The sequence below is a fragment of the Faecalicatena fissicatena genome (assembly GCF_016900595.1).
Lineage (GTDB): Bacteria > Bacillota > Clostridia > Lachnospirales > Lachnospiraceae > Claveliimonas > Claveliimonas intestinigallinarum.
Map to the genome: position 1 here is coordinate 57,672 of NZ_JACLYY010000001.1, position 113,026 is coordinate 170,697.

A 113,026-nucleotide genomic window follows, 5' to 3' on the forward strand; every position below is an offset into this window, starting at 1 on the left:
ACTCCCAATGCGGCCCGCATGACTGAGTATGATCTGAAGGAGATGTGGAAGAGCCCCAACGGAACGATCCGTGCCATCCTGGACGGGACTGTGTTCCGGGCGCCCATCGTTGTGAAGGGGATCGAGCCCTGTGTGAAGAACTGGAAGAAGCCCATCACCATCGCAAGGCACGCCTACGGGGATGTGTACAAGGGAACTGAGATGAAGATCCCGGGAGCCGGCAAGGTGGAGCTCGTCTACACAGCTGAGGACGGACACGAGGAGAGAGAGCTTGTGCACAGCTTCACAGGGGCGGGTATCGTGCAGGGTATGCACAATGTCAACGACTCCATCGCAAGCTTTGCAAGGAGCTGCTTCAACTATGCCCTGGATACAAAGCAGGATCTGTGGTTTGCCACAAAGGACACCATCTCCAAGAAGTATGACCACACATTCAAGGACATTTTCCAGGAGATCTACGATAAAGAGTACGCCGAGAGGTTCGAGAAGGCGGGCATCGTATACTTCTACACCCTCATCGACGACGCGGTGGCCCGCGTCATGAAATCCGAGGGCGGCTACATCTGGGCCTGCAAGAACTACGACGGAGATGTCATGAGCGACATGGTGTCCTCCGCCTTCGGCTCCCTGGCCATGATGACCTCTGTTCTCGTATCCCCGGAGGGCTATTACGAGTACGAGGCGGCTCACGGGACTGTGCAGCGCCACTACTACAAGTACCTGAAGGGCGAGGAGACATCCACCAACTCTGTGGCAACCATCTTCGCCTGGACCGGCGCCCTGAGAAAGCGCGGCGAGCTGGACGGCAACAAGGAGCTGATGGCCTTTGCGGACAAGCTGGAGAAGGCCACCATCGACACCATCGAGGAAGGAAAAATGACAAAGGACCTGGCGCTGATCACCACAATGGAGAACCCCACTGTGCTCAACAGCGAAGAATTTATTCTGGCAATTGCAGAAAAACTGGCGTAGTTTAATTGCAGACGTAATACTTTGCAAAAGTATTACGTCTGCAATTAACGTAACTGGTGCGCAATTGTGCCGGGATGCCGGCACAATTACTGCTACTGCGGCCCTTCCGGGAATATTCACCTATATTATCAGTACAACAGGGGATGTTTTGAAAGATATTGATACGATTGAAATGGCGCCGGGCGAGTTTGCATGTCCCGGCGTCAATTTTACATAGATTTAACATAAATTCGGATTACAAATTCATGAAAACCATTTATAATAGGGAAGAATATGTATTATAAAAAGGACAGGAATGTATGCGAATGAAAAAATGGAGACGTATGACAGCAATTACAGCGATTGCGGCGGCAGCGGGTGCAGCCTGCCTTCTAGGAGCCTGCAGCGGCAGCGAGCCGGCAGATGGTGGCGACAGGCAGGCTGAGGAGCTGACAGCCCTCGGACAGATCAAGGTGATCACCAGAGAGAGCGGGTCCGGCACCCGCAGCAGCCTTGCCCAGGCCCTGGGCCTTAACGAGGAGGGCGTGGACGACAGGGACTATATTCTGGAGACGGCAAAGACTGCGACCTCCGGCCAGGATGTGATCGCGGCGGTGGGAAGCGATAAGAGCGCCATCGGCTATGTGAGCTGGGGCACAGATATTTCCGGGGACGACAGCGTGAAGGAGCTGGCGGTGGACGGCGTGAAGGCGGACGACCAGACTATTGAGAGCGGTAAGTACCCGCTGGACCGGACCCTCTACCTTGCCAGTGCGGACGATCAGAATGCGCTGAAGGAGGATTTCCTGACTTTTGTGACAGGAAAGGGACAGGAAATCGTGGGAGAGTTCTTTGTACCTGCCGGGGAGGGAAAGGATGTGTTCCTCTCCTCGCAGCCGGCCGGGACACTTCGGATCCACGGATCCACCAGTCTGGCTCCGGTGATGGAGGCGCTGGCTGAGGCCTACGAGGAGGCAAACCCGGGCGCGGACATCCAGGTGACGGCATCAGACTCCTCCCAGGGGATCACAGACACCCTGACAGGAGACTGCGATATGGCTATGGTTTCCAGAGAGCTGTATGATTACGAGAAAAATGTGCTGGATCCGGTCCCGGTGGCAAAGGACGGCATCCGGATCATCGTGCAGGCGTCCAATCCCCTTGACGACCTGAGCGCGGACATGCTGGCGGACATCTACAGAGGCGACATTGCCGAGTGGGCAGATACAAAGGAATAATAAAAGAGGAGGATACGATGGAGAAAGAAAAGGCAAAAAAACAGGTGTTTATGAACAGAGAGCTGTCCTGGCTGAAATTCAACGAGCGGGTGCTTGAGGAGGCGGAGGACGAGCGGGTGCCCCTGTGCGAGCGGCTCAGCTTTGCGTCCATCTACCAGAGCAACCTGGATGAATTTTTCATGGTCCGCGTGGGCTCCCTGCAGGACCAGATGCTGCTGGGAAAAAAGATCCGGGACAATAAGACCCATATGACCTCGGCGGAGCAGATCAGAGAGATCCTGAAAAAAGTGCGTGAGCTCAGCGGGAGAAGGGACAGGGCCTACAACACCCTGATGGAGAAGTTGGAGCCCTGCGGTGTGCGGCTGACAGATTTTGGCCGTCTCTCCGAGGAGGAGAAGGACAGCCTGTCCAGATTTTTCCAGATGGAGATCGCCCCCCTGATCTCCCCCACAGTGGTTGGAAAGAGACAGCCCTTCCCCTTCCTGCGCAACAAGGAGATCTACGCGGTGGCTGTCCTTGAGACGAAGAACAAAAAGGAGAGACTTGGCATTATCCCCTGCACCAACACCATGGTGGAGAGGCTGATCCCAGTGCGGGGGCAGGAGGGCTGTTACATGCTGGCAGAAGAGCTGATCCTCCACTATATTCCCAGAGTGTTCGACGGCTACCAGATCAAGGCCAAATCTCTGATCCGTGTAACAAGGAATGCGGACATTGACGCGGACGCCCTCTACGATGAGGACCTGGACTACCGGGAGTTCATGGCAGACCTGATCAAGAGGAGAAAAAAGCTCTCCCCGGTCCGCCTGGAGCTCTCCAGGGAGATGGATGGGGATGTGGTGGAGACACTCTGCAAATATCTGGATCTGGACTCTACCCACGTGTTCCGGAGCCAGGCGCCCCTGGATCTGTCCTTCCTCTTCCAGATACAGGACATCCTGCGGAAAAATCCGGAGCTCTTCTTTGAGAAGAGAGTGCCTCAGAAATCCCCCGCCTTCCAGGAGGGAAGAAGCCTCATAGAGCAGATCAAGGAGGAGGACAAGATGCTGTCCTATCCCTATGAGTCCATCCGGCCCTTCCTCCGCCTGCTCAGCGAGGCGGCTGAGGACGAGAACGTCATCTCCATTAAAATGACCCTCTACCGTCTGGCAAAGCAGAGCAAGGTGGTTGAGGCTCTCATAGAGGCGGCTGAGAACGGAAAAGAGGTCGTGGTCCTTGTGGAGCTGCGTGCACGCTTTGACGAGGAGAACAATATCGAGTGGTCCAGACGGCTTGAGGCGGCCGGCTGCCAGGTAATCTACGGTTTGGAGGGCTACAAGGTCCACTCCAAGCTCTGCCTGATCACCAGAAAGGCTGAGGGCCGGGTAGAGTACATCACCCAGATCGGAACCGGAAACTACAATGAGAAGACGTCCCGCCTCTACACGGATCTGTCGCTCATGACAGCAAATGTGGATATCGGGCTGGAGGCGTCAGCTGTGTTCCAGGCTCTTTCCAAGGGCGAGGTGGTGGAGAAGTCCGATAAGCTCCTGGTGGCGCCCAAGTGCCTCCAGAACAGAGTGCTGGATATGATCGACGGGGAGATCAGCCGGGCTCAGAACGGGGAGGAAGCCTACATCGGGCTGAAGCTGAACTCCCTGACAGACAAGAAGATCATCGACAAGCTGATCGAGGCCTCCTGTGCCGGCGTGAAGATCGACATGATCATCCGGGGCATTGCCTGTCTCATCCCAGGCGTGGAGGGCAGCACGGAGAACATCCGGATCATCAGTATTGTGGGCAGATTTCTGGAGCACTCCAGGATCTACATCTTTGGAAGGGGCCAGCGGGCAAAGTACTACATCGCCTCTGCGGACTTTATGACGAGAAACACGGTGCGCAGAGTGGAGGTGGCTGCCCCTGTCCTCCAGGAGGACTTAAAGGAGCGCCTGCAGTCCATTTTTGACACTATGCTGAGAGACAATCAGAAGGCCAGGGAGGCCTGCAGCGACGGGGAGTACAGACATGTGGCCCAGAAGGAGGGGGAGGAGCCCCTGAACGCTCAGGAGTATTTTTACCAGGAGGCCTACGAGAAGGCGGGGAAGGCATAAAATCGGAAAAGCATAAAATCGGAAAGCGCATAACATAGAGAGAAAAGGTGTTGAGAAGCATGATATGGAAGATGGGAGAGAGGCTGGAAAAAATGGACGAGGAGGCGTGGAGGCTGGAGCAGTGCCCCGCGGTCTTCCTCACCGACTCCCGGAACTCCAGGCGGGTTCTCGACCTGTCCGGCATCCAGTATGAAAATGATATCCAGCTGGGACAGATCGGCTTCTGCAAGCTGGAGACACAGCAGGAGTGCCTGGTTGGGACCCTGTGTATCCCCAAGCTGTTGGATGTGCTGGGAAGCCGCTACCGGATCTATTTTTTCATCAACCAGAATCATGTGGTGCTGGTGGACGACGAGGATTTCTCCATGCGGCTGATCCGCAGGATCAAGAGCAAAAAGGCTCACCAGGGAGAGACAAAGGAGCGGTTTATCTACAATTACATTGCCGAGTTCATGAGCAGGGACCAGGAGCTGCTGATGCAGTACGAGAAGACGCTGATGCACATGGAGGAGGACGCCATGCAGGGGAAGATCGAGAATTTCCAGCAGGAGCTGATGCCCATCAGGAGAAAGCTTCTGAACCTGCGCAGCTATTACGACGAGATGATGGATATGGGGAGAGAGCTGGAGGAAAATGAGAACGGCTTTTTCGCCAAAAAGCAGCTCAAATACTTCGGGACACTCTCAGACCGGGCAGACCGACTCATGAGCCGCACCTCCCACCTGCTGGAGTACGCCCAGCAGGTGCGGGACGTGTACCAGGCTCAGGTGGATGCAAGGCAGAACAGCAACATGCAGTTCCTCACCGTCCTGTCCACCATCTTCTTTCCGTTGACTTTGATCACGGGCTGGTACGGCATGAATTTTAAGGATATGCCTGAGCTGCAGAACGGCTATCCCGGGGTTATCGTGCTGAGCCTGATCGTCATCATTGTCTGTATTCTGATCTTCAAGAAGAAGAAAATATTATAGAGAAAAAATGCCATAAAATATGCGCCTGCATTACAAAAGAGGGAGGAGCCTGCCTTACGCAAGCTCCTCCCATTTTTCGTACAACTCCTCCAGCCGGGCGGCTATGTCCGCCTTTTCCTTTGCCAGCTCCTGGCATTTCACAGAGTTGGTGTACACCTCCTCTGTGGCCATGAGCTCGTCAATCTGTGCGTCCCGCTCCTCCAGACTGGTGATCAGATCCTCTGTCTTCTTCAGGTCGTTCTGTCTTTTGCGCTCCCTGGCCTGGGCCTCCTTTTGCTCCTGCCAGCTCAGCTTGGCCTCGGACACTGTCTCAGCGGGTGCGGCTTTCCCGGTCTTCGCTGAAGCGGGTGCGGAAGAGGAGGACGCGTAGGCGGCGGTCAGCTCCTCCCGCTTTTCCAGGTAGTAATCGTAGTTGCCGATGTAGTTCACAAAGGTGTGGTTCACCAGCTCCAGGATGCGGGTGGCCGTCTGGTTGATAAAATACCGGTCGTGGGATACATAGAGGACCGTGCCGGTATAATTGTTCAGGGCGTTTTCCAGTATCTCCTTTGAGGCGATGTCCAGATGGTTGGTGGGCTCGTCCAGGATCAGGAAATTGGCCTCTGAGAGCATCAGCTTTGCCAGGGATACCCGGCCCCGCTCGCCTCCGCTTAAATCTCCGATCCGCTTGAACACATCGTCCCCCGTGAAGAGGAAAGCGGCCAGCATGTTGCGGATCTGGGTGCCCGTCAGATCCGGGTAGTCGTCCGAGATCTCCTCGAACACAGTCTTCTCCATGTGGAGCACGTGGTGCTCCTGGTCGTAGTAGCCCACGTGGACGTTGGCCCCCAGGGTGAAGCTGCCGCTGTCTGCGGGGAGCACGTCGTTCAGGATCTTGAGGAGAGTGGTCTTTCCCGTCCCGTTGTCGCCGATGACGGCCACGTGCTCGCCCCGGCGGATGTCGAAGCTGACATCAGTGAAGAGCGTCTGATCCGGGAAGGCTTTGCTCAGGTGTTCTACCGAGAGAACATCGTTTCCGCTGACACAGGAGGGCTCCAGCGTCAGGTGGATGTCTGTCTTCAGCTCCGCCGGCTTCTCGATCCGCTCCATCTTGTCCAGCATTTTCTCCCGGCTCTCCGCCCGCTTGATGGACTTTTCACGGTTGAAGGAGCGGAGCTTCTCGATGACCGCCTCCTGGTGGCGGATCTCCAGCTGCTGGTTCATGTACTCCTTCAGGCGTGCCTCCCGGACCTGCTTTTTCTTCTCCGCGTAGGCGGAGTAGTTGCCCATGTAGGTGGTCAGCTTCCCCTGCTCGATCTCGACCACCTTTGTCACTACCCGGTTCAGAAAATACCGGTCATGGGACACGATGAGCACAGCCCCGGGGTAGTTCAGAAGATAGGTCTCCAGCCAGGAGATGGAGTTTAAGTCCAGGTGGTTGGTGGGCTCGTCAAGGAGCAGCACATCCGGTCTGGTGAGGAGCAGCTTCCCCAGGGAGACCCGGGTCTTCTGTCCTCCGGAGAGGGTGTCCACAGCCTTGGAGAAATCCTCCTCCCCAAAGCCCAGTCCCTTCAGAACGCCGGTGATCTCGCTCTCGTAGGCGTAGCCGTTCTCCCGCTCAAACTGCTCCGTCAGCCGGTGATAGGTGTTCAGCCGCTCTGTCAGGGCATCCCCCTGGAGGGAGGGCAGCTCCTCCTCGATCTGCCGGATCTCCCTCTCGATGGCGATGATCTGCGCCTTGGCGGTCTTCACCTCCTCGTAGATCGTGTTTCCCCCTGTCAGGTCCTGGTGCTGGGCCAGATAGCCCAGGGTGCGGCCCTTTGCCAGGGTGACTGAGCCGCCGTCCAGAGGCAGCTCCCCCACGATCATCTTGAGGATGGTGGATTTCCCGGCCCCATTGCTTCCCACCAGGGCTGCCTTCTCGTGGTCTTCTATATGGAAAGAGCCGTCGCGCACGATGACCTCCTCCCCAAATGATTTTTCTATATTGTGACATGCCAGTATCATGGTGTACCTCCTGCGTAAAAACCGTGCATTTTAAAGCCTTAACTATTATATCGGGGAACCTGCGGCGTGTCAATTTCCAGAAGGCTGTCAGCGCTGATTTGAGGAACTTTTGAGAACAATAAATTGACTTTATTGTAACAATTCTATATAATAAAATCTGAGAAACTGAAATGGAAGGTGGATAAAGTGGAAGGCAGAGAAATTTCGCAGGCAGTCATACGTAGACTTCCAAGATATTACCGCTATTTAGGGGAGCTGCTGGAGAACGGCGTGGAGCGCATTTCCTCCAACGACCTGAGCAAGAAAATGCATGTGACAGCATCCCAGATACGGCAGGATCTGAACAACTTCGGCGGCTTTGGCCAGCAGGGGTATGGATATAATGTAAAATATCTCTACACAGAGATAGGAAAGATACTTGGCCTGGAGGAGGATCATGACATGGTCATCATCGGGGCCGGTAATCTGGGACATGCGCTGGCGAACTACGCGGCGTTTGAAAAACGGGGATTTGTGCTCAAGGGTATCTTTGATGTCAATCCCACACTGAAGGGGATGACGATCCGGGGCGTGCCCATCCATATGATGGACGAGCTGGAGGACTTTGTTAAGAACAATGACATAGAGATCGGTATTCTGACGATCCCGAAGGCAAAGGCGATTGAGGTTGCCAACCAGTTGGTGTCGTACGGAGTGAAGGCGATATGGAACTTCGCACATACGGATCTGAATCTTCCGGATGATGTGATCGTTGAAAATGTCCACCTGTCAGAGAGCCTGATGCGGCTGTCCTACAATATCAGCCGTTACAAAGAGGAACAGAAAAAATCAGAGAAGTAACAGGACTTTGAGACGTGTAAAGCCGGCGTGTGTGAGACAGGCCTTCTTTACACGTCTTTTGCGTTGCCGTGGACCTGTCTGAGCGCAGCGGGACGGCGGCTTCAAAAACGAACCTGCCTGTGGCGCAGGGAAAGGGAGGGTGATTTTATGCTATTTCTGCCAGACGGAAGACAGATGAAGGCGGCGGACAGCTATACCATACGGGAGAAAAAGATCCCGTCGCTGATCCTGATGGAGCGTGCGGCCCGCACGTTTGTGGAGACGGTCATGGACAGAGGCTTTGACCTGTCCTGCGTGTGCGTGGTGTGCGGCTCCGGCAACAACGGGGGAGACGGCTTTGCCATCGCAAGGCTGCTGCTTGAGAAGGGGGCCGGAGTGACTGCGGTGATGGTGGGAAATCCGGACCACTGCACAGAGGAGACAAAGAGGCAGATCGAGCTTTTCAAGGAGGCCGGAGGCGTCCTGGGAAACTCTTTCGAAGAAGGAGAATATAGTATACTGATAGACGCCATTTTCGGAGCCGGCTTAAGCCGCCGGGTGGAGGGGAGCTATCTCGCCTGTATCCAGGCTATGAACCGGTCCGGAGGCGTGAAGATCGCGGTGGATGTTCCCTCCGGCGTCTCCACCACCAACGGGGAAGTGGCCACGAGCGCTTTTAAGGCGGATCTGACAGTGACCTTCCAGTGCGCCAAGCTGGGATGTACCCTGGATCCCGGCCGGGATTACGCCGGGGAGTTGGTCGTGAGGGATATCGGTGTCGATACCTCGGGCCTGGAGGGAGACAGCAAGGTGGCCTACGCCCTGGAGGAGAAGGACGCGGGGAGCATGCTTCCCAGGAGACGGCCCGACTCCCACAAGGGGGATTACGGGAAAGCCCTTATCATAGCCGGGAGCCAGGGCATGGCGGGGGCCGCTTATCTGGCAGCCCTGGCAGCCTACAGGACAGGGGCGGGGCTTGTGCAGATCTACACACCGGAGGACAACCGGACCATCCTGCAGACCTTGCTGCCGGAGGCCATCATCCGCTGCTATGACTTCTTTGACGAGCGGGAGCTCCTAAGGCTCCTTAGCTGGGCGGACGTAGTCAGCATCGGGTCCGGACTTGGCACAAGTGACAAGGCAAGGCGCATCCTGCAGACTACGCTGGAGAACGTGCAGGTTCCCTGCGTGGTGGATGCGGACGGCCTGAACCTGCTGGCGGAGCACACCCGCTATCTGGGAAAGCTGCCCCACGAAAATTTCGTATTCACGCCCCACATGAAGGAAATGTCAAGAGTCACAAGAAGGCCGGTGGAGGAGCTGAAGAGGAACCGATTGGATGTGCTGGCCCAGTTCACGGGAGAGTACCGTGTCACCTGTGTGCTGAAGGACGCCAGGACCTGCGTGTGCAGGCAGGGGGAGCACCCCTTTGTGAACCTGTCCGGCAACGCGGCGATGGCAAAGGCCGGAAGCGGCGATGTGCTGGCGGGAGTCATCACAGGGCTCCTGGCCCAGGGGATGTCCTGCTTTGACAGCGCGGTTCTGGGCGTATACCTGCACGGGCTTGCGGGGGACGCGGCCCGGGAGGAGAAGGGCATATACAGTGTGCTGGCAAGAGATCTGGCAGACGCGGTAGGGACGGTATTGAAAAGACTGGAGGAATAGAGCATGAAGAAATACACCAGGATCTGTGCCAGGATCGACCTGGATGCGATCGAGTACAATCTGGAGATGATGAGAAGGAGACTCCCTTCTGACACGAAGATGATCGGCGTCATCAAGATGGACGGCTACGGCCACGGGGCGGCCCAGATCGCGAAGTACGTTATGGAGGAGAAGGACTACATCTGGGGCTACGCGGCCGCCACGCCCGACGAGGCGGCGCTGCTCAGGAAGAAGGGGATACAAAAGCCCATCCTTGTGCTGGGGTGCACCTTCCCGGAGCAAAGAGACGAGATGATCCGGCAGGAGATCCGCATGACCTGCTACACGGAGGAGATGGCCCGGGACGTCTCCGAGAGGGCCGGAAGGCTGGGAAAGACCGCTTACATCCACATCAAGCTGGACACCGGTATGTCCAGACTGGGCTTTCTCATCAGCGAGGAGAGCGCGGACGCCATTGCCCGGGCTGCCGGACTTCCCGGCATTGAGGCGGAGGGGATGTTTACCCACTTCTCCAAGGCAGATGAGACGGATAAAGCATTTACCCGGGGCCAGATGGAGAAATACCTGTGGATGAAGGCCCGGCTTGCGGACAGGGGCGTTGCGTTTAAACTGTGCCACTGCTCCAACAGCGCCGGCATCATCGACATGCCGGAGGCGGCCATGGATCTTGTCCGGGCAGGCATCGCCATGTATGGGTTGTACCCCTCCGGGGAGGTGCAAAAGGAACTGGTGCCCTTAAAGCCCGCCATGGAGCTCATAAGCCATGTGTCCCACGTCAAATGGGTGGAGCCGGGAACCTTCGTCAGCTACGGGGGAACCTATGTCACAGAACGGAGGACAAAGATCGTCACAGTGCCTGTGGGATACGGGGACGGCTATCCAAGAAGCCTGTCAGGTAAAGGATATGTGCTGATACATGGGAAAAAAGCCCCCATCCTGGGGCGGGTGTGCATGGATCAGTTTATGGTGGACGCAACAGATATAGAGGACGTACAGTTTGGCGACCGGATCATCCTGGCGGGGGAGGAGAAGGGCACAGGGGTCTCCATAGACACCCTGGCAGATCTGTCCGGCAGGTTTAATTACGAGTTTGTCTGCGATATCAGCAAACGCGTGCCCAGAGAGTACATCCGGAATGGTCAGGTCGCAGAGCAGATGGACTATTTTGAATAGCATCCACGCACGATTTGGAATACATCCGAGAAAGCTGGCAATACTATCAGTATCTTGAGTAAATCGGAGTGTGACAAAAAGTGCAGGTAAAACGCGGTGATATTTATTATGCAGATTTAAGCCCTGTAGTGGGGTCTGAGCAGGGCGGCGTGCGCCCGGTGCTGATCATTCAGAACAATATCGGGAACAGGCACAGCCCCACAGTCATCTGCGCGGCCATCACATCCCGCATGAATAAGGCAAAGCTGCCCACCCATGTGGAGATCGATGCCAGCAGATACAGGATTGTAAAGAACTCTGTCATTTTGCTGGAGCAGATCCGCACCATCGACAAGCGGAGGCTGAAGGACATGGTCTGCCACCTGGACAGGGAACTGATGGATAAAGTAGATGAAGCGCTCAAGGTCAGCTTTGAGCTTCATACATAGATACAAAAAAGGAGCGATAGAGGAGAGATTATGGAAGAAGGAAGCTTGTTTCAGAGGATGAAACAGATGTTTCAGGAGGATGAGGACCTGAGGGAAAAGCCCGAGCTCGGCCAGGAGGCCACAGAGCTCATCCGAAATATTTTCCGGTACATGGACAAGGACGCCAGGGACATCATGACCCACAGAAGAGACATTGTGGCCATTGACGGGGAGGAGACATTGGAGGATGCGCTGAAGTTCATGCTGGAGGAGAACCACTCCCGATTTCCCATTTACCACGAGGATATTGACGAGATCATCGGCACCATGCATCTGCGGGAGGCCATGGTCTGCTACATGAACGAGGAGCTGCGCGAAAAGCCGGTCAGAGAGCTGAAGGAGTACATACGCCCGGTCACCTTCATACCGGAGTCCAAGAGCATTGACACTCTCTTCAAGGAGATGCAGGCGAAAAAGAAGCACGTGGTCATCGTGCTGGACGAGTACGGCCAGACATCAGGGCTTGTGGCTATGGAGGATATCCTGGAGGAGATCATGGGCAATATCCTGGACGAGTACGACGAAGAGGAGGAGACCATCGTCAGACAGGCTGACGGCTCTGTGACGGCCAGCGGCTTTACGGATCTGGAGGATCTGGAGGAGATGCTGGGCATTTCCATGGACACAGAGGAATATGAGACTCTAAACGGCTTCCTGACAGGGCAGCTTGACCGGATCCCCGGGGAGGATGAGCACTGCGTGGTGGAGTTCGGGGGCTACAGATTTACCGTGCTGAAGGTGGACAACAACGCTATCCAGTCAGTCAGGATTGAAAAAATGGGCGGGGAGTGATAGAATAGAAAAAGTGTGAATATAGAAGATACAAGGAGAGAGGAAAATGTCAGGACATTCAAAATTTGCCAATATCAAGCATAAGAAAGAGAAAAATGACGCGGCAAAAGGAAAGATCTTTACAAAGATAGGGAAAGAGCTTGTGGTTGCCATCAAGGAGGGAGGCAGCGCGGACCCGGCCAACAACAGCAGGCTGCGTGACGTAATCGCCAAGGCGAAGGCCAACAATATGCCCAACGACACCATCGAGAGAAATATAAAGAAGGCGGCGGGCGACGCGGACGCCTCCAACTACGAGCACATTACATACGAGGGATACGGCCCCGGAGGAACGGCCATCATCGTGGAGACGCTGACGGACAACAAGAACCGCACCGCCTCCAATGTGAAGAGCGCCTTTACAAAGGGAAGCGGAAATGTGGGAACCCCGGGCTGTGTGTCCTTCATGTTTGACAGGAAAGGACAGATCCTGGTGGCCAAGGAGGAGTACGAGGGGGATCCGGACGAGCTGATGATGCAGGCTCTGGACGCAGGCGCCGAGGACTTTGCCGAGGAGGAGGACAGCTACGAGATCATCACAGACCCGGATGACTTCAGCAACGTGCGCCTTGCTCTGGAGGAGGCAGGCATCCCCATGGCTCAGGCGGAGGTGACCATGATCCCCCAGACATGGGTGGAGCTCTCTGACGAGAAGGATATCCAGAACATCCAGAAGACGCTGGATCTGCTGGACGACGATGACGACGTGCAGAACGTCTACCACAACTGGGATATGTAGGCGGGATATGCTATGGAATTGGAAGCATTACAGCAGAAGCTGATCGATTTGTTTGTGGAAATGCAGGATTACCGCCAGTTTTTTAAGAGAAAGCTCTATGCGGATGCTTTTATGAAATGCTGGGAGAAGAACCGGGAGCTGGTGGCAGCCCTGAGCGAGGCCTGCGAACAGGCTGAGGACGAGGAGAAGACGGTGGAGGCGCTGGCAGGCGCTATCCCGGACTACGCCCACAGGCAGATCGAGGCGGTAAAGAGCAAGAATAAAAGAGAAGGCCTGATGATCGACTACAATATGGCCATGGTCACCTTTGTCATGCCTGTGCTGGGCTACGACAAAAATGAGCACTGCAGCCGGATCATCGACCGGATGGTGGAGCGGTGGAACGAGCCGCCGGTGACCATGAAGATCAGCCGGTCTGATTTTGAGAGCCTGAAGGACGGCTTTAAGTCCCATCCCTGCTATATCACCACCGCCGTCTGTGCCAGCAGGAACCAGGGGGACAACTGCTATGAGCTGAACCTCCTGCGGGATTACAGGGATCACTACCTGATTTCCACGAAGGAGGGGGAGCGGATCGTGGAGGAGTACTACAATGTAGCCCCCACTATCGTCAACCGCATTAACAAAGAGGCGGATGCGTCCCGGATATACGACGACATCTACAGCTCCTATCTGCGGCGCTGCATTGAACTGATCCAGGCGGACAGGCTGGAGGAGTGCAGGGAAGTGTACGCGTCCATGGTGGAGGATCTGGAGAAAAAATATTTGTTCTCATAAACGAGCAGGAAAGGAAGGAAACATGAGCGATTACAGGATAGAGACAAAATGTATCCAGTCCGGATACACACCGAAGAACGGGGAACCCAGGGTTCTTCCCATTTACCAGAGCACAACATTCAAATACGAGACAAGCGAGCAGATGGGACGGCTTTTTGATCTGGAGGAGTCAGGCTATTTCTACACACGCCTCCAGAACCCGACAAACGATGCCGTGGCGGCCAAGATCTGTGACCTGGAGGGCGGATATGCCGGTATGCTGACCTCCTCCGGACAGGCGGCTAACTTCTATGCGGTCATGAACATTGCCCAGGAGGGAGACCATATCGTGTGCGCCTCCGCTCTCTACGGCGGTACATACAATCTGTACGCCCACACCATCAAGAAGATGGGCGTGGACGCCACCTTCGTGGATCCGGACTGCAGCGAGGAGGAGCTGAACGCGGCGTTCCGCGACAACACAAAGGCGGTCTTTGGAGAGACTATTGCCAATCCGGCCCTTGTTGTCCTTGATATCGAGAAGTTCGCAAAGGCGGCCCACGCCCACGGGGTGCCGCTGATTGTGGACAACACCTTTGCCACCCCCATCAACTGCCGGCCCTTTGAGTGGGGAGCCGACATTGTGACTCACTCCACTACCAAGTATATGGACGGACATGCCTCCTGTGTGGGCGGGGCTATCATTGACAGCGGCAATTTTGACTGGGAAGCCCATGCGGAGAAATTCCCGGGACTTACCACCCCTGATGAGACATACCACGGCATCGTGTACACCCAGAAATTCGGAAAGGGCGCCTACATCACAAAGGCCACCGCTCAGCTTATGCGGGACCTGGGATCCATTCAGGCTCCCCAGAACGCGTTCCTTCTGAACATTGGGCTGGAGACGCTGCACCTGCGGATGCCCAGACACTGCGAGAACGCCCTGAAGGTGGCCCGCTACCTGAAGGGACATGAGAAGGTGGACTGGGTGCACTGCCCGTCTCTGGAGGGAGATTCCTACTATGAGCTGGCACAGAAATATATGCCGAAGGGCACCTGCGGCGTCATCACCTTTGGCCTGAAGGGCGGAAGAGCCGCGGCGGAGAAGATGATGGATCACCTGAAGCTGGCGGCCATTGTGACCCACGTGGCAGACGCCAGGACCTGCGTCCTTCACCCGGCCAGCCACACACACCGCCAGATGAACGACCAGGAGCTGCGTGAGGCCGGCGTACAGCCTGAGCTGATCCGGTTCAGCGTGGGAATTGAGAACGCGGAGGATATCATCGCGGACATCGAGCAGGCTCTCGCTCAGATTTAATGCATAAAAAGACAGAGGCACTTCCATACTAACACTATGGAGGTGCTTTTTTATGGAGATGAAAAGACAGGAAGGCGAACCGGAGAAGAGCCAGGAAGAGAAGCAGGAGGAGATCAGGGAGATGGGGACCATGGACCTGGAGGAGGGCGGCGGCCGGGAGGGCACTCCCCACAGGATCAAGCTCATCACCATCATTGGGGAGATCGAGGGCCACGAGGCAGTGTCAGGCAGTACAAAGGCCACGAAATACGAACATCTGCTGCCCATGCTGGCGGAGATTGAGGACAGTCCGGCCATCGACGGGCTCCTCATCCTTCTGAATACTCTGGGAGGGGACGTGGAGGCAGGGCTCTCCATCGCGGAGGTGATCGCCTCCCTAAGTAAGCCCACAGTCTCCCTCGTACTGGGAGGCAGCCACTCTATCGGGGGGCCCCTGGCTGTGGCGGCGGACTACTCCTTTATCGTGCCCAGCGGCACCATGATCATCCACCCGGTGAGGTCAAACGGCATGTTCATCGGCGTCATGCAGAGCTTCCGGAATATGGAGAGAACCCAGGATCGGATCACCGGATTTCTGGCCAGGCACTCCCACATGAGCCAGGAGAGGATCGAGGAGCTGATGCTCAACTCCACCCAGCTGGTGAAGGATGTGGGGACCCTCCTGGAGGGAGAGGAGGCTGTGAGGGAAGGGCTTATCGACCAGGTAGGAGGACTCTCTGACGCTCTTGGGAAGCTGCACGAGATGATCGACGCGCGGCGCATTGGCGGACAAAGCCAACATACACCGGCTGGCATAAAACGCTGACAAAAACCATGAAAATAGCTGATGACAGTTTTTTTTGAAAATGGTATACTAATATTGTATATGCTTATATAGTCGGCCGTCTGAAAGAGCGGCCCGGCTTTTTCTGCTGCTGACGTGCGCAAGGGAGTTAGCGTCAGCAGGGTTTACAGGTAAGAAACAATAAGGGGGAAATAAAATGGCATCTAGGTCAGGGACCGGAAGAAGAAAAAAGAAGACGGGGAGAAAGAAGACAGGCGCCCAGCAGAGCTTTGTGGCAGATGAGATCACCATCTGGCTGACGCTGGCGGTGAGCATTCTTCTCCTCCTCAGCGCTTTCGGGCTCGGGGGAGCGGCCGGAAGCGCTGTGTCAGCTCTCCTGTCAGATCTCTTCGGCTACAGTACATATCTCGTCCCGTTCCTGCTTTTCGGGGCGGTGACCTTTCTCATATCCAACAGAGGAAACAGAGCGGCCTATGTGAAGACGGGGGCGGCCCTCCTGCTGTTTGTCCTCATCACCACCTTCCTGGAGCTCCTTCTGGAGGAGGGGGGACTGCTGGGAGGAGCGGTGACAGGCATCCTCGTCCCATCTATAGGAACTGCGGGTACCTACGTGGTGGTGGTGATTTTGATGATCATATGCGCGGTTATCATCACCGGTAAATCGGCAATCAAGGGCGTCAGGGAGAGAGGCGGCCAGGCCTACGGAAGGGCCAGGGAGGACGCGGCCAGGCGCAGGGAGCTGGCTGAGACAAGAAGGCTCATCCGCCAGCAGGAGGCGAAGAAGGAGCTGGAGGAGGCAAAGAAGGAAGCCCAGGCTCTGGAGAAAGAGGAAAAGGCCAGAGGCCGGCGCAAGGACCGGCATGTCTCCGGCGTCTCCTTCGACACCACTCTGGGCGAAAAAGGAAAGTCTCCCGAGGTGAAGGAGCTCACCTCCCCCGATATGGAGGAGCTCTTCGCGCCCCAGGAGGAGCCATCCTTTGTCATCAACCGTGCCCAGGCTTTGGAGGAGCCGGAAGCGGAGGAGGCGCAGCAGCCGGAGCGAATTGAGGAGGAGCTCCCCGGTGAGCCGGCCGGGGATGAGAAGAAATCCCGCAGGGCCACAAAGATGGGAGCCGAGGCTGTGGCCATGGAGGCAGCCCAGGTGGAGCAGATGGCCGCCCAGACGGACGCGGCCCCGAAGAAGGAGTACAGGACCCCTCCGCTCTCCCTTCTGACAAAGGGAAAGAAGGCGGGCGGAGACTCCGATGCCCACCTGCGGGAGACGGCCAGAAAGCTGCAGGAGACGCTCCACAATTTCGGTGTCAACGTGACCATCACCAATGTCAGCTGCGGCCCTGCGGTGACCCGGTATGAGCTGCAGCCTGAGCAGGGTGTGAAGGTCAGCAAGATCGTGGGACTGACAGACGATATCAAGCTGAACCTGGCGGCGGCGGACATCCGTATCGAAGCCCCCATCCCCGGGAAGGCGGCAGTGGGAATCGAGGTGCCCAACAAGGAGAACGCGGTGGTCCACCTGCGGGATCTGCTGGAGTCGGGAGAGTTTAAAAACAGCTCCTCGGCCATCGCCTTTGCGGCGGGCCGGGACATCGCCGGCAAGCCGGTGGTGGCGGACATCGCCAAGATGCCCCACCTTCTGGTAGCGGGCGCCACCGGCTCGGGAAAATCTGTCTGCATTAACACCATGATCATCAGCATCCTCTACAAGGCATCGCCGGAGGATGTGAAGCTCATCATGATCGACCCCAAGGTGGTGGAGCTGAGCGTCTACAACGGAATTCCCCACCTCATGATCCCGGTGGTGACAGACCCGAAGAAAGCGGCCGGAGCCCTGAACTGGGCGGTGTCGGAGATGATGAAGCGGTACGAGCTCTTCGCCAAATACAATGTCAGGGACATCAAGGGCTTTAACGAGAAGACCGAGAGCATGACTCCCGAGGAGAGGGAGGGAAAGCCCGGGAAAATGCCCCAGATCGTCATCATCGTGGACGAGCTGGCGGATCTGATGATGGTGGCTCCCGGCGAGGTGGAGGAGGCCATCTGCCGTCTGGCACAGCTTGCCAGGGCGGCGGGCATCCACCTGGTAGTGGCCACCCAGAGGCCCTCCGTGAACGTCATCACAGGTCTCATCAAGGCGAACATGCCATCCAGGATCGCCTTTTCCGTCACCTCGGGCGTGGACTCGCGGACCATCATCGACATGAACGGGGCGGAGAAGCTGCTGGGAAAGGGAGATATGCTCTTTTACCCTTCCGGCTATCAGAAGCCGGCCCGCGTCCAGGGAGCCTTTGTCTCGGACAAGGAGGTTCAGGCTGTGGTGGAATACCTGAAGAAGCAAAACGGCGAGGCCTCCTACAGCGAGGAGATCGTCAGCGAGGTCAACTCCACCGCCTCCGGGCTGGGAAGCGGCTCTGCCGGTGAGTCTTCCGGCGACAGCGGCGGACGGGACGCCTACTTTGCCGAGGCCGGCAAATTCATCATAGAGAAGGAGAAGGCCTCTATCGGCATGCTGCAGCGCATGTTCCGGATCGGCTTCAACCGGGCGGCCCGGATCATGGACCAGCTCTGCGAGGCCGGGGTGGTGGGCCCCGAGGAGGGGACAAAGCCCAGGAAGGTGCTGATGTCTATGGAGGAATTTGAAAAATACCTGGAAGAAAATATGTGAGAGAAGACGCGGGAGCGTCTTTGAAAATAAAAATACAAAAGGAAAGGAATGGATAAGTATGAAATCAGATATTCAGATCGCGCAGGAAGCAGAAATGATGCACATCAGGGACGTGGCAGCCTCTGCCGGCATCCCGGAGGAGGACCTGGAATTCTACGGAAAGTACAAGGCAAAGCTCTCCGATGAGCTCTGGGAGAAGATCAGGGACAGGAAGGATGGAAAGCTGGTCCTTGTGACAGCCATCAACCCCACCCCCGCAGGAGAGGGAAAGACGACCACCACGGTGGGGCTCGGTCAGGCCATGGCCAAGCTGGGGCAGAAGGCGATCATCGCCCTCAGAGAGCCCTCTCTTGGACCCTGCTTCGGTATCAAGGGCGGCGCTGCCGGCGGAGGCTATGCCCAGGTGGTACCCATGGAGGATCTGAACCTGCATTTCACAGGGGATTTCCATGCCATCACCTCCGCAAACAACCTCCTGGCCGCACTTCTGGACAATCACATCCAGCAGGGAAATGAGCTGGGCATCGACCCGAGGCAGGTTGTCTGGAAGCGCTGCCTGGACATGAACGACAGGAGCCTTCGGAATATTGTCATCGGACTGGGAAGAAAGGCCGACGGCATGGTCAGGGAGGATCACTTTGTCATCACCGTTGCCTCCGAGATCATGGCTATCCTCTGCCTGGCGGACGATATGAAGGACCTGAAGGAGAGACTGGGCAGGATCATTGTGGCCTACAATTTCAAAGGGGAGCCTGTGACTGCGGATGATCTCCACGCCACAGGAGCCATGGCGGCTCTTCTCAAGGACGCCATCAAGCCAAATCTCATCCAGACACTGGAGCACACACCGGCTCTGGTCCACGGCGGCCCCTTTGCCAACATCGCCCACGGCTGTAACAGCGTGCGGGCCACAAGGATGGCTCTGAAGCTGAGCGATATCACGATCACAGAGGCGGGCTTTGGAGCGGATCTGGGAGCTGAGAAATTCATGGATATCAAGTGCCGCATGGCAGGATTTAAACCGGATGCAGTAGTTTTGGTTGCAACTGTCCGCGCTTTGAAGTATAATGGAGGAGTTGCGAAGGATCAGCTCTCCGAGGAGAACCTGGACGCCCTCGCAAAAGGAATTGTAAATCTTGAAAAACATATAGAAAATGTACAGAAATATGATGTACCTGTCGTTGTGACGCTCAACTCCTTTGTCACAGACACAGAGGCGGAGATTGCCTATGTCCGCAGCTTCTGCGAGGAGAGGGGATGCGAGTTCGCCCTGTCAGAGGTATGGGAGAAAGGCGGAGAGGGCGGCATTGCCCTGGCTGAGAAGGTTCTGGAGACTCTGGAGAACAAAGAGAGCCATTTCCATCCGTTGTATGAGGACAACCTCTGCCTGAAGGCAAAGATTGAGACTATCTCAAAGGAAATTTACGGCGCGAGAGGCGTGGTCTACGAGCCGGCAGCGGAAAAGCAGCTGGCCAAGATCGAGGGCATGGGCTTTGGAAGCTTCCCTGTCTGTATGGCGAAGAACCAGTACTCTCTGTCCGACGACGCCACAAGGCTGGGCCGGCCGGAGAATTTCGACATCCATATCCGGGAGGTCTATGTCAATGCGGGCGCCGGGTTCGTGGTGGCTCTCACAGGAGCGGTTATGACCATGCCGGGACTTCCGAAGGTACCTGCCGCGAACGGAATCGACGTATCGGAGGACGGGCACATCACAGGACTGTTTTAAGGAGAGATAGAAAATGCCCCAGAGGGAAAGCGGCATAATAATAGGGGGTATCGGGCGATGAGATGCACAAACTGTGGAAGCGAGATACCAGAAGGCCAGTTATACTGTAAAAGGTGCGGAAAGGAAGTCCGCATTGTGCCGGATTACAATCCTCTCGACGATGTGCTGGCGGCACAGGTAAAGGGAGGAATAGACGGAGGCGACAGGCCTCTGGATGATTATGACTATGAGAAATCCTACACTTCGGATCTGCGCAGGGGAGAAGGGCAGAGAGCGGAGCGAAGGAGAAGGGACGAGACCCGGACCATGCGCGGTACATCCGCCGCGGGAGGCAGGACCTCCCGCACCTCCGGTACCGGGCGTGTTTCCCGCAGCACCGGAACCGGACGGGTTTCCCGAAATACCGGGAACGGCGGAAAGAGGGGCGGCACTTCCCGCATGACGGGGACTGTGGACCCGGAGCGCCGCCGCAAAATGGCTGAGAAAAAGCGGGAGAAGAAAAAGAAGCTGAGAAGGAGGATCATCCTCGGATTTATTATCCTGATCGCGGCGGTGGCCGCTGCGGTCTTTTTCCTGTACCGCAATTCCTATGCAGGACAGATCGGGCAGGGAAATCGGGCCTTTTCCGAGGGAAACTATGACCAGGCTGCGGGCTATTTTAACAATGCCATCGGGAAGGCGCCGAAGAGAGGGGAGGCCTACACGGCCCTCGCCAAGGTGTATCTGGCAAAGGATGACCAGGACAGTGCAGAACAGATGTTTCTGGATGCTCTGGAGTCCTACCCGGATGAGGTGCCCATCTATGAGGCCTGTATTGCGTTCTATATAGATACAGAGCAGCCCCAGGAGGTATCTGTGATCCTGGAGGACGCCCCCGATGATGTCCGCTCTGAGCTGAGCAAGTACGTGTCAGAGGGGCCCAGCTTCAGCCTGGATGACAGCGAGGTCTTTGACGATGTGCAGCAGCTGTCACTGGAGTCTGACGGGGAGGCTATCTACTACACTACGGACGGAAGCGAGCCGGACACCTCCAGCCAGAAGTACACTGACCCCATCCAGATCGAGGAGGGGACGACCACAGTATCAGCGATCTCCGTGAATGAGGCCGGTATACCCAGCCTCCCTGTGACGAAGGAGTACACGGTGGAGTTCCCTGTGGAGGACGCGCCGGCAGTGACTCCCTCCACAGGTCAGTATGAGCAGCCTACGCAGATCGTGATCCAGGTGCCGGACGGCTATACGGCCTACTATACGATGGATAAGAGCGATCCCACGGAGGCCTCTACTAAGTATACAGGCCCCATCGACATGCCGGAGGGCAACACCATCTTCAAGGCGGTGCTGGTCAACGGGAAGGGCAGGCTGACAGGAGTCACCACAAGAAACTACGAGCTGGTGCTGAACTAGATAGGACGGCGGCGAAGGCGGTAAGAAGCCGGAGCCGCCGTCTTTTTGCGCCCTTTGCCCGGCCTGTCCGGCAGTATTTGTCAAAAACAGGCGAAACTGCATAAGATAAGGTGACGAGACAAAAAGTGAGCTGATCATATGAGCATGAACGGCATTGACATCAGCAACCACCAGGCAGGCATCGATCTTGCGCGGGTTCCCTTTGACTTTGTGATCTGCAAGGCCACAGAGGGAACCGGATTTGTGGACAGATACTGCGATGGTTTTATCCGGACCGCGGCAGGTCTGGGAAGAAAGACGGGGGTGTACCATTACGCCACAGGGCAAAGCTCCGGGAAGGCGGAGGCAGAATACTTTTACGCGAATATCAAGGGATATGTAGGCACCTCCCTTTTGGCTCTGGACTGGGAGGGCGGCGCTGTGGAACAGGGCCCGGCCTACGCGCTGGCTTTTCTGGACCGCCTAAGAGAGCTGACAGGAGTAAAGGCTCTGATCTACATGAGCAAGAGTGTGTGCAGGGCCTACGACTGGAGCGGCGTCGCCGCCGGTGACTACGGGCTGTGGTGTGCCCAGTACGCGGACAGCAGTCCCACCGGCTACCAGGCGTCTCCCTGGACCGATGACGGCGGCACGGGCGCCTTCCCCGGGATGGCCATTTACCAGTACAGCTCCACCGGGCGGCTTGACGGCTACGACGGCAATCTGGATCTAAACATCGCCTATATGGACGGGGCGGCCTGGGATCGGTATGCCAATCCGGGCGGCGGGGCGGATGAGCCCTCCGTCCCTGTGACGGCGCCTCCCGCAGCCCCGGAGAAGCTGGCAGTGGACGGTTCCTTTGGCCCGGCTACGGTCAGGCGGACGCAGGCCTACTTTGGAACGGTGGTGGACGGGATTGTCAGCTACCAGCCGGAGTCCAACCGGAAGTACCTCTACTCGGCCTATGCCGGCTGCTGGCAGTTCCTGAAGACCGGGTATGGCCCCGGTTCAGATATGGTCCGGGCCATGCAGAGAAGGTTCGGCGCGGCGGTGGACGGATGGGCCGGCCGGGATACGGTGCTCCACATGCAGGCTTTCCTTGGCGTTGCCCAGGACGGCAGCATGGGGCCAAAGACGGTATCCGCCTGGCAGTCCTGGATCAACTCCCACTAAAGACGCGGGACCGGTCGGCGGGGAAAATCCCCCGCCGACCGGTCCTGATCAAGAAGGTATCCATCCATAAAAGGAAAAGGATTGCCAATAAAATAAAAAAGAAATGAGTTGACATATAAAGAATACCGTGATATACTTTACCTACAATTCAGCCGGAAGTTCATTCCGGCGACCTATAAATTTCGATCAGGCAGTGCACTGCCGCGTCTTCTGTGCGTGATCATGCGGCGAATATCCCAGGGCAGAGACAGGACAGAGAGGGGCATCCCCGAAAAAGAAAATGTCAAAACTTTATTGACATTTGAGGGCAACTATAATACTATATTGTACATAGGAGCGAACATCCGTTCGTGCTTGATAAGGAGAAAGAGATTATGGCAAGTGAAGATAAGAAGAAGGCATTGGATGCCGCGATTGCAAAACTGGAAAAGGATTTTGGAAAAGGCACCGTCATGAAGCTGGGAGATCCCAAGGCCCATGTCCATGTGGAGACCATTCCCACAGGCTCCTTAAGCCTGGATCTGGCGCTGGGGCTGGGCGGCGTGCCAAGAGGCCGCGTGGTGGAGGTCTACGGACCGGAGTCCAGCGGTAAGACGACGGTGGCCCTGCACATGATCGCCGAGGTGCAGAAGCGGGGAGGTATTGCAGGCTTTATCGACGCCGAGCATGCCCTTGACCCGGTGTACGCAAAGAATATCGGCGTGGATATCGATGAGCTCTACATATCCCAGCCGGACAGCGGTGACCAGGCGCTGGAGATCGCGGAGACGATGGTCCGCTCCGGAGCTATGGATATCATTGTCATCGACTCCGTGGCGGCTCTTGTGCCCAGACAGGAGATTGAGGGCGACATGGGAGACAGCCATGTGGGACTGCAGGCAAGACTCATGTCCCAGGCCCTGAGAAAGCTGACCCCTGTCATCAGCAAGTCCAACTGCGTTGTGATCTTTATCAACCAGCTCCGCGAGAAGGTGGGCGTCATGTTCGGCAATCCGGAGACAACCACCGGCGGGCGGGCGCTGAAGTTCTACGCTTCCGTGCGGATGGACGTGAGAAGGACGGAGACCCTGAAGCAGGGCGGAGAGATCGTTGGAAACCATGTGCGTGTGAAGATCGTGAAGAACAAGATTGCTCCTCCTTTCAAGGAGGCGGAGTTCGACATCATGTTCGGAAAGGGTATTTCCCGTGAGGGAGATATACTGGATCTGGCCACCGGCATCAACCTTGTCAACAAGAGCGGCGCCTGGTATGCCTACAACGGCGACAAGATCGGACAGGGAAGAGAGAACGCCAAGAGCTATCTAGCAGAGCACCCTGAGGTGATGGAGGAGCTGGAGGCCAAGGTGAGAGCCTACTACCACATTGACGGAAGCGAGGAAGAGACGCAGGAGAACGCTGAGGCAGAGGAATAGAAGATGACAGTCACACAGATAGAAGCCATGTTTGGGTCCAGGTCCAGATACAGAGTGTACCTTGACGGACAGCCCGCCTTTGTTCTGTACAGGGGCGAGCTGTCCCGCTATCATATCAGGGAGGGACAGCCCCTGGGGGAGAAGGAGTACAGTGAGATCCGGGAGCTGCTCATAAAGCGCGCCAGAGTACGGGCTATGAAGCTGCTGGAGATATCCGACCGGTCCGAGGAGGCGCTGCGCAGGAAGCTCTCTGAGGGCGGGTATCCGCAGAGCATTGTGGAGAATGCGATGGACTATGTGAAGTCTTTCGGCTACCTGGACGACAGGCGCCTGGCGGAGAACATTGTGGACAGCCGCAAAGGGCAGAAGAGCAGGGCGGAGCTGCAGGCCTATCTTCTTCGGAAAGGGCTTTCCCGCGAGCAGGCGGAGGAGGCTCTGGAAAAATCTTACACCCGGGAGGACGCACAGGAGGCGATCCGCCGTCTGGCAGAGAAAAAACACTTTGATCCGGAGCGTGCCACACTCCAGGAAAAGCAGAAGTTATGCGCCTATTTTCTGCGGAAAGGATACCGCTATGAGGACGTCCGTCAAGTGATACAAGTTTCCGACTGGAATACTTGACATCTTTGTGAAAACAGTATAAAATTTAACTGTTGTATTTGTACAATGAAAATTTAATAAGGAGGTGCTCCTGTGCCGAATGTTATAATCATTGCTGTGGCTGTGGTTCTCGTGATAGCAGCAGCGGTTATCAGTCATTTCGTGACAGTCTCCAATCTGAAGAAGAATGCCGAGTCAAAGATTGGAAGTGCGGAGACAAAGGCCCGCGAGATCATTGATGATGCGGTGAAGACAGCGGAGGCCAAGAAAAAGGAATCCCTCTTGGAAATTAAGGAAGAATCTATCAGAACAAAGAATGAGCTCGAGAAAGAAACAAAAGAGAGAAGAGCAGAGTTACAGCGTTATGAAAAGAGAGTCCTCTCCAAGGAGGAAGCTTTGGACAAACGGTCCGATGCTATGGAAAAGCGGGAAGCAGGGTTTACAGCAAAGGAAGAGCAGCTTAAGGCTCGTGAAGCGAAAGTGGATGAGCTGAGCAGACAAAGAGTACAGGAACTAGAAAGAATCTCAGGACTAACCTCCGAACAGGCAAAAGAATATCTGTTAAAAACTGTTGAAGAAGATGTTAAACATGACACTGCAAAAATGATCAAGGAGATGGAAGCGCAGGCCAAGGAAGAGGCGGACAAGAAGGCAAAGGAATATGTTGTCACCGCCATTCAGAGATGCGCTGCTGATCATGTGGCAGAAACTACGATTTCAGTCGTTCAGCTTCCAAGTGATGAGATGAAGGGACGGATCATCGGACGTGAAGGAAGAAACATCCGTACGCTGGAAACTCTCACAGGAGTAGAGCTGATCATCGACGATACACCCGAAGCGGTTGTATTATCAGGGTTTGATCCCATCAGGCGTGAAGTCGCAAGGATCGCTCTGGAGAAGCTGATCGTGGACGGTCGTATCCATCCGGCAAGAATTGAGGAGATGGTGGAAAAGGCCCAGAAAGAAGTAGAGGCAGTGATCCGTGAGGAAGGAGAGGCAGCGGCACTCGAGGTCGGCGTGCATGGAATTCATCCGGAACTGATACGACTTCTGGGAAGAATGAAATTCCGGACCAGCTATGGTCAGAATGCGCTGAAGCACTCAATTGAGGTGGCACAGCTGTCGGGACTTCTCGCAGGGGAGATCGGACTGGATGTCCGTCTTGCGAAGCGGGCAGGCCTTTTACATGATATCGGCAAATCCATCGACCACGATGTGGAAGGATCACATATCCAGATTGGTGTTGAATTGTGCAGAAAGTACAAGGAGTCACCGACCGTCATCAATGCAGTGGAAGCACATCACGGCGATGTTGAGCCAGAGTCTCTGATCGCATGTATCGTTCAGGCGGCAGACACGATCTCCGCTGCAAGACCGGGCGCGAGAAGAGAGACGATTGAGACATACACAAACAGATTAAAACAATTAGAAGATATCAGCAACCAGTTCAAGGGTGTTGAAAAATCTTTTGCTATTCAGGCAGGTAGAGAGATTCGTATTATGGTAGTTCCAGAGCAAGTATCTGACGCAGATATGGTATTACTGGCCAGAGATATTTCCAAGCAGATTGAATATGAGCTGGAATATCCGGGGCAGATAAAGGTAAATGTTATCAGGGAATCCAGGGTAACAGACTACGCCAAATAAATGTAAACCGAAAGCAGAAGACCAGCCGTAACAGGCTGGTCTTTTATATTGAAAAGAAAGGGAAGAAAACATGAGCAATGAGATCAAGAGGATAGACAGAAAGCTGGCATATGAGGGAGCTGTGATCAATGTCTACCAGGATACAGTCCAGTTCCCGGACGGACACACGGCAAAATGGGATTATATCCATCACGACGGAGCTGCGGCGGTGATACCGGTGCTCCCGGACGGCAGGATCCTGATGGTAAAGCAGTACAGAAACGCGCTGGACAGATTTACATTGGAAATACCCGCAGGTAAGCTGGATGACCCGAAGGAGGAGGGGATTGCCTGTGCGTCCCGTGAGCTGGAGGAGGAGACGGGCTACCGCTGTGAGCATCTGGAGCCTCTTCTTGTCCTCAGAACCACAGTCGCATTCTGCAATGAGAGGATAGAGGTGTTTGCGGCCAGGGACCTGATCCCCTCCCATCAGCATCTGGATGAGGATGAATATATCGACCTGCAGGCCTGTACCCTGGCGGAATTGAAGGAGAAGATCTTCAGCGGGGAGATTCAGGACTCCAAGACCGTGGCGGCCATCCTGGCCTACGCGGTAAAATACGGCAAGGAGTAAAGGGAAGGGGAAAAGAGTAAGGACAGAGGGCATATTTCCTCTTGGCCGGCATATAATGAAGTATCTTTGCGGCGGGAGGAAGAGTGGATATGCGCAGTTATGGGAAAATATTCCTGGCCCTGTGCCTGGCGGGCTTTGTAGGAGGAATTCTGTACGCCAACACAGGGGCCCGGGATCATATACTGGCGGCGGGCATTTTCAGCGATTATTTTCTGGAGCAGTACACCCAGGCGGAGATCCAGACGCAGGACTATTTCTGGTACATCCTGTCGGTCCGCGCCGGACTGCTGGGGGTTATCGCCCTGATGGGGCAGATGAAGAAGCTCCGCAGATGGATCGTGGCTGCTGTGCTCGTCTGGACAGGCTTCCTGGGCGGACTCTTTTTTACCGCCGCTGTGATCAAGCTGGGACCTGTGGGGATCCTGTTCTGTCTGGCTGCTATTATCCCTCAGGCGCTTTTCTATATCGCCGGGTACGGAATCGTCCTCTGGTATTTCTATTCTTTCCCCAGGGCATCGTGGAATTCGGCCAAAACAGTGGGTACTATTCTGACGATTGGAGTTGGAATTATATCGGAAAGTTATTTAAATCCAATTTTTCTGAAAATATTTCTAAAAACAATTTGATTTTTTCGTTATTTCTTCGTATAATTTAGAGTATACGATGGGAGATAAAGAGTATGGAAAAAATAGTGTTAGAGTATGTAGAGTATTTAAAAGAAGTGAAGGGGATTTCTCTGAACACAGAGATGGCGTACAGGCGTGATCTTATGAAGCTCGTGCGTTATCTGGACTCTCAGGGAATTCATGAAGTGGCGCAGATCACGGCGACAAACCTCAACTCCTATATGCTTCACATGGAGAAACAGAAGCTGACCAATACGACTATATCCAGAAATGTGGCTTCAATCAAGGGATTTTTTAACTATCTCTTCAAAAAGAAATATATCAAAGAGGATGTGTCAGAGGGGCTGACCAGTCCAAAGATCGAGCGCAGGGAGCCGAAGAGCGCCTCCAAGGAGGATGTGGAGAAGGTTCTTGCCATTCCAAATGGAAAGACGCCAAAGCTGCTCCGGGACAAGGCTATGATCGAGCTTTTGTATTCCACAGGAATCATGGTGGAGGAGCTTGTAAGTCTCAAGATACAGGATGTCAATCTGGAGATGGGCTATCTGCAATGCCATTTTCCAGGTAATCAGAACGCGTACCCGATCGACAAGCAGGCGCTGAAAGCTATGAAGGCGTATCTGAAGAACGGACGGGAGCCGCTGCTCAAGGGACATGGATCGGACGTGCTTTTCCCGAATATCAGCGGCAGAAAGATGAGCAGACAGGGCTTTTGGAAGATCCTGAAGGGCTATGCCGCCAAGGCAGGCATCGAGGGGACCATCACTCCCAGCATGCTGCGCCATTCCTGATGTAAAAAGAAAAGTCAGAATAACAGTAAGAGAGGCCGACAGTTTTGAGGACTGTCGGCCTTGTTGCATTTCTTAAAAAAAAATCTCCAAATTCTGTGAAAGTTATTGCATGTGCACAGAAAGAGAGCTATAATATTGATAAATAATTAACAAGGTCGGCTTTGCCCGATCAATATCACAAAAAGGAGATGCAGCAGCAATGAGCAGATTTTGTTTACCAAGAGACATTTATCATGGAAAGGGAAGCCTGGAGGAGCTGAAAAACCTGAAGGGCAAAAAGGCGATCCTTGTAGTGGGCGGCGGCTCCATGAAGCGCCAGGGATTTCTGGACAAGGCAGTCAATTATCTGAAGGAGGCCGGCATGGAGGTGCAGACGTTTGAGGGCGTGGAGCCTGATCCGTCTGTTGAGACTGTCATGAGAGGCGCTGAGGCCATGAGAGCCTTTGAGCCAGACTGGATCGTTGCCATGGGCGGAGGCTCACCTATCGACGCTGCCAAGGCAATGTGGGCTTTCTACGAGTATCCGGATACAACCTTCGAGGATCTGTGCATCCCCTTTAATTTCCCGGAGCTGAGACAGAAAGCGAAATTTGCGGCGATCCCCTCCACATCGGGAACAGCTACAGAGGTTACAGCATTTTCCGTTATCACAAACTATCAGACCGGCGTAAAATATCCGCTTGCTGACTTTAACATCACACCGGACATCGCCATTGTCGACCCGGATCTCGTAGCCGGGCTTCCTGTAAAACAGGTTGCCTATACAGGAATGGACGCGCTGACACACGCCATTGAGGCCTATGTGTCCACGCTTCACGGACCATTTACAGATCCTCTTGCCCTGCAGGCCATTGAGATGGTGCTGGACTATCTGCCTGCATCTTACAACTGCAACATGGAGGCGAGAGAGCAGATGCACTATGCGCAGTGCCTGGCCGGAATGGCATTTTCCAACGCTCTCCTGGGCATTGTCCACTCCATGGCACACAAGACAGGCGCCGCCTTCTCAACAGGACATATTCCCCACGGCTGCGCAAACGCCATCTATCTGCCCTACGTAATCAAATACAATGCGAAGGATGAGACGGCGGCCAAGAGGTATGCGGAGATCGCCCGCAGAATGGGACTTCCGGGAACATCAGAGAAGGCGCTCATCAACAGCCTCTGCGAGAAGATTGATGAGTTCAACGTGAGACTGAACATCCCGAAGACGCTGAAGGACTTCGGTATCAACGAGGATGAGTTTAAGGAGAAGGTTGCGAAGATTGCGGAGCTGGCAGTGGGAGACGCGTGCACAGGCTCCAACCCGCGTGCCATCGACCCGGCTACAATGGAGAAGCTTCTCACCTGTACATACTATGGAACAGAGGTTGATTTCTAAAAAATCTTACAGCGGATCGCAGGATCAAGCGGACGGGCGCCCATTAAAAGGCGCCTGTCTCATTTCAGATTATTAAAACAAATTAAAACAAATTCAGTGATAAATTATTGCTATTTCTCTATGTTTGGATTATTATAAAATAAGTTTGATGATTAGGAGGATGCAAGATGTATAAGATACGGAAAGCTGAAAAACTGGCTGATAAGATCTATCTTATGGATGTGGAAGCACCGCGTGTCGCAAGGCACTGTGAGCCAGGGCAGTTTGTGATAGTGAAGTTGGACGAAAAGGGAGAGCGAATTCCTCTGACGATCTGTGACTATGACAGGGAGGAAGGAACTATCACCATCGTGTTCCAGACAGTTGGCGCGTCTACAGAGAAGTTTGCAGCCCTGAAGGCGGGAGATGCGTTCCAGGATTTCACAGGACCTCTCGGATGTCCCTCAGAGCTGGTCCATGAAGATATAGAGAGCCTGAAGCAGAAAAAGATCCTCTTTGTGGGAGGCGGCGTTGGATCCGCTCCTGTTTATCCCCAGGTAAAATGGCTGAAGGAGCACGGTGTTGACGCGGATGTCATCATCGGCGCCAAGACAAAGGATATGCTCATCCTGGAGGATGAGATGAGAGCTGTGGCCGGAAACTACTACCCCTGTACAGACGATGGTACATACGGCCATGCGGGTATGGTTACGACCATGGTCGAGGAGCTGGTAAACGAGGGAAAGAAATATGACCTGTGCGTGGCCATCGGACCGGTGATCATGATGAAGTTTACCTGTCTGCTCACAAAGAAGCTGGGCATCCCGACTGTTGTCAGCATGAACCCTATCATGGTGGACGGAACCGGCATGTGCGGCGCCTGTCGTCTCCACGTGGGCGACGAGATCAAGTTTGCCTGTGTGGACGGACCGGAATTTGACGGACATCTTGTGAATTTTGATGAGGCGATGAAGAGACAGCAGATGTACAAGACCCAGGAGGGCCGGGCTCTGCTGAAATTACAGGAAGGCGATACCCATCATGGCGGATGCGGCAACTGTGGAGGTGACGAATAATGGCAGATATGTTAAAGAGAGTTCCTGTCAGAGAGCAGGATCCAAAGGTAAGAGCGACAAACTTTGACGAGGTTTGCTATGGATATAACAAGGAAGAGGCAATGGAGGAGGCATCCCGCTGCCTGAACTGCAAGAACGCAAAATGTATCCAGGGATGTCCGGTGTCTATCAATATCCCGGGATTTATCGCAAAGGTGAAGGACGGGGATATCGAGGGGGCCTACAAGGTGATCGGAGAGTCCTCCGCCCTGCCGGCCATCTGCGGGCGGGTATGTCCCCAGGAGTCCCAGTGTGAGTGCAAATGTATCAGGGGTATCAAAGGTGAGCCTGTATCCATCGGAAAGCTGGAGCGCTTTGTCGCTGATTACGCCCTTGAAAATGATATCAAGCCCCAGAAAGCGGAGAAGATGAACGGCCACAAGGTGGCTGTCATCGGTTCCGGCCCGTCAGGTCTTACCTGCGCCGGCGACCTTGCCAAGCTGGGCTACGATGTGACTGTGTTTGAGGCCCTCCACGAGCTGGGCGGCGTGCTTGTATACGGTATCCCTGAATTCCGTCTTCCCAAGGAGAAGGTGGTAAAGAAGGAGATTGAGAAGGTCAAGGAGCTGGGCGTGAAGTTTGAGACTAACGTTGTGATCGGCAAGTCCACTACCATTGACCAGCTCATGGAGGAGGAAGACTTTGAGGCTGTGTTTATCGGCTCAGGAGCCGGACTTCCTATGTTCATGGGCATCCCGGGAGAGACGGCCAACGGCGTCTTCTCTGCCAACGAGTATCTGACAAGAAGCAACCTGATGAAGGCCTTTGACGACTCTTACGACACTCCTATTGCCGCAGGTAAGAAGGTGGCGGTTGTAGGCGGCGGAAACGTGGCCATGGATGCGGCCAGAACAGCACTGCGGCTCGGCGCTGACGTGCACATCGTATACCGCCGGAGCGAGGCAGAGCTTCCCGCCAGAGTGGAAGAGGTTCACCACGCAAAGGAAGAGGGCGTTGTGTTCAACCTGCTGACCAACCCGAAGGAGATCCTTGTGGATGAGAACGGATGGGTGAAGGGCATGAAGGTGATCAAGATGGAGCTTGGAGAGCCGGACGCCTCCGGAAGACGCCGTCCTATCGAGATCCCGGGCTCCGAGTATGAGATCGAGCTGGATACAGTGATCATGGCTCTTGGCACGACACCGAATCCGCTGATCGCTTCCACCACAAAGGGGCTGGAGACAAACAGGAGAAAATGTATCGTGGCTGAAGAGGAGAACGGCCAGACATCAAAGGCCTGCGTATTTGCCGGCGGAGATGCGGTCACAGGAGCTGCCACGGTCATCCTCGCCATGGGCGCAGGAAAGGCAGGAGCCAAGGGTATCCACGAGCTGCTGTCACAGAAATAGACTGAAAAGTGAACTGATCGGGAGAGGAATTCGGGTTAGCCCGGCCCTCTCCCTTTTTTTGTTTTATTTTGTGTGGGTGAACAGGAGGAGACAGAATAGGTGAAGATCACAGTGATCACAGTGGGAAAGATAAAGGAAAAGTATCTGAAGGATGCCATCGCCGAGTACAGCAAGCGGCTTGGCCGCTACTGCAGGCTGGAGATCATAGAGGTGGCGGATGAGAAGACGCCGGACCAGGCCAGCGAGGCGGCAGAGGAAAGTATCCGCGCAAAAGAGGGAGAGCGTATCATGAAGCATATAAGAGAAGACATGTACGTGATCACTCTTGAGATTGCGGGAAAAATGCTCTCCTCCGAGGAGCTGGCGGACAAGATCAATGCCCTTGGGCTGTCCGGCAAGAGCAGCATTGCCTTTGTCATCGGCGGTTCCATAGGGCTTGCCAGAGAGGTGATGGCAAGGTCGGACTTTGCCCTCAGCTTTTCGAAGATGACCTTTCCCCACCAACTCATGCGGGTCATCCTGCTGGAGCAGGTGTACAGGAGCTACAGGATTATCAATGGGGAGCCATATCATAAGTAAGTGCGGTTTTTCGTATTTGGTTGTAATATGGTATGGGTGGTGAGCTTTCAGAGCGATGATTGGAATTTGGGGGTGTGCAGAGAATGTTTGAAGGATTTGATTTTACAAACTTTTGGGAAGACAGTGAGTACGCGCTGAAAGAATATGTCAGCGAAATGCCTTCTGATGAACTGATCGCCAGCGTTGAGCAGGAATTGGGCTACAAGCTGCCAGCTTCTTATATTTGGCTGATGAAGCAACATAACGGAGGTATTCCGGTCAACACCTGTTTCCCTACTGATCAAACTACCAGTTGGGCAGATGACCATGTAGCTATTACGGGAATTTTTGGTATTGGAAGAGAGAAAGCATATTCGTTATGTGGAGAGTTTGGAAGTCAGTTTATGATCGAAGAATGGGAGTACCCTGCTATCGGAGTGGCTATTTGTGACTGCCCCAGTGCCGGACATGATATGATTTTTCTGGATTACCGGGAGTGCGGCCCAGACGGGGAGCCCAAAGTAGTGCATGTGGATCAGGAGTGGGACTACAAAATCACTCCTTTGTCAGATAGCTTTGAGAAATTTATCCGCGGCCTTGTAAACGAAGAGGATTTTGAGTTAGAAGATTAACCACTATTGAAGATTAGATATGGACGTGAGAATAAATACATTAACAGCATAAATGTTATACAGGAAAAGGGGATTTGAAGGAAAGACCCTGCGAATGGGATGGTCCGGGAATGTCAAACTTGACAACCAATAAAATCTTCGATTAGTTATATGCCAACAGCTGCGTATGAATTGGCCTATGCCGGAGGGGCATATCAGGAGAGACGCATCACAGGAAGGGACGCTGTAATATGAAGGTTACAGGAACAAAATGCTACGTACAGATTGAAGATGATGCCGGGAATATCGCAAGATTTGACGGGGAAGTCTGCTTTGGAGAATTTTGCGCGTTGGCTGACTCGATCGAATGGGTCCGGCACAGCGGTGAGGCGACTGAGCAGGACAGGATTGACCTGATTTATCAGGCGACACGATATGGAAAAGACACTGGCACCAGAATACTCTTTTTCAGCTCCGATGGTCAGGTGATGTTTGAAGACGAGCTTGGACTGAAAACGGAGGTATACTGTTCCAAAACGTATCTGGTCATCGTGGCCGTGGTGGTCGTGTCCCTGCTTTTCCCTGCTCTTCTCATAGCTGTGCTGGATGTCGCAAGTCTGAAATTCACCATAGGGTTAGGCGTTGTGACTGTTCTCCTGGCCAGTCCATTCCTTGTCTGGGCGCTTCAGATATGGAGATTCAGGATCACAGCCGAGGGGGCTGTCGTAACGGTCAGGCCTGCGGCAGGAAGAACCTGGCAGTTTTCTGCGTCCGATATAACCAGGGTTGTCCGGAAGGTTAAGATGGACTCCTGCTGGGAGATGGTACAAAAGGTCAGATTTTACACAAAAGATAAGCGTGTGTCGCTAAATCAGACCATGACAGGTATTGAGGACATGGACGCATATCTTCTGCGGCATGTTGACGCGAAAAGGATCACTACCAAAAAAAGAGATGAGGGAGGTATTGCATAATGACGAGAGAGGAATATGTGGAAAGAATGGAGAAGGAGGATGACTGGGCTCCTGGGTGGGATGCGATTGACAGGGAATTTGACCGCCTGTATCCCGGACAGGAGCCTGCCCACTACGCCACAAATATCCAGGCAAGAGCCATTTTCGGAGGCGATAATTACCTTGACGGCTACTCGATTTATGAGTCTCAGAAAGGGTATCAGCATATAGTCACATACGGGATGAGTGAGCTCTATGCGGATGAGGAGGCCTTTGGGGGCGAGTACAGCAGATGGGGCTATGAGATGACCATAAAGCTGAGAGAAAACAGCGCGGAGGATTGTCTCTGGTCACTGGACATGCTGTCAAATCTTGCGCGATATACATACACAACGGAAAGATTTTTTGAGGCGGGCGAATGTGTGCCCGGGAACGGAGCTTCTCTTCACATAGGGACAGATTCGCTCATAACTGCACTTCTTATTGTCAATGATACCTCTGCGCAGACACTGGACACCCTGCACGGCAAGGTGGAATTTATCCAGTTTGTGGGAATAACGGAGGAGGAGCTGAATTTCATAAGAGAAGACAGCGGTAATATTTCTCTTCTGATAGAGAAAATGAAGAAGGATAACCCGGAACTGATAACGGATATGGACAGGAAAACTTCGTATCTGTAGAGGCAGACAGAGATTTGAAGATATTTTACAAGCCCTCCGGCCATGCCCTGTGCTACAATAGAATGGCTGAATAAAATGCAAGATCCTGAACAGGGGTTAATGGGAGGCGGGCTATGAGAAAAGAGACAAAGACTGCGGTGTACGATGAGGAGCTGGGACTGGAAGCCTACCGTTTTAAGGGCATAGCCCAGCCCTTTCCCAACCATTTCCATGAGTACTATGTGATCGGCTTTGTGGAGGAGGGGGAGCGCCGCCTGTCCTGCAGGAACCGGGAGTACATGATCCGCAGGGGCGATGTGGTCCTGTTCAATCCGGGCGACAGCCATGCCTGTGTTCAGGTGGACGGAGGAGCCCTGGACTACAGGGGATTTAACATCTCAAAGGAGACTATGCTGGATCTGATGGGGGAAGTGACAGGCAGGCGGAGTCTTCCGGGATTTTCAGAAACCGTGCTCCGCGACGAGGAGATCTCCTGTTATCTGCGCCCTCTCCACGGGCTTGTCATGGAGGGCTCCCGCGAATTTGGAAAGGAAGAAAATCTTCTCCTTGTGCTGTCTTTGCTCCTGGGGCGATGCGGACAGCCCTTTGAGGAATGTGTCCCGGAGTGCCGAGAAGAGATCGAGAGGGCCTGTGCGTTCATGGAGAGACATTATGGGGAGCGCATCTGTCTGGACCAGATATGCCGCCAGGCAGGGCTGAGCAAGTCCACGCTGCTGAGGGCATTTGTCAGGGCAAAGGGAGTCACGCCCTACTGTTATCTTGAAAATATCCGCATTGGCGCGGCGAAGAAGCTGATGGAGAAGGGAGTGCCTCCGGCAGAGGCAGCCCTGCGGACAGGATTTTCCGACCAGAGCCATTTTACAAATTATTTCAGCCGGTTTATCGGCCTTACGCCCGGTGCCTACCGGGACATTTTTTTGAAAAAGAACAGAACGGAGGACAGACAGCATGGAAAATAAAGCGTCAAGAGGGCACCTGGCGGCTCTGCTCACAATTTTGATCTGGGGGACTACCTTTATCTCCACAAAGGTATTACTGGTGGATTTCCAGCCTGTAGAAATCCTCTTTTTCCGATTTGTCCTGGGACTTCTGGCCCTTCTGATCGTCTGTCCCCGCCGGCTGACAGGGACAACGCTCAGACAGGAGATCGTATTTGGCACCGCAGGACTGTGCGGCGTATGTCTGTACTACCTGATGGAAAACATTGCGCTGACCTATACAATGGCTTCCAATGTGGGGGTCATCATCTCCGCGGCTCCGTTTTTTACGGCCATTTTGTCCCATCTGCTCCTGAAGAAGGAGGAGAAGCTGGGGGCTGCTTTCTTTGTGGGATTTCTCATCGCGATGGCAGGGATTGCATTGATCAGCTTCAACGGCTCTGCCCTGCAGCTCAATCCGACAGGGGATCTGCTGGCCCTGCTGGCCGCCTTTTTGTGGGCCTGCTATTCCATTCTCACGCGCAGGATCAGCGGATACGGATACAATACGATCCTGACAACGAGAAGGATCTTTTTCTACGGCATTCTGTTTATGGTCCCGGCCTTGTTCCTGTTTGATTTCAGGCTGGAGCTGGATCGGTTTGCGAACCCTGTCTATCTTTTGAACATCCTCTTTCTGGGATTAGGGGCATCCGCGCTCTGCTTTGTCACGTGGAATTTCGCGGTCCGGCTGCTGGGCGCGGTCAAGACCAGCGTTTACATTTATCTGGTTCCTGTCATTACCGTGGCAGCTTCAGTGGTGATCCTGCGGGAGCCCTTTACATGGATGACCGGAGCCGGGACAGTCCTCACTCTGGCAGGGCTTTTGCTCTCGGAAGGTAAATGGGGCGGCAGGAGAAATATTATTCGTAAATCCCATTGACTGTCACAGTGAACACAGCTTCCTTTCCATTCAGCTCATCCACTCCATAGTCCTCCGGGAAGGTGACAGTGACGTCCACTGTGTCGCCGGGGTGGGCGCCAATGAGCTGATCCTCAAAGCCGTCGATGTAGGAGCCGGAGCCGATCTCCAGATCCGCGCCGGAGCCATTTGTGCTGCCTCCCTCAAACTCCACGCCGTCCACCGTTCCCACATAGTCGATGTTGACAGTGTCTCCGCTCTCCACAGTGAGAGAGGTGTCAGTTGAGTAGGAAGGGCTGTCCGTATCGTTGATGCCGGTATCTGACGCATCTGCGGCGGATGTGTCTTCCGCAGCCGTGTCGGCAGAGGAGCTGTCCCCGGATGAGGACCGGGAGGAGAGAGCGATGGCTGTAATGAGAATAATGACGGCAAGGCAGGGGATGGCGATGATGAGGAGTTTTTTGAGCTTCCGTATGCGCTCTTTTTTGCGGCGCTCCCGGGCTCTCCGCTGCTGTGCCATTTTTCGGTTTTCTTTTTTCATAGTGTGATCTTACCTCGTTTCATTAAAATATCTTTTTTTATTTTACAGAGAAAATATGGTGAAACTGTGATTTTTACAGAGAAATAAAAAAATCTGCACAAAACAGAGGGCTCAGGGCTTGTACAGACAGGCCGGCTGTGCTATGATGTGGAGAGCAAAACAAGGGAGGTGGCTTGATGTCGGCTATTCGCTAACAAAAGGAACAACGGATTTTGTCTCATCTTCAGCATTGAGATGGGTTTATTTGTTGTATCTGTCTGCGGATAGTAACATCAGGCTGGCTTTTTATTGAAAGGCAGTTCTATTTCCTGCGGGATTTTTCTGCGAAATTTTTGTGTGGATTTTTCAGAGCCTGATACAGCAGGGCAGACAGACGGATAACCCGGATCAATGGGTTGTCCTTTTTTTATTCTGAAGAGGACCTGTCCGGTTTGTTCCGAGCATAAAAGGGCGCAAATCGACGACTTGGAGGAGAAAGATCATGAAAGAAGAAACAAAGTATATCTGTCCCAGCTGTGGCTGGACATCAAACCTGGACGAAAAAGAGAGCTGGCCGGACCACTGCCCCAACTGCCTGTCCGGCATACATGAGACGGACGAAGAGGGAGGCGAGTGCGGGGGCATGCTGGAGCCGGTAGGCATCTGGGTGAGAGAGAGCGATGCCTGGGAGATCGTGGAGCGGTGCAGACTCTGCGGGGAGATGACTGCTGTGGAGATGTCAGACAGGGACAATCTCATCAAGGTCATGTCCATCGCGTCAAAGCCCCTGTCCTCCCCTCCCTTCCCCATTGAGAAAATGGAGGAGTTGACAAGGATCATGGGAGGTCAGGGAGAGATAAAACGAGGAGGAAGGAAAAATGAACAGAGAAAATAAAAAGCGCAAATATGACAAGAAGTATTTCAGGACACATCCCTGTATGGATCCCTTTACGTGCAAGGTGTGCGGATGGCCGGTGGTGCCGGCGGGAGCAGGGAGCGGCCACAGGAACCACTGCCCCAACTGCCTGTACAGTCTGCATCTGGACCAGGAGCCGGGGGACAGGGCGTCGGACTGTCACGGACGCATGGAGCCCATCGGCGTGTGGGTGAGAAAGAACGGGGAGTGGGCCATCCTGCATCGGTGTCAGCGGTGCGGCAAGATCGGTTCAAACCGCATTGCGGCGGACGACAATCCTATGAAGCTCATGGCCCTGGCCATGCGTCCCTTTGGGAGCAGCGCCATCTCCAGGGAGAAGATCCGGGACATGACAGCCTCCATGGAGGGATAGGCGGAGGAGCGCAGGTGAAGGATCTGAGAAAGCAGGAACTGGGAAGGAGAACTGAGAAAGAGATATTGTCTATCCTCTGGATTGAGGGTATAATAAAAAAGATAAAATGAAAGGAGGCCGGGAATGTACGAGACCTGTATTTTTGACCTGTACGGCACGCTTGTGGACATACACACAGACGAAGAAAAGGAGGAGCTGTGGGAGAGACTGGCTCTGTTTTACGCCTTTTACGGCGCAGCCTACACGCCGGGGGAGCTTAGAGCGGCCTACCGGCGGCTGACAGAGGAGCAAAGCGCCGGCAAGAGAGGAGTCAGGAGGGACGCCCATGAGGCGTTTCCGGAGATACAGATCGAGGACGTCTTCCGGTCGCTTTTCCTGGAGAAGGGGGCAGAGGCAGACGAGCCTCTGGTGCGGCACGCGGGTCAGTTTTTCCGCATCCTCTCCATAGACTATCTGAGGCTCTACGAGGGGACGAAGGAGATGCTCCAGGCCCTGCGGGAGAAGGGGAAAAAGCTTTACCTTTTGTCCAATGCCCAGAAAATATTCACAGAGTATGAGATGAACGCTCTGGGGATCACTCCGTATTTTGACGGCATTTTCATTTCCTCGGAGCAGGGCTGCAAGAAGCCGGACCTGGCCTTTTACGAGTCCCTCCTCACAGCCTTTGCCATTCCCAGGAAGACGGCGGTCATGACGGGAAATGACGGCCTGTGCGACATCGAGGGAGCGAAGAGGGCCGGGCTTGCCACGGTCTACGTGCGGACAGAGATTTCACCAGAGGAGCCATTCCCCGCGGCGGATCACGTCCTGGAGAGGATGGACATGAAAAAGCTCAGGGATATCCTCCTTGGATAGAAGAGATACCAGAAAAAAAGAACAGAAGAGGAAAATGACATGAAAGAAAAATGGATGAGCAGCGTTATGGCCGGTGTGTTTATTTCCATGGGAGCCATGACCTATCTCGCAATCCCCAACACATTGGTGGGAAGCCTGTTTTTTGCGGTGGGAATTCTCCTTGTGCTCAACCTCCACAACATGCTTGTGACAAGGGTGTGCCCGCTGATGGTGTATGACAGAAGATATCATTGGAGCGATGTAGCGGTGGCCTGGGCGGGCAACGGCATAGGGACGCTGATCGCGGCGGCCGCTGTGCAGGGGACAAGATTTAAGGAGACGATCCGGGAGCCTCTGGCCAGGATCGGTGAGACGAAGCTTCAGGACGCTCCTTTGAGCCTCTTTATCCTGGCTGTGTTCTGCGGGTTCTTTGTGGCCTTTGCAGTGCTTATCGGCGCCAGGTATGAAAACGGCTCCTTTGCCCAGATCTTCTATGTGTGGCTCTTTATCACCGCCTTTGTGTTCTGCGGGTTTGAGCATATCGTGGCGGATATGTTTTACCTGTCCTGCTGCTGGCTCCAGTTCGGGATCAGCGCGCTGGAGGCTTTGAAGGTGCTGGCCTTTGTCTCGGCGGGCAATCTGGCCGGGGGCATGTTCATCGCCTGGGCTGTGCGCAGTCTGGATAAAAAGAAGAGTGCTACCGGTGCATAGGGTAAATGAGCAGGCAGCATAAGCGAACAGAAGCAATGGAAAACACAAAAAGTACAAATAGAAACGGAGGAAACAAAGCATGGACAAAGTGATTTTAGGAAAGACCGGGATCGAGGTCAACAAGAACGGATTTGGGGCCCTGCCCATCCAGCGCATCATGAAGAAGGAGGCTGTCTATCTCCTGCAGAAGGCATTTTACAACGGGATCAACTATTTTGATACCGCCAGGGCCTACTCGGACAGCGAGGAGAAGCTGGGCGCTGCCTTTGAGTACACAAGGGACAAAATCGTCATCAGCACGAAGACTGCTGCCCAGACGGCAGAGGATATGTGGAAGGATCTGGAGGAGAGCCTTACAAAGCTGAAGACAGACTACATAGACATCTACCAGTTCCACAACCCGGCCTTCTGCCCGAAGCCGGGAGATGAGTCCGGGCTTTACGATGCGGCTCTGGAGGCAAAAAAGCAGGGAAAGATCCGCCACATCGGCATCACAAACCACAGGATCGCTGTGGCGAAGGAGGCGATCCAGTCCGGCCTCTATGAGACATTGCAGTTCCCCTTCTCCTATCTGGCGTCAGATACAGACCTGGAGATCGTAGAGGAGTGTAAGGCGGCGGATATGGGATTTATCGCCATGAAAGGGCTGGCAGGGGGACTGATCCACAATTCAGCCTGCGCCTACGCCTTTATGGCCCAGCCGCAGTTCGCCCACGTGGCTCCTATCTGGGGCGTGCAGAGGGAGTCGGAGCTGGATGAATTTCTCTCCTATCAGGTCTGTCCGCCTGCGCTTGACGGGAACCTCCTCGCAGAGATCGAGAAGGACAAGAAGCAGCTCTCCGGTGATTTCTGCAGAGGCTGTGGCTACTGCATGCCCTGTCCCGCGGGCATTGAGATCAACAATTGTGCCAGGATGAGCCTGATGCTCCGCCGGGCGCCCCAGGAGGGATGGCTCTCCAAGGAGTGGCAGGAGAAGATGAAGAAGATTGAGAACTGTCTCCACTGCGGCCATTGCATGAGCAAATGTCCCTACGGCCTGAATACGCCGGATCTGCTGGCAAAGAATTACGAGGACTACAAGACCTTTCTGAAATAAAGAGGAGCCGGGAAGATGGATGACAGAGTGCTGCAGTTTTTTGAGCAGATGCCGGAGGCTTTGCCTCTGTATGTGAAGTTCGAGAAAGAGGTTCTCTCCCGGGTAGAGAACGTGCGCATCAAGGTGCAGAAGACTCAGATCACCTACACCAACAGACATGTCTTTGCCTGCGTCTCCTTCGCGAAGGTGAGAAAGGCGAAGGAGCGGCCGCCGGTCTATATTGTAATTACCTTTGGGCTGGCCTGCAAAAAGGAGTCGCCCCGCATCGACATCGCCACCGAGCCCTATCCCAACCGGTGGACCCACCATGTCCTTGTGTCCCGGGAGGAGGAGATTGATGAGGAGCTGCTCGGCTGGGTGGAGGAGGCGGCCGCCTTCTCAGCGGCGAAGTGACAGGAAAGATTTTTTGGACGGAGTCTTGACAGATGGAAGAAAAACTATCATAATAGGCTCGTTGGGAAATGAATACGGAAATATGGCAAGGGAGCTGTGAGATGAGATCACAGCTCCCTTTTTGCTTCCGCATTTGTTTAGAATGGAACAGAGAAAGGATGGAGAGCTATCATGATGACAATATTCAGCCATTATCTCCCGGTCAATCTGATCTTCGGAGCCGGGAAGACCGAAGTACTGGGAGAGGAGGCCGCGAAATACGGGCGAAAGGCCATGATCGTGACGGGGAGAGGCAGCACAAAGAGATCCGGGCTCCTGGACCGGGCGAAAGCGCTGCTGGAAAAAGAGGGGATGGAGGTGACTGTCTTTGACGAGGCGGAGCCCAATCCCCTTGCATCCACCGCTATGCGAGGCGCCGCCATCGCCAGGGAGAAGGGCTGCGATGTGATCGTGGGTCTTGGAGGGGGAAGCATCATGGACTGCAGCAAGGCGGTGGCCTTTGCGGCCTGCAATGAGGGACCGATCTTCGACTATATCTATGGGGTGAAGAAAGGCGCCGGCGCACTGCCTCTTGTCCTTGTGCCCACCACCTGCGGGACAGGCAGCGAGGGCAACTGCTTTGCCGTGCTCACAGAGGACGAGACAAGGGACAAAAAATCTTTGCGGGACAACGCGGTCATCGCTAGGGCGTCCATCGTTGACCCGGAGCTGATGACCACCATGCCGGCTCATGTCCTGGCGTCCGTTGGATTTGACGCCCTTTGCCACTGCATGGAGGCCTATATGAGCAAAATCTGTGACCCGATCACGGAGATCATGGCTCTGGAGGGCATCCGCCTCATCGGCGGAAATCTGGTGAAAATCTATGAGGAGAAGAAAAAAGGGCTCACAGACCCAGCTGCCATGGACATGGATGCCTGGAGCGCTGTCTGCCTGGCCAGCACATACGGCGGCATGGTCATTAACCAGGCCGGGGTGACTGCGCCCCACGGGCTGGAGCATCCGGCCAGCGGCATGCGCAACATCACCCACGGCAGGGGCCTGGCAGCCCTCACTCCGGTCATCTACAGGCGCACCGTAGAGGCGGCTCCGGAGACATTTGCCGTCATCTCAAAATGTCTGGGAGGCGCGGATGAGAAGGACTGCGTGGCTGTCATCGAGGCGCTCCTGGACAGCCTGGATCTTCGGACAACTCTCTCGGCGGAGGGCGTCCTTCCGGAGGATGTGGAGTGGATGACAAAGAACGCTTTCAAGGTCTCCGCGGCCGGACTCCAGAACCACCCCAAGGTGTTCACGGAGGAGGAAGTAGCCCAGATCTACCGGGAAGCGCTGTAAGGATAGAGCGGCCCGGAAAAAGACAGCATAGATAAAGAAAGTATAGATAAGGCAGTATGGTTGAGTAATCCTCTCTGATGCAGTATAATACGGTGTCAGAGAGGATTTTTTTTGATTGCGGAAGGGGTGCAAGAGGAGAGGATGATCAGAAAATTTGAAGAGAGGGATCTGGAGACGGTCATGGGGCTCTGGCTGGAGGGCAACCTGCAGGCCCACAGCTTTATCACGGAGCGGTACTGGAAGGACAACCAGGAGCTTGTAAGAGACCTGCTGCCGGGAGCTGACCTCTACGTGTACGAGGAGGAAGAGGCAGGCCGCCCGGACGGATTTATCGGTCTTAGCGGGGACTATATAGAGGGGCTCTTTGTGCGGGGTGAGAAGCGGTCAGCCGGTATCGGCGCCGCCCTCCTGGATTTCGCAAAGAAGGGCCGCGGCGCTCTCACCCTCCGGGTATACCAGAAAAATGAGCGGGCCGTGAGGTTTTATCTGAGAAACGGGTTCCGCATCCGGCAGGAAGGGCTGGATGAGGGGACCGGAGAAAAAGAGTATGAGATGGAGTGGAAAGGAGAGGGAAGATGATGAGAGATGCCCAAAAGACGATAGGAAATATGGCGGACAGGGCGGGAAACTGCTTTATAAGCTACATAGACAGTGAGGGATTTCCGGTGACAAAGGCCATGCTGAAGCCAAGGCAGAGGGAGGGCATCAGGATCTTCTGGTTTTCCACCAACACATCCTCCAACAAGGTGAAATGCTTCCGGGATAACCCGAAAGCCAGCCTCTACTTTATGGACAGGCGCTATTTCAGGGGCGTCAGCCTGTCCGGCGCAGTGGAGGTGCTGGAGGATCCGGAGGTGAAGGAGCGGCTCTGGCAGGAGGGAGACACGCTGTTCTACAAGGAGGGCGTGACAGACCCGGACTACTGCGTGCTTAAATTTACGGCGGAGAAGGGGCGCTATTACAGCAATATGAAGTCGGAGGATTTTGAGGTTTCAGATTGGCAAAGCAATACCGATTAGAATTTCTGGAAAGGAATCGTTGTAATGAGCGAATTTAAAGACTTTTTGAATGAACAATTAAAAGAGGATGAATTTCGAAAAGAGTATGATGCATTACAGCCTGAATTTGACATTATTCGAGCGATTGTAGAAGCGAGAACATCACAAAATCTAACGCAAAAAGAATGAGCTGATGGCATGGGGATGGATTTAAAGCTTTCTTTTGTCCCCCAAAAGCATATGTAAAAAGTAAAAATCAGCATTTACAAAAGATGAAAGGTTGTCCATCTGGTTGAGGACAACCTTTTTTGGCTCTCAAAACAGATCGCTGTGCGTGCCGATCCTTGAGAGTGTTAGGTATACCGGCAATTCGGAAAATGAATTATAAGTCTTATAACCAGCGGGATAAATCCTGCACAATATAAATGTAGAGTATAATATACATCTGGATACCAGCGGCGGCATCTGGTATAATAACATTTAAACTTACCAGACTACATGGAAGAAAGGCAGGCTAGAACAAATGAAGAGCAATCTGACAAGAGAGGAAGCGCTGGAGCTTCTGAGGACATATAACAAGGAACCCTTCCACATTCAGCACGGTCTGACAGTGGAGAAGGTGATGCGCTGGTACGCCCGGGAGCTGGGATACGGCGATGAGGAGGAGTACTGGGGGATCACAGGGCTTCTCCACGATATCGACTTTGAGCTCTACCCGGAGGAGCACTGCCAGAAGGCGCCGGAGCTTCTGCGAAAGGCCGGAGTGGGGGAGGATATGATCCACTCTGTGTGCTCCCACGGCTACGGCATCTGCTCGGACGAGGAGCCCTCCTGCGAGATGGAGAAGGTTCTCTTTGCGGCGGATGAGCTGACGGGACTGATCTGGGCGGCGGCCCTGATGCGCCCCTCAAAGAGTGTGTCGGACATGGAGGTGTCCAGCGTAAAAAAGAAGTTTAAAGACAAGCGGTTTGCTGCCGGCTGCTCCAGGGATATCATACGGAAAGGGGCGCAGATGCTCGGGTGGGAGCTGAATGAACTGTTTGAGAAGACGCTCCTGGCCATGAAGTCATGCGAGAAGGAGATACAGGAGGAGATGACAGCTATTAACGGAGAAGAGGAGTAATGAACAGAAACGAACAATACACAGAAGGCATTTCTTTTCTTGAGGAAGTTACGCAAAAGCTGAAAAACAGAATAGAGAAGCTGGATCAGTCCATTCTGGCCGGACAGAAAGATATTGAGAGTATGCACGACTACTACTGGGAAAACTACACGGAGATGGACCAGTATGGGTATGAGGACTATGATAACCAGCAGGCCCTCCTGAACCAGACCAACGCCAACAATGAGCTTCTCCTCAAGAGAAGACGGTTCCGGAGGATGCAGGACTCCCCCTTTTTCGGGAGAGTGGATTTTGTCTACGAGGGCGAGGACGAGGCGGAGATCTTCTACATTGGGATAGGAAACTTTGCCGAGGACACGGGCATGACCCCTCTCATCTACGACTGGAGGGCGCCGGTCAGCGGCCTTTTCTATGATTATGACAGGGGGCCTGCCTCCTACCAGGCGCCGGCCGGCGTCATGGAGGGCGAGATCACCGCGAAAAAGCAGTACAAGATCCGGAAGGGAAAGCTTATTTACGCCTTTGAGAGCGATACAAAGATAGACGACGAGATACTGAAGGCGGAGTTGGGAACAAACGGGGATGTGAAGCTGAAAAATATTGTCAGCACGATCCAGCGGGAGCAGAACGCTATTATCCGCAACACGGAGGATAAGATCCTGGCCATCCAGGGCGTGGCGGGGAGCGGCAAGACATCTGTGGCACTCCACCGGATCGCCTACCTTCTGTATCATGACAGGGACAATCTGAAATCATCGGACGTGCTGATCCTGTCGCCTAACAGCGTCTTTGCGGACTATATCTCCCACATCCTGCCGGAGCTGGGGGAGGAGCCGGTGCAGGAGATGAGCTTTGACCTGTTTGCCTACAAGGAGCTGAAGGGTACAGCCGCTGACTGCGAGGACCGGTGGCATCACCTGGAGCGGGTCATGAAGTTTCCGGATGAGGAGAGGGAGCGGATCTACAAAGAGAAGCAGTCGGAGGTGATGGCTGCCCAGATGGAGGGGTTTCTCGCCATTCTGGAGGACAGCCTGCTGGACTTTAAGGACATTGAGTTCAAGGGACTGAAGAAGACGGAAAATGAGCTCATCCAGCTGTTTTATTTTAAATTCCAGGACATTCCTCTCCTGAAGCGGATGGACGCAGTGATGGAATACTTTGTGGACGAGTTCGAGACCCTCAGGGACAGGGATCTCTCCGATGAGGAGAGGGAGTATGTCCAGGAAAAATTCGACCGCATGTATGTGACAAAGGACATCTACAGGATTTACAACTGGCTCATGGAGGACTGCGGCTATCCCCTCCTGGCGGACGTGCCCTGTGAAAAGAGAGTGCTGGAGTATGAGGACGTGTTCCCCATGCTGTATCTCAAATACAGGCTTCTTGGCAGAGGGGCCCACAGGCGGGTGAAGCATCTTGTTATAGACGAGATGCAGGACTATTCTTACATCCAGTACCTGATCTTGGCGGAGCTCTTCTCCTGCAGCATGACCATACTGGGGGACAAATTCCAGACTATGGACGACCATGTGCAGGATGTCCTTTCCTTTCTGCCGAAGGTGTTCGGGAGAAAGGTGAGGAAGATCGTCATGGACAAGAGCTACCGGAACACAGTGGAGATCGCCTCCTACGCGGCCCGGCTCAACGGAAGCCAGGTGCCCGGACTGCTGGAGAGACATGGAAAAGAGGTGGTGGAGGCGTCCTTTGAGGATCTGGAGAAGCTCCTCGCAGGTGTGGAGGCCAATCTGCGCCTCCAGGGAGAGGACGGCTTTGAGACGGCCGCCGTGCTGGCCATGACTGAGGAGGAGGCATGGGAGATCAGCCAGCTTCTGAAAAAGAGGGGCCTTTCCGTGTCCTACATTGACAGGGACAGCAGCTCCTTTAAGCCGGGGCTGACAGTGACTACCTTCTACCTGGCCAAGGGGCTGGAGTTTGATCAGGTGTTCACTGTGTGGGACAAAAAGAAGGAGAACCCTCTTCTTGGGCAGGCAAAGTATATCTGCGCCACCCGGGCTCTCCATGAACTCTATATGTTTGAAGAAGACAGCTCCTTTTGATAGATGCAGATGCCCACTGCCATGGTGACAAGCTCTGCGGCCGGGAAGGCCAGCCAGATGCCTGTGCTGCCCAGAAAGAGAGGCAGGATGTAGGCAAAGGCGATGACCAGGATGCACCCTCTCAGGAGGCAGAGGAGAAGGGAACGCCCTGCCTTTGCCACGGACTGGAAGTAGCAGATGAACACCATGTTGACTCCCAGAAACAGAAAGCCGGTAAAATAGATGCGCACGGCCGGGGCCGCCAGAGTCAGGATCTCCCGGCTCGGGTTCAGGAAAATGTAGGTGAAAAGGTTCGGCACGGCAAGCCCCAGGACCACAGGGATGGCGCAGATCACAAGGGAGGTGCGCAGGGACAGGGACTGTACCTTCTGTATACGCTCCGCAAGGCCCGCCCCGTGGTTGATGGACAGGATGGGCTGGGCCGCCTGCTCGATGCCCTTGCACAGGCAGATCACTACCAGGGCTGTGTTGCTGATGATGCCGTATACCGTGACGCCTGTGTTGCCCAGATACCGGATGAGCTGCAGGTTGAAGAAGAAAATGGTGAACCCTGAGGCCGCCTCAATGACGAAGCTGGTAAAGCCGTTTGCGAAGATCCTGCCCATGAAGACCGGGCGAAAGCCCTTCAGGGTGAACCTGAGCTGATTTTTCTTTGTGAAAAAATGTGTGCACAGGATGAGCACCGTCAGCGTGGAGCCGGTGACAGTGGCCAGAGCGGCTCCCGCCATTCCCATATCCAGGGGAAAGACGAAGACAATGTCCAGGATAATGTTTGTCACGCCGCCTGCGATGACGCCGCACATGGCCAGCCTGGGCGCTCCGTCGTTCCGGATGAAGGTCTGGAGAAAGGCGGAGAAGAAGTAGGTGCCCATGCCCCAGATGATGTAGGGAATATAGTCCATGATGTAGGGCATAGTCTCCTCCGTGCCGCCCAGGAACAGGGCCAGGTCCTCCATAAAGGCCGTACACAGGACGAGGCAGACAAGGAACAGGACTATGTTCAGGAGCAGGGCAGCGGTAAAGCAGGCGTTCCCCTCCTCCCTTCGGCCCTTCCCGCGACAGATGGACATGAGGACAGACCCACCCACCCCGGACAGAAGGCCCAGGCCGAAAAATACATTGTAGATGGGGAGGGCGATGTTGAGGGCCGCGAGGGCTGTCTCCCCCAGCCGCTTTCCTATGATAATGGTGTCTGCCAGCACATAGATGGATGTGACCATGGTGCCGCAGATGGCCGGGACAAGGTAGTGGAAAAAGAGCTCCCGGACCGGTTTTGCTATAAATTCGTTTGTGTTCATGTTCAAATAACCTCTCTGTTTAAGAATGTCACCGAATAGTCTATCATATACATACTGAAATGGAAAGAACGGAGAAAAATTCCGAATATTACGGCGAAAACACGCCGTTTATTGACAATATTTCCCTTCCGCTATAAGATGAATACAATATCTTTATGAGGAGGACATGCATATGAGGAGGAAGATTACGGGAAGACTCCTGTGCAGTCTGCTGGCCCTTGCGCTGGCCTTCTCCTCCGCGGGCTGCGGGGCCGGGGAAAAAGCTGACCGGGAGAGGGAGCAGGCCCGGGCGCAGGAGGAAAAGCGCCTGGAGGAGGAAGAGCGAAAGGCGGCCCGGGAGGCCGAAAGAGCGGCAGAGGAAGCGCAGGAGGCGGCAGAGCAGGAGCCCTATTATCTCTACGACAGCATGGAGGAGTATGTGGCCTCAGATCTGATGCAGAACATCCTGAACAGCACGCTTGAAGATATCAGGACGGATGAGATCGACTTTGCGCTCAAAGGTGAGGGCAACCGCCTGATTTATGAGTACACCTACACGACTCTGGCTATGACAGAGGAGATGAAGCCTCTGATGGAGCAGGAGATGGATCAGCAGGACGAGGCATTTCAGTCTGTGGCGGACTCCCTGACGGATGTGGTGGGCGTGCAACAGCCCACAGTAGTGGTGCGGTATCTGGATATGAACGGGGCCCAGATCGCGGCACGGGAATACCCGGCCCGGCAGGACGCCCAGTGACAGCTGTGGAACCTGTTACAGGAAGATGCCCAGTGACAGCATGCCGCGGCGCCCGGCGGCGATAAGACAAAATGACAAAAAGGAAGGATGACAGCCATGGATCAGGAACGAATAGAGAAGCAGTTCTCTTTTATCCGGGAGATTGACCGGGAAAAATTGATCGGGAGACAGACCTATCTGTCGGACGGAAAGAGAAAGGAGAATGACGCAGAGCACGCCTGGCACATGGCCGTCATGACAATCCTCCTCTCGGAGTACGCCAACGAGAGGATCGATGTGCTCAAAACAGTCACCATGCTTCTCATCCACGATATTGTGGAGATTGACGCGGGGGACACCTACGCCTACGATGAGGAGGCGAAAAAGACCCAGAAGGACAGGGAGCGGAAGGCCGCGGAGAGGATTTACGGGCTGCTGCCCTCTGACCAGGGGGAGAGGCTGAAGGCGCTGTGGGAGGAATTCGAGGCATGCGAGACGCCGGAGGCCAGGTTTGCCCGCTGTATGGACAACCTACAGCCCATGATGCTCAACGCCGCCACAGACGGAAAGGCCTGGGTGGAGCACCAGGTGGAGCTGTCTCAGATCCTGGGAAGGAACAGAAACACCCACGCCGGCTCGGAGGAGCTCTGGGAGTACGCAAGGAAAAACTGGATCGATCCCAATGTGGAAAAGGGACGCATACGGGAATAGTCATTTGCAAAAAATAAAAGATAGAACAGTAGTAGGAGGAAAAGGAAGATGGATATGACTGCAATGTTTAAACTGAGCTACGGGCTTTTTGTAGTGACTGCAAAGGAGGGGGAGAAGGACAACGGCTGCATCACCAACACAGCGGGGCAGGTGACAGACACGCCAAATCGGATCACGCTGACTGTGAACAAGGGAAACTACACTCATGATATGATCCTGCGCACCGGTGTGTTCAATGTGTCTATCCTGTCTGAGAAGGCCTCCTTTGACACCTTTAAGCATTTCGGCTTCCAGAGCGGAAGAGACGTGGACAAGTTCGCAGACTACGCTGCGGCAGAGCGCTCCGCCAACGGGCTGTACTACATCACAGAGGGGACCAACGCCTACCTTTCCGCAAAGGTGGTGGACACTATGGATCTGGGCACCCACACTCTGTTCCTGGCGGACGTGACAGACGGGGAGGTGCTGGATGGCGCGGCTTCAGCCACCTACGCTTACTACCACTCCAGCATCAAGCCCGCCCCTGCAAAGGAGAAGAAGACAGGCTGGAGATGTAAGATCTGCGGCTACATCTACGAGGGAGAGGAGCTGCCCGCTGACTTCACCTGTCCTGTCTGCAAGCACGGGGCAGCGGATTTTGAGAAGATCTGACCGGAGAGCGCATAGAGGAGAAATGCCCCGCATAGACTAGGTATAAAGCTATGTGGGGCATTTCGGCATGAAAAGAGAGCAAAAGGATGAGGATATGCTGCTTCGCAGCCGCATAGCGGATGCGGCGGAGGTGCCTAGGGAGCTGCTTTTGTCCCTTCCGGTCCTGACTGCCACGGGAAGGCAGGAGATCCGGGTGGAAAATTACCGGGGCATACAGGAGTACACCCAGGAGCTGATCCGTATCAACACGAGGAGCGGCCAGATCCGGCTGACCGGGAAGCGGCTGTCCATAGAGTATTACACGAACACAGAGATGAAGATCACCGGGCTGATCAGCAGTATTGAATATAAATGACAGATGGGAGGATGTGCAGTTGATCAGGTCTATGATCCGATATATAAAGGGATACCTTCTGATACGTGTGGAGGGATACTCGCCGGAGCGCTTCCTCAACGCCTGCAGCCATCGGGGGATCGCCCTGTGGGGCCTTCGGTCCGCCGGGGGAGCCTACGAGATGTACATGGCGCTGAAGGATTTCAGAAGAATTAAGGCGCTTGCGAGGAAGACAGGGACAAAGGTGAGGGTCAAGAGGCGGTATGGCCTTCCTTTTTTTTTACACAGATACCGCAAGCGGAAGCTCTTCTTCGCAGGCGCCTTTCTTGCGGCGGCTCTGGTGTACGTCCTCTCCCTCTTCATATGGGAGATCGATATCCGGGGCAATTCCAGGAGGACGGATGAAGCGCTCCTTGCGTTCCTGCGGGCTGAGGACATTCACTGCGGGATGACCGCGGGGAGCGTGGACTGCGAGGAGATCGCCCGCGACCTGCGGGCAGCCTACAGCGATATTGTGTGGGTCTCCGCCTCTGTGCAGGGGACAAAGCTGGTGATCCAGGTCAAGGAGAACAATCACCTGTCCGCAAAGACCCAGGGGAATCTGCAGGACGCGGGAGAGGCAGGGCAGGGGGAAGAGGGGACGGACCTGGCGGCGCAGGAGGACTGCACCATCCTGTCCATAGTTACCAGAAAGGGGACGCCCCTTGTCCATGAGGGGGATCAGGTGAAGAAGGGGGATATCCTCGTGAGCGGCAGGGTGGATCTGAAGGACGATGCGGGGGAGGTGACCGGGTACAGGTACTGTCAGGCCCAGGCGGACATTACAGGGGAATACCAGATGCCCTACGAGGACACTGTGGCAAGGGAGTACAAAGAGCGCACCTACGAGTACGACAAAGGGAATATCAGGATGCAGGAGGAGTATTTCCTTCAGGCCGGGAGCTGGACCTTTACCCTCGGATGGCTGAAAAACAGCTACCGGGAGTATGAGTACCATGTGGAGGAGAGACAGCTTATCCTGGGAGAAAATTTTTCCCTGCCCGTGTTCATTGGCAAGAGGACCGCAGTGCCCTGTCAGGTCGCCTCGGAGAGCTACACGGACAGCCAGCTTCAGCAGATCCTCAGCAGACGCTTTGAGCGGGCCTGCCGGGAGCTGAAAAAAAAGGGACTGGAAATTACAGAGAATGATGTTAAAATATACACAGAGCAAAATGCGGCCTGTGCCAGGGGTACACTGACTGTGAGGGGGCCTGTGGCGGGGGAAGTCCCCACCCGGATCCTGCCTGATCCCCAGGTGGCAGACCAGACAGAAAGGGAAGACCAGACGAATGGGAATGAATGAACTGACCATCGATATTCCGGCTGAATACCAGATGCATGTGTTCGGCCAGTTTGACAGCTTTGCAAAAAAGATAGAGCGCACTCTCCGGGTGACGCTGATCCCCCGGGGAGATACGGTGAAGATACTGGGAGAGGAGGGGCAGGCCAATAAGGCCAAAAGTGTTCTCATGCAGCTGACAGAGCTTGCAAGGAGGGGCAATGAGATCCGGGAACAGAACGTGGACTACACGCTCTCCCTCTCTATGGAGGACCAGGAGGACCGGGTGCTGGAGATTGACAAGGACATGATCTGCCACACCCTCCAGGGCAAGCCCATCAAGCCCAAGACCCTGGGCCAGAAAAAATATGTGGATGCCATCCGCCAGAAGATGATCGTCTTCGGGCTGGGGCCTGCGGGAACAGGAAAGACCTATCTGGCCATGGCCATGGCTATTACGGCATTTAAAAATAATGAGGTGGGCAGGATCATTCTGACCCGGCCGGCCATCGAGGCGGGAGAGAAGCTGGGCTTTCTGCCCGGTGACCTGCAGAGCAAGATCGACCCCTACCTGCGGCCGCTCTACGATGCCCTGTACCAGATCATGGGGGCGGAGAGCTTCCTGAAAAATTCAGAGAAGGGGCTCATCGAGGTGGCGCCTCTCGCCTACATGAGAGGACGGACCCTGGACAATGCCTTTATCATACTGGATGAGGCCCAGAACACCACGCCGGCCCAGATGAAGATGTTCCTGACCCGCATTGGCTTTGGCTCAAAGGTGGTCATCACCGGGGACGCCACTCAGAAGGATCTTCCCTCCGGACAGACGTCGGGGCTGGACGTGGCCGTCAATGTAGTGAAGAATATTGACGACATCAGCATCTGCCATCTGACCAGCAGGGACGTGGTGCGCCATCCCCTTGTACAGAGGATCGTCAAGGCCTACGAGGAGTATGAGTCAAAGGCGGAGTCAAAGAAAAACAGAGGAAGAGACAGAAGGAGAAAATAGATGTCACTGTATTTTGAGGAGGAGGGGGCACTGCAGCTGCCCCTTCCCTGTGAAGAACTGGCAAAGAGGGTTATCGATGCGGCCCTGGACTATGTGGGCTGCCCCTATGAGGCTCAGGTGAACCTGCTCCTTACCACAAATGAGCAGATCCATGAGATGAACCTGCAGTTCCGGGGGATCGACAGGCCCACGGACGTGCTCTCCTTCCCCATGGTGGAGTACGGGGAGCCGGGAAATTTTGATTTTCTGGAGGAGAGGGAGGACTGCTTTGACCCGGAGAGCGGGGAGCTTGTGCTGGGGGATATCGTGATCTCCAAGGACAAGGTGCTGGAGCAGGCGCAGGCCTACGGCCATTCGGCCGAAAGAGAATTTGCTTTCTTAATCGCCCATTCTGTGTTACACTTAACAGGATATGACCATATCGGGGAGGATGAGCGCCTCGTTATGGAAAAGAAGCAGAGGGAGATACTGGAACAACTCCAGATTTTACGATAAGAAAAGATATGGAGCAATATTATGTCTAAGAAAAAAGGAACCAATTTTCTGGCCCAGGGGACCATTCTGGCCGCCGCTGCTATGATCACAAAGGTGGTGGGGCTTGCCTACCGCATCCCCCTGACCAATATCATGGGCAGCGAGGGAAACGGCTACTACGGCGTTGTCTTCCAGGTGTACAGCCTGGCTCTGATGCTCACGTCCTACAGCCTTCCCATGGCGGTGTCCAAGCTGGTGTCAGCCAGGGTGGCTACAGGACAGTACAAGAACGCCTACCGGGTGTTCCAGGGGGCCATGGTGTTTGCCCTGGTGGCCGGGGGCGTGGTGACAGCCATTGTGTTCTTCGGCGCCGGATTTATCTCCACAGATATACTGAAGATGGGGATGAGCGTCTACGCCCTGCGGGTGCTGGCGCCCTGTATCCTGATCGTAGCGTTCCTGGGAGTCCTGCGGGGGTTTTTCCAGGGCTACGGGACCATGATACCGACAGCGGTCTCCCAGGTCATTGAGCAGCTCATCAATGCCATTGTCAGCGTTGTGGGAGCCTACCTTCTGATGCAGACAGGGCGGGCCATGGCAAGCGGCGAGGACAAGGAGATGTACGGCGCTGCCTTTGCGGCTGCCGGCGGAACGCTGGGTACGGTCATCGGCGCGCTGACAGCGCTTCTCTTCCTGGTGTTTGTGTTTGCGGCCTACAAGACAAGGCTGAAAAGGCAGATGAGGCGGGACAGGACCAGACGGCTGGAGAGCCGGGGGCAGGTGTACAAGGTGCTGCTCTTTACCATCGCGCCTGTCATCCTGAGCGCCACAGTCTACAATATCAGCAACATTGTGGACCAGACCATGTTTTCCAATATCATGTCCGCTCAGGGGATGGCGGAGAGAGAGTACTCCTCTCTCCTGGGCATGCTGAACGGCCAGTATGATACTATGACCAACATCCCCCTAAGCGTGTCCAGCGCCCTGGCGTCATCCTTTATCCCCAGCCTGGTGGCCACCATCCAGACCGGGAACCGCAGGCAGATCCACAGCAAGATCAACATGGTGTCCCGGTTCAACATGATGATCGCCATTCCCTGCGCAGCCGGTTTTATCGCTCTGGCAGGGCCCCTTCTGGACCTTTTGTACTTTACGCAGGACAATGCCATCCCGGCTCTGATGCTGCGGATCGGCGGCATTTCCGTGGTATTCTTCTGTCTGTCCACAGTGACCAACGCGGCATTGCAGGGACTGGACGAGATGGGGAAGCCTGTGAAGAACGCGGCCATTTCCCTTGTGATCCACGTGGCAGCCCTGTTTATTATGCTTGTTGTCTTTAAGTGGGGGATCTACTCTATCCCGGTCAGCAAGATCATATTCGCGGCGTCCATCTGTATCCTGAACGCCCACGACCTGCGGGAGACCTGCGGGTATGTGCAGGAGCAGAAGCAGACCTTTGTGATCCCGGCCATCGCGGCTGTGATCATGAGTATCGTCTCTCTCCTTGTACACCTGCTCGGGGTGCTGTTCATCGGCGAGATGCCGGCCACTGTGCTGGCGGTGATCGCGGCTGTGGTCGTCTACGGCATCAGCCTGGTGGGGCTGGGAGGCATTACAGAGGAGGAGCTGCTTGCTGCCCCCAAGGGAGCCACCCTTGTCACCGTCTGCAGGAAGCTGCATCTGATCAGGGGCAGATACCGCTAGGCTGTGTATAAATTGTGGAAAATATGCCGATACTTTACTAAAAAAGGAGTTGTCCTTATGAAGAAAAAGTTGAGTATCGGTTTTTTCACTGCCGCCCTGGCGGCCTTCATTGTGCTGGCCGCCGCTTATCATTTCACCTACGAGAGGGCGGTGGAGCGGGCCCGGGAAGAGGTGGCCCTCTCCGGGCAGGAGGAAGAGAAGACGGAGGAAGGGCAGAGCGGACAGGCCGTGACCACGGAGGGGGATGCGGTCAAGGGAGACGCTGCCACAGAGGACGCCTACTATCTGATGGAGGTCAACGGGTATGTGGTGGTATTCCTGAGCGACAAGAAGACAGCCTACGACTACACAAGCATTGAGGTGTCCTCCCTTCCCGCCACTTTGCAGAATGAGATCAAGAACGGAAAATACATCGAGAGCACGGAGCTCCTGTACAGCTTCCTTGAGAGCTACTCCAGCTAGGGACTATTCCCGCAGAAGGGCGGCTCCGGCTGAGAGCGATTTCGGTCAAAGGCTGCTTCAGACAGGGACGCGGGCCTTCGAATTCTAAGAACATACAGAGGAAGAAATCAGAGGAAAAAGAAATGGATGAAAAAAAGATAAAAAGGATCAACGAGCTCTACCACAAGTCCAAGGCAGAGGGGCTCACTGACGCGGAGAAGAAGGAGCAGCAGCTCCTGCGGCAGGAGTACATCGCGTCCGTGCGGGAGAACCTGCGGGGACAGCTCAACAATATTTCCATACAGGAAAAGGACGGTTCCATCACGGACCTGGGGAAAAAGTATGGACGGAAAAAAGGAAATTAGGCGGCGGCTCCTGGGACTGCGGGAGAAGCTGGATGGGCAGGAGTGGCAGGAGAGGACGCAGGCGGCCTTCCGGAGGGCCGTGTCCCATTCCTGGTTTCAGGCGGCGAAGACCATCTACTGCTATGTGGATTTCCGGGGAGAGACAGGGACGAGGGCCATTATGGAGAGGGCCTGGGAGCTGGGAAAGGCGGTGGCTGTCCCCAGGACCTGCGGGGAGGAGATGGACTTTTTCTACATCCGCTCCCTGGAGGAGACGGCCCCCGGTAATTTCGGCGTCAGGGAGCCGGATCCGGAGAGATGCAAGGTGGCGGATGGCCGGGACGGCCTGGTGATCCTTCCGGGCAGCGCCTTTGATCTGAGGGGGCACAGGATCGGCTACGGGAAGGGCTACTACGACAGGTATCTGGAGGCTCATCCGGGGCTTTTGACCATGGCCCTGGCCTTTGACTTCCAGGTGCTTGAGGAGATCCCCCACGAGCCACACGACAGGAGGGCCCAGGTGATCGTCACCGACAGGCGGACCGTGGAGGTCAGATAAAAGAGGCGGGTAAGAGAGCAGACAGACTGTACAGAAATATGATTGTGAAAAAGGAGATGCAGGACAAATGATGAGGAAACTTCCGGGAGACCCGGTGCTGATGCTGGGCGTGGTGAACACAAAGCTGAGAGATTTCTACAGAGATCTGGATGACCTCTGCGATGACATGCAGGTGGACAAGGCGGAGATCACCAAAACCCTGAAGGGGATTGACTACGAATACGACAGAGCCAGAAATCAGTTTATATAGTTTATAAATAAGGATGTGATAGAAGGATGCCTGCGAGGCATCCTTTATTTCATGCTTTTGAAGCCGTCCAGGCACTCGTTGTATAGAAATTCTTTTAACTCTTCAGCTCTTGTGTCATCCTCATAGTAGGAGACGAGCAGGGTGAAGAACTTCTCCAGCCGATCCTGGGAGACGGACAATACGCCGCAGCCGTGCTGGATAAGGAGCTTGTTGGCCGCAAGCATGGCAATCCGCTTGTTGCCGTCATAGAAAAGCTGGCTTTTTGTCAGATACAGCATAAGGTCCAGCGCCCTCTCAGTCCACTCTCTGTCAGAGGACAGGATGCTGCTGATAGCTTCCAGGTTAGCGGACTTCCAGATGTAATCAACGAGATTTCTCTTTGCCCAGAAGACGTTCTCTTCCTGGGTCATGGAATATTTCTTTTCGAACATATCCGTATTTCCTCCATAAAAAACATACCGGATGCAGGGGGAGAAAGCAACTGCCAAATTCCCGGGTAGCACTTTTTTTAAAAAACATAGTACATATTTGTGTAAAATAAACAAAAATATAGATTTTTCCTGTTTTTAGATGTATATATATGATAGACACATCGTGAACAGCAGTGCTTTTGGACTGAAGGCCTCCCTTCAGCCCGGGATGGGGATGAGATAGTATGAATATATTAAAACGCTCTCTGTTATACATAAAAAGGAAGAAAAATAACCTGATACTTTTGGTTATCCTGACCATCCTGAGTTTCATAGCGCTTCTCAGTATAGCTGTATTCCGGGGCTCTCAGGAAGCCCAGAAGGATATCCGCGAGTCGCTGGGTGCTTCATTCAAAATGACTGCAATAATAAATGAAGATCCAGCATATCGGGAAGTTACTACCTTGCCTAATGGAGGAACTATCACTTCATATAAAGGACCATTGATTGATGATCAAATGATCCAAAAAATAATGGGGCATGAGGGTGTTGTCAATTATTCGGTTGATAACAATTGGATGCCTATGTATATTGAGGATATTTCCCTTTTCCCAGGGCTGTATGCCAATATTATACAGCAGACCAACACAGATCCCCGATACGCAGCAGACCTGACTGAAGAAGAAAAAAATTTCAATGTGATAAAGGCGAATACAACGGATTTATATGGCTGTACAGACAGTTCTCTCCACCATTATTTCCAGACCGGCAGCTTTGAACTCTGCGCCGGCAGGCCGATCAGCGAGCAGGACAAAGGCGTCGTCCTGATATCTGACAAGCTGGCCGAAAAAAACAATATCAAACTGGGAGACATCCTAAAGGCAGAAATGCGGGAATGTCTGTACCTGTATGACGGCTCTGCTGATAGAAATCTGGGGCAGCCGCTTGATCTGGAAGTAATAGGCTTTTTCCATGTAAATAGCTCCCAGGCTGTCAACCAGTATACGCCAGAAGGTGAAATAGCCGATAACATGATGTTTGCAGGTATATCGGATATCAAAACGCTTGATGAATACGGGGGCTATAACACAGAATATGATAAAGTGACCTTTTTTGTACAGGACCCGAAAGAGCTGGACTCTGTCATCAAAGATGTGGAGGACGACAGCAGCATCGACTGGGCTGGTTTTTATGTGAAGGAGGACGACACCCTTTACAGGGATGCCTTGAGTCCATTGAAAAACATGAATATTTTCCTTACTGTACTCATTGCTGCCACCTTCATAATAGCATTTCTGACATTTTACATCCTCCTCACGATCCGGGTGAAGGACAGAAAGCATGAGATAGGGATTTACCTTTCCGTTGGCATATCAAAGAAGAATATCTTACTGCAATTGCTGGTGGAGTGCATGCTTATCATGTCTGCGGCGTATATCATAGCGGGAGCGGCATCTGTGAGGCTGGCGGACAGCACCGGTGACTTCCTTCTGACTGCATTTACACCAGAAGCAGAAGAGGCGGAAGAAATCTCTGAGCAGGATGTGTTGGAGCAGAGCAGAAACGGAACAGTGGGAGAGCTTTTCTCGATCAAGGAAACGTCCGGAACGCCGGAAAACATCAACAGCAGTCTGTCTCTGCCTATTGTGGCCGGACTTTATTTGGTGCTGAGTCTGATACTTCTGGCCGCAGTCTCAATTTCATCACGGCCAATTTTACATATGAAGCCAGTTGATATATTTCAAGACTACTATTGACATGGGACAAGTAGAAACGGCAGACAACAGAGGAAGCTGATATGTTGTCCGGATCATAACCAGAGGGAGGGGCATGCAAAGAGATATGGGAAAGGGGAGCAGCACTTGCGGCATAGGAATGTTAAGAAGGGCAGTTCTTTATCTGACAAGACTGAAGAAAAAGAACCTTTTGCTTTTAGCTGTCATGTTTTTGCTGATATCCTTGTTTATGGGAGGTATAGCGGTCGATAACGGTATTCAGAACAGTGTTGAAACGATTTATCAGGGGATGGAGGGATATTTCCAGGTTGGTTCGGATAATCCCGCTTATCAGATTGACGACAGCTTTATTGATCAGGTCATGGAGGAAGATACTATTGTAAGATATAATGCGACAAATGTGCTGTATTTAAGCGTGCCTGACACGGTTTTGATCCCGGGCAGATTTTTGGGAAGCGGAGCTGCCGAAGAACATATGACACGCTTTATAAGCAATAGCAGGAGCAATGATTGTGAATATTTCTCAAATAAACAATTTGAACTTATAGAAGGAGAGCCCATAGGAGATGCAAAGACAAATACGGCGATCATATCTGATACGCTTGCCAGTCTCAACAACTATACTATCGGAGATACAATAACTGCGAATATAGTTAAAAGCAGCCTTCTGTTATTCGACAGTGAGGCCGAAGGAAAAGCCTATGATTTCAGGATCGCAGGGATTTACAGAAGCAACTATGAGCAAAAGGTGGGGGCCGACACGGCAGAGTGTAATATTGAAGATAATTATATCTTTATTGACAGCAATAGCGGGAAGGAGATAGCATCCTATTTACAGGGGAATAAAAGAAATACCTACACCGGAGTACAGTTCTTTCTTGCGTCACCACGGGAAATAGACGAAACGATAAGCAGGCTGACTGAGAAAGACGTCCTTGAGGGCAGAGATATTCATGTCATGAACCATACATATGAACAGTCCGAGGAGCAGCTCCAGACCATGTCCCGCTTGACGCGTACATACCTGTGGATTTTAGGAATTGCCGGTACGCTTGTTTTGTTCGGAGTGATGCAGATCCATTTGAGGGACAGAAGAAGAGAAATAGCAATTTTTTTGTCCCTGGGAGTGAAAAAATCAAACATTATCCTGCAGCATATGATAGAAAACATGATTTTGTACATGTTTTCCTGGATTGCGGCCGTGGCTTTTGTTTCCACCCTGATTTTTGCTGTGAACAGAATTCTGACGGATATCCAGTTGTCAATGACTGTGACAGAAGCCTGTCTCTCGGGACTGATCGGGCTGTTCGCCGTGCTGACGGCAACACTGACTTCGCATGTTTACATAGCACGGTTTAGCCCAGGGCATATCCTGAGCACGTTTTCGTAATGGAGGACAAGAGTATGAGTACTGAAAAGATATTAGAAGTCCGGGATGTCAGCTACTGGTATGACAGCTCAAAGCCTGTATTGAAAGAGGTAAATGTAAGCTTTTGTACAGGAAGCGTATACGCGATCACCGGGGCTTCCGGATCGGGAAAAACAACCCTGATGTCTTTGCTGGGCGGACTTGATACGCCAAAAAAAGGAGCCGTTCTCTACAGGGGAGAAAATATAGCGGAAATCGGCTATGAAAAATACAGAAAACAGTGTGTCTCATTTGTGTTTCAAAATTACAATCTGATCAATTATATGACCTCACTGGAAAATGTCATGCTGACTTCAAAGACTTCTCCTTTGCCGTTTTTGAAAGATGTGGGGATAACGGAAGAGGAGGCGAGAAGGAATGTCCTGAAATTATCAGGCGGGCAACAGCAGAGAGTGGCGATCGCAAGGGCGATCGCAGCTGAAACACCGGTTATCTTGGCCGATGAGCCCACCGGTAATCTTGATGAAAAAACATCTGAAGATATAATGAGGCTGCTGAAGGAGCAGGCGCATAGCAGATCGAAATGTGTCATTGTAGTCACTCACTCTAAAAGTATCGCAGCTGCTGCGGATCATACATATGAAATCAAAAACGGTTCGCTCCGGGCGGATTTCCTGTTGCCTGCGAATGGGCGGCATGCTATAATTCTTAGGCGGTAAAATGATTTTCATGAGGTGAACAGATAAATGATAGAAAAAGAAAAATGGGAGAGGACATTCAGGGAACCTCTGGATGAACCGCCTGCTCATGAGCCGGAGCGGCAGTACTACTTTATGGAGAAGGCCAGAAAGTACATACAGGAGGCGTCAGCCCGAGCAGGACGTCCCCTCACCTTCCACGTCACCACCTTTGGCTGTCAGATGAACGCCAGAGACTCGGAGAAGCTGGAGGGCATTTTGAAGAAAGTGGGCTACGTGGAGGAGCCGGAGGAGGAGAAGGCGGATTTTGTCATCTACAACACCTGCACTGTGCGGGAGAACGCCAACCAGAGGGTGTACGGACGCCTGGGGCAGCTTGGACACGCGAAAAAGTCCAACCCTCACATGATGATCGCCCTTTGCGGCTGCATGATGCAGGAGCCACAGGTGGTGGAGAAGCTGAAGAAAAGCTACCACTTTGTGGACATCATCTTCGGCACCCACAACATCTACAAGTTCGCGGAGCTGATCGCGGCCCGGATGGAGTCGGACCGGATGATCATCGACATCTGGAAGGACACGGACAAGATCGTGGAGGATCTGCCTGTGGCCAGGAAATATCCCTTTAAGTCCGGCGTCAATATCATGTTCGGCTGCAACAACTTTTGCAGCTACTGTATCGTCCCCTATGTCCGGGGGCGGGAGAGGAGCCGTGATCCGAAAGCCATCATCCGGGAGGTGGAACGCCTGGCGGCGGACGGCGTGGTGGAGATCATGCTCCTTGGACAGAACGTGAACTCCTACGGGAAGACACTGGAGCACCCTATGACCTTTGCTCAGCTCCTTGAGGAGGTGGAGAAGGTGGATGGCATCGAGAGGATCCGCTTTATGACCTCCCACCCGAAGGATCTCTCCGACGAGCTCATAGAGGTGATGGGAAGATCGAAGAAGATCTGCCGTCATCTCCATCTCCCGGTGCAGTCCGGGAGCAGCCGGATCCTGGAGAAGATGAACCGCCGGTACACGAAGGAGCAGTACCTGGCGCTGGTGGAGAAAATACGGGCCGCCGTTCCGGACATCTCCCTCACCACGGACATCATTGTGGGCTTTCCCGGGGAGACGGAGGAGGATTTCCAGGAGACGCTGGATGTGGTGAGAAGGGTGCGGTACGACAGCGCCTTTACCTTCATCTACTCAAAGCGGACAGGCACTCCTGCCGCGGCCATGGAGGACCAGGTTCCCCAGGTGGTGGTGAAGGACCGGTTTGACCGGCTTCTTAAGGAAGTGCAGGAGATCGCCGGTGAGGTGTGCGCCGTGCACCAGGGCACTGTCCAGGAGGTGCTGGTGGAGTCGGTGAACGACCATGACCCGTCCCTTATGACCGGACGGATGAGCAACAATCTCCTTGTCCATTTCCCGGGCGGGGAGGATCTCACAGGAAAGCTGGTGCAGGTGCGCCTGGACGAGTGCAGAGGATTTTACTATCTTGGCCATATGGTGTAAAATGCCAGCTGTGACCATTTATATTTTGCGGCAGAAACGCTCACACTATATAGGAGACTATACAGTGAGGGCGTTTTTTATGAGAGAATACAGAAAGAAAATTTGTGAATATCTGCTGCTGTGGTTCGTGGGAGGGTGTCTCTACTACGGCTTTGAGGTGGTGTTCCGGGGCTTCTCCCACTGGAGCATGTTTGTCCTGGGAGGCATCTGTATGTGCTTCTGCGCCTGGCAGGGGAGCGTGCGCCAGTGGCAGGATCCGCTGTGGGTGCAGCTTCTCCGGTGCATGGTCTTTATCACCTCCTGCGAATTTATCACCGGGATCATCGTCAACAAGTGGATGGGCTGGCATGTGTGGGACTACACGGGGATGCCCCTGCAGCTCTTCGGACAGATCTGCGTGCCCTTCATGCTCCTCTTTTCCTGCCTCAGCGTGGTGGGGATCTATCTGGGAGGGAACATCCTGTGGAAGGTATTTGGCGAGAAAAAACCGCATTTTTTCCTGATTTAATTTGACGGGAAAATGTGCTATACTTAACTATGTATGCCTGCGGGCGTGCACACAAAAGACAAGAACAGCAAAGGAGAACTTACATGGCTGAATTAACTCCGATGATGCAGCAGTATGTGGAGACGAAGAAGCAATACAGCGACTGCATCCTTTTCTATAGATTGGGAGATTTTTATGAGATGTTTTTCGATGACGCCCTCACTGCGTCCCGGGAGCTGGAGATCACTCTGACAGGGAAGAACTGCGGCCTGGAGGAGCGGGCGCCCATGTGCGGCGTGCCCTACCATGCGGTGGACAGCTACCTGAGCCGTCTGGTGGCCAAGGGCTACAAGGTGGCCATCTGCGAGCAGATGGAGGATCCGGCCACGGCCAAGGGACTGGTCAAAAGAGAGGTGGTGCGTATCGTCACCCCGGGGACCACGGTGGATCCCCAGGCCCTGGACGAGACGAAAAACAATTATATCATGTGTGTGGCCTATATTGGGGACACCTACGGCGTCTCCGTGGCGGACGTGACCACGGGAGAGTATTTTGTGACAGAGATCGGGGACAGCGGTATGCTCTTTGACGAGATCACCCACCTGATGCCCTCGGAGCTGATCTGCAATGAGGCCTTCTACATGAGCGGCATGGATCTGGACGACCTGAAGGGGCGTCTGGGGATTACTGTCTACGCCCTGGACGCCTGGTATTTTGACGATGCCATCTGCCGCCGGACCCTGGAGGAGCACTTTAAGGTGAGCTCTATGGAGAGCCTGGGCATCGGGGACTTTGACTGCGGCGTCATCGGCGCCGGAGCTCTCCTCGTCTACCTGAAGGAGACCCAGAAGACGGATCTTGTCCAGCTCTCCCATCTGACCCGGTACGTGACGGGAAAGTACATGGTGCTGGACAGCTCCACAAGGCGAAATCTGGAGCTTAGCGAGACGCTGCGGGAAAAGCAGAAGAGGGGCTCCCTTCTTTGGGTGCTGGACAAGACAAAGACCGCCATGGGAGCCAGGATGCTGCGCAAGCAGCTGGAACAGCCCCTCATAGACAAGAAGCAGATTGAGAGGCGGCTGGACGCGGTGGAGGAGCTCCTGGACAACGCCATCTGCCGGGAGGAGATGCGGGAGTACCTGACTCCTGTCTACGATTTGGAGCGGCTTTTGAGCAAGATCACCTACAAGTCCGCCAACCCAAGGGATCTGACTGCCTTTTACAGCTCCCTGTCCATGCTGCCCCACATCCGGTGCATCCTGGAGGATCTGCGCTCTCCCCTTCTGAAGGAGATACTGGGGGAGATGGACGCTCTAGAGGACATCTGCGACCTGATCGGGAGGGCCATCTGTGAGGATCCTCCCCTTGCCATGAAGGAGGGCGGCATCATCCGCGAGGGCTACAGCGAGGAGGTGGACCGCCTGCGAAACGCCAAGACCGAGGGGAAGGACTGGCTGGCGAAGCTGGAGGAGGAAGAGCGGGAGAAGACAGGCATCAAGAACCTGCGGATTAAATACAACAAGGTCTTCGGCTACTATCTGGAGGTGACCAATTCCTTTAAAAATCTGGTGCCGGATTACTATACAAGAAAGCAGACGCTGGCCAACGCGGAGCGCTACATCACGCCCCGCCTCAAGGAGCTGGAGGACACCATCCTGGGGGCGGAGGACAAGCTGTACGCCCTGGAGTATGAGCTGTACTGCGAAGTCCGGGACACCATAGGAAAAGAAGTGGTGCGCATCCAGAACACGGCGAAGGCGGTGGCCCAGCTTGACATGCTGGCCTCCCTGGCCGTGGTGGCGGAGCGGAACCGGTATGTGCGGCCGAAGATCAATGAGAAGGGTGTCATCAACATCAAGGACGGACGCCACCCGGTGGTGGAGCAGATGATCCCAAACGACATGTTCATTGCCAACGATACATATCTGGATGACAAGAAGGACCGGATCTCCATCATCACCGGGCCCAACATGGCGGGAAAATCTACCTACATGCGCCAGACCGCCCTCATCGTGCTGATGGCCCAGGTGGGCTCCTTCGTGCCTGCGTCCAGTGCGGATATCGGTATCGTGGACAGGATCTTCACGAGGGTGGGAGCTTCTGACGACCTGGCATCCGGGCAGAGCACCTTTATGGTGGAGATGACGGAGGTGGCCAATATCCTGCGGAACGCCACCCGCCACAGCCTTCTCATTCTGGATGAGATCGGGCGGGGCACCAGTACCTTCGATGGCCTGAGCATCGCCTGGGCGGTGGTGGAACATATCAGCAACACCAAGCTTTTGGGCGCCAAGACCCTCTTTGCCACCCATTATCACGAGCTGACAGAGCTGGAGGGCAAGATAGACAATGTCCACAACTACTGTATCGCGGTGAAGGAAAAGGGGGACGATATTGTGTTCCTGCGCAAGATCGTCAAAGGCGGCGCGGACCGCAGCTACGGTATCCAGGTGGCCAAGCTGGCCGGCGTGCCGGACCCTGTCATCGAGCGTGCCAAGGAAATCGCGGAGGAGCTGTCCTACGCGGACATCACCACAAGGGTGAAGGATATCGCGTCAGGCGGCAGAGAGACAAAGAAAAAGGCGAAGAAGTACGACGAGGTGGATATGGCCCAGATGTCCCTCTTCGACACGGTCAGGGACGACGATGTACTGGAGGAGATCAAAAATCTGGACGTCAGCCATCTCACGCCCATTGACGCCTTGAACACGCTGTACCAGCTTCAGAATAAATTGAAAAACAGGTGGTAATATGAGCAGAATACAGGTTTTAGACCAGGTAACGATAGACAAGATAGCGGCCGGCGAGGTGATCGAACGCCCGGCCTCCATTGTGAAGGAGCTCCTGGAGAACGCCATAGACGCGGGCGCCACCTCCATCACGGTGGAGATCCGGGATGGAGGCATCTCCTTTATCCGGGTGACGGACAACGGCTGCGGCATTGAGATGGAGGACATTCCGGCGGCTTTTCTGCGCCACTCCACAAGCAAGATACGTTCCGCGGAGGATTTGTCCCACATCTCCTCCCTGGGCTTTAGGGGAGAGGCTCTCTCCAGTATCGCGGCCGTGGCTCAGGTTGAGCTGATCACAAAGACAAAGGACAGTACCTTCGGCGCCTCCTACAGGATCGAGGGAGGAAAGGGCGGACATCCGGAGGAGACGGGAGCGCCGGACGGCACTACCTTTCTTGTGCGCCAGCTCTTCTATAACACCCCCGCCAGGCGGAAATTCTTAAAGACGCCCATGACGGAGGCAAGCCATGTGGGAGATCTGGTCACCAGGCTGGCCCTGTCCCATCCGGAGATTTCCTTCCAGTTCCGCAACAACGGCCAGTCTAAGCTGCACACCTCCGGGAACGGCAGCCTGCGGGATGTGATCTATCACGTGTACGGGAGGGAGATCGCCTCCCACCTGCTGGAAGTAGACTTTGAGGGGAGGGGCATTCACATCTCGGGCTGCATCGGTGAACCTCTTGTCTCCAGAGGAAACCGGAACTTTGAGAATTACTTTATCAATGGAAGATATGTGAAGAGCAGCATTATCTCAAAGGCCATCGAGGACGCCTACAAGGATTTCCAGATGCAGCACAAATATCCCTTTACTGTGCTTCATATCCAGGTGGACACGGAGATCGTGGATGTGAACGTGCACCCCACCAAGATGGAGGTGCGCTTCCAGAACCAGCAGGAGATCTACAACAGCGTCTGCGAGGCTGTGTCCCGCTCCCTTCACCACGATGAGCTGATCCCTCAGATCGATCTGCCGGAGCCGCCGGGAGCGGCGCCGGAGAAGGAAAAGCGCATACCGGCACAGGAGGCGGCTGCCCCGGAGAGAGAGAAAAGAGCGCTGTCGGCAGAAGAAACGATTGTCAGGAACACAGCAGAAAACATAGAAAAACAGAGTGCACTCTATAAAAAACAGAGCGCACATGAAGTCCCAAACGAGCTGGAAGAGAAAAAACAGAGCGCGCTCTTTAAAAATGAGCCTGAAAATGCAGGACAGACGCCGCGTACTCAGGCTGGTCAGCCGGACCGGGAGCCGCGAAAGGATCTGGACTATTTCATGAAGAAAATGAGAGAGCGGGTTCTCTCCTATCATCAGCAGAGCGCCGCTGCGGAGGTGCAGGAGCAGGGGCAGATACACAGGCCCGAGGTGACTCGTGACCGGATCAGAGAGGCTGCAAACTACAGGGCGGAGCCTGAAAAAACAGAGCGTACTCTGGAGAAAACGGAAGTGCCGGAGAAAAAAACAGAGCAAGCACCAAAACAGCTCAATCTTTTTGAGGAGAAGCTTCTGAGTCCCCAGGCGGTTTCCCAGTACCGGATCATCGGGCAAGTCTTCGAGACCTACTGGCTGGTGGAATTTAAGGATAATCTTTATATTATAGACCAGCACGCCGCCCACGAGAGGGTGCTCTACGAGAAGACGCTGGCGGGGATGAAGACGAGAGATTTCACCTCCCAGATCATCAGTCCCCCCATCATCCTGAACCTGACCATGCAGGAGGCTCAGCTTCTCAATACATATATGGATCAGTTTACAAGGATTGGCTTTGAGATCGAGGAGTTCGGGCAGGATTCCTACGCTGTGCGTGCCGTGCCGGACAATCTTTTCAGTATTGCGAAGAGGGATCTTCTTATGGAGATGATTGACAGCTTATCTGATGAGCTTTATACTGGACTGGCACCGGATATCATTGACGAGAAGATCGCGTCCATGTCCTGTAAGGCGGCGGTGAAAGGAAATATGAGACTCTCCGCGAGAGAGGTGGAGACTCTCATCGGGGAGCTGCTAAAGCTTGAGAACCCCTACCACTGCCCCCACGGAAGACCGACGATTATCGCCATGAGCAGGCGCGAACTGGAAAAGAAATTCAAGAGGATCGTGTGATGAAACAGCCACTAATTGTGTTGACCGGCCCCACCGCAGTGGGGAAGACAAAAGCGTCCATCACCCTGGCAAAGCGGATCGGCGGCGAGATCATCTCCGCCGACTCCATGCAGGTGTACCGCCATATGGATATCGGTTCTGCCAAGATACGCCCCGGGGAGATGGAGGGAGTGCCCCACTACCTGGTGGATGTGCTGGAGCCTGATCAGGAGTTCAATGTGGTACGGTTCCAGTCCATGGCAAGGGAGGCTATGGAGAGGATCCGGGCAAACGGCCATATTCCTATCGTGGTGGGCGGAACAGGATTTTATATCCAGGCTCTCCTCTACGACATTGATTTTACGGAGGGCGGGGAGGACGACGGCCTGCGCGGGGAGCTGGAGGCCTTCGCCAGAGAGAAGGGACCGTCCGCGCTCCATGCCCGCTTAGCCCAGGTGGATGAGGAGTCCGCCAGGGCCATCCACCCGAACAATGTGAAGCGGGTGATACGGGCTCTGGAATTCTACCACCAGACAGGGGAGAAGATATCGGTTCACAACGAGCGGGAGAGGCAGCGCAGCTCCCCCTATAATTTCCGGTACTTTGTCCTGAATGACGAGCGGAGCAGGCTGTACCAGCGCATTGACAGGAGAGTGGACCAGATGATGGAGGAGGGCCTCGTAGAGGAGGTCCGCCGTCTGAGGGAGATGGGGATGCGCCCGGGCATGGTGTCCATGCAGGGGCTGGGCTACAAGGAGATACTGGATTACCTGGAGGGAAACTGCAGTCTTGGGGAGGCTGTCTACAGGATCAAGCGGGACACGAGGCATTTTGCCAAGCGCCAGATCACCTGGTTTAAGAGGGAGAAAGAGGTGATCTGGATCGACAAGCCCTCGTATGACTACGATGAGAAAAAAATAGTGGAGGTAATGCTTTCCTATATAACGGAGGGAGTAGAAGGGATATGTTTAAAGGATTATTCGGGGGCTCCAGATTTTTAAAGAGGATGAACCCCCTTATGGAGCTCTATTCGTACAGCAAAAATTCGGAGAAGACATATAAGGAGCTGATGGCTCTTGAGCCCCTTGCGAAGACAAAGGGGGAAAAGGCCATGTTCAATCTGAACCGGGCAGGCCTTTTATATGATATGTATAAATACCGGGAGGCGGCGGACGTGATGAGGGAGATCCCGTCCATCAACCCGGAGTTTGACGCCCAGTGCGCCCAGATGAAGACACGCATCATGGCGGCCATGACAAGGGGCGAGCACAGGTAGACGCCGGCAGAGGCATGTCGGACGGATAGCGGCGCGGGCGGATACAGACAGAAATGAAAAAGGAGTAAGACAATGCAGGATGAACAGATGACCCGGATGTATGAAAAGATGGGGATATCCGAAAAAGTATACAAGTTTGGAAGACAGATGGAGGAGAAGCTTAAGGAGCGGTTTGCGGCCATTGACAGGACTGCGGAGTACAACCAGATGAAGGTGATCCGGGCCATGCAGGAGAACCGGGTCAGCGAGGGATGCTTCCACTACACCAGCGGCTACGGCTACGACGATCTGGGAAGGGAGACTCTGGAGAAGGTGTACGCCAGCGTGTTCCACACGGAGAGCGCCCTGGTGCGGCCTCAGATCGCCTGCGGGACCCACGCTCTCTGCGTGGCGCTGGCCGCCAATCTGCGGCCCGGGGATGAGCTCCTCTCGCCTGCGGGCAAGCCCTACGACACACTGGAGGAGGTCATCGGCATCCGCCCCTCCCGCGGGTCACTGGCCGAGTACGGCGTGACCTACCGGCAGGTGGATCTGCTGGAGGACGGCACCTTTGACTACGAGAATATCAGGAAGGCCATCAATGAGAGGACAAAGCTGGTCACTATCCAGCGGTCCAAGGGGTATCAGACCCGGCCCAGCTTCTCTGTGGCCCAGATCGGGGAGCTGATCGCCTTTGTGAAGAAGATCCGCCCGGATCTCATCTGTATGGTAGACAACTGCTACGGAGAGTTTGTGGAGCTGACTGAGCCAAGCGATGTGGGGGCCGACATGGTGGTGGGCTCCCTCATCAAGAACCCAGGCGGCGGCCTGGCGCCCATCGGCGGGTACATTGCGGGACGGGAGGAACTCATCGAGAACTGTGCCTATCGGCTCACCTCCCCGGGCCTGGGACGTGAGGTGGGGGCTACCCTGGGCGTCATGCAGTCCTTTTACCAGGGACTTTTCCTGGCGCCCACCGTGGCGGCCAGCGCCCTGAAGGGCGCCATCCTGGCGGCCAATATCTATGAGTCCTGCGGCTTTCAGGTGGTGCCTGACGCAAAAGAGAGCCGTCACGACATTATCCAGGCAGTGGAGCTTGGCACCCCGGAGGGGGTCATCGCCTTCTGCCAGGGGATCCAGGCGGCGGCCCCGGTGGACTCCTATGTGACGCCGGAGCCCTGGGCCATGCCGGGGTACGACAGCGATGTGATCATGGCGGCGGGAGCCTTTGTGCAGGGATCCTCCATCGAGCTCTCAGCGGACGCTCCCATCAAGCCGCCCTACGCCGTCTACTTCCAGGGAGGTCTGACCTGGCCTCACGCAAAGCTGGGCATACTGATGTCACTGGAATACCTGGTGCGGAAAGGGCTGGTCACTCTATGAGAATACTGATCGCCGGAGGCGGGGCGGCCGGCATGACTGCCGCTATAGCGGCGGCCAGACAGGGCGCCCTGGTGACGATACTTGAGAAAAAGGAGATGCCCGGCAAGAAGATCCTCTCTACAGGGAACGGCCGGTGCAATCTCACGAATATGGACATGAAAGCAGTGTATTTCCGGGGCGGAGACCGGGGGACCATCGAGCAGGTCCTCTCGGCCTTCGGCCCGGAGGATACGCTGCGCTTTTTTGCGGAGCTGGGGCTTTTGACAAAGACAAGGGGTACCCTGGTCTATCCGGCCAGCGACCAGGCTGCCGCGGTGCGTGAGGCCCTGGCCATGGAGCTGAAGCGGCAGGGAGTGGAGGTCCGCACAGGGGTGACTGTGGAGAGGGCTGAGGTGAAAGAAGAGGGCTTTCGTCTCAGGCTTGCCGGCGCAGACGGAAAGCGCTCCTTCTGCACCGGGGATGCGCTCATCCTGGCGGCCGGGGGAAAGGCGGCGCCGGCCCTTGGAAGCGACGGCAGCGGATACTCTCTGGCAAAAGGGCTGGGACACTCGGTGATCCGCCCGCTGCCCGCCCTGGTACAGCTTCGGTCGGACGCCGGCTTTACAGGGAAGCTGTCAGGCGTCCGGGCGGAGGCCCGGGTCAGCCTTTTTGTGGAGGGAAAAGAGGTCTCCTGCGACACCGGGGAGGTGCAGTTTACAGACTACGGAATCTCCGGCATCCCGGTCTTTCAGGTGAGCCGCTTTGCGTCCATGGCTCTGGATCGAAAGAAAGAGGTGTACGTTCTGCTTGATTTTCTGCCCGCCATGAGTGAGAGGGAGGCGTTTCATCTCCTGGAGGGGCGCAGAGGCGTGTTCGCGGGCAATACGGCGGAGGAGTTCCTCCACGGCCTGTTCCACAGAAAGCTGGCCCCTGTGCTGCTGACCGGGAGCCGCATCCGCTGGAAGGAAAAGCTGGGGGACGTAGACAGAGAGGCTCTTGTGAGACTTGCAGGCACCTGTAAGCATCTGCGGATGAACATTACAGGCACCAACTCCTTTGACCAGGCTCAGGTGTGCGCCGGCGGCGTGCCCCTGGGGGAGATTTCCCCGGAGACCATGGAGTCCCGCCTTACTCCGGGGCTCTTCCTTGCGGGAGAGCTGCTGGATGTGGACGGCATGTGCGGCGGCTATAACCTGCAGTGGGCCTGGGCCTCCGGATGGCTGGCGGGAAGCGCGGCCGCGAAGACGGCGGATAAGAGGATAGATAAGAGGACAGGCAGGAAAGTGGGCCGGGAAAAGGACGGCAGAGAGAACAGCAGAAAGGACAGGAGAGGGCGATGATACGTATTCAACAGCTGAAGCTGCACACAGGACACACTCCGGAACAGCTCAGGGAGAAGATCGGGAAGGCGCTGCGGCTGAAGGGCGGTGAGGATTTCTCCTACAGGATCGTCAGGAGGTCCCTGGACGCCAGAAGGAAGCCGGAGCTCTTTTACGTGTACACGGTGGACGTCTCCGTAAAGGGGGAGAAGGCTCTTTTGCGCAAAAACCGGGACAAAAATATCCAGCAGGCAAAGGAGGCGGGGTACCGCTTCCCGGAGCCGGGGCCGGAGGAGCTGAAGCACAGGCCGGTGGTGGCGGGCTTTGGCCCGGCAGGTATCTTTGCCGCCTACATGCTGGCTCTCCACGGCTATCGCCCACTGGTAGTGGAGCGGGGTATGGAGGCACAGCAGAGGAAAAAGGACGTGGAGAAATTCTGGGAGACAGGTGTCCTGGACACCCGCTCCAATGTCCAGTTCGGAGAGGGCGGCGCCGGCACCTTCTCGGACGGAAAGCTGAACACCCTGGTGAAGGACAAATTTGGCCGGAACCGAAAGGTCCTGGAGATCCTGCGGGACCACGGGGCTCCTGAGGAGATCGCCTGGGACGCCAAGCCCCACATCGGCACTGACCTTCTGATCCGGGTGGTGACCCGGATGCGGGAGGATATCATCAGGCTGGGCGGACAGGTCTGCTTTCACACCCAGCTTGTGTCTCTGGAGCCGGTCCTGGGGGAGGAGGGGGGTCTCTCCCTGGAGCTTCAGGACACTCTGTCCGGGGTGACGATCATGGAGAGGACCCAGGCTCTTATCCTGGCAGTGGGACACAGCGCCCGGGACACATTTTCCATGCTGCACGAGAAGAAAATACCCATGGAGGCCAAGGCCTTTGCGGTGGGCGTCCGGGCGGAGCATCCCCAGGCCATGATCGACAGGGATCAGTATGGTATGGAGGAGGGGGAAAAGCGCCCCGGCGGACTGCCCGCGGCGGCCTACAAGCTGACCTGCCAGCTGCCGGAGGGGCGGGGCGTCTACACCTTCTGCATGTGTCCCGGAGGGTATGTGGTGAACGCCTCCTCCGAGGAGGGGCGCCTGGCGGTGAACGGCATGAGCTACCATGACCGGGCCGGCCGGAACGCCAACAGCGCCGTCATCGTCACGGTGACTCCGCAGGACTTTGGCGGGGAGGGCCCCCTGGCGGGAGTGGAATTTCAGAGAAGGCTGGAGGAGCGTGCCTGGCAGGCGGGCCAGGGCAAGGTGCCTGTCCAGCTCTACGGCGATTTCTGCCGGGGAAGGGTGTCGGATCACATCGGGGAGGTGGAGCCCCAGATCAGAGGGGACTTCTGCTTCGGCAATGTGCGGGGGATTTTCCCGGAGGAGATCGGAGACGCCATCGCAAGGGGCATACGGGAGTTTGGGAAAAAGCTGCCCGGCTATGACCGGGAGGACGCGGTCCTCTCCGGCGTGGAGAGCCGCACCTCCTCCCCGGTGCGGATCCTCCGGGATGAGGGGCTGCAGAGCCAACTTCCGGGGCTCTATCCCTGCGGCGAGGGGGCGGGCTACGCGGGCGGCATTATGTCGGCTGCCATGGACGGCATGAAGGTGGCCGAGGCTGTCGCCAGAAAATACCGTCCCTTCGACAAAAGTGCGAATGATTAAGAAATTTTTAATGGAATGAGGCTATACACTTTTTTTGAAATATGGTAGAATATATTGAGTTTTTGAAAGAAAACTTAAGAATGATGTGAGGTGGAGTACATATGAGAGGAGCAGGCAGTAAAAATTCCTGGGCCTTATTTCTGCTTATTCTGGCAGGAATTGTCCTAGGAGGTTTTATCGGCATGCTGGCACAGGATACAGGGGCTTTTAGCTGGCTGAGCTACGGGCAGACCTTTGGGCTGGATGAACCGGTGGTGCTGAATTTGGGCATACTTGTCATCACCTTCGGGCTGTCGGTGAAGATCACCATAGCCAGCATTATCGGAATGGTTCTGGCAATCATAATCTATCGCTTCCTGTAACAGGGCCTCTTTGGGAGTGTTATAGGTGTCTGCAAAAGATGACTCAGAGAAACACAAGTAAAATGAAAGATCTCCTGGTGTCTGAGCGCCCGTACGAGAAGTGCGAGCGCCTGGGAGAGAAGAATTTAAGTGATGCGGAGCTTTTGGCTGTCCTTTTAAGGACCGGGACCAGAGGCGAGAATGTGCTGGATATATGCCGGCGCATCCTGACAGCCGGAGGCGGGAACTTAAGCGGGCTTCACAGCTTTACGAGAGAAAAATTTCAGAAGATCAGGGGAGTGGGCCGGGTGAAATCCATCCAGCTCCTCTGTCTTATGGAGCTGGCGAGAAGACTGGCCAAGGAGACGGCGGAAAAGGGACTGGACTTCTCCTCGCCCGCGTCGGTGGCCAGATATTACATGGAGGACATGCGTCATCTCAGGCAGGAGCATATGAAGCTGCTGATGCTGAATACGAAATCTGCGCTGATTGGGGAGAAGGATGTGTACAAGGGGACAGTGAACGCCTCCCTTGCCAACCCCAGGGAGATTTTCGTGGAGGCTCTCAGGATGGAGGCCGTGTCCGTCATCCTCCTGCACAATCATCCAAGCGGTGACCCGGCTCCCAGCGGGGCGGATATCGCCGCCACGGAGCGAATCCGGCAGGCGGGAGAATTAATCGGGATAGAATTGTTAGATCATATCATTATTGGGAATAATTGTTATATCAGCTTCCGGGAAGAGGGGCTGTTATACACGAAAGGATAAGGTCAAAAATGGCACGAAATATATACGGGCTTGATCTCGGCTCCTACGAGATCAAAGTATATGATAAAAAGAAGGATGCAATCTGGAAGGAGAAGGATGTCATAGCCATAGCAAACAAAAAGGAAGTGTTTGCCGTGGGGGACGAGGCTTTTGAGATGTATGAGAAGGCCCCGGCCAATATACAGGTGGTGTTTCCCATGAAGCATGGGGTTATCTCACGGTTTGACCACATGCAGTATCTCCTGCAGGGGCTGCTGAAAAAGGATAGGGGCTTTGCCAGGGGGGCGGAGTATGTGATCGCCGTCCCCACAGATGTGACGGAGGTGGAGAAGAAGGCTTTCTTTGACCTGGTGATCCACTCCACTGCCAGGGCCCGTGAGGTCAACATTGTGGAGCGGGGGATCGCCGACGCGGTGGGACTGAACCTGGACGTGCAGAACACAAAGGGGCTTTTCATCGTCAACCTGGGTGGGGAGACCACAGAGCTCTCCGTGCTGGCAGGGGGAGGTATCGTGCTGAACCGGCTTTTAAAGGTGGGGGGCATCACCCTGGACCATGCGGTGGCCCAGCTCGTCCGGTACAACCATGACTTCCTGATCGGCAGGGTCACGGCGGAGATCCTCCGCAAGAGGTTCGGCGTGTTCAGCGAGGACAACACAGCCTCCATGACTGTGGCGGGGCGGGATCTTATCACCGGCGTGCCCCAGCAGAGGGAGATCTCCATCAGCCTGGTGCGGGCCGCCGTGAAGGAGCCTTTAGAGGAGTGCGTCAGGGGGATCGAGTCCCTTCTGGACAGGACCCCGCCGGAGGTGCGCAAGGCCATCTACAAAAACGGCATCTTTCTCACCGGAGGGCTGGCCAATCTGCCTGGGCTTGAGGTTTACATGGAGGAGATGACAGGCATCCGCGTGCGGACAGCCATCGACCCGGACATCTGTGCCGTGACGGGACTGAAGCAGATCATTCAGTCCAAGGAACTGAAAAAACTGGCATATTCCATGCTGGATGAAAATTATAGGTGGATGAGATAGTATGAAGATCAAAAATCAAAATACCCTTCCAAGTAAATATGTGCTTCTGATACTTGTGATCGTGTGCGGCATTCTTCTCGGCGCGGAGCGTTTTATGGACGGAGGCGGTCCCTTGAGCTGGATCGCAAACTATACCATCATCCCCATGCAGAGGGGGATCAGCTACGTGGGGACATGGATGGGCGACCTGACGGACAATTTTGCCACCCTCAGCGATCTTCGCAAGGAAAACGAGCAGCTCCAGGAGAGAGTGGATCAGCTCACCATAGACAACACGAGACTGAACCAGGAGCAGTATGAACTGGAGCGGCTGCAGGAGCTCTACAAGCTGGACCAGAATTACGGCGACTATGAGAAGGTGGGCGCCCATGTGATTGCCAATAATGGTACCAACTGGTTCAGCTCCTTTACCATCGACAAGGGAAGCGAGGACGGGATCCGAAAGGATATGAATGTACTGGCCGGCAGCGGACTGGCCGGTATCGTGACAGAGGTGGGTCCCAACTACGCCCAGGTCCGCGCGGTCATCGACGATGAGAGCAACATCAGCGGGATGGTCCTGTCCACCTCGGATCTGTGTATTGTGCGGGGCGATCTGACTCTGATGGAGGATGGGCGGATCCGCTTTGAAAATCTGCCAAACAACGACAACGAGATCCAGGTGGGAGAGCAGGTGGTGACGTCCCATATCAGCTCCACCTATCTCCAGGGCCTGTTCATCGGATATATATCAGAGATCAATGTGGATGCAAACAATCTGACCCGTTCAGGCTACATCACCCCCGCGGTGGATTTCAGCAATCTCCAGGAGGTGCTTGTCATCACCACCACAAAGGCGGATCTGACGGAGACAGACGGGTCGGGGGACAAAGGAGAGTAGACTATGAAGAGAAAGATCATCACAGCCTGCTTTATCATCGTGTGTTTCCTTCTGCAGGCCACAGTTTTTTCCAGGCTTCAGTTCGCATCCATACGGCCCAATCTGATGATCGTCCTGACCTCTGCCTTCGGGTTTATGCGGGGCAGGAAGACGGGGATGGCGGTAGGGTTCTCCTGCGGCCTTCTGATGGATGTGTGCTGGGGAGGCGTGCTGGGATTTTACACGCTGATCTTTACCGTGATTGGGTATCTCAACGGCAGCTTTAAGCGGCTGTTCTTTGACGAGGATATCAAGCTGCCTCTGGGACTGATCGCCGGGAGCGAGCTGGCTTACGGCCTGATCGTCTATGTCTGCTTCTTTATGATGCAGGGGGACTTCCGTTTTGGATATTATCTGACACATGTGATCCTGCCGGAGCTGGTCTACACCATTCTGGTGACGATTCTTCTGTATCAGATCATACTACACGTGAACCGTAAACTAGAGGCCGAAGAACAAAGGAGTGCAAGCAGGTTTGTATAGTATTTGGGAACGCATTAAATCAGGAATTTACGAACTGTTCCAGAGAAGGGCAGTCGTGACCATCATCGTCTTCTGCATCATGTTTTCCATTCTGGTGGGGCGGCTTTTTCAGCTTCAGATCGTGAATGGCCAGTCCTACCTGGATGACTATATCCTTCAGATCCAGAAGACGAGGACCATACAGGGAACCAGAGGAAACATCTATGACAGAAACGGCAAGCTTCTGGCCTACAACGAGCTGGCCTACTCGGTCACCATCGAGGACAATGGGGTGTATGACACTACAGCCGAGAAGAACAAGGCTCTCAACGAGGAGATCACCCGCATCATAGAGATTGTGGAGGGGCACGGGGACTCGGTGATCAGTGACTTCAGCATTGTGCTGGATGCCAATAATGAGTATCAGTTCTCCATGACAGACGAGACCCAGCGGCTCCGGTTTGTGGCCGACGTGTTCGGGGAGAGCTATATCGACAGTCTGGACGAGGAGCAAAAGAATATGTCCGCCGCCCAGATCATCGACTACCTCTGCACGGACAAGACTTACGGCTACGGCATCGACCAGGATGAGCTGGAGCGCTCTCAGGTGCTCAAGATGGTGAACATCCGCTATGCCATCGGGCTCAACAGCTTCCAGAAATATATCCCCACCACCGTGGCGGAGGATGTGAGCGACGAGACGGTAGCGGAAATCATGGAGCACATGGACGAGCTCCAGGGCGTGGACATCGCGGAGGAGTCTCTGAGACGGTACACGGACAGCAAGTACTTTGCCAATCTCATCGGCTACACAGGCCAGATCTCCCAGGAGGAGTACAATGCCCTCAGCAAGGACGAGCAGGAGCAGTATGACCTGACAGACACGGTGGGCAAATCCGGTCTGGAGCAGGTGCTGGACAACACGCTCCAGGGGGATAAAGGCGAGGTCAAGCTTTACGTGAACAGCGTGGGACGGGTCATTGACACAGTGGGAGAGACAGAGCCAAAGGCCGGGAACGACGTGTACCTGACCATTGATGCCGATCTCCAGAAGGCGGCCTACGACATCCTGGAGCAGGAGCTGGCAGGTATCCTCCTGTCCCGCATGCAGGACATCCTGGACTACGACAGGACAAAGTCGGAGGACGCGGCGGACGTCATCGTGGCAAGCGGCGACGCCTACAACGCGTTTATAGACAACAACATTGTGGACATGAGCCATTTTTCGGCGGCGGACGCTGGGGGCGCGGAGCAGTCTGTGTACGGTAAATTCGCCCCCTACAAGGAGCAGGTCCTCTCCCAGCTGGCCTCTATCATGCAGGATGGCAATGCTTCCGCCTACAGGGATATGACCCGGGAGTGGCAGGCCTATCTGTCCCACGTGGTGAATGAGGTGTTGACCGGAGAGAACGGAGTCATCATGAGCGACTCCATCGACACAAGCGATGAGACCTACCAGCAGTGGAAAAACGAGGAGACTATCAACATATACACCTACCTCAACTACGCAATCTCCCAGAACTGGGTGGATGCCTCCAAGCTGCAGGACTATCTCTCCTCGGAGGGAAACTACTCAGACTCCGCGGAGGTGTACAGCGCCATGGTCTCCTATGTGACGGACAGGCTCCAAAACAGCACGGACTTTGACAAGCTGATATACCAGTATATGATCAAGGCGGGAACTGTGACGGGAAGAGAGCTGTGCATGATCCTGTATGAGCAGGGCGTGCTCCCCATGGATGAGACCCAGTACAACAATCTGGCGTCAGGTGCCACAGGGGCCTACGACTTCCTCAGAGGGAAGCTCCAGACGCTGGAGATCACCCCGGGACAGCTGGGACTGGAGCCATGCCGCGGATCTGTGGTGATCACGGACACGGACAGCGGGGATGTGCTGGCCTGTGTCTCCTACCCGGGATACGACAACAACCGGCTGGCCAACACCATGGACAGCGATTACTATAACGAACTGAACACCAGCACCTCCAGGCCCTTCTACAACAGCGCCACGCAGGAGACTACGGCTCCCGGATCCACGTACAAGCCCCTTGTGGCTGTGGCTGGCCTGACAGAGGGTGTCATCGATACAGGCACTACCGTATACTGTGACGGTAACTTCGACGTGATCAGCCCGGAGGTTCACTGCTGGGTATACCCGGCAGGGCACGGAACCATGAACGTGGTCAGCGGCATCACAAACTCCTGTAACGAGTTTTTCAACAACATCGGCTACCAGCTGGGTATGCAGGACGGCAGCTACTCCAGCGAGTACGGCCTGGAGCGGCTGAGAAAATACGCGGAGATGTTCGGCCTCGGCGAGACGAGCGGTCTGGAGATACCGGAGATGGATCCGAAGATCTCCGACGAGGACTCTGTCCGCTCCGCCATGGGACAGGGCACAAACAACTACACCACCAGTCAGCTGGCCCGGTACATCACAGCCGTGGCTAACGAGGGCACTCTCTACGAGCTGACCCTTCTGGACCGGGTGGAGAATGTGGACGGTGAAGTGGTGGAGGAGTACCAGAACGGGGAGGCCCGGACCATCGACGGCGTCTCTTCGTCCACCTGGGACGCGGTCCACGCCGGCATGGCGGGCGTGGTGAAGAATAGTTCCGTGTTTACAGCTATCAACGCCAGCTCTCTGAGTGTGTCCGGAAAGACCGGTACCGCCCAGCAGAGCACCACCCACGCGGATCACGGACTGTTTGTGGGCTTTGCCCCCAGCGACAATCCGGAGATAGCCATGGCGGTCCGCATCGCCAACGGCTACAGCTCCAGCTACGCTTCGGAGGTGGGCAGCAATATATTCCAGTACTACTATCAGATAACAGACAGCGCGCAGCTCATCACAGGGCAGGCCGCTGAGATCACAGTCCATACCTCCGGGGACTAAAAACCGAGGATCAATAACCAGGTTGGGAGATGATAGTACGTTTTGAAAGACCATGTCATGATCAAGGGAAGCAAATACGGTCTGGCAGTCTATCTGGACGACAGAGTTCCCTTTGAGGAGCTGCTGGAGGAGACAGAGAGTAAATTTAGGGCGGCCGCCCATTTCTTCGCGGGAGCTGAGATGGCGGTCAGCCTGGAAAACCGTATTCTTACAAAAGACCAGGAGCGGCAGATAGTGGAAGCGATCTCCGGCTCCGCGGGAATACAGATCTTGTGTATACTGGATCATGACGAGAAGAACGAGAAAATATACAGAAGCGCCGTAGAACAGACGCAGGCCGAAATGCCCAGGCAGGACGGCCGTTTCTACAGGGGGACACTGAAGAGAAATCAGGTGCTTGAGTCGGAGACCAGCATCGTGATCGTGGGAGATGTAGAGGAGGGAGCTACCGTTGTCTCCAAGGGGAGCATCGTGGTGGTCGGCGGTCTGTACGGAAGCGCCCAGGCCGGCGCGTCCGGAAGGACAGATGTCTTTGTGGCAGCCCTTTGCATGGAACCGGAAAAACTCCGCATAGGCGGCAGAAAAGTGAAACCAGTAATAGGAGGAAGTTATTCATGGGCGAAGTTATCGTAATCACATCGGGAAAAGGCGGTGTCGGGAAGACGACCACCACCGCAAATATCGGAGCAGGTCTTTCAATGCAAGGCAAAAAGGTCATCATCATTGACACGGATCTGGGTCTTCGGAACCTGGACGTTGTCATGGGCCTGGAAAATTTTATTGTGTACAATCTTGTGGATGTTATAGAGGGAAAGTGCAGACTGAAGCAGGCGCTGATCCGGGACAAGCGGTATGAAAATCTCTATCTGCTCCCGTCAGCCCAGACAAAGGACAAGACGGCCGTGTCCCCGGGACAGATGAAAAAGCTCACCTCAGAGCTTAAGGAGACCTACGACTATATCCTTCTGGACTGTCCGGCAGGGATCGAGCAGGGCTTTCAGAACGCCATAGCCGGCGCGGACAGGGCGGTGGTAGTGACCACGCCGGAGGTGTCGGCCATCCGGGACGCGGACCGCATCGTGGGCCTGCTGGAGGCGGAGAAGATCAGCAGGATCGACCTCATCATCAACCGGATCCGGATGGATATGGTGAGGAGAGGAGACATGATGTCAGTGGACGATGTGACGGAGATTTTGTCCATCCCCCTCATCGGCGCCATACCGGACGACGAGCAGGTAGTCATCGGCACCAACCAGGGCGAGCCTGTCATCTCCATGGAGTCGAGAGCCGGGGAGGCCTACAGGAATATATGCAGGCGGATCGCAGGCGAGGAGGTCCCTTTTCTGGATCTGGAGGCCGGGAACGGAATCTGGTCCAGACTGACTCATATATTTCATAAAAATTAAGGAGGCATCGGGAGTATGGGAAGACGTTCTTCTGTGCGGATCGCAAAGGACAGGCTGAAGGTCCTGGTCGTGTCGGACCGCATGAAATGTCAGCCGGAGGCCTGCGAGAGGATCAGCCATGAGCTCTACCAGGTCCTTTCCAAATATATGGAAATTACACCCGAGGAATTCGACGTCTCCTACAGCAGGACGCACGTACATATCAGACTTACAGGAGAAAAGCAGTGAAATTTTTAAAAATAACAAAACCTTATCGCTTAAAAGATTATAAATTCAGTCTTATTGTCCTTGTGCTGGCCACCTCCTGCCTGGGCGTTCTCGTCATAGGCAGCGCCAACGAGGCCTACCAGGGACGGCAGCTTATCGGGCTTGCCGGGTCTATTCTGCTCATGGTGGTCGTCTCTCTGATTGACTATGTGTGGATCGCCAATTTCTATTGGCTCTTCTACTTTCTGTCGGTTGGGATGCTGGCGATCGTGCTGATACCCGGTGTGGGAGAGGTGGTAAACGGGGCCAGGAGATGGATCAATCTTGGATTTACCAATTTCCAGCCATCGGAGCTGGCAAAGATATTCCTTATTGTCTTCTTTGCCAGATTTATCATGAAGCATGAGGAGGATTTAAGCAGCAGGCGGACCATCCTGAAGGCGGTGGCGCTCATCCTTGTCCCGCTGGCCCTCATCTTTGAGGAGCCGAACCTTTCCACCACCATCTGTACGGCGACTCTCTTCTGCGTGCTCATGTATGTGGGCGGCCTGTCCTACAAATTTATCGGCATGGTGCTCCTGATCACAGTGCCGGTGGCCGTTATTTTCCTGAGCATTGTCGTGCAGCCGGATCAGAAGATCCTGGACGACTACCAGCAGAAGCGTATCCTGGCCTGGCTGAATCCGGAGGAGTACGCGAGCGATGAGGCCTATCAGCAGAACAACTCGGTCATAGCTATCGGTTCGGGGCAGCTCACCGGGAAGGGACTTAACAACAACACCACCACTTCGGTGAAGAACGGAAACTTTATCCTGGAGCCCCAGACGGACTTTATCTTTGCCATTGTGGGAGAGGAATTAGGCTTTGTGGGATGTTGTATTTTTATTGCATTGCTCCTCCTTATAGTGATACAATGTATACTGATAGGGATAAGAGCGCAGGATGTGACGGGAAAGATCATATGCTGTGGGGTCGGAGCCCTCATAGGGATCCAGACATTTATCAATATAGCGGTTGCCACCCAGATCATCCCCAATACGGGCATACCGCTGCCGTTTGTCAGCTACGGCCTTACGTCTCTCGGAAGCATGTATCTCGGGATCGGATTTGTGCTCAATGTGGGACTGCAGCCGAAGAAATATCAGGATAAACTAACTACACTTTAATGAGGAGGATGCATTGTATGAATATTGGCCTGATCGCACACGACTCCAAGAAGACTCTGATGCAGAACTTCTGCATCGCCTACCGGGGGATTTTGAGCAAACACAATCTGTTCGCCACCGGGACCACGGGCCGTCTCATCGAGGAGGTAACCAACCTTTCGGTCCATAAATACCTGGCAGGACCGCTTGGTGGAAAACAGCAGCTGGGAGCGCAGATCGCGCAGAACGACATTGACGCTCTCATTTTTCTCCGGGATCCGCAGAGTCCCAAGCCTCACGAGCCTGAGGTTAACGACGTGATCCGGCTGTGTGATATGCACAATATCCCCATGGCGACTAATCTCGCCACGGCCGAGATTATAGTTCTTGCAATTGACAGAGGAGATTTGGATTGGCGTGAAATGTACAGGTAAGAAACTCATACTGGCAGGAGGGCTTTCCGGCGTCCTGCTGGGTCTGACAGGGTGCGGCGCAAGCGACGCGGTCCTGTCCTACGAGAAGGAAAACTACAACAAAAATATGTACCAGGCCGAGCTCTTTGCCGAGGATCTGTGCGTCGCCGGCGGGGATGTCTCCCTGGATGGCTTTGAGGGCGACAGCTCTCTCCACGCGGAGGGGCTTTTTAATGTCACCGACGGGGAAGTGATCTACGGCCAGGATCTGTTTACCAGGCTCTATCCGGCCAGCACTACAAAGATACTGACGGCGCTGGTGGCCATCAAGAACAGCAACCTGGACGATATCGTCACAGTCGGCAGCGCAGGCGCGGCCTCCAGCTTTTCCTGGGACGCCTCTGTTGCCGGACTGCAGACCGGGGATCAGCTCACCATGCGGGATCTTCTGTACGGGCTGATGCTCCCCTCCGGAAATGACAGCGCTGTGGCCATTGCAGAGTATGTGGCGGGCACGGAGGAAGAGTTCATGGAGATGGTCAACGAGGAGGCCCAGAGCCTGATGGCCACTGGGACTCATTTTGTGACGCCCAACGGTCTTCACGATGAGAACCACTACACCACAGCCTATGATCTGTACCTCATCTTCAATGAGAGCATCAAGTACGAAGAGTTTGTGGACATTATCAGCGCAGACTCCTACACTGCGCAGATCACCGGCGCCGACGGCACCGTGCGGTCCGTCACCTGGGAGCCCACCAACTTCTACGCAAGAGGTGAGGCTGCTCTTCCCACGGGCGCTACGGTCATCGGCGGAAAGACCGGCTACACAGGGGAGGCCGGAAACTGCCTTGTCCTTCTGGATCAGGCGCCGGACGGGGACTACTATATCTCCATCGTCATGGGAGCGGAGGACAAGCCTCTCCTCTATGAGGACATGACGGCTATGATCGATCAGATTCCCACCCTGGGAGGAGCGGACAGCGGCTCGTCAGAATAAAAAGAAAGCGCCTGTGCGCATAATAAGGAGGGGCATCCGGTATGGTATACCAGGATACCCCTCCTGCCTTGTGTAAATGCGGCCGCAGCCGTGCATTTGATCTATCAGACTCCTGAGTCGGACGCGTTTCTGATCCTTCCGAAAAAACTGATGGCGTACAGACCGCAGAGCCCAACCAGGGTATAGACGATCCTTGAAAGCCATGTCAGATTTCCGAAGAGAAAGGCGACAAGATCAAAGCGGAAAATACCTACCAGAAGCCAGTTGACAGCACCGATGATAACGAGTGCCAGTGAAATATTGTCAAGCCATTTCATGAAAGTCCCTCCTTTATTCATCAGATAGTGCTAGTATGCCCTGAAAGGATTTTTGAAATTCATGCCAGAGAAAAAATTATACTTTCCCTATTCTGAATATTTGAAAAAAATATATGGCGAAAAGGTGTACAAGCTGCCTGTCAACCTTCCTGTCACCTGCCCTAACCGCGTGGACGGCCATGGGGGCTGTACCTTCTGCGCGGCGTCCGGCACCGGATTTGAGGCCCTCTCTCCGGATCTGACAGTGGGAGAGCAGCTTAGGAGGACGCGGGAGAAGATCGAGCGAAGATACAAGGCCCATAAGTTTATCGCCTACTTCCAGAACTATACCAACACCTATCTTCCTCTGGAGGATTTCAGGGCCTATACGGAGGAGGCGGCAGGGGAGAGAGATATTGTGGAGATCGACATATCCACAAGGCCGGACTGTGTGTCCCCTTCCTATCTGGAGGTGCTGGGCGATCTGCGAAGAAGGCGGGGGACAGAAATCTGCCTGGAGCTGGGACTGCAGACGGTCAATTACCGCACCCTTAAGAGGATGAACCGGGGACACGGTCTGGCGGAGTTCATAGACGCGGTGCTGCAGATACGGAACTATGGCTTTCAGATCTGTGCCCACGTGATCCTGAATTATCCGGGAGACGAGCTGGAGGACGCAGTGGAGACAGCCAGGGTGCTGTCGGCCCTCCAGGTAGACACAGTCAAGATCCATTCCCTCTACATCCCCAAAAACACGGTGTTGTGCGAAGCCTACGAAAATGGTACAATATCCGTATGTTCTAAAGAGGAGTATATGGATCGCCTCATCGCTTTCCTGTCCTATCTCAGCCCGGATATCGCCGTGGAGCGGCTCTTCGGACGCATCCCCAGGGAGGAGGCTGTCTTCTGCAACTGGGGAACCAGCTGGTGGAAGCTGCGGGACGAGGCAGAGAAGAGGATGAGGGAGAGGGACGCCTGGCAGGGGAAATATTTTCACTATCTCGGCGGATCGGCATTAAGGAAATGACACAGGAGGCAACAGTTTGTCTGGAAAAGCACAGGGAAATATTCAGGTTTACCGGAAAAAATGGAATTTTAATATAGGGATTGTAATTTTTGGAGTTATCCTCGTCTATCTGATCGTGACAGTCCTCACCTACGCCACGGCGAAGCACATCACAGCCTATGAGGTCCGAGAGGGATCCATCTTCAGGGACAACGCCTACACCGGCCTTGTCCTGCGCCATGAGACGGTGGTGAACGCGGAGACGGAGGGCTATATCAACTACTTTGTCCCGGAGGGGAGCAAGGTGGGGAAAAAGACAAATGTGTACAGCATTTCTCCGGAGAAGCTGGACTTTTCCTCCTCCGGGCAGGCGGACGCCCAGGAGGAGCAGGCTGTCTCGTCGGAGGAGCAGCAGATGATCCTCCAGCAGACCCAGAGCTTCAGCGGGAATTTTCAGGACAACCGGTTTGAGGAGGTCTACACCTTCAAGGATACAGTGGAGAATATTCTCACCAGCAGCTCCTCCCAGAGCAAACAGTCCCAGCTAGCGGCCCTGATCCAGGGCGGAGCGGAAGGCGTCACCGCCTACCAGGCGGCTGATGACGGCGTCATCGTCTACTCTGTGGACGGATACGAGGGACTCACGGCGGATCAGGTGACGGCGGATATGCTGTCCAGAGCGAATTACAAGAGCACGGAGCTGACAGACAACGCAAAGGTGAAGGCGGGGGACGCGGCGTACAAGCTGGTGACAGAGGAGGAGTGGTCCGTGGTCATCATCCTGAACGAGGACATGGCCCAGGAGCTTGCCGATACATCCACCGTGCAGGTGCGCTTTTCCAAGGACAACGAGACCGCCAGGGGCAGCCTTTCCATCTACAATACAGAGGACAAGGATGTCAATCTTGGCTTCATCACCTTCAATGAGTCCATGGTGCGGTATGTGGGCGAGAGGTTCCTGGATATTCAGCTTGTGCTGGAGGACGAGTCGGGGCTGAAGATCCCCAAATCCTCTGTGGTGGAGAAGGAATTTTACACGGTTCCCCAGGACTACATCACTCAGGGCGGGGACACAAGCCAGGATGGCGTGCTCGTGCAGACGGACGAGAATACCACCACATTTGAGAGGGCGGAGGTCTACTACCGGGACAATGAGACGGGAATGGTCTATCTGGATGAGGACGCCTTTAAGGCGGGGACGGTTCTTGTGAAGCCGGACTCCAGCGAGACCTGTACTCTCAGCGAGAAGGGGACGCTGCGGGGAGTCTTCAACATAAACAAAGGGTATGCGGAATTCACCCAGGTGGAGATCCTGTGTGAGAACGAAGAATACTATATCGTGCAGTCCGGAAACGACTACGGACTGACCAACTACGACCATATAGCGCTGGACGGCAGCGACATTCATGAGAACGAGATCATATTTTAAAGGAGTGATGCGGTAATGCTGCAGGAAAATTTCAGACAGGTGGAAGAGAACATCCGAAAGGCCTGTGAGCGGGCAGGGCGGGATCCGAAGGAGGTGACCCTGATCGCCGTGAGCAAGACAAAGCCTGTGGAGATGCTGCGGGAGGCCTACGATTTCGGCACAAGAGTTTTCGGTGAGAATAAGGTGCAGGAGATCGTGGAGAAATACGAAGCCCTTCCAAAGGACATCCACTGGCATATGATCGGACATCTTCAGCGAAACAAGGTCAAGTACATCATAGACAAGGTGGATCTGATCCACTCCGTGGACTCTGTGCGCCTCGCCGAGACCATAGAGAAGGAGGCAGCCAAGCATGGACTGACAGCTAACATTCTGTTGGAGGTCAATGTGGCCGAGGAGGAGAGCAAGTTCGGTCTGAAGGTGAATGAAGTGGAGCAGGTGGTGGATGAAATCGCCAAATTTTCCCACATAAAAGTGTGCGGATTGATGACAATAGCTCCTTTTGTGGAAAATCCGGAAGAAAATCGTCCATATTTTCGCTGTTTGCGCAACTTATCTGTTGACATAGGGGCAAAAAAAGTTGATAATGTTACTATGAGTATTCTCTCGATGGGCATGACCAATGATTATGAGGTGGCGGTCGAAGAGGGCGCGACGATGGTGCGGGTCGGGACAGGCCTGTTTGGCGCGCGCAATTATGCTCTGAGTTAAAGATAAACGTAAGATAGGAGAATTTGAAAAATGGGAGTATTAGATAAGTTTCTTGACATTATGAAATTGAGCGATGACGATGACGATTACGAGAACGATGATTTCTTCGATGACGATGACTACGAGGATGACGACTACGAGGACAGATCGTCAAAGAAGGGCGGGCTTCTCTCCAAGTTCAATAAAGGAAAAGATAACAGCCGTGACCGCGACGACGATTACGATGACTATGATGATGATTACGAGGAGAGACCTGCAAGGCAGTCTTCTTCAAGAAGCTCCCACTCCTCCCATCAGTCAGGCGGAAGCAGCAAGGTCACACCTATGCGCCAGCCTTCTTCCAGAAGACAGGCTCCCAATATGGAGGTCTGCGTAATCAAGCCATCCTCTGTCGAGGACGCGAGAGAAATCACAGAGACGCTCCTGAGCGGCCGCACCGTGATCCTGAACCTGGAGGGACTGGATCTGGAGGTGGCACAGAGGATTATCGACTTTACTTCCGGCGCGACCTTTGCCATCAACGGTAATCTGCAGAAGATTTCCAATTACATATTCCTTGTGACGCCGACAAATGTAGATATTTCCGGAGACCTGCAGGATCTGCTGGGAACCTCCTTTGACGCGTCATCCATGCGCACAAGATTTTAGAGGACGTCTGACGGGACATGAACAAAGAGGAACTGATGCTTCAGAAGCGTCTGATCGAACTGTCTAATCTTTCATACAAAAGGGATATAGTCACTTTTTCAGATTTTCTGAATTTGAATGAACTGAATATACTGCACACAACCCCCAGAGATCTCTTTCCTTCCAGGTATGAGACGTATGGGGGTTATGAGCCTGCGGAGCGTCAGATGGTTGCTTTTCTGCCTGATGCTCTTTATTATGACTATCGTTACCCCATATCTGTGCTCAGGATCAGCCCGGCCAACCGGAAATTTGCCGAGGATCTCTCTCACAGGGATTTCCTGGGCGGGATCCTGAACCTGGGGATCGAGAGAAGCTGCCTGGGGGATCTGCTTGTGGAGGACAGCGTCTGCCACGTCTTTGTGACGGATGCTATGGCGGATTTTATCTGCGATCAGCTCACCAGGATACGCCACACCGTAGTGAGGACGGAAAAGATAGACGAGACCGCCTTCTCCTTTGCGCCCCGCCTGGAGACGATCAAGGGGACGGTTGCATCGGTGCGGCTGGACACAGTGCTGTCCGTTGCCTTCCCCATGTCCAGGAGCCGGCTCACAGGTCTCATTGAGGGCGGCAAGGTGTTTGTCAACGGAAAGCTGATCACCTCCAACGGATACCGCCTGAAGGAGGAGGACATTATCTCTGTCAGGGGCATGGGCAAGCTGGTGTACCAGGGCATCCTCTCGGAGACAAAGAAGGGGCGCCAGTATATCCAGGTTGGAAAATATATTTAGAAAAGCGGAGGCTTGCGGAGAAATGGCAACAATGCCTGAAAAGACAACAGCATATAAAAAAACAGCGGGAAATTATATAGCGGCTCTCCTCATCATCGCGGCCGGGGTGATCCTGGATCAGTGGAGCAAGCATATGGCTGTCCTGCACCTGCGGGGAACCGGCGGAACAGATCTGATCCCCGGCGTCTTCCGGCTGACCTATCTGGAGAACCGGGGAGCTGCCTTTGGCGTGCTGCAGGGCCAGCAGTGGTTTTTCTACATCATCACAGCGGTCATACTTGTGGCCGTACTCCTTGTCTACACGCGCATTCCGGCGGGAAGGAAATTTGTTCCTCTGCGGGTCTGCGCGGTGTTCATCGTCTCCGGGGCGCTGGGCAATCTGATCGATCGGGTGCGGCTCGGATACGTGGTGGACTTCTTTTATTTTGAGCTGATCGATTTCCCGGTCTTTAATGTGGCGGATATATTCGTGACTCTGTCCGCCGTACTTCTGGCAGTGCTTCTGCTGCTGTACTATAAGGAGGAGGATCTTGAATACATTTTTCACAGTCGAAAATGATGAGGGGGAGAGGATCGACAAGTATCTCTCGCTGGAGATGCCGGAGCTGTCCCGCTCCCACATCCAGAAGCTGATCAAAGACAATCTCATAGAAGTCAATGGAAAGCCTGTAAAAGCAAATTACAGGCTTTGTTTTGATGACAGCATAAAAGTAACTGTTCCCGAGCTGAAAGAGCCGGAAATCGCCGCTGAGGACCTTCCGCTGGACATTCTGTACGAGGATGAGGACATTATCATCGTGAACAAGCCGAAGGGCATGGTAGTCCACCCGGCTCCCGGACACTACAGCGGCACTCTGGTCAATGCCCTCATGTTCCACTGCGGCGATAACCTGTCGGGCATCAACGGCGTAGTCCGGCCGGGCATCGTCCACCGGATCGACATGGACACAACCGGCTCCCTGGTAGTGTGCAAGAACGACAGCGCCCATCAGAGCCTGTCCGCACAGCTGAAGGACCACTCCATCCGGCGGATCTACGAGGCCATTGTCCACGGCAATATAAAGGAGGAGGAGGGGATGGTGGACGCCCCCATCGGCAGACATCCTACGGACCGGAAAAAGATGAGCACAAGGGCGAAGAACGCAAGGAGAGCTGTGACCCACTACAGAGTCCTGGAGCGCTTCGGGGATTATACCTACATCCAGTGCCAGCTGGAGACAGGACGGACCCACCAGATCCGTGTCCACATGGCCTCCATCGGGCATCCCCTGCTGGGAGACGCGGTCTACGGCCCGGCCAAATGTCCCTTCAAGGGGCTCCAGGGCCAGACACTGCACGCCCGGACGCTTGGCATCGTCCATCCCCGCACAGGCGAGTACCTGGAGGTGGAGGCTCCTCTCCCGGCGTATTTTGTCCAATTATTAGATCGACTTAGAAAAAATAGACAATAATTTTCATATAATTCTATACATTTTCACTAAATTGTTGTATAATGCTTAATAAATAAAAAAGCATCCATACATTAATACTTATTTCAGAGTATGTATTGACAGGATCAACAAGAAGGAGTGTGGGTAGTATGGAAAAGACAAGTACGATTATTACCATAGGAAGAGAATTTGGAAGCGCGGGCCGTGAGATCGGATATAAGATCGCTGATGATTTCGGCATCAAGCTGTATGACAAGGAGATGCTGAACCGGGCGGCAAAGGAGAGCGGCATCTGCGAGGAGCTGTTCGAGGCCCACGACGAGAAGCCCACCAACAGCTTTCTGTATTCCCTTGTCATGGACACATATTCCCTTGGATATTCTTCAGGAAGCTATACGGATATGCCGATCAACCACAAGGTCTTTCTGGCACAGTTTGACGCCATCAAGAAGATTGCCAGTGAGGGCCCCTGTATTCTGGTAGGCCGCTGCGCGGACTATGCCCTGGAGGAGTTTGACAATGTGCTGACCGTGTTCATACACGCGAAGATGGAGGCAAGGATCCGCAGGATCGCCAGGATTTACAATCTGACAGACGCCAAGGCAAAAGAGATGATCCAGAAGACAGACAAGCAGCGCTCCAGCTACTACAATTACTATACGAACAAAAAGTGGTCGGACGCAGAGAGCTATGATGTATGTCTGGACAGCTCTGTGCTCGGCATTGAGGGAACGGCGGAGGCTATCAAGCAGCTCGTGGCCATCAAGGAGAGCGACCGGGAGAAGAAGCTGTAGGAGCCTTGGGCTGAAAAACAGCGGGCTATCAAGTAAAGAATATTCATTGAAAAAAAACTCTATGTGGAGAGGAGCAATCCCCTTCCCATAGAGTTTTTTGCGCATCCCGTTTTCCATACACAGCTATTCCGGAGGCTAACGCGTGTGGATGACGCGCTCCGGCCAGCCCTTGATATTCCCGTTCAGGATGGCTGTGAACATTCTCTGCTTTGCGCCGGGATGCTCCTGGTTCAGCTGGCGCACCAGCTCCTTGGCATACTGGCGCTTCGTGTATCCGTCGATGGGACAGCGGCTCTTCACCACTGGCAGATTATATTTATTTTTAAAGCCGATCACATCCGCCTCGTCCACGAACATGATGGGGCGGATCACTGTCAGATCCATCCGGTCCAGGTAGGTCCGGGGGGAGAAGGAGTAGAAGCGTCCCTCGAAGATCAGTGAGAGGAGCATGGTCTCAATGATGTCATCCCTGTGGTGAGCGTAGGCCACCTTGTTGCAGCCCATTTCCTTTACGGCCTGGTTGAGGGCTCCCTTCCGCATCTTGGCGCACAGGGAACAGGGATTGCTCTCCTTGCGTTCCTCGAAAAGAATGTGGGCAATGTCGGTCTTCACAATGCGGTAGGGAACATCCAGCTCCTGACAGAGCTCCTTTACCGGTGTGAAATCGCATTTCTCATAGCCCAGGTCTACGGTGACGGCGCTGAGCTCAAAATGGTTGGGATAGAACCTCTTAAGGCCGTGGAGAGCGTAGAGAAGGGTGAGGCTGTCCTTCCCGCCGGAGATGCCCACGGCAATGTGATCTCCCTCGTTGATCATCTGATATTCGTCTACTGCCTTTCTCGTGTAGCTCAAAAGCTGCTGTAATTTCATAATGGTAAGTAATTCCTTTCTTATCTCTGAATTTTTTCGAATAATCCGCACAGGGTTTCCGTAAAAAAATTATGAATACTGATTATTTTTCCCGCAGGTGAACCGCGGAGGCCGCCTGGCGGCGTCTGTTCTCATCAATGGCCGCATAGTGTTTCTTTGTCGTGTTCACGTCCTTGTGCCCCAACACATCGGCCACCAGATAGATGTCCCCGGTCTCCTTATAGAGAGAGGTGCCGTAGGTGCTGCGCAACTTGTGGGGCGTGATCTTTTTGTTCGGCGTTACCTGGCGTGCATATTTCTTCACCATGTTCTCCACAGCCTGAACACCCATGCGTCGCCTCTGAGTGGAGAGGAAGAGGGCGTTCTCGTGGCCGGGGAGAGGAGTGGCAGCCTTGCGGCTCCCCTCCATGTAAATTCTGAGAGCCTTTTCTACCTCGGATCCGAAGTAGACAACCATCTGGTTGCCTCCCTTTCTGGTGATAGTGATGCCGTCATTTTTGAAGTCCACATCCTGCAGGTCAAGGCCCACACACTCGGAGACACGGATGCCGGTTCCCAGAAGGAGAGTCAGGATCGCCAGATCTCTTTCCCTTGTCTTTTCGTAGTATACCTTTGCCTGTCCGGTCAGTCGGCTTCCGCATGACTCGACATAATCAAGCAGGAGAGCAACCTCGTCAGGATCCAGGCGGATGATGGCCTTTTCATGCTGCTTTGGCATGTCTACAAGCAGTGTCGGGTTACTGCTGATATATTGGTGCTTGTGGTAATAGGCGTAAAAGCTCCGCAGGGCGGACATCTTCCTTGCAAGCCCTTTTTCCCCGTTGGTCATCAGTTCATCATCGTCACGCCTGTATACCTTCAGATATTCCATATATTCCTCAATATCCACCGGCTCCAGCTTTTCCAGGTCAGAGACCTTGAACTGATCTATTGTGTAATTTTTGTAGACTGGATTGTTTTCCATCAGAAAATGAAAAAAGACACGGATATCATACGCATAGTTCATCCGTGTGCGGATGGATGAATGAGGCTCGATGGCCCGGAAGAAATCCTTTGCAAACGGAGGCAGGGTTTTCAGTATTTCCCTGAGGCGCAGCGTGTAGTCGATCACCGTCTGCTCATGATAGCTCTTTGTATCCTTCATAATTGTATTGACCCCTTTGCTTGAAATAACATTTATAATCCCACATGGAAATTATACTGGAAACACCGGATTTTGTCCACATCTTTTGGAAAAATCGGTATTTTACGTATAGATCTGTTTTGGTATATTACAGTATATATAATATATAAATAGACGGTATCCGTCTGCTTCTCCTTTCGGTATGGAAGGAAGCGCCTCTGAGATACCGTCCCTGGGTGAGTGTATAATTATATATAAAGCTTTAGAAAGCCTATATATCGATTGGAATGTATAATCTATATTTTAGCTATATTATATTATCTGTACGCATTGTCACAGTATACAATGGTGAGATGCTGACCTTCATGGATCAGATCGCCCCTGAGACCATTGATCGCCTTCAGTTCCTGTACATACTCCGGCACAGAGAGACTGCACGCATCGGCGTATGTCTCGGCAATGTCCCACAGTGTGTCGCCGGCCTTAAGCTCAATGCTCTTGTAGTACCTGTAGGCGCTTTCTGCGTCAGAGCTGTCCTTCGCCTGTACAAAGCGCATGCCTCTGACTGCGAATATACTGCAGAGGACTGCGATGAGAACGGCCGCAGTGACCAGAATAAACTTTTCCCTGTATACTTCTCTTCTTCTCTTGCTTGCTGCATGTAATCTGTGTGCGTTCATCTCATATTCCCCTCTTCTTAACTGGATAAAATACATCCCTCGTTGCTGTGCTTCATATAAAAATCATGATTTTCTTCTATCGAACGAACGTTCTTTCTATGCTTCTGATTATAGTATGCGAACATTTGTTTGTCAATAGTCTGAAGCGAAAAAATCGAACATATTTTCTAAACATTTGTTTGCCTTTTACATGGGCATATGTTAGAATGTTATTAGTTAATTTTTGATTGTACATATTACAAGGGGGAAAGCTACATGTCGCAGGGAAAGATCAGCCCAAAGCAGAAAGAAATATTAGAGTTTATCAAGGATCAGATCCTGACGCGGGGATTTCCGCCCTCTGTCCGGGATATATGTGAGGCGGTTCATCTGAAGTCCACCTCATCTGTCCACGCCCATCTGGAGACACTGGAAAAGAACGGATATATCAGAAGAGACCCCACCAAGCCGAGGGCCATTGAGATTCTGGATGACACCTTCAATCTCACCAGACGGGAGGTGACCAACGTGCCCCTCCTAGGACGAGTGGCGGCCGGCGAGCCGATCCTGGCCCAGGAAAACATTGAGAACTACTTCCCCATTCCGGTGGAGATGCTGCCAAACAATCATACCTTCATGCTGACTGTCAAGGGAGAAAGCATGATCAACGCCGGAATTCTCGACGGCGACTATGTGCTGGTCGAGGAGTGCCATACGGCGTCCAATGGGGATATGGTTGTCGCTCTGATTGAGGACGGGGCGACAGTCAAGACGTTCTACAGGGAGGAAGGCGTCATCCGCCTGCAGCCGGAGAACGATTTCATGGATCCCATTATCGTGACCGACGTTCAGATTTTAGGAAAGGTGATCGGCGTGTTCCGGTTTTTCAGATGATTTTTCTTTATTTCCTATAAAGCAGGGAGCGAAGCCTGTTGTCATTGGCTTCGCTCCCTGCTTTTCTTTCTGACTTTATTTCCCTGACTGGTGAAGATAGCGCCGCAGAAACGGGGCCGCAAGCATCAGCGCCTTGCCCACATTGTCGGCGATCATGCAGCACCACACTGCCCGAAGGCCCAGCCCCCAGACATTTACGCACAGGAAGGTCAGAAAAATCCGTATCCCCCACATGCCAATGGTCTCCACCAGAAACGGGTACCGCGTGCGCCCCATCCCGTAGAAGATCCCCTCCAGCACGACCATCAGACCGAAAAAGGGCTCTGACAGGGCCACTAACCGCAGCATCTCTGCTCCCAGAGTCACCACCGCAGCGCTGGGTGAGAAAAGCCGCATCAGAGGCACGGAGCCGATATAGAGGATCAGTCCGCTCACGCACATCATGCAGACAGCAGCCCTGCAAATACCACGTAACCCATGCAGGATACTCCGCTTGTACCCAGCACAGGCAGGCCCACAGCCGCACATTTATTTATATATTATATCTTTCGATAGCTGAAAGCTATTCTAAAAGCGAAACCATGAAGTCACAGCTGTAACTCCATGGTTTCCTGTTGTATGATCCGCTGTTCAATTCAAAATTCACCCGGGATCTTATTTTTCTTCCTTTCTGAGCAGCGTGTCCCGCAGTATTCTCCCGTCCTCCATGTACAGAACCCGGTCGCACTGCTTTGCCAGCGCCTCGTCGTGGGTCACCATGATAATGGTGGTATGCTGCCTGGTGTTCAGCCGCCGGAAGAGCCCCATGATGGCGTCCCGGTTTCTGCTGTCCAGATTTCCGGTGGGCTCATCTGCCAGGATGACTGCCGGGGAAGGGGCCGCAGCCCTCGCAATGGCCGTTCTCTGCTGCTGTCCTCCAGAGAGATGGCAGGGAAGAGCCTCCCTCTTTTTTGTGAGTCCGGTGACGGCGAGAAGCTCCTGCAGCCGCTGGGCAGAGAGCGGTTTTCCATCCAGGAGAAGAGGCAGAGCTATGTTCTCCTCTACGTTCAGGCTGGGGAGAAGGTAGATGGACTGATAGACCATGCCGATCTGCCGTCTGCGGAAGATCGACCGCTCCCCTTTTTTCATGCGGTAGAGCTCCCTGCCGTCCACCCACACTCTCCCGCTGTCAGGCTCATCGATGCCGCCCAGCACATGGAGAAGGGTGGATTTCCCGCAGCCTGAGGGGCCCAGGATGGCGGCGAACTGTCCCCTTTTGATCCGGAGAGACGTTTCCCTCAGCGCGCAGACGGCTGTGTTCCCGCTCCCATAGGTCTTCCGGATTTGTTCCGCTTCGATACTCCAGCTTTTATCCATATTACGCTTCCTCCTTCCGTATGACATCGATCATATCCATTCTTCTCAACTCTCTCACCGTATACAGGAAGGGAACCAGCACAACGCACGCCGTCAGGATGAGCTGCAGGCCCACAAGCCGTACCGGCACATCCAGGGGGAAGCGCATCTGGGGCGCGCCATCATCCCGGTACAGTCCCGCGGAAAGAATAAAGACGCTCAGGGGGATGCCAACCAGTATCCCAGCGAGGGCTAAGGTGAGATGCTCCAGGAAGATCATTTTGACGATGCGACCTGTGGGCATGCCGATGGACTGAAGGAGGGCAAATTCCTTCTTTCTCCTCCGGATGCAGGCTGCATCTCTTAGCAGGGTGATCAGAATGGCGGCGATCCAGACTGTGCTCACCAGGGTAGCGACGAGGAGGACGTGAGCGCCCTTCCCTCCGACGAAAAAGGACTCCTGGTACTCTTCGGCAAAGCTGTAAAAGGCAAGGTCTTCCAATTCTGTCCCCTCCAGATGCCGCCTGATACTGCTGATGAGCCGGCTGTCCTCCTTCATCCTGCCGGCCGCATTGTCCGGATATAGGATCTCTGTCAGGTCTCTTCCTGCTCCTCTGTCCCGGGACAGGATGATCTCCAGGGAGAGGGAGGTGTCCTGATAACCTGCCATCAGTTCGTCAAAGGTCTGGAGGGGAAGGTACAGGATGACGTCGCCGTCAGTGAAGGACAGGGGCGTATCTTCCAGGCTCTCGGCCTTGGAGAGCTGCTCCGGAAAAAGGACCGGACGCTCTGCTTTGGTGATCATGCGAAGGATCGGAATGTCTCTTATCTCTCCCTGGATGAACAGGGGAAACCCTCTTCCATCGTTCTCTTTCATGCTCCAGTCGCTGCTTTCCAGTACAGCTCCCTCATTTTCTGGGAAAGAGCTGTTCTTGGGCCCGGCCTCTTCTCCTCCCAGAAGACGCCGGAAGGTACGGTCGTCTACGCCGATGACCCGGACCACTCTGCGCAGCCATCCGTCCTTCAGCATATTTTCCAGTGGCTCTCCAAACTCTTCATAGCTCTGAATACGTAAGAGGGCGTTCGTAGCGTGGATTTCTGACAGATAGTCCTCAATCCCCCATATGTCCATCCCCTCAAGGGCAGAGTACTCTTCCGCTTCCTTTACGACGGCGACCGTATCAATGCCCTCTATCTCCTCCAGAGCTTCAGCGGCCTCCTGGAAGGCAGCTCCATCCCCGCCCTTTGCCGAGGCCCAGAGAGACACCGGGGGCAGCGACTGGCCGGCTGTGGCAGGAGGGGAGGTCAGGCCCTCCACATACATGGCCCCATTGAGGAGCACGCACAGCGCGATCACAAGGAGGACGGAGGAGACACAGTAATTTTTATGGTACATGATGACATTTTTGACGGCAAGGAGCGTCTCAGCTTTGAAGAAATGCCGTCTGGCCCCAAGGAGAACCGCAGTCCGGTTGATTTCCTCCTCCTCGTCGTAGCCGGAGATCAGGTTGAGGACAGACTCCTTTCTGAGCCGGTCATAGAGCCCCTGTGCGGAGGACAGAGCGAGCAGGAACGTCCCCGCAAGAACCGCCACGAGCAGCAGCGGATTTACAGAGATTTCCATATCTTCTACAGGGAAAAGCCTCTCCCCCAGCCAGCGTATGGAGAGGGCCAGGGCTGCTATGCCAAGGAGGATGCCGGCAGGGATGGCCACGCATCCGGCCAGCAGGTTTTCTCCGAAGGCAAAGCACAGCCTCTGACCTTCCGATATGCCGATGCCGTCCAGAAGTCCAGTGATCTTCAGCTTTTCCTCCATGCCTGAGAGGGATACGTAGTACAGGAGAGCAGCGCCGAAAAGCGCGATGACAAAGTCCAGAAGGAGGATAGCCCAGGCGGAGCCGGCAGCCGTTCCGGAGGCGTTGACACCATAGTAGCCCAGGAGTTTATCGTTGAAGGTGATATCATAGGCAGATGTGACCGTTTGATTTGTGCGGGCATAGAGGACAGGCTGCTCCTCCAGCGGCAGGGGATCCATCCCAATCTCCTCTCCCACCTTCTGGGAATTTTTGAAGATGGCAAGGGAAATATGCCTGAAGGAGACGCCGCAGCACACGCGCCCCTGGTCAGAGCTCTCTATAGGACACCTGTCCAGTATCCAGACCTGCCGGATGTAGGAGCTGTCAGAAAGAGCGCAGGCCTGCTCTTCTGTCAGATTGTGAAAGATGGACTCGTAGGGGCCGTTCTCTCTTTTCTCCTGCCGGATCATCGCCTGGAGACAGGATGTGGAGAAGACGGTCGTGGCTGTGATGAGGAAGACGGCCATTGTCATGCCCGCCGCGAGGACGAGGAACCGTCCTGGCTTCTGCCGGATTTCTTTTGTCAGAACTTTCCATATGATCTTCATATCGCACACCTAAAGAAAATGGATGACGCCGTCCCTGATTTCCAGCTCTCTGTCACATATCTGAGCCAGATCCAGGTTGTGGGTGGCCATAAGGACGGTCCTGTGCCAGGTGTGGGCGCACTCCTTCAGAGCACCCATGAGCTCCAGTGACTGCCTCGTGTCCAGCTTGGCGGCAGGCTCGTCCGCAAGGATCAGCTCCGCGTCAGAAAAGAGGGCTCTGGCAAAGACGCACCGCTGCCTCTCGCCGCCGGACAGCTCTGCCGGGTATCTCCCCAGCTTCCCGGACAGGGAAAAGGACTCCAGGATCCCGGTGAGCCGGTCCTGGTCCAGAAGTCTCCCTGTGTCCATGACAAGGGGAAGGACGATATTCTCCTCCACTGTAAGGGAGGGAATGAGGGCCGCTTCCTGAAAAACCATGCTGACATGCCTTCGGCGGAAGATGGCGGCCTGCTTTGGAGACATGTCCTGGAGGTGTCTGCCAAGGAGACAGATGGTCCCGCTGTCCGCCTTTAAATAGCCCGCAAGCAGATGGAGAAGGGTAGTCTTTCCGGACCCCGAGCATCCGGTCAGGGCGGTAAATGACCCCTCCTCCAGCGAAAAAGACACTCCTTTTAGCACCTCTTCCGGCCCGAGGGGCCCGGGAAAGGCTTTTTTCACACATGTCACCTTTACCGCTTCCATTTTCTTATCCTTTCTGGCTCTCATTATAGCAGCCTCTCCTTACAGATATCTTACAGGCGGCGGGGAAAATTCTTACACCTCTGTCATAAGCGGCAGAAATACAGAAAAGGTACTGCCCTTCCCCGGCTCGGAGGAGACGGTGATATACCCGTGCTCCCTTTCCACGAGGAGCCTGGCCAGATAGAGGCCGATGCCCCAGCCCTCCTTCCCGGACGAGGAGCTGCCCCGGTAGAATTTCTGGAAGATTTTTGTGTACTCTTCCTTGGGGATACCCGGTCCCCTATCCTGGACGCGGACAGCCCCGTAGGTCTCGAAGCACTCCATGGATAGGGTGACGACAGAGCCCTCCGGCGCATATTTTACAGCGTTTTCCAGGATGTTGGCAAAAACCTCCTCTGTCCAGGCGGGATCGTGGAGGAGTGGCGCATCCGGGAAAGGCTCCATCCGGATGCGGATATGCTTCTGATCCGCCCTTGGGAGGACGGACTCCACCGCCCTCCTGACAGCGGAAAGGACAGGGATATTTGCAGGGCTCGGGGCAGCCGCGCCCCTCTCCAGATCCATCATTTTGAAGAGGGCAGTAAGAAGCCGGTCCAGCCGGTCTGTCTGCTCCTCCAGGCGGTTCTCCAGGCACTGTCTTCTGCCAGGCGGAAGCTCCGGGGATTTCAGCAGCTCCTGATAGAGGCGGATATTGGCAAGAGGGGTTTTAAGCTGGTGGGAGAGATTGGATGTCAGTTCCCTGACCGCGTCTCTGTCCTCCCTCGCCTCCTGTCTCTCCCGCCGGAATTTTTTCATAATGCGGGCAAAATCATCCTGGACCGCGGACGGCGCGCCCTCCTGACAGGAGCCCTCCGGCAGGGGCTGGTCCGCAAGAAGTGCCCTCTGGCAGAGCTGAACCTCTCGATACAGACGAAAGTACTGCCTCCGGAAGCGGAGCATTCCGAGAAGGGCCGCCAGGGCTGCGGCCAGAAGCAGAAGGCACAGGGCCAGCAGTGTCTGTTCTCTTGTCATACTGCTCACTCCTTCCATATGTACCCCATGCCGTGGATGGTTCGGATCCTTTGCGGGGTTGAGGGGTGCTCTTCTATTTTGAGGCGGAGTCTGCGGACTGTGACCGCCAGGGTATTTTCATCCACATACTTTTCCTGCCTGTCCCACACGGATTCCAGGATCTGCTCCCTGGAGAGTATCTGTCCGCTGTGCTCCATGAGAAGGATGAGAAGCCGCGTCTCCAGGGCGCTCAGGGAGAGCAGCTCCCCTCCTTTGCGCACCTCTTTGCTCCTCATATCCACTGTGATGTCCCCGGAGGACAGGAGGGAGGGTGTCTCCCTTCTGCGGAGGATCCTGCGTGCGCGGGCCTTCAGAACAGCAAGGGAGAAGGGCTTTCTCATGAAATCCTCCACTCCAAGCTCCAGGGCCTGCAGCTCATCGATCTCTCCGCTCCTCGCGGTCAGCATGAGCACAGGAGGCGCTTCCTTTTCCCGTAGTCCCCGCAGCATATCAAAGCCGCTTCCGTCCGGGAGATTACAGTCCAGTATGACAAGGTCGCAGCCGCCTCCCTCTGTGAGCCGTCTTCCCTCTTTCGCAGTGGCGGCGCAGACGACCTCCCACCCATCCAGCTCAAAGGCCAGCTTCAGCCCCTCCCGCAGAGCCTGGTCATCTTCAATGATACCGATCCTGACAGCCATTGTGTATCTCCTCCCCGTCTCCTTTTGTCTCTGTATTCAGTATATCGGCATTGGGAACGTTTTACAAGAACAGAAAAGGAGTCCCGCTTTCGCGGGACTCCTGTCTCTGCATTTCCTGTTACGCCTGGAGAGCCTCCGGGTCCATCTCCTGCCCGTCGCTCCAGATATGCTCCAGATTGTAGAAGGAGCGGTTCTCGCTGTCAAAGACATGGACGATCACATCGCCGTAGTCCAGGAGCACCCAGGTGCCGTCCCGGCCCTCCCGCTGCTTCATGGCATATCCGGCCAGATGCATCTTCTCCTCCACATTGTCCACGAGGGCGTTCACCTGGCTGGAGCTGCCGCCGTCCACGATGACAAAATAGTCGGCGATGACGGAGATGTCTGAAATTCTGATGATCCGAATATCCCGGCCCTTTTTCTCGTCCAGCGCCCGGTAAGCGGTGAGCGCCATCTGATCTGCATGGTTCATAGGCTTTATTCCTCCTTTTTTCCCAGATATTTTTTATAGTAATTGTAGGTCTTCTCTGTGGCCGGATCCACGGGCAGTCCCTTTGTCTGCAGATAGACCAGGGAGTCCCGAAGGAGCAGGTAGAGGCACTCGTCTATGTCCTCAAAAGCCAGTCTCCTGGCCTCAGACATATCCGGCAGCTCCGCCCGGTTCGGCTCGATGTAGTCCGCGATGTAGAGGATCTTGTCCAGAAGAGTCATCTCCGGCTTGCCGGTGGTGTGGCACGCGATGGCGTTTAAAATGGTCCTGTCCCCGATATGGTACTTCTTTGCTGCCAGGAAGGCTCCCAGCTTGGCGTGGAGAAGGGAGGGGTTGGCCTCCTCGGCGGGGGTGATAAAAATGTGGTTTTTCTTACACATCCGTATCTTCTTGTCGTTGGGGATACATTTGGCGCAGTCGTGGAGAAGTCCGGCAGTCAGCGCCCGGTTCAGGTCCGCGCCGTAGCGCATGGCCAGAGCCCCCGCAGTGTACATGACACCCAGGGTGTGGTTGTACCGGTTCTTGTCCAGATATTTTTTCACCTTTCTGCGCATAACATCGATATTTTCATTCATGACACACACTTCCTTGAGAAAACTATTTTTCTGTCCTATCAATCTATGAGGTGTAGAGCTGATTTCTGTAGATATAGTCCACCACTGCCTCGGGCATGAGCCCGCCTACGTCCTCTTTATCCCGCAGCATGCGGCGCAGCTCGTGGGAGGATACATCCACCAGAGGCGTGTTGAGGAGACGGATGTCCGCGCCGTATTTCCCGGTGAGGAGACGGATCTGGCGGCCCATGACCTCCCTGCTGCTCTTATCGTCCCTGTAGGCGGCGAGGATGGTGCAGGTGGGGAAAAGCCGCTCCACGTGCACCCACTGCTCGATGGAGAACAGGGAATCCGCGCCGATGATGAAGTAAAAATGATCCTCCGGGTACAGCTCCTTAAAGTGCTCCATTGTCCCGTAGGAGCAGCTTACATCCTTCCGCTTCAGCTCATAGTCCTCCAGGCGGAATTTCCTGTAGCCGCTGATGGCCAGTGAGACCATCTGTGCCCGCTCCCGGGGCGTGGAGACGATATTTTTATTGTCCTTGTGGGGAGGATTTCCGTTTGGCATGAACCAGACCTGATCCAGCTGATAGTCCCGGCAGGCGTACTCTGCCAGGGTCAGATGGCCGTTGTGGACCGGATCAAACGTCCCTCCCATGATCCCGATCTTCTTCATAAAGGAACTCCTTTTGATCCTTTTACGGAAGCTGGATCTTCTTTTTCTCGTTTTTCCCCTCTCTGTAGAGGACGATCTTCTTGCCGATGACCTGCACCACCTGGGAGCGGGTGCGCTCTGCCAGCATGGCGGCAAGCTCTCTTGGATCGTCGGCGCAGTTCTGGAGGACGCTCACCTTGATGAGCTCCCGGGCCTCCAGAGCCTCGTCCACCGCCTTTGTGAGCTCAGGCGTCATGCTGTTCTTCCCGATCTGGAAAATGGGATCCATGGTCATGGCAAGGCTTTTCAAATAAGCCCGCTGCTTTGTCGTCATTTGCCTTCTCTCCTATCTTTATTATATGCTATCTGTAAAATCTGTCTGTCACAAAATCCTACTTGTAATAGTCGAACTGCAGTCCGTACATGCGGACAGTGTCTCCCTCCTGGATGCCTTTGGCCTCCAGCTCCTCCAGTATGCCAGTGTCCTTGAGGAACTTCTGGAAAAACTGGAATCCCTTCTCTGAGTCCAGGTTTGTGTATCCCAGCATCTTCTCGATCTTGGGCCCCTCCACAACGTAGATATCGTCTTCCTTCTCCACGGTGTAAGGGAGGTCTTCGTAGATCAGCTCATCCTCCGGGAAGTATTCCTGCTGGAAGATAACAGGCTCGTCGTCCAGCTCATCCAGTCTTCTGGACACTTCGTACAGAAGCTCCTGTATGCCCTCTCCCGTCACGCCTGATATGGGGAATACAGGGATGCCCTGGGGCTCAAATTCCCTCTTCAGACGCTCTACAGGGCTCTCCTGCCCTTCTTCCCGGTAGATGGCATCGATCTTGTTGGCTGCGATGATCTGGGGCCTGTCGGCGATCTCCGGGTTGTAGGCGCGAAGCTCCGCATTGATTTTCCTGATATCCTCCACCGGGTCCCGGCCCTCTGTGCCGGCCGCGTCCACCACATGGATGATGAGCTTGGTTCTCTCAATGTGGCGGAGAAATTCGTGTCCAAGTCCCACTCCCTCAGATGCTCCCTCGATGAGTCCAGGGATGTCGGCGATGACAAATCCCCTCGTTCCCGGCATGTCCACCACACCCAGATTAGGGCTCAGGGTCGTAAAGTGATAGTTGGCGATCTTCGGCCTTGCATTGGTGACTCTGGACAGGAAGGTGGATTTCCCTACGTTGGGGAAGCCCACAAGCCCCACGTCCGCGATCACCTTCAGCTCCAGGTTCACCCACAGCTCCTGTGCCGGCTGCCCGGGCTGGGCGTACTTGGGGATCTGCATGGTAGCTGTGGCAAAATGCTGGTTGCCAAGGCCTCCCCGGCCGCCTTTCAGGATGACCTGCCTGCGGTTATCGCCGGACATGTCCGCAATGACCTTGCCGGACTGTGCCTCTTTGATGACCGTGCCCTCCGGTACTCTCAGTACGATATCGTCCGCATCAGCGCCGTGGCATCTTCTCTTGCCTCCCGGCTCCCCGTCTTTTGCTGCGTATTTTCTTTTGTGGCGGAAGTCCTGGAGGGTGTTGAGACCTTCGTCCACCTCAAAGATCACGTCGCCTCCACGGCCTCCGTCACCGCCGTCGGGGCCGCCGTTGGGGACATAGAGCTCCCGCCGGAAGCTCACATGTCCGTCGCCGCCCTTGCCGGAGCGGATAAATATTTTTGCTCTGTCTGCAAACATGTCTTTAATCTCCTTATGAAAAAAGAGCCCTGCCGTTTACAAAATACGGCAGGGTCTCACCTTCGCTGATTACTGTGCTACCGGATAGATAGAAACCTGTTTCTTATCTCTTCCTTTTCTTTCAAATCTGACAACACCATCTACTAATGCAAATAATGTATCGTCTCCGCCGCGTCCTACGTTGACACCTGGATGGATCTTCGTTCCACGCTGTCTGTAAAGGATGTTGCCGGCTTTTACGAACTGTCCGTCAGCTCTCTTTGCACCTAATCTCTTAGACTCGGAGTCACGTCCGTTCTTTGTAGAACCTACACCTTTTTTATGAGCAAAAAACTGAAGATTTAATTTCATCATGGTCGTTACACCTCCTCAAATCTTACCTGAATGTATTCCGAATAGTTGCTGTCATTTGCCATCTCCTCTAGTCCGAGGATCATGGCCTTTAACAGAAGCGCTGCCTCTTTGCCGGGACGGTCTGTGAGACGGAAATCAATGAGCCCTTCCATATCATCTGATACAAGAGAAGTCTTGTCATCCGTAAATGCCTCAATAGCGTTCACTGTGTTGATCATCAGCACAGATGCCGCCGCGCAGACAATGTCCTGTCCCGCTTCACTGAAGCCTGCATGTCCCTTTGCCAGAAAACCCGCACATTCTTTCTTTTCGTTCTGATAAATCGTCACCCGGATCATAAAACTGCCACCAGATGATTAAGCGTTGATTTTCTCAATCTTAACTGCTGTGTACTGCTGTCTGTGACCGTTTTTCTTATGATATCCAGTTTTTCTCTTATACTTGTAAACGATGACCTTCTTAGCTTTGCCGTTCTCTACAACGGAAGCCTCAACAGTCGCGCCCTCTACAGTGGGATTTCCAACCTTCAGTCCGTTGTCGCTCACTGCAAGCACCTGGTCAAATGTATAAGTCTCTCCAGCTTCCACACCAAGTTTTTCTACTTTAATGATATCGCCTTCTGCTACTTTGTACTGTTTACCACCTGTTGCTATGATTGCGTACATATGGCACCTCCTATTATCATTACTCGCCAGCTTCGGCGGCTCTCCGCTTTGGAGCGCACTTTTAGAACCTCGCTGTGCGGCACACTAGTGTAGTTTAGCATAAAGATCCGGAAAAATCAATGATTTTCCACAAATTAAATGAATTATTTTCGGAGACTTTGTCTGTCCTGCAAGCCATCCTTCTTACAGCAGATGGATGCCTGCCGCCTCTGCCGCCTCCACGGTCTCATCCGGCCAGATGGAGGACTGAACCTCGCCGATGTGTGCCTTGCGCAGGCAGAACATGCAGATGCGTGACTGGCCGATGCCGCCGCCGATGGTGTAGGGGAGCTCGCCGGCAAGCAGAGATTTCTGGAAGGGAAGCTCGGCGCGGTCTTCGCAGCCTGCCTCTTTCAGCTGGCGGCGCAACGCATCCTCGTCCACTCGCACACCCATGGAGGACAGCTCCAGGGCAATGTCCAGCACCGGATAGTAGACGATGATATCTCCGTTCAGCTCCCAGTCATCGTAGTCCGGAGCACGGCCGTCATGCTTTTCACCGGAAGCCAGGACTTTTCCGATCTGGGATACAAAGATGGCCTTCTTTTCTTTGGCGTAGGCCTTCTCTCTGTCTTTGGATGAAAGATCCGGATACATGTCCTCTAATTCCTGGGAAGTGATGAATGTGATATCTTCAGGAAGCAGCGGTTCTATGTAATTGTAGCGTCTGGAAATATAGTTTTCTGTCTCTTTCAGAGCCTCGTAGACTTTGCGGACCGTGTAGTGCAGTGTTTCTGTGTTCCGCTCCTCTTTTGAGATCACCTTCTCCCAGTCCCACTGGTCCACGTAGATGGAGTGGAGATTGTCTGTGTCCTCATCTCTGCGGATGGCGTTCATATCTGTGTACAGACCTTCGCCTGAGTGGAAGCCGTAGCGCTTTAAAGCGTAGCGTTTCCACTTGGCAAGGGAGTGGACAATCTCCGCAACGTCGTCATCCTGTTCTTTAATGCCAAAAGCCACCGGCCGCTCGACACCGTTCAGGTTGTCATTGAGGCCTGTGGAGGGCTTGACAAAAAGGGGCGCGGAGACACGGGTCAGATGGAGGGACTTTGCAAGGGCCCTCTCAAAAAAATCCTTTACTTCTTTGATCGCGACTTCTGTCTCGCGTATGGTGAGAGGAGATGTATATCCCTCTGGTGTCATGAGACTGCTCATATACTTTTACCTCGCTTTTCTTTAATACTACGGTGCAGGGGTCAAAAGGAAATTGACCTGTGTGTCGTACCATGATTTATAATTATAAGAACTTTTTTTATAAAAAACAATATCCGTTTTACACCTGAGCTGTCCCCTGGCCGGGCTGCTCCTGCGGCGTCTTTGCGGACAGCCCCAGAAGCTCCAGGGCATTGAGGCGGAAAATCCGCTCCCTCTCCTTTTCTGTGAGGGGGAGAGCCCCCAGATACCGAACAAATTCCTTCTGGCCTGCCCAGGGGGAGTCTGTGCCGAAGAGGATGCGATCCGCGCCGTGGTTTTTGACAATGCGGAGGAACTGGTCATCGGGGATCTCACCCAGGACGACAGCGGTGTCGAACCAGACAGGCTCTCCCACCAGGTACTCTTCCACCTCGTCCCACCTGCGATAGCCGCCCATGTGGGCCAGGATCAGCCTGTCCGGCTGCACCTCGCGTATCACGGCTCTGGCCAGCCTGGGAGGACAGTGGACGCACTCCGGATAGCCCGGGTCAAAGCCCGCGTGAACGCTGATGATCAGCCCCAGCTCGGTGGCGTAGCTAATGATACGCTTGTAGCGGATGTCGTCGATCATGACGCCCTGGTAGTCCGGGTGGAGCTTGATCCCCTTCATGCCTGCATCCCGGATGAAGCGCAGCTTTTCCTTATAGTCCTCATTGTCCGGGTGGATACCGCCAAAGGACAAAAGCCCCTCTCCCGGATCCTGCATCTTCTGGGCAAACCGGTTGATGGAGTCGAACTGGGAGGGCTTTGTCACCACGGGAAGGACCACAGAGAACTCAAGTCCCGCCTCCCTGGTGGAGGCCAGAAGACCGGACGCCATCCCGTTCGTGTAGGGGTGAGTGTGGCATCTGGACTCGAGAAAATCCAGAGTCTTCGAGGCGATCTTCTCCGGGAAAATATGTGTATGAAAGTCAATCACCGCATTGTTCCTCCTGTTTCTTCAGCTCGTTGTAGCAGTAGCCGATAATGTCCTTTCGGGTGATGATCCCGATAAAGTTTTCCTGGTCGTCCACTACGGGGACAAAATTCTGCTCCATGGCTCTCCCGATCAGATCCTCCATCTTGGACTTGGCCGTCACGCACTGGTAGTCCAGACGCCGGTCCACCTTCATGATGCTGATATTCTCGGCCTCCTTCAGATTGAAGAGGTCCAGCTTCTTCAGGCCCCACAAAAGGTCTCCCTCTGTGATAGAGCCCACGTATTTTCCATCACGGCTCAGAATGGGGATGGAGGAGTACTTGTGGTACTCCATGATCTCGAGGGCCTGCCGGACTGTGTGATAGTCGTAGATGTAGGCGATCTCCACCTTGGGCTTCAGGAAAAACAGGATGTTGCTGTTTGCGTGCTTCATTTCTCCTTTAACGCTCCTTGTATATGTGCTTTAGATCTGTGTTGTGACAAAAATATCGTAGATGGCTCTGATGGCCGCCTCAAAATCGTGGTTCCGCACGCCGATGATGATGTTCAGCTCACTGGAGCCCTGGTCGATCATCTTCACATTGACATTGGCGTGGGCCAGAGCGGAGAAGATCCGGCCGGAGGTACCCCTTGTGGCCTTCATGCCCCTTCCCACAACGGCGATGAGGGCGAGATCAGACTCCAGCTCCACAAAATCCGGCTCCACGGCTCTGTGGATGCCCGCGATGACCTCCTGCTCCTTCTCCTCAAACTCGTCCTGGTGGACAAAGATGGTCATGGTGTCGATGCCGGAGGGCATGTGCTCGATGGAGATGTCGTTGTCCGCAAATACGCCCAGCACCTTGTGGCAGAAGCCCACCTCGGAGTTCATCATGGCCTTCTCCACGGTGATGGAGGCAAAGTCACGTTTGCCCGCAATGCCGGTGATGGTAAAACGGGGGGTGCGGCAGGTGGCCTCCACGATGAGAGTGCCCTTGTCCTCAGGACAGTTTGTATTGCGGATGTTGATGGGAATTCCCTCCTTGCGGACCGGGAAGATAGCGTCCTCGTGGAGGACGGAAGCTCCCATGTAGGACAGCTCCCGCAGCTCCCTGTATGTAATGACATCGATAGCCTTCGGATTTTTGACTACGCGGGGATCTGCCACCAGGAAGCCGGACACGTCCGTCCAGTTCTCGTACATGTCAGCGTGCACCGCCTTTGCCACGATGGAGCCGGTGATGTCGGAGCCGCCCCTTGAGAAGGTCTTGATCCTCCCGTCAGGAAGGGAGCCGTAAAACCCGGGGATCACCGCCCTCTCACAGTCCGCCAGCCTCTCGGCGAGAACCTGGTTCGTCTTCTTTGCGTCAAAGGCTCCGGACTCCTGGAAGAAGATCACGTCCGCCGCGTCGATGAAGGTGTAGCCCAGGTACTCCGCCATGACGATACCGTTCAGGTACTCGCCCCTGGATGCCGCGTAGTCCCGGCCGATCTTGCGGCTGAAATTCTCCCGGATGACCTGGAATTCCTCTGTGAGATCCAGTGTCAGGTCCAGCCCCCGTATGATCTCATCGTATCTGGCCTTGATGTCCAGGATCATCTTCTCAAACTGCTCCTCCTCGTCCTCCTCGCGCAGGGCGAGAAGATAGCAGCTGTAGAGCATGTCTGTCACCTTGGTGTCCTGGGGGTGGCGTTTTCCCGGTGCTGACGGGACCACATATCTGCGGGACTCGTCCTGGCGTATGATGTGGCCTGCCTTTTTGAACTGGGCTGCACTTGCCAGAGAGCTGCCGCCGAATTTTACTACTTTTTTCATCTGTCAATCCTCCGTAATCGTCTTGTGTTTTTGCCCGGAATACTCAAAGTCCGGTGTAGATATATTGAATGGCTCTGTCCTGCTACACGTCCAGTATGTGGTAGGCCATGTCCGGCTGGAAGACCACGCCCTTTATTCCAAGGCGGGATGCGGCCTCTGTGTTGACCTGTCTGTCGTCAAAGAAGACGGCCCTCTTCGGGTCGATGCCGTATTTTTCCAGAAGCAGGCGGTAGATCCTCTCCTCCGGCTTGATGCAGAGCACCTCGTAGGAGAAGAGCCCTCCGTCAAATTCCTCCAGAAAGCCCATGCACTGCTTTGTCTTCTGATACAGATGCTCAGAATAGTTGGACAGGTAGTAGAGCTTCAGCCCCTCCTTTTTCAGGAAGCGAACCAGCCTCTCCGTGTAGGGAAGGGGAAAGATGGTGTGCTCTATCCCGCTGTACACCTGGCGGATCTGCTCCTCGTAGGCCGGAGCGTTCTCTATAAAGAGCTGCTCCCACTCCCGGGATGTGATGCCGCCCCTGTCTCCTCTCTCCCAGTCCTCGCTGCGGAAAACGGCGTCTGCCAGTATCTCGCTCGTCCTCTCATCGTACCCGAGGGACGCAAGGTAGGGACGCCAGTCGTATCCGAGAAGCACATTGCCCAGGTCAAAGATGACCGCCTCTGTGTCCTCCTCCATAAAAGCCAGTCTGTCTCTCATTTTGTATTCTCCTTTGCCGTGACGTCAGCGAAGGAGGCGCCAGTCACTTTTTTCAGATCCTGGGGGGAAAGCTGAAGCTGCATGCCCAGCTTCCCGCCGCTTATATAGATGTAGTCCAGCTCTTCCGCGTCCGCCTGGATCACGGTGGGGAACTGCTTTTTCATGCCGATGGAGGTACAGCCTCCCCGGACATACCCGGTCACCTTTGTCAGATCCTTTAAATGGAGCATCTCCACGGATTTCTCCCCCACAGCCTTTGCGGCCTTCTTGAAATCGATCTCCTCTGCAATGGGGATGACGAACACGTAATGGGCTCCTGTCCTTCCCACAGTCACCAGAGTCTTGTAGACCCGCTCGTGGGGCAGGCCCAGCTGGTCCGCCACGTGTACCCCGTCCGTAAACTCCCCGCACTCGTAGGTCTGATACGTGTAGGGGATGCCGGCTCTGTCGAGAATTCTCATGGCGTTTGTCTTCAGTTCTTTTTTGCTCATGTCTTACTCCTTCATTTCCTGTTCTATCATACCACCCAAAAAGAGTGCTTGGCAACGTTTTACTTGATGTCCTGCCCCAGCTCCTCCAGTGCCTTAAGCTCCTGCGGGCTTCCGGCGTAGAGCTCCAGGCGGTGAAAATGAAGGGGCGCAGGCTCCTCCTGTGCCCAGCGGTAAAAGGCGCCCGTCACAAGCTCCGGCTTCAGGTTGTCGGCGCTTCCGGCAGCCAGTCTAAGGAACAGGCCCTCCTTTTTCACTGCTGCACCGTAGATCAGAGGGCGTATATCCAGCTCCTTCTCACTCCTCTTTGTCTTCTTCAGGACAGGGATAGAGGGCTGCGCGAGGAAGGCCTCAAGTTTGTCCGCCCGGAAGGGGCTGGCAGAGGGAGCCGCGGCCCCGTCTTTGACCGTCACAAGGTAGTCTGCCGCTGAGACGATGGTCATGCCGCTGGCCTTTTTCTCATCGCTGATCTGCCGAAAGCTGACCACCTCAAGCCCCTCCGGCATGACGGCGTTCAGCGCCTGGACAGCCCGGGAGGAGGGAACCGGCTCTCTCAGCTCGATGTCCATGTACTCTCCGTCGCTGGTGAGGCCGATGCCCAGAGGCTGGGCAAAGGACATGATCATGTGGGGGCTGTATCCCCCGGTAAAGGCGATGGGGATGTCTGCCCTTCTCATAGCCTTCTGAAAGCACCGCATCACGTCCAGATGCCCGATAAACCGCAGGATGCCGTATTTGCGGAATTTAATTCTTACCTTCAACGCAGACACCTCCTTTCCATCTGGCCACGCCGCAGCCGGAACACTGCTGTCGGCAGTTTGGCGTGACTTCCCCTCTCATGGCTCTCTCCCACTCTCGGCGGAGAAACTGCTTTGTCACACCGATGTCGATAAAGTCCCAGGGGAAGATCTCATCCGCCCCTCTCTCACGCTCGTTGTAGAAGGCCAGGTCAATGCCGGTCTTCTCAAAGGCCTCCAGCCATTTCTCGTAGTGGAAATTCTCTGTCCAGGCGTCGTAGATGCAGCCAGACCTATAGGCCTCAAGGACAGCCCTGCCCACTCTCCGGTCTCCCCGCGCCAGTATCCCCTCCAGGACAGTGACCTCCGCATCGTGCCAGTTGTACTTCAGGCTCTTGCGGTTCAGCTGATCCTGGAAGGCGTGCTTGACAATGGCAGCCCTTGCGATATACTCTTCGTTGCTATACATCCGGGCCCACTGGAAGGGGGTGAAGGGCTTGGGGATAAAGAAGGAGGAGCTGGCCGTGATCTGGCATTTTCCATTCCGCTGATCCTTGGGGATCTCGTAGTACCGCCGGGCCACCTTGTCCGCCAGAACGGCGATGGCCTCCATGTCCTCCCTCGTCTCCGTGGGAAGTCCCAGCATGAAGTAGAGCTTGACCTTGTTCCAGCCGCCCTCAAAGGCCTGTCCTGCTCCGGTCAGGATGTCCTCCTCTGTCAGTCCCTTGTTGATCACGTCCCGCATCCGCTGGGAGCCAGCCTCAGGGGCAAAGGTCAGGCTGCTCTTCTTCACATCCTGGACCTTGCTCATAACGTCCAGGGAGAAGGCGTCAATGCGCAGAGAGGGAAGGGAGATGTTGATTCCCCTCTCGTTGCATTCGTCGATGAGGAAACTGACCAGCTCCTCCAGCTTGCTGTAGTCGCTGGAGCTTAGGGAGCTCAGGGAAATCTCCTCGTGCCCGGTGCTTTCCAGCATGCGGCGGGCGTACTCCTTCAGGGTCTCCACGTCCCGCTCCCTGGTGGGCCGGTACAGCATGCCGGCCTGGCAGAAGCGGCAGCCCCGGATGCATCCTCTCTGGATCTCCAGTACCACCCGGTCCTGTGTCACCTTGATAAAGGGGACAATAGGGCGCTCCGGGTAGGTGGTCTGCGCCATGTCCATGACTACCTGCTTCTTGACCACAGCGGGCACTCCCGGCTCCGTAGGCTCAAAGGAGGCAATGGTGCCGTCCTCCCTGTATTCTGTGTGGTAGAACATGGGGACATAAATCCCCTCGATCCGGGCCGCTTTGAGGAGAAAATCCCTGCGGCTTCCGCCGGAACTTTTGTTTTCCTTATAGACATCCAGAAGCTTCCGGTAGACCGTCTCCCCCTCCCCGATATAGAAGAGGTCGAAAAAGTCCGCCAGCGGCTCCGGATTGTAGGCGCAGGGGCCGCCCCCTATGACAATGGGACAGTCCTCATCCCTCTGGGCAGCCAGAAGGGGGATGCCGGAGAGATCCAGCACCTGCAGGATGTTTGTGTAGCACATCTCATACTGGATGGTGATGCCCAGAAAATCAAAGTCCTTTATGGGATCCTGGGACTCCAGGGCAAAGAGGGGAATGTGCTCCTCTCTCATGATCCGGTCCAGATCTGTCCACGGGGAGTACACCCTCTCGCACCACACATCCTCCATCCGGTTGAACATGTCGTAGA

General features: G+C 54.5%; 117 protein-coding genes and 2 pseudogenes (2 of these 119 only partly in view). 89 read left to right on the forward strand and 30 right to left on the reverse strand.

The features are described from left to right. The 4 genes from H7U36_RS00285 to H7U36_RS00300 form a co-directional block, all read left to right on the forward strand. On the forward strand, positions 1-972 hold the 3' portion of the coding sequence (locus tag H7U36_RS00285) for an NADP-dependent isocitrate dehydrogenase (protein ID WP_033124843.1). It extends 228 nt beyond the left edge of the window; 972 of the gene's 1,200 nt are visible here — the last part of the coding sequence; its start codon lies off the left edge, out of view; the stop codon is at positions 970-972. Between the two features lie 323 nt (positions 973-1,295). Beyond that, complete coding sequence (locus tag H7U36_RS00290; protein WP_205155591.1) at positions 1,296-2,189, forward strand: substrate-binding domain-containing protein; 894 nt, start codon at positions 1,296-1,298, stop codon at positions 2,187-2,189. Between the two features lie 17 nt (positions 2,190-2,206). Further along, positions 2,207-4,279: a polyphosphate kinase 1 gene (ppk1, locus tag H7U36_RS00295; protein WP_033124844.1), complete on the forward strand. Its 2,073-nt coding sequence runs from the start codon at positions 2,207-2,209 to the stop codon at positions 4,277-4,279. Between the two features lie 59 nt (positions 4,280-4,338). Continuing rightward, on the forward strand, positions 4,339-5,250 hold the full coding sequence (locus tag H7U36_RS00300; protein ID WP_033124845.1) for a magnesium transporter CorA family protein: 912 nt from the start codon (positions 4,339-4,341) through the stop codon (positions 5,248-5,250). A gap of 54 nt (positions 5,251-5,304) precedes the next feature. On the opposite strand, the gene H7U36_RS00305 is transcribed toward H7U36_RS00300, so the two are convergent. Next, a complete protein-coding gene (locus H7U36_RS00305) occupies positions 5,305-7,236 on the reverse strand; it encodes an ABC-F family ATP-binding cassette domain-containing protein (RefSeq protein ID WP_033124846.1) in 1,932 nt (643 codons plus the stop codon). Between the two features lie 186 nt (positions 7,237-7,422). Here H7U36_RS00305 and H7U36_RS00310 point away from each other — a divergent pair, with 186 nt between their 5' ends. From H7U36_RS00310 to H7U36_RS00445, 28 genes and pseudogenes are all read left to right on the forward strand, one after another. Next, positions 7,423-8,076: a redox-sensing transcriptional repressor Rex gene (locus H7U36_RS00310; protein WP_033124847.1), complete on the forward strand. Its 654-nt coding sequence runs from the start codon at positions 7,423-7,425 to the stop codon at positions 8,074-8,076. 147 nt (positions 8,077-8,223) lie between these two features. Continuing rightward, positions 8,224-9,720 carry a bifunctional ADP-dependent NAD(P)H-hydrate dehydratase/NAD(P)H-hydrate epimerase gene (locus H7U36_RS00315; protein WP_033124848.1) on the forward strand — a complete coding sequence of 499 codons (1,497 nt, stop codon included), beginning with the start codon at positions 8,224-8,226 and terminating at the stop codon, positions 9,718-9,720. A gap of 3 nt (positions 9,721-9,723) precedes the next feature. After that, on the forward strand, positions 9,724-10,893 hold the full coding sequence (gene alr, locus H7U36_RS00320) for an alanine racemase (protein ID WP_205155592.1): 1,170 nt from the start codon (positions 9,724-9,726) through the stop codon (positions 10,891-10,893). A gap of 80 nt (positions 10,894-10,973) precedes the next feature. Beyond that, positions 10,974-11,321 carry a type II toxin-antitoxin system PemK/MazF family toxin gene (locus tag H7U36_RS00325; protein WP_033124850.1) on the forward strand — a complete coding sequence of 116 codons (348 nt, stop codon included), beginning with the start codon at positions 10,974-10,976 and terminating at the stop codon, positions 11,319-11,321. 30 nt (positions 11,322-11,351) lie between these two features. Then, on the forward strand, positions 11,352-12,152 hold the full coding sequence (locus tag H7U36_RS00330; protein ID WP_033124851.1) for a hemolysin family protein: 801 nt from the start codon (positions 11,352-11,354) through the stop codon (positions 12,150-12,152). Between the two features lie 46 nt (positions 12,153-12,198). After that, complete coding sequence (locus tag H7U36_RS00335; RefSeq protein WP_033124852.1) at positions 12,199-12,930, forward strand: YebC/PmpR family DNA-binding transcriptional regulator; 732 nt, start codon at positions 12,199-12,201, stop codon at positions 12,928-12,930. A gap of 12 nt (positions 12,931-12,942) precedes the next feature. After that, entirely contained in the window at positions 12,943-13,707 is a 765-nt protein-coding gene (locus H7U36_RS00340; RefSeq protein WP_052083874.1) for a CFI-box extended C-terminal domain-containing protein, read from the forward strand. A gap of 22 nt (positions 13,708-13,729) precedes the next feature. Further along, positions 13,730-15,010: an O-acetylhomoserine aminocarboxypropyltransferase/cysteine synthase family protein gene (locus tag H7U36_RS00345; RefSeq protein WP_033124853.1), complete on the forward strand. Its 1,281-nt coding sequence runs from the start codon at positions 13,730-13,732 to the stop codon at positions 15,008-15,010. 52 nt (positions 15,011-15,062) lie between these two features. Next, complete coding sequence (locus H7U36_RS00350; protein WP_242842804.1) at positions 15,063-15,815, forward strand: ClpP family protease; 753 nt, start codon at positions 15,063-15,065, stop codon at positions 15,813-15,815. Positions 15,816-15,990: 175 nt separating this feature from the next. Next, positions 15,991-18,456, forward strand: a complete 2,466-nt coding sequence (locus H7U36_RS00355; protein ID WP_033124854.1) for an FtsK/SpoIIIE family DNA translocase — start codon at positions 15,991-15,993, stop codon at positions 18,454-18,456. A 58-nt stretch (positions 18,457-18,514) separates the two neighbouring features. Next, positions 18,515-20,185, forward strand: coding sequence for a formate--tetrahydrofolate ligase (locus H7U36_RS00360; protein WP_033124925.1), 1,671 nt, complete (start codon positions 18,515-18,517; stop codon positions 20,183-20,185). Positions 20,186-20,242: 57 nt separating this feature from the next. Further along, complete coding sequence (locus H7U36_RS00365; RefSeq protein ID WP_033124855.1) at positions 20,243-21,592, forward strand: chitobiase/beta-hexosaminidase C-terminal domain-containing protein; 1,350 nt, start codon at positions 20,243-20,245, stop codon at positions 21,590-21,592. Between the two features lie 138 nt (positions 21,593-21,730). Then, on the forward strand, positions 21,731-22,744 hold the full coding sequence (locus tag H7U36_RS00370; protein WP_052083877.1) for a GH25 family lysozyme: 1,014 nt from the start codon (positions 21,731-21,733) through the stop codon (positions 22,742-22,744). 374 nt (positions 22,745-23,118) lie between these two features. Continuing rightward, positions 23,119-24,156 carry a recombinase RecA gene (gene recA / locus H7U36_RS00375; protein WP_033124856.1) on the forward strand — a complete coding sequence of 346 codons (1,038 nt, stop codon included), beginning with the start codon at positions 23,119-23,121 and terminating at the stop codon, positions 24,154-24,156. Between the two features lie 3 nt (positions 24,157-24,159). Continuing rightward, positions 24,160-24,777, forward strand: a complete 618-nt coding sequence (locus H7U36_RS00380; RefSeq protein WP_033124857.1) for a regulatory protein RecX — start codon at positions 24,160-24,162, stop codon at positions 24,775-24,777. 72 nt (positions 24,778-24,849) lie between these two features. Then, positions 24,850-26,403, forward strand: a complete 1,554-nt coding sequence (gene rny, locus H7U36_RS00385; protein WP_033124858.1) for a ribonuclease Y — start codon at positions 24,850-24,852, stop codon at positions 26,401-26,403. 70 nt (positions 26,404-26,473) lie between these two features. Then, complete coding sequence (locus tag H7U36_RS00390) at positions 26,474-27,016, forward strand: NUDIX domain-containing protein (RefSeq protein ID WP_033124859.1); 543 nt, start codon at positions 26,474-26,476, stop codon at positions 27,014-27,016. Between the two features lie 89 nt (positions 27,017-27,105). Next, a complete protein-coding gene (locus tag H7U36_RS00395; RefSeq protein ID WP_033124860.1) occupies positions 27,106-27,642 on the forward strand; it encodes a hypothetical protein in 537 nt (178 codons plus the stop codon). Positions 27,643-27,695: 53 nt separating this feature from the next. Then, positions 27,696-28,433, forward strand: coding sequence for a tyrosine-type recombinase/integrase (locus H7U36_RS00400; RefSeq protein ID WP_033124927.1), 738 nt, complete (start codon positions 27,696-27,698; stop codon positions 28,431-28,433). Between the two features lie 199 nt (positions 28,434-28,632). After that, positions 28,633-29,814 carry an iron-containing alcohol dehydrogenase gene (locus tag H7U36_RS00405; RefSeq protein ID WP_033124861.1) on the forward strand — a complete coding sequence of 394 codons (1,182 nt, stop codon included), beginning with the start codon at positions 28,633-28,635 and terminating at the stop codon, positions 29,812-29,814. Positions 29,815-29,981: 167 nt separating this feature from the next. Then, complete coding sequence (locus H7U36_RS00410; protein WP_033124862.1) at positions 29,982-30,869, forward strand: sulfide/dihydroorotate dehydrogenase-like FAD/NAD-binding protein; 888 nt, start codon at positions 29,982-29,984, stop codon at positions 30,867-30,869. Next, positions 30,869-32,257, forward strand: a complete 1,389-nt coding sequence (gene gltA, locus H7U36_RS00415) for an NADPH-dependent glutamate synthase (protein ID WP_033124863.1) — start codon at positions 30,869-30,871, stop codon at positions 32,255-32,257. The genes H7U36_RS00410 and gltA overlap by 1 nt, the downstream gene beginning before the upstream one ends. 99 nt (positions 32,258-32,356) lie before the next feature. Next, positions 32,357-32,836: a 23S rRNA (pseudouridine(1915)-N(3))-methyltransferase RlmH gene (gene rlmH, locus H7U36_RS00420; RefSeq protein WP_033124864.1), complete on the forward strand. Its 480-nt coding sequence runs from the start codon at positions 32,357-32,359 to the stop codon at positions 32,834-32,836. 86 nt (positions 32,837-32,922) lie between these two features. Further along, positions 32,923-33,444, forward strand: a pseudogene (locus tag H7U36_RS00425) (SMI1/KNR4 family protein); the annotation flags it as partial. A 233-nt stretch (positions 33,445-33,677) separates the two neighbouring features. After that, entirely contained in the window at positions 33,678-34,400 is a 723-nt protein-coding gene (locus H7U36_RS00430) for a hypothetical protein (protein WP_191428931.1), read from the forward strand. Further along, positions 34,400-35,059, forward strand: coding sequence for a suppressor of fused domain protein (locus tag H7U36_RS00435; protein WP_191428932.1), 660 nt, complete (start codon positions 34,400-34,402; stop codon positions 35,057-35,059). The genes H7U36_RS00430 and H7U36_RS00435 overlap by 1 nt, the downstream gene beginning before the upstream one ends. A 113-nt stretch (positions 35,060-35,172) precedes the next feature. Next, a complete protein-coding gene (locus H7U36_RS00440; protein ID WP_191493223.1) occupies positions 35,173-36,018 on the forward strand; it encodes an AraC family ligand binding domain-containing protein in 846 nt (281 codons plus the stop codon). Beyond that, positions 36,008-36,919, forward strand: a complete 912-nt coding sequence (locus H7U36_RS00445) for a DMT family transporter (RefSeq protein WP_138303052.1) — start codon at positions 36,008-36,010, stop codon at positions 36,917-36,919. The genes H7U36_RS00440 and H7U36_RS00445 overlap by 11 nt, the downstream gene beginning before the upstream one ends. On the opposite strand, the gene H7U36_RS00450 is transcribed toward H7U36_RS00445, so the two are convergent. Continuing rightward, positions 36,900-37,439: an FKBP-type peptidyl-prolyl cis-trans isomerase gene (locus H7U36_RS00450; protein ID WP_138303051.1), complete on the reverse strand. Its 540-nt coding sequence runs from the start codon at positions 37,437-37,439 to the stop codon at positions 36,900-36,902. The two genes, H7U36_RS00445 and H7U36_RS00450, sit on opposite strands and share 20 nt — an antisense overlap. A gap of 481 nt (positions 37,440-37,920) precedes the next feature. On the opposite strand from H7U36_RS00450, the gene H7U36_RS00455 reads away from it, so the two are divergent. From H7U36_RS00455 to H7U36_RS00510, 12 genes and pseudogenes are all read left to right on the forward strand, one after another. Beyond that, a complete protein-coding gene (locus H7U36_RS00455; RefSeq protein ID WP_138303050.1) occupies positions 37,921-38,313 on the forward strand; it encodes an RNHCP domain-containing protein in 393 nt (130 codons plus the stop codon). Then, a complete protein-coding gene (locus H7U36_RS00460) occupies positions 38,297-38,707 on the forward strand; it encodes an RNHCP domain-containing protein (protein ID WP_205155593.1) in 411 nt (136 codons plus the stop codon). Before H7U36_RS00455 ends, H7U36_RS00460 begins: the two co-directional genes overlap by 17 nt. A gap of 123 nt (positions 38,708-38,830) precedes the next feature. After that, positions 38,831-39,562, forward strand: coding sequence for an HAD family hydrolase (locus tag H7U36_RS00465; protein ID WP_138303049.1), 732 nt, complete (start codon positions 38,831-38,833; stop codon positions 39,560-39,562). Between the two features lie 36 nt (positions 39,563-39,598). After that, positions 39,599-40,252, forward strand: a pseudogene (locus tag H7U36_RS00470) (formate/nitrite transporter family protein); the annotation flags it as partial. A gap of 79 nt (positions 40,253-40,331) precedes the next feature. Then, entirely contained in the window at positions 40,332-41,348 is a 1,017-nt protein-coding gene (locus H7U36_RS00475) for an aldo/keto reductase (RefSeq protein ID WP_138303047.1), read from the forward strand. A 15-nt stretch (positions 41,349-41,363) separates the two neighbouring features. Then, on the forward strand, positions 41,364-41,741 hold the full coding sequence (locus tag H7U36_RS00480) for a DUF5655 domain-containing protein (RefSeq protein WP_033124873.1): 378 nt from the start codon (positions 41,364-41,366) through the stop codon (positions 41,739-41,741). A 171-nt stretch (positions 41,742-41,912) separates the two neighbouring features. Further along, a complete protein-coding gene (locus tag H7U36_RS00485; protein ID WP_242842805.1) occupies positions 41,913-43,076 on the forward strand; it encodes an iron-containing alcohol dehydrogenase in 1,164 nt (387 codons plus the stop codon). A 141-nt stretch (positions 43,077-43,217) separates the two neighbouring features. After that, positions 43,218-43,655 carry a GNAT family N-acetyltransferase gene (locus H7U36_RS00490; RefSeq protein WP_138303046.1) on the forward strand — a complete coding sequence of 146 codons (438 nt, stop codon included), beginning with the start codon at positions 43,218-43,220 and terminating at the stop codon, positions 43,653-43,655. Then, entirely contained in the window at positions 43,655-44,095 is a 441-nt protein-coding gene (locus H7U36_RS00495; protein ID WP_138303069.1) for a pyridoxamine 5'-phosphate oxidase family protein, read from the forward strand. Before H7U36_RS00490 ends, H7U36_RS00495 begins: the two co-directional genes overlap by 1 nt. Before the next feature lie 24 nt (positions 44,096-44,119). Further along, positions 44,120-44,263: a hypothetical protein gene (locus H7U36_RS00500; protein ID WP_205147606.1), complete on the forward strand. Its 144-nt coding sequence runs from the start codon at positions 44,120-44,122 to the stop codon at positions 44,261-44,263. Positions 44,264-44,597: 334 nt separating this feature from the next. After that, positions 44,598-45,197 (forward strand): HD domain-containing protein, encoded by a 600-nt coding sequence (locus H7U36_RS00505; protein WP_033124875.1) that lies wholly within the window; start codon positions 44,598-44,600, stop codon positions 45,195-45,197. Beyond that, entirely contained in the window at positions 45,197-47,254 is a 2,058-nt protein-coding gene (locus H7U36_RS00510; RefSeq protein WP_191493222.1) for a HelD family protein, read from the forward strand. The genes H7U36_RS00505 and H7U36_RS00510 overlap by 1 nt, the downstream gene beginning before the upstream one ends. Here H7U36_RS00510 and H7U36_RS00515 read toward each other — a convergent pair. Then, positions 47,224-48,552, reverse strand: coding sequence for an MATE family efflux transporter (locus H7U36_RS00515; RefSeq protein WP_191493221.1), 1,329 nt, complete (start codon positions 48,550-48,552; stop codon positions 47,224-47,226). The two genes, H7U36_RS00510 and H7U36_RS00515, sit on opposite strands and share 31 nt — an antisense overlap. A 172-nt stretch (positions 48,553-48,724) precedes the next feature. Here H7U36_RS00515 and H7U36_RS00520 point away from each other — a divergent pair, with 172 nt between their 5' ends. The 12 genes from H7U36_RS00520 to H7U36_RS00575 all read left to right on the forward strand — a co-directional run bounded on the left by H7U36_RS00520 (position 48,725) and on the right by H7U36_RS00575 (position 57,062). After that, on the forward strand, positions 48,725-49,288 hold the full coding sequence (locus H7U36_RS00520) for a DUF4854 domain-containing protein (RefSeq protein ID WP_191493220.1): 564 nt from the start codon (positions 48,725-48,727) through the stop codon (positions 49,286-49,288). A gap of 96 nt (positions 49,289-49,384) precedes the next feature. Then, positions 49,385-49,978: an HD domain-containing protein gene (locus H7U36_RS00525; RefSeq protein ID WP_033124879.1), complete on the forward strand. Its 594-nt coding sequence runs from the start codon at positions 49,385-49,387 to the stop codon at positions 49,976-49,978. Between the two features lie 48 nt (positions 49,979-50,026). Further along, the gene (locus H7U36_RS00530; protein WP_191493219.1) at positions 50,027-50,629 is read left to right on the forward strand and encodes a flavin reductase; all 603 of its coding nucleotides are present in this window, start codon (positions 50,027-50,029) and stop codon (positions 50,627-50,629) included. Positions 50,630-50,696: 67 nt separating this feature from the next. After that, positions 50,697-50,984 (forward strand): YabP/YqfC family sporulation protein, encoded by a 288-nt coding sequence (locus tag H7U36_RS00535; protein WP_191428870.1) that lies wholly within the window; start codon positions 50,697-50,699, stop codon positions 50,982-50,984. Positions 50,985-51,015: 31 nt separating this feature from the next. Then, the gene (locus H7U36_RS00540) at positions 51,016-52,305 is read left to right on the forward strand and encodes a sporulation protein YqfD (protein ID WP_243426664.1); all 1,290 of its coding nucleotides are present in this window, start codon (positions 51,016-51,018) and stop codon (positions 52,303-52,305) included. Next, a complete protein-coding gene (locus H7U36_RS00545; protein WP_033124881.1) occupies positions 52,292-53,290 on the forward strand; it encodes a PhoH family protein in 999 nt (332 codons plus the stop codon). The genes H7U36_RS00540 and H7U36_RS00545 overlap by 14 nt, the downstream gene beginning before the upstream one ends. Beyond that, a complete protein-coding gene (ybeY, locus tag H7U36_RS00550; RefSeq protein WP_033124882.1) occupies positions 53,291-53,785 on the forward strand; it encodes an rRNA maturation RNase YbeY in 495 nt (164 codons plus the stop codon). Positions 53,786-53,806: 21 nt separating this feature from the next. Next, complete coding sequence (locus tag H7U36_RS00555; RefSeq protein WP_191493217.1) at positions 53,807-55,468, forward strand: putative polysaccharide biosynthesis protein; 1,662 nt, start codon at positions 53,807-53,809, stop codon at positions 55,466-55,468. A gap of 57 nt (positions 55,469-55,525) precedes the next feature. After that, the gene (locus H7U36_RS00560; RefSeq protein ID WP_033124884.1) at positions 55,526-55,930 is read left to right on the forward strand and encodes a hypothetical protein; all 405 of its coding nucleotides are present in this window, start codon (positions 55,526-55,528) and stop codon (positions 55,928-55,930) included. A gap of 122 nt (positions 55,931-56,052) precedes the next feature. Continuing rightward, on the forward strand, positions 56,053-56,274 hold the full coding sequence (locus tag H7U36_RS00565; RefSeq protein WP_033124885.1) for a DUF896 domain-containing protein: 222 nt from the start codon (positions 56,053-56,055) through the stop codon (positions 56,272-56,274). Continuing rightward, a complete protein-coding gene (locus H7U36_RS00570; protein WP_191493216.1) occupies positions 56,252-56,812 on the forward strand; it encodes a 5-formyltetrahydrofolate cyclo-ligase in 561 nt (186 codons plus the stop codon). The genes H7U36_RS00565 and H7U36_RS00570 overlap by 23 nt, the downstream gene beginning before the upstream one ends. Before the next feature lie 67 nt (positions 56,813-56,879). Next, positions 56,880-57,062: a DUF4250 domain-containing protein gene (locus H7U36_RS00575; protein ID WP_033124887.1), complete on the forward strand. Its 183-nt coding sequence runs from the start codon at positions 56,880-56,882 to the stop codon at positions 57,060-57,062. Between the two features lie 44 nt (positions 57,063-57,106). Here H7U36_RS00575 and H7U36_RS00580 read toward each other — a convergent pair whose 3' ends face one another. Then, positions 57,107-57,493, reverse strand: a complete 387-nt coding sequence (locus H7U36_RS00580) for a Fic family protein (protein WP_191493215.1) — start codon at positions 57,491-57,493, stop codon at positions 57,107-57,109. Between the two features lie 224 nt (positions 57,494-57,717). On the opposite strand from H7U36_RS00580, the gene H7U36_RS00585 reads away from it, so the two are divergent. The 24 genes from H7U36_RS00585 to H7U36_RS00700 all read left to right on the forward strand — a co-directional run bounded on the left by H7U36_RS00585 (position 57,718) and on the right by H7U36_RS00700 (position 84,315). After that, a complete protein-coding gene (locus H7U36_RS00585) occupies positions 57,718-59,229 on the forward strand; it encodes an ABC transporter permease (protein WP_191493214.1) in 1,512 nt (503 codons plus the stop codon). Between the two features lie 85 nt (positions 59,230-59,314). Continuing rightward, on the forward strand, positions 59,315-60,598 hold the full coding sequence (locus H7U36_RS00590; protein ID WP_205155595.1) for an ABC transporter permease: 1,284 nt from the start codon (positions 59,315-59,317) through the stop codon (positions 60,596-60,598). 14 nt (positions 60,599-60,612) lie between these two features. Then, the gene (locus tag H7U36_RS00595; protein ID WP_191493212.1) at positions 60,613-61,296 is read left to right on the forward strand and encodes an ATP-binding cassette domain-containing protein; all 684 of its coding nucleotides are present in this window, start codon (positions 60,613-60,615) and stop codon (positions 61,294-61,296) included. A 27-nt stretch (positions 61,297-61,323) separates the two neighbouring features. Beyond that, positions 61,324-62,778 carry a tRNA (N6-isopentenyl adenosine(37)-C2)-methylthiotransferase MiaB gene (miaB, locus tag H7U36_RS00600; protein ID WP_191493211.1) on the forward strand — a complete coding sequence of 485 codons (1,455 nt, stop codon included), beginning with the start codon at positions 61,324-61,326 and terminating at the stop codon, positions 62,776-62,778. Positions 62,779-62,857: 79 nt separating this feature from the next. After that, positions 62,858-63,286 (forward strand): putative ABC transporter permease, encoded by a 429-nt coding sequence (locus H7U36_RS00605; RefSeq protein WP_033124933.1) that lies wholly within the window; start codon positions 62,858-62,860, stop codon positions 63,284-63,286. A gap of 83 nt (positions 63,287-63,369) precedes the next feature. Next, entirely contained in the window at positions 63,370-66,015 is a 2,646-nt protein-coding gene (gene mutS, locus H7U36_RS00610) for a DNA mismatch repair protein MutS (protein WP_243426665.1), read from the forward strand. A gap of 1 nt (position 66,016) precedes the next feature. Next, positions 66,017-68,155 (forward strand): DNA mismatch repair endonuclease MutL, encoded by a 2,139-nt coding sequence (gene mutL, locus H7U36_RS00615; protein WP_205147595.1) that lies wholly within the window; start codon positions 66,017-66,019, stop codon positions 68,153-68,155. Continuing rightward, a complete protein-coding gene (gene miaA, locus H7U36_RS00620; RefSeq protein WP_205147594.1) occupies positions 68,155-69,135 on the forward strand; it encodes a tRNA (adenosine(37)-N6)-dimethylallyltransferase MiaA in 981 nt (326 codons plus the stop codon). The genes mutL and miaA overlap by 1 nt, the downstream gene beginning before the upstream one ends. Further along, positions 69,099-69,410 carry a hypothetical protein gene (locus tag H7U36_RS00625; RefSeq protein WP_205147593.1) on the forward strand — a complete coding sequence of 104 codons (312 nt, stop codon included), beginning with the start codon at positions 69,099-69,101 and terminating at the stop codon, positions 69,408-69,410. Before miaA ends, H7U36_RS00625 begins: the two co-directional genes overlap by 37 nt. A 72-nt stretch (positions 69,411-69,482) precedes the next feature. Then, entirely contained in the window at positions 69,483-70,772 is a 1,290-nt protein-coding gene (locus H7U36_RS00630; RefSeq protein ID WP_205155596.1) for a methionine gamma-lyase family protein, read from the forward strand. Continuing rightward, positions 70,769-72,091: a BaiN/RdsA family NAD(P)/FAD-dependent oxidoreductase gene (locus tag H7U36_RS00635; RefSeq protein WP_205147591.1), complete on the forward strand. Its 1,323-nt coding sequence runs from the start codon at positions 70,769-70,771 to the stop codon at positions 72,089-72,091. The genes H7U36_RS00630 and H7U36_RS00635 overlap by 4 nt, the downstream gene beginning before the upstream one ends. Continuing rightward, the gene (locus H7U36_RS00640) at positions 72,088-73,728 is read left to right on the forward strand and encodes an NAD(P)/FAD-dependent oxidoreductase (protein WP_205155597.1); all 1,641 of its coding nucleotides are present in this window, start codon (positions 72,088-72,090) and stop codon (positions 73,726-73,728) included. Before H7U36_RS00635 ends, H7U36_RS00640 begins: the two co-directional genes overlap by 4 nt. Positions 73,729-73,829: 101 nt before the next feature. Next, positions 73,830-74,090 carry a DUF4321 domain-containing protein gene (locus tag H7U36_RS00645; protein ID WP_033124896.1) on the forward strand — a complete coding sequence of 87 codons (261 nt, stop codon included), beginning with the start codon at positions 73,830-73,832 and terminating at the stop codon, positions 74,088-74,090. A 38-nt stretch (positions 74,091-74,128) separates the two neighbouring features. Continuing rightward, positions 74,129-74,836: a RadC family protein gene (gene radC, locus H7U36_RS00650; protein ID WP_033124897.1), complete on the forward strand. Its 708-nt coding sequence runs from the start codon at positions 74,129-74,131 to the stop codon at positions 74,834-74,836. An 8-nt stretch (positions 74,837-74,844) separates the two neighbouring features. Then, entirely contained in the window at positions 74,845-75,867 is a 1,023-nt protein-coding gene (locus H7U36_RS00655; RefSeq protein ID WP_033124898.1) for a rod shape-determining protein, read from the forward strand. A gap of 1 nt (position 75,868) precedes the next feature. Next, positions 75,869-76,747: a rod shape-determining protein MreC gene (mreC, locus tag H7U36_RS00660; protein ID WP_033124899.1), complete on the forward strand. Its 879-nt coding sequence runs from the start codon at positions 75,869-75,871 to the stop codon at positions 76,745-76,747. 3 nt (positions 76,748-76,750) lie between these two features. Then, positions 76,751-77,269: a rod shape-determining protein MreD gene (gene mreD / locus H7U36_RS00665; RefSeq protein ID WP_033124900.1), complete on the forward strand. Its 519-nt coding sequence runs from the start codon at positions 76,751-76,753 to the stop codon at positions 77,267-77,269. Further along, positions 77,262-80,144 (forward strand): penicillin-binding transpeptidase domain-containing protein, encoded by a 2,883-nt coding sequence (locus H7U36_RS00670; RefSeq protein WP_171031508.1) that lies wholly within the window; start codon positions 77,262-77,264, stop codon positions 80,142-80,144. The genes mreD and H7U36_RS00670 overlap by 8 nt, the downstream gene beginning before the upstream one ends. A 42-nt stretch (positions 80,145-80,186) precedes the next feature. After that, the gene (locus H7U36_RS00675; protein WP_052083883.1) at positions 80,187-80,777 is read left to right on the forward strand and encodes a septum site-determining protein MinC; all 591 of its coding nucleotides are present in this window, start codon (positions 80,187-80,189) and stop codon (positions 80,775-80,777) included. Then, positions 80,759-81,550 (forward strand): septum site-determining protein MinD, encoded by a 792-nt coding sequence (gene minD, locus H7U36_RS00680; protein ID WP_033124902.1) that lies wholly within the window; start codon positions 80,759-80,761, stop codon positions 81,548-81,550. Before H7U36_RS00675 ends, minD begins: the two co-directional genes overlap by 19 nt. Before the next feature lie 15 nt (positions 81,551-81,565). After that, positions 81,566-81,778, forward strand: a complete 213-nt coding sequence (gene minE / locus H7U36_RS00685; RefSeq protein ID WP_033124903.1) for a cell division topological specificity factor MinE — start codon at positions 81,566-81,568, stop codon at positions 81,776-81,778. Then, positions 81,775-82,923, forward strand: a complete 1,149-nt coding sequence (locus H7U36_RS00690; protein WP_033124904.1) for an FtsW/RodA/SpoVE family cell cycle protein — start codon at positions 81,775-81,777, stop codon at positions 82,921-82,923. The genes minE and H7U36_RS00690 overlap by 4 nt, the downstream gene beginning before the upstream one ends. Before the next feature lie 17 nt (positions 82,924-82,940). Next, on the forward strand, positions 82,941-83,336 hold the full coding sequence (locus H7U36_RS00695) for a methylglyoxal synthase (RefSeq protein WP_033124905.1): 396 nt from the start codon (positions 82,941-82,943) through the stop codon (positions 83,334-83,336). Continuing rightward, positions 83,320-84,315 (forward strand): D-alanyl-D-alanine carboxypeptidase family protein, encoded by a 996-nt coding sequence (locus H7U36_RS00700; RefSeq protein ID WP_052083885.1) that lies wholly within the window; start codon positions 83,320-83,322, stop codon positions 84,313-84,315. The genes H7U36_RS00695 and H7U36_RS00700 overlap by 17 nt, the downstream gene beginning before the upstream one ends. A gap of 104 nt (positions 84,316-84,419) precedes the next feature. Here H7U36_RS00700 and H7U36_RS00705 read toward each other — a convergent pair whose 3' ends face one another. Next, the gene (locus H7U36_RS00705) at positions 84,420-84,632 is read right to left on the reverse strand and encodes a DUF378 domain-containing protein (RefSeq protein ID WP_033124906.1); all 213 of its coding nucleotides are present in this window, start codon (positions 84,630-84,632) and stop codon (positions 84,420-84,422) included. 61 nt (positions 84,633-84,693) lie between these two features. Here H7U36_RS00705 and H7U36_RS00710 point away from each other — a divergent pair, with 61 nt between their 5' ends. From H7U36_RS00710 to H7U36_RS00745, 8 genes are all read left to right on the forward strand, one after another. Continuing rightward, entirely contained in the window at positions 84,694-85,638 is a 945-nt protein-coding gene (locus tag H7U36_RS00710) for a tRNA modification radical SAM protein MnmL/YtqA (RefSeq protein ID WP_033124907.1), read from the forward strand. Positions 85,639-85,654: 16 nt separating this feature from the next. Beyond that, entirely contained in the window at positions 85,655-87,046 is a 1,392-nt protein-coding gene (locus tag H7U36_RS00715; protein WP_052083887.1) for a biotin/lipoyl attachment domain-containing protein, read from the forward strand. A gap of 15 nt (positions 87,047-87,061) precedes the next feature. Further along, positions 87,062-87,757 carry a YggS family pyridoxal phosphate-dependent enzyme gene (locus tag H7U36_RS00720; RefSeq protein ID WP_033124908.1) on the forward strand — a complete coding sequence of 232 codons (696 nt, stop codon included), beginning with the start codon at positions 87,062-87,064 and terminating at the stop codon, positions 87,755-87,757. Positions 87,758-87,787: 30 nt separating this feature from the next. Beyond that, a complete protein-coding gene (locus H7U36_RS00725) occupies positions 87,788-88,405 on the forward strand; it encodes a cell division protein SepF (RefSeq protein ID WP_033124909.1) in 618 nt (205 codons plus the stop codon). 17 nt (positions 88,406-88,422) lie between these two features. Further along, positions 88,423-89,178 carry a YlmH family RNA-binding protein gene (locus tag H7U36_RS00730; RefSeq protein ID WP_033124910.1) on the forward strand — a complete coding sequence of 252 codons (756 nt, stop codon included), beginning with the start codon at positions 88,423-88,425 and terminating at the stop codon, positions 89,176-89,178. 31 nt (positions 89,179-89,209) lie between these two features. After that, positions 89,210-89,737 carry a signal peptidase II gene (lspA, locus tag H7U36_RS00735; RefSeq protein ID WP_052083888.1) on the forward strand — a complete coding sequence of 176 codons (528 nt, stop codon included), beginning with the start codon at positions 89,210-89,212 and terminating at the stop codon, positions 89,735-89,737. Next, positions 89,709-90,629: an RluA family pseudouridine synthase gene (locus H7U36_RS00740; RefSeq protein ID WP_033124911.1), complete on the forward strand. Its 921-nt coding sequence runs from the start codon at positions 89,709-89,711 to the stop codon at positions 90,627-90,629. The genes lspA and H7U36_RS00740 overlap by 29 nt, the downstream gene beginning before the upstream one ends. Before the next feature lie 128 nt (positions 90,630-90,757). Then, positions 90,758-91,402, forward strand: a complete 645-nt coding sequence (locus H7U36_RS00745) for a cytidylate kinase-like family protein (RefSeq protein ID WP_033124912.1) — start codon at positions 90,758-90,760, stop codon at positions 91,400-91,402. Between the two features lie 135 nt (positions 91,403-91,537). Here the strand turns inward: H7U36_RS00745 and H7U36_RS00750 are convergent, their stop codons facing one another. From H7U36_RS00750 to H7U36_RS00760, 3 genes are all read right to left on the reverse strand, one after another. Next, positions 91,538-92,272, reverse strand: a complete 735-nt coding sequence (locus H7U36_RS00750) for a tRNA lysidine(34) synthetase (protein ID WP_033124913.1) — start codon at positions 92,270-92,272, stop codon at positions 91,538-91,540. Positions 92,273-92,354: 82 nt separating this feature from the next. Continuing rightward, positions 92,355-93,416: a tyrosine-type recombinase/integrase gene (locus H7U36_RS00755; RefSeq protein ID WP_033124914.1), complete on the reverse strand. Its 1,062-nt coding sequence runs from the start codon at positions 93,414-93,416 to the stop codon at positions 92,355-92,357. A gap of 296 nt (positions 93,417-93,712) precedes the next feature. Then, complete coding sequence (locus H7U36_RS00760) at positions 93,713-94,075, reverse strand: LysM peptidoglycan-binding domain-containing protein (protein ID WP_191428442.1); 363 nt, start codon at positions 94,073-94,075, stop codon at positions 93,713-93,715. A gap of 255 nt (positions 94,076-94,330) precedes the next feature. Between H7U36_RS00760 and lexA the strand changes: the two genes are divergently transcribed. Further along, positions 94,331-94,948: a transcriptional repressor LexA gene (lexA, locus tag H7U36_RS00765; protein WP_033124916.1), complete on the forward strand. Its 618-nt coding sequence runs from the start codon at positions 94,331-94,333 to the stop codon at positions 94,946-94,948. A 75-nt stretch (positions 94,949-95,023) separates the two neighbouring features. Here the strand turns inward: lexA and H7U36_RS00770 are convergent, their stop codons facing one another. The 22 genes from H7U36_RS00770 to H7U36_RS00875 form a co-directional block, all read right to left on the reverse strand. Further along, positions 95,024-95,476 (reverse strand): MATE family efflux transporter, encoded by a 453-nt coding sequence (locus tag H7U36_RS00770; protein ID WP_330636991.1) that lies wholly within the window; start codon positions 95,474-95,476, stop codon positions 95,024-95,026. A 126-nt stretch (positions 95,477-95,602) separates the two neighbouring features. Beyond that, positions 95,603-96,304 carry an ABC transporter ATP-binding protein gene (locus H7U36_RS00775; RefSeq protein WP_205155599.1) on the reverse strand — a complete coding sequence of 234 codons (702 nt, stop codon included), beginning with the start codon at positions 96,302-96,304 and terminating at the stop codon, positions 95,603-95,605. Position 96,305: 1 nt separating this feature from the next. After that, positions 96,306-98,687: an ABC transporter permease gene (locus tag H7U36_RS00780; RefSeq protein ID WP_205155600.1), complete on the reverse strand. Its 2,382-nt coding sequence runs from the start codon at positions 98,685-98,687 to the stop codon at positions 96,306-96,308. A 9-nt stretch (positions 98,688-98,696) separates the two neighbouring features. Next, positions 98,697-99,392, reverse strand: coding sequence for an ABC transporter ATP-binding protein (locus H7U36_RS00785; RefSeq protein WP_205147578.1), 696 nt, complete (start codon positions 99,390-99,392; stop codon positions 98,697-98,699). Between the two features lie 48 nt (positions 99,393-99,440). Further along, positions 99,441-100,379 (reverse strand): sensor histidine kinase, encoded by a 939-nt coding sequence (locus H7U36_RS00790; protein ID WP_205155601.1) that lies wholly within the window; start codon positions 100,377-100,379, stop codon positions 99,441-99,443. 5 nt (positions 100,380-100,384) lie between these two features. Continuing rightward, positions 100,385-101,056: a response regulator transcription factor gene (locus tag H7U36_RS00795; RefSeq protein ID WP_205147576.1), complete on the reverse strand. Its 672-nt coding sequence runs from the start codon at positions 101,054-101,056 to the stop codon at positions 100,385-100,387. 118 nt (positions 101,057-101,174) lie between these two features. After that, positions 101,175-101,528 carry a ribosome silencing factor gene (gene rsfS, locus H7U36_RS00800; protein WP_191384294.1) on the reverse strand — a complete coding sequence of 118 codons (354 nt, stop codon included), beginning with the start codon at positions 101,526-101,528 and terminating at the stop codon, positions 101,175-101,177. 5 nt (positions 101,529-101,533) lie between these two features. Further along, a complete protein-coding gene (yqeK, locus tag H7U36_RS00805) occupies positions 101,534-102,121 on the reverse strand; it encodes a bis(5'-nucleosyl)-tetraphosphatase (symmetrical) YqeK (RefSeq protein ID WP_033125264.1) in 588 nt (195 codons plus the stop codon). Positions 102,122-102,164: 43 nt separating this feature from the next. Further along, positions 102,165-102,776, reverse strand: a complete 612-nt coding sequence (gene nadD / locus H7U36_RS00810) for a nicotinate-nucleotide adenylyltransferase (protein ID WP_033125263.1) — start codon at positions 102,774-102,776, stop codon at positions 102,165-102,167. 22 nt (positions 102,777-102,798) lie between these two features. Then, a complete protein-coding gene (gene yhbY / locus H7U36_RS00815; protein WP_033125262.1) occupies positions 102,799-103,089 on the reverse strand; it encodes a ribosome assembly RNA-binding protein YhbY in 291 nt (96 codons plus the stop codon). A 58-nt stretch (positions 103,090-103,147) separates the two neighbouring features. After that, a complete protein-coding gene (obgE, locus tag H7U36_RS00820; protein ID WP_205155602.1) occupies positions 103,148-104,437 on the reverse strand; it encodes a GTPase ObgE in 1,290 nt (429 codons plus the stop codon). A gap of 69 nt (positions 104,438-104,506) precedes the next feature. After that, positions 104,507-104,791, reverse strand: coding sequence for a 50S ribosomal protein L27 (gene rpmA, locus H7U36_RS00825; protein ID WP_033125260.1), 285 nt, complete (start codon positions 104,789-104,791; stop codon positions 104,507-104,509). A gap of 5 nt (positions 104,792-104,796) precedes the next feature. Continuing rightward, entirely contained in the window at positions 104,797-105,129 is a 333-nt protein-coding gene (locus H7U36_RS00830; protein ID WP_205147574.1) for a ribosomal-processing cysteine protease Prp, read from the reverse strand. A gap of 18 nt (positions 105,130-105,147) precedes the next feature. Next, a complete protein-coding gene (gene rplU / locus H7U36_RS00835; RefSeq protein ID WP_033125258.1) occupies positions 105,148-105,456 on the reverse strand; it encodes a 50S ribosomal protein L21 in 309 nt (102 codons plus the stop codon). A 183-nt stretch (positions 105,457-105,639) separates the two neighbouring features. After that, complete coding sequence (asnA, locus tag H7U36_RS00840) at positions 105,640-106,650, reverse strand: aspartate--ammonia ligase (protein WP_205155603.1); 1,011 nt, start codon at positions 106,648-106,650, stop codon at positions 105,640-105,642. A gap of 118 nt (positions 106,651-106,768) precedes the next feature. Then, complete coding sequence (locus tag H7U36_RS00845; RefSeq protein WP_205155604.1) at positions 106,769-107,608, reverse strand: amidohydrolase family protein; 840 nt, start codon at positions 107,606-107,608, stop codon at positions 106,769-106,771. After that, positions 107,601-108,041, reverse strand: a complete 441-nt coding sequence (locus H7U36_RS00850; RefSeq protein WP_033125256.1) for a CBS domain-containing protein — start codon at positions 108,039-108,041, stop codon at positions 107,601-107,603. The genes H7U36_RS00845 and H7U36_RS00850 overlap by 8 nt, the downstream gene beginning before the upstream one ends. A gap of 30 nt (positions 108,042-108,071) precedes the next feature. Continuing rightward, complete coding sequence (locus tag H7U36_RS00855) at positions 108,072-109,403, reverse strand: aspartate kinase (RefSeq protein WP_205147571.1); 1,332 nt, start codon at positions 109,401-109,403, stop codon at positions 108,072-108,074. 82 nt (positions 109,404-109,485) lie between these two features. Next, on the reverse strand, positions 109,486-110,103 hold the full coding sequence (locus tag H7U36_RS00860; protein ID WP_242842817.1) for an HAD family hydrolase: 618 nt from the start codon (positions 110,101-110,103) through the stop codon (positions 109,486-109,488). Further along, entirely contained in the window at positions 110,100-110,594 is a 495-nt protein-coding gene (ybaK, locus tag H7U36_RS00865; protein WP_033125254.1) for a Cys-tRNA(Pro) deacylase, read from the reverse strand. The genes H7U36_RS00860 and ybaK overlap by 4 nt, the downstream gene beginning before the upstream one ends. A 59-nt stretch (positions 110,595-110,653) precedes the next feature. Further along, positions 110,654-111,352: a TIGR03936 family radical SAM-associated protein gene (locus H7U36_RS00870; RefSeq protein ID WP_033125253.1), complete on the reverse strand. Its 699-nt coding sequence runs from the start codon at positions 111,350-111,352 to the stop codon at positions 110,654-110,656. Next, a protein-coding gene (locus H7U36_RS00875; protein ID WP_033125252.1) for a TIGR03960 family B12-binding radical SAM protein crosses the window boundary here: on the reverse strand, positions 111,336-113,026 show its 3' portion. It continues 175 nt past the right edge of the window; only the last 1,691 of its 1,866 coding nucleotides appear in the window; the start codon falls outside the window, past its right edge — the gene reads right to left on this strand; the stop codon is at positions 111,336-111,338. Before H7U36_RS00875 ends, H7U36_RS00870 begins: the two co-directional genes overlap by 17 nt.

Excerpts from the sequence above, each read along its gene's own strand:
- recA (WP_033124856.1), top strand. The coding sequence starts at position 23,119 with ATGGCAAGTGAAGATAAGAAGAAGGCATTGGATGCCGCGATTGCAAAA.
- H7U36_RS00595 (WP_191493212.1), top strand. The coding sequence starts at position 60,613 with ATGAGTACTGAAAAGATATTAGAAGTCCGGGATGTCAGCTACTGGTAT.
- mutS (WP_243426665.1), top strand. The coding sequence starts at position 63,370 with ATGGCTGAATTAACTCCGATGATGCAGCAGTATGTGGAGACGAAGAAG.
- H7U36_RS00860 (WP_242842817.1), bottom strand. The coding sequence starts at position 110,103 with ATGAGAGACAGACTGGCTTTTATGGAGGAGGACACAGAGGCGGTCATC.
- H7U36_RS00445 (WP_138303052.1), top strand. The coding sequence starts at position 36,008 with ATGGAAAATAAAGCGTCAAGAGGGCACCTGGCGGCTCTGCTCACAATT.
- H7U36_RS00745 (WP_033124912.1), top strand. The coding sequence starts at position 90,758 with ATGGAAAAGACAAGTACGATTATTACCATAGGAAGAGAATTTGGAAGC.
- H7U36_RS00440 (WP_191493223.1), top strand. The coding sequence starts at position 35,173 with ATGAGAAAAGAGACAAAGACTGCGGTGTACGATGAGGAGCTGGGACTG.
- H7U36_RS00435 (WP_191428932.1), top strand. The coding sequence starts at position 34,400 with ATGACGAGAGAGGAATATGTGGAAAGAATGGAGAAGGAGGATGACTGG.
- H7U36_RS00720 (WP_033124908.1), top strand. The coding sequence starts at position 87,062 with ATGCTGCAGGAAAATTTCAGACAGGTGGAAGAGAACATCCGAAAGGCC.
- H7U36_RS00390 (WP_033124859.1), top strand. The coding sequence starts at position 26,474 with ATGAGCAATGAGATCAAGAGGATAGACAGAAAGCTGGCATATGAGGGA.
- H7U36_RS00730 (WP_033124910.1), top strand. The coding sequence starts at position 88,423 with ATGAACAAAGAGGAACTGATGCTTCAGAAGCGTCTGATCGAACTGTCT.
- H7U36_RS00575 (WP_033124887.1), top strand. The coding sequence starts at position 56,880 with ATGATGAGGAAACTTCCGGGAGACCCGGTGCTGATGCTGGGCGTGGTG.
- H7U36_RS00855 (WP_205147571.1), bottom strand. The coding sequence starts at position 109,403 with ATGAAAAAAGTAGTAAAATTCGGCGGCAGCTCTCTGGCAAGTGCAGCC.
- H7U36_RS00360 (WP_033124925.1), top strand. The coding sequence starts at position 18,515 with ATGAAATCAGATATTCAGATCGCGCAGGAAGCAGAAATGATGCACATC.
- ybaK (WP_033125254.1), bottom strand. The coding sequence starts at position 110,594 with ATGAGCAAAAAAGAACTGAAGACAAACGCCATGAGAATTCTCGACAGA.
- H7U36_RS00535 (WP_191428870.1), top strand. The coding sequence starts at position 50,697 with ATGAAAAGAGAGCAAAAGGATGAGGATATGCTGCTTCGCAGCCGCATA.
- lspA (WP_052083888.1), top strand. The coding sequence starts at position 89,210 with ATGCCTGAAAAGACAACAGCATATAAAAAAACAGCGGGAAATTATATA.
- H7U36_RS00495 (WP_138303069.1), top strand. The coding sequence starts at position 43,655 with ATGAGAGATGCCCAAAAGACGATAGGAAATATGGCGGACAGGGCGGGA.
- H7U36_RS00365 (WP_033124855.1), top strand. The coding sequence starts at position 20,243 with ATGAGATGCACAAACTGTGGAAGCGAGATACCAGAAGGCCAGTTATAC.
- H7U36_RS00335 (WP_033124852.1), top strand. The coding sequence starts at position 12,199 with ATGTCAGGACATTCAAAATTTGCCAATATCAAGCATAAGAAAGAGAAA.
- H7U36_RS00565 (WP_033124885.1), top strand. The coding sequence starts at position 56,053 with ATGGATGAAAAAAAGATAAAAAGGATCAACGAGCTCTACCACAAGTCC.
- H7U36_RS00580 (WP_191493215.1), bottom strand. The coding sequence starts at position 57,493 with ATGTTCGAAAAGAAATATTCCATGACCCAGGAAGAGAACGTCTTCTGG.
- obgE (WP_205155602.1), bottom strand. The coding sequence starts at position 104,437 with ATGTTTGCAGACAGAGCAAAAATATTTATCCGCTCCGGCAAGGGCGGC.
- rpmA (WP_033125260.1), bottom strand. The coding sequence starts at position 104,791 with ATGATGAAATTAAATCTTCAGTTTTTTGCTCATAAAAAAGGTGTAGGT.
- H7U36_RS00510 (WP_191493222.1), top strand. The coding sequence starts at position 45,197 with ATGAACAGAAACGAACAATACACAGAAGGCATTTCTTTTCTTGAGGAA.
- yqeK (WP_033125264.1), bottom strand. The coding sequence starts at position 102,121 with ATGAATGAAAATATCGATGTTATGCGCAGAAAGGTGAAAAAATATCTG.
- H7U36_RS00525 (WP_033124879.1), top strand. The coding sequence starts at position 49,385 with ATGGATCAGGAACGAATAGAGAAGCAGTTCTCTTTTATCCGGGAGATT.
- H7U36_RS00695 (WP_033124905.1), top strand. The coding sequence starts at position 82,941 with ATGAATATTGGCCTGATCGCACACGACTCCAAGAAGACTCTGATGCAG.
- rplU (WP_033125258.1), bottom strand. The coding sequence starts at position 105,456 with ATGTACGCAATCATAGCAACAGGTGGTAAACAGTACAAAGTAGCAGAA.
- H7U36_RS00345 (WP_033124853.1), top strand. The coding sequence starts at position 13,730 with ATGAGCGATTACAGGATAGAGACAAAATGTATCCAGTCCGGATACACA.
- H7U36_RS00410 (WP_033124862.1), top strand. The coding sequence starts at position 29,982 with ATGTATAAGATACGGAAAGCTGAAAAACTGGCTGATAAGATCTATCTT.
- H7U36_RS00850 (WP_033125256.1), bottom strand. The coding sequence starts at position 108,041 with ATGAAGCACGCAAACAGCAACATCCTGTTTTTCCTGAAGCCCAAGGTG.
- H7U36_RS00300 (WP_033124845.1), top strand. The coding sequence starts at position 4,339 with ATGATATGGAAGATGGGAGAGAGGCTGGAAAAAATGGACGAGGAGGCG.
- H7U36_RS00355 (WP_033124854.1), top strand. The coding sequence starts at position 15,991 with ATGGCATCTAGGTCAGGGACCGGAAGAAGAAAAAAGAAGACGGGGAGA.
- H7U36_RS00395 (WP_033124860.1), top strand. The coding sequence starts at position 27,106 with ATGCGCAGTTATGGGAAAATATTCCTGGCCCTGTGCCTGGCGGGCTTT.
- H7U36_RS00465 (WP_138303049.1), top strand. The coding sequence starts at position 38,831 with ATGTACGAGACCTGTATTTTTGACCTGTACGGCACGCTTGTGGACATA.
- H7U36_RS00830 (WP_205147574.1), bottom strand. The coding sequence starts at position 105,129 with ATGATCCGGGTGACGATTTATCAGAACGAAAAGAAAGAATGTGCGGGT.
- H7U36_RS00545 (WP_033124881.1), top strand. The coding sequence starts at position 52,292 with ATGGGAATGAATGAACTGACCATCGATATTCCGGCTGAATACCAGATG.
- ppk1 (WP_033124844.1), top strand. The coding sequence starts at position 2,207 with ATGGAGAAAGAAAAGGCAAAAAAACAGGTGTTTATGAACAGAGAGCTG.
- H7U36_RS00380 (WP_033124857.1), top strand. The coding sequence starts at position 24,160 with ATGACAGTCACACAGATAGAAGCCATGTTTGGGTCCAGGTCCAGATAC.
- H7U36_RS00530 (WP_191493219.1), top strand. The coding sequence starts at position 50,027 with ATGGATATGACTGCAATGTTTAAACTGAGCTACGGGCTTTTTGTAGTG.
- H7U36_RS00555 (WP_191493217.1), top strand. The coding sequence starts at position 53,807 with ATGTCTAAGAAAAAAGGAACCAATTTTCTGGCCCAGGGGACCATTCTG.
- H7U36_RS00290 (WP_205155591.1), top strand. The coding sequence starts at position 1,296 with ATGACAGCAATTACAGCGATTGCGGCGGCAGCGGGTGCAGCCTGCCTT.
- asnA (WP_205155603.1), bottom strand. The coding sequence starts at position 106,650 with ATGAGCAGTCTCATGACACCAGAGGGATATACATCTCCTCTCACCATA.
- H7U36_RS00710 (WP_033124907.1), top strand. The coding sequence starts at position 84,694 with ATGCCAGAGAAAAAATTATACTTTCCCTATTCTGAATATTTGAAAAAA.
- H7U36_RS00330 (WP_033124851.1), top strand. The coding sequence starts at position 11,352 with ATGGAAGAAGGAAGCTTGTTTCAGAGGATGAAACAGATGTTTCAGGAG.
- H7U36_RS00755 (WP_033124914.1), bottom strand. The coding sequence starts at position 93,416 with ATGAAGGATACAAAGAGCTATCATGAGCAGACGGTGATCGACTACACG.
- H7U36_RS00640 (WP_205155597.1), top strand. The coding sequence starts at position 72,088 with ATGATACGTATTCAACAGCTGAAGCTGCACACAGGACACACTCCGGAA.
- radC (WP_033124897.1), top strand. The coding sequence starts at position 74,129 with ATGACTCAGAGAAACACAAGTAAAATGAAAGATCTCCTGGTGTCTGAG.
- H7U36_RS00655 (WP_033124898.1), top strand. The coding sequence starts at position 74,845 with ATGGCACGAAATATATACGGGCTTGATCTCGGCTCCTACGAGATCAAA.
- minD (WP_033124902.1), top strand. The coding sequence starts at position 80,759 with ATGGGCGAAGTTATCGTAATCACATCGGGAAAAGGCGGTGTCGGGAAG.
- H7U36_RS00450 (WP_138303051.1), bottom strand. The coding sequence starts at position 37,439 with ATGAAAAAAGAAAACCGAAAAATGGCACAGCAGCGGAGAGCCCGGGAG.
- H7U36_RS00405 (WP_033124861.1), top strand. The coding sequence starts at position 28,633 with ATGAGCAGATTTTGTTTACCAAGAGACATTTATCATGGAAAGGGAAGC.
- H7U36_RS00370 (WP_052083877.1), top strand. The coding sequence starts at position 21,731 with ATGAGCATGAACGGCATTGACATCAGCAACCACCAGGCAGGCATCGAT.
- miaA (WP_205147594.1), top strand. The coding sequence starts at position 68,155 with ATGAAACAGCCACTAATTGTGTTGACCGGCCCCACCGCAGTGGGGAAG.
- H7U36_RS00350 (WP_242842804.1), top strand. The coding sequence starts at position 15,063 with ATGGAGATGAAAAGACAGGAAGGCGAACCGGAGAAGAGCCAGGAAGAG.
- H7U36_RS00540 (WP_243426664.1), top strand. The coding sequence starts at position 51,016 with ATGATCCGATATATAAAGGGATACCTTCTGATACGTGTGGAGGGATAC.
- H7U36_RS00520 (WP_191493220.1), top strand. The coding sequence starts at position 48,725 with ATGAGGAGGAAGATTACGGGAAGACTCCTGTGCAGTCTGCTGGCCCTT.
- H7U36_RS00725 (WP_033124909.1), top strand. The coding sequence starts at position 87,788 with ATGGGAGTATTAGATAAGTTTCTTGACATTATGAAATTGAGCGATGAC.
- gltA (WP_033124863.1), top strand. The coding sequence starts at position 30,869 with ATGGCAGATATGTTAAAGAGAGTTCCTGTCAGAGAGCAGGATCCAAAG.
- H7U36_RS00515 (WP_191493221.1), bottom strand. The coding sequence starts at position 48,552 with ATGAACACAAACGAATTTATAGCAAAACCGGTCCGGGAGCTCTTTTTC.
- alr (WP_205155592.1), top strand. The coding sequence starts at position 9,724 with ATGAAGAAATACACCAGGATCTGTGCCAGGATCGACCTGGATGCGATC.
- H7U36_RS00315 (WP_033124848.1), top strand. The coding sequence starts at position 8,224 with ATGCTATTTCTGCCAGACGGAAGACAGATGAAGGCGGCGGACAGCTAT.
- H7U36_RS00505 (WP_033124875.1), top strand. The coding sequence starts at position 44,598 with ATGAAGAGCAATCTGACAAGAGAGGAAGCGCTGGAGCTTCTGAGGACA.
- minE (WP_033124903.1), top strand. The coding sequence starts at position 81,566 with ATGGGAAGACGTTCTTCTGTGCGGATCGCAAAGGACAGGCTGAAGGTC.
- H7U36_RS00560 (WP_033124884.1), top strand. The coding sequence starts at position 55,526 with ATGAAGAAAAAGTTGAGTATCGGTTTTTTCACTGCCGCCCTGGCGGCC.
- H7U36_RS00605 (WP_033124933.1), top strand. The coding sequence starts at position 62,858 with ATGAGAGAATACAGAAAGAAAATTTGTGAATATCTGCTGCTGTGGTTC.
- H7U36_RS00630 (WP_205155596.1), top strand. The coding sequence starts at position 69,483 with ATGCAGGATGAACAGATGACCCGGATGTATGAAAAGATGGGGATATCC.
- nadD (WP_033125263.1), bottom strand. The coding sequence starts at position 102,776 with ATGAAGAAGATCGGGATCATGGGAGGGACGTTTGATCCGGTCCACAAC.
- H7U36_RS00780 (WP_205155600.1), bottom strand. The coding sequence starts at position 98,687 with ATGAAGATCATATGGAAAGTTCTGACAAAAGAAATCCGGCAGAAGCCA.
- H7U36_RS00460 (WP_205155593.1), top strand. The coding sequence starts at position 38,297 with ATGAACAGAGAAAATAAAAAGCGCAAATATGACAAGAAGTATTTCAGG.
- H7U36_RS00490 (WP_138303046.1), top strand. The coding sequence starts at position 43,218 with ATGATCAGAAAATTTGAAGAGAGGGATCTGGAGACGGTCATGGGGCTC.
- miaB (WP_191493211.1), top strand. The coding sequence starts at position 61,324 with ATGATAGAAAAAGAAAAATGGGAGAGGACATTCAGGGAACCTCTGGAT.
- H7U36_RS00400 (WP_033124927.1), top strand. The coding sequence starts at position 27,696 with ATGGAAAAAATAGTGTTAGAGTATGTAGAGTATTTAAAAGAAGTGAAG.
- H7U36_RS00645 (WP_033124896.1), top strand. The coding sequence starts at position 73,830 with ATGAGAGGAGCAGGCAGTAAAAATTCCTGGGCCTTATTTCTGCTTATT.
- rsfS (WP_191384294.1), bottom strand. The coding sequence starts at position 101,528 with ATGAACCATGCAGATCAGATGGCGCTCACCGCTTACCGGGCGCTGGAC.
- H7U36_RS00590 (WP_205155595.1), top strand. The coding sequence starts at position 59,315 with ATGGGAAAGGGGAGCAGCACTTGCGGCATAGGAATGTTAAGAAGGGCA.
- H7U36_RS00340 (WP_052083874.1), top strand. The coding sequence starts at position 12,943 with ATGGAATTGGAAGCATTACAGCAGAAGCTGATCGATTTGTTTGTGGAA.
- H7U36_RS00785 (WP_205147578.1), bottom strand. The coding sequence starts at position 99,392 with ATGAGAGCCAGAAAGGATAAGAAAATGGAAGCGGTAAAGGTGACATGT.
- H7U36_RS00430 (WP_191428931.1), top strand. The coding sequence starts at position 33,678 with ATGAAGGTTACAGGAACAAAATGCTACGTACAGATTGAAGATGATGCC.
- ybeY (WP_033124882.1), top strand. The coding sequence starts at position 53,291 with ATGTCACTGTATTTTGAGGAGGAGGGGGCACTGCAGCTGCCCCTTCCC.
- H7U36_RS00760 (WP_191428442.1), bottom strand. The coding sequence starts at position 94,075 with ATGAACGCACACAGATTACATGCAGCAAGCAAGAGAAGAAGAGAAGTA.
- H7U36_RS00480 (WP_033124873.1), top strand. The coding sequence starts at position 41,364 with ATGGATGACAGAGTGCTGCAGTTTTTTGAGCAGATGCCGGAGGCTTTG.
- H7U36_RS00305 (WP_033124846.1), bottom strand. The coding sequence starts at position 7,236 with ATGATACTGGCATGTCACAATATAGAAAAATCATTTGGGGAGGAGGTC.
- H7U36_RS00570 (WP_191493216.1), top strand. The coding sequence starts at position 56,252 with ATGGACGGAAAAAAGGAAATTAGGCGGCGGCTCCTGGGACTGCGGGAG.
- H7U36_RS00485 (WP_242842805.1), top strand. The coding sequence starts at position 41,913 with ATGATGACAATATTCAGCCATTATCTCCCGGTCAATCTGATCTTCGGA.
- H7U36_RS00635 (WP_205147591.1), top strand. The coding sequence starts at position 70,769 with ATGAGAATACTGATCGCCGGAGGCGGGGCGGCCGGCATGACTGCCGCT.
- mreD (WP_033124900.1), top strand. The coding sequence starts at position 76,751 with ATGAAGAGAAAGATCATCACAGCCTGCTTTATCATCGTGTGTTTCCTT.
- H7U36_RS00585 (WP_191493214.1), top strand. The coding sequence starts at position 57,718 with ATGAATATATTAAAACGCTCTCTGTTATACATAAAAAGGAAGAAAAAT.
- lexA (WP_033124916.1), top strand. The coding sequence starts at position 94,331 with ATGTCGCAGGGAAAGATCAGCCCAAAGCAGAAAGAAATATTAGAGTTT.
- H7U36_RS00475 (WP_138303047.1), top strand. The coding sequence starts at position 40,332 with ATGGACAAAGTGATTTTAGGAAAGACCGGGATCGAGGTCAACAAGAAC.
- H7U36_RS00790 (WP_205155601.1), bottom strand. The coding sequence starts at position 100,379 with ATGACAAGAGAACAGACACTGCTGGCCCTGTGCCTTCTGCTTCTGGCC.
- H7U36_RS00775 (WP_205155599.1), bottom strand. The coding sequence starts at position 96,304 with ATGGATAAAAGCTGGAGTATCGAAGCGGAACAAATCCGGAAGACCTAT.
- mreC (WP_033124899.1), top strand. The coding sequence starts at position 75,869 with ATGAAGATCAAAAATCAAAATACCCTTCCAAGTAAATATGTGCTTCTG.
- H7U36_RS00500 (WP_205147606.1), top strand. The coding sequence starts at position 44,120 with ATGAGCGAATTTAAAGACTTTTTGAATGAACAATTAAAAGAGGATGAA.
- H7U36_RS00750 (WP_033124913.1), bottom strand. The coding sequence starts at position 92,272 with ATGAAATTACAGCAGCTTTTGAGCTACACGAGAAAGGCAGTAGACGAA.
- H7U36_RS00770 (WP_330636991.1), bottom strand. The coding sequence starts at position 95,476 with ATGTGCGGCTGTGGGCCTGCCTGTGCTGGGTACAAGCGGAGTATCCTG.
- H7U36_RS00705 (WP_033124906.1), bottom strand. The coding sequence starts at position 84,632 with ATGAAATGGCTTGACAATATTTCACTGGCACTCGTTATCATCGGTGCT.
- mutL (WP_205147595.1), top strand. The coding sequence starts at position 66,017 with ATGAGCAGAATACAGGTTTTAGACCAGGTAACGATAGACAAGATAGCG.
- H7U36_RS00455 (WP_138303050.1), top strand. The coding sequence starts at position 37,921 with ATGAAAGAAGAAACAAAGTATATCTGTCCCAGCTGTGGCTGGACATCA.
- yhbY (WP_033125262.1), bottom strand. The coding sequence starts at position 103,089 with ATGACGACAAAGCAGCGGGCTTATTTGAAAAGCCTTGCCATGACCATG.
- H7U36_RS00795 (WP_205147576.1), bottom strand. The coding sequence starts at position 101,056 with ATGGCTGTCAGGATCGGTATCATTGAAGATGACCAGGCTCTGCGGGAG.
- H7U36_RS00625 (WP_205147593.1), top strand. The coding sequence starts at position 69,099 with ATGTTTAAAGGATTATTCGGGGGCTCCAGATTTTTAAAGAGGATGAAC.